Origin of the sequence: Allocatelliglobosispora scoriae (assembly GCF_014204945.1) — a bacterium.
GTDB lineage: Bacteria > Actinomycetota > Actinomycetes > Mycobacteriales > Micromonosporaceae > Allocatelliglobosispora > Allocatelliglobosispora scoriae.
On the sequence record NZ_JACHMN010000002.1, the window covers coordinates 454,628 to 569,970 of the forward strand.

The window sequence follows — 115,343 nt, forward strand, 5'->3', positions numbered from 1 at the left end:
GAATTTCCCGGCCGGGTCGAGATCGCGGACGAGCGCATCGAAGTCTGTGATCCGACGGTACCGCTCCCGCACCACCTCGGGCGCCATCGTGAAGACCTTCCCCCAGTGCGGCCGGGCCGCCAGCGGCGCGAGCACCTCCTCCAGCACCGGCAGGACCGCCTCGACGGCGGCGGCGTCGCGTACCCAGGTGAAGTGGATCGCGACGCTGTCACGCCCCTCGCACGGGCTGAGCCACAGGTCGTCGGCGGCGATGGTGCGGATCTCCGAGACCTGCAGGATCGGTGCGATCAGCTCGCGGCACCCGTCCAGTGCCCGCAGCGCCGTGGCGGCGTCGGCCCGGTCCACGAAATACTCCGTCTGCAGCTCGTCGCCCGCGCTCGGGGTGAATTCCAGCCGGAAGTGCGGCAACCGCTCGTGCCACGGGCCGGGCACCCCGAACTGCTCGGTGCAGGCGTCGGCCGCCACCGTCGCGATCGGATGCCGGGCCTCGGCCGCCGGATGCCCGCCCCACCAGGACTCCTCGATCTCCGGCACGTCGACGTGCTTACGCCAGACCTGGTCGATCACCGGTCCCGACCAGCTCGTGAAGGCGCTCACGCTGTATGCAGCCGACATCACCTCGTCGAAGTTCTCCACGAAGGCCGCCTGCGGCAGGTCCTCGTAGACGAGCTGCCGGACCTGATAGGTCGGCACGATCTCCAGCGTCAGCGCGGTCACCACGCCCAGCGCACCGAGCGACACCACCGCACCGGCGAACCCGTCGTCGCCCCGCCGCAGCGTCGCGAGCTCCCCGTCGGCCCGGACCAGCTCGATGCCGGTGACGGCGGTGGCGAGGTTGCCGTTGCCGACCCCGGACCCGTGCGTGCCGGTCGCGACCGCTCCGGCGACGGAGATGTGCGGCAGCGACGCCAGGTTGCGCAGGGCGAATCCGGCCGCGTCCAGCCAGGTCGCGAGCTCCCCATACCGAACCCCGGCCGGTACGCGGACCGCACCGCCCGCAGTGTCGAGCTCGATCCCGCCCGGCAACCCGGCGACGCTCACCATCTCTGCGTCGGAGTCGGCGAGCCGGTTGAACGAGTGCCCGGTGCCGAAGGCCCGGAGCCGCTCGGCGCCCGCCACGACGCGTCGCAGCTCGTCGAGGCTCGTCGGGCGGTGCACCCGCGCCGCCCGGTAGGTGACGTTGCCGGCCCAGTTGATCAGCGGTTCCCTCATCACCACCGCGATGATACGGACGCTCCTACCTGATCGGACGCTACGCTCGGGGCGTGAACGCGACCTGGGATCCCGCGGCGCCGGGCGTGCTGCGCCTGCCGTCGGGCCGGCTCGTCCGGGGCCGAGGGCTGAGCAAGCCGCTGCCGTCCGGCCCCGTGCCCGAGTTCGCGCTCTACCTGCTTGGTTACGAACCGCCCGCCGTCGCCTGGGAGTCCCGCTGGCTGCGCTGGCCGGACTTCCGGCTGCCGTCGGACCGGGAGGCGACCGCCGAGGCGCTGCGCGAGGCGCTGGCCAGATCCGCGTCCGAGCGTGTGGAGGTCGCCTGTGCCGGCGGGCGCGGGCGGACCGGCACGGCGCTCGCCTGCCTCGCCGTGCTCGACGGGGTGCCCGGGCCGGAGGCGGTCGCCTACGTGCGGGCGGGCTACGCCTCCAGCGCGGTCGAGACACCCTGGCAGCGCCGGTTCGTCCAGCGGTTCCAGTAGTCAGGCCTCGTCGCTGCCGCCCGCGAGGTCGCGCGCCGCCGCCTCCTGCTCGGCGTCGAAGCCTTCCAGGCCGGTACGCCGGTGCTGCTCCGCCTGCTCGGAGATCCACCTGGCGTGCGACTCCCACGCCGACTGCTTGCTCATCCCCAGCGCGGCACCGATCTGCGCCCACGAGGCACCGGCGGCCCGGGCACTGCGGACCGAGAGCTGGCGGCCGTATCCCGCCTTGCGCGCGATCACCTCGCCGAGCGCGAGCATCTGAAGCGCGTCGTCGGCCGAGAGCGGCTGCAGCGCCAGGGCGTCGCGCATCCGCAGCTCGTCATAGCGGGTGACCGCCGTCTGCAGGGTGAATTCCTTCTCAACGCTGTCCACGAGGCTCATGCCGTCAAGCCTGCCTGACGGACCGTCTCGGCGCCCACCCATTCCGCTACCGGCGAAGCGTTGACTTTGTCGCAATGTTTGACTCACTATATTGAGACAAACATTGCGACATTGGGGAGGGCATCATGTCGACCGGCATATCGCCATCAGAGCTTCAGCAGGCGGGCGCCTGGCTGACCGAGCGAGGCCTCACCGACGCCCAGCCCACACCGATGCTGGCGATGCGCCTGGCGGTCCGCAGACGCGCCCGCATCGCCGACAGCCTCATCCTCGCCGCGCTGATCATCGTCGCCGCACTCGCGCTGACCTACGAAAGGCTCCCCACCTCGGCGTTGGGTGGTTTCCAGCCGCACCGGGCTGCGCCGCTGCTGTTCCTGGCGGCGGGCATGGTGATCCTGCTGCTCGGCCGGTCGATGGTGGACCGGTGGGTGCGCCGCGTCGACCGGCGGGCCGCGGCGACGCTGTCCCGCCGAGCGGCCCACCCGCTCAAACCGGGCTGGCGCGCGCTGCTCGGCCTCCCCTACGCCGTATTCGCCGCCGCCACCTTCGCCGCTGCCGCGTTGCTGGCCGTGGGTGCCCTGATCGTCGGTGATTCCACCGTGCGTTACGCCGCCCTCATCCTGCTGGTCGGCCTCATCAGCGTGACCGTCGGCAACGTGGTGCAGCTTCGCGCCCTGCTCGCACGCCCCGTCGTGGCCGAGGACGAGCTGTCGCTGACGGCCGACGTGGTGATGCGGGTCGAGGACGCGCGGGAGCTCACCGCACCGCACCTGGCGTGGACGCTGCCGATGGTGCTGATCTTCGGTACCGCCCCCGGCTGGTGGAACGTCGCCGCGATCGCCTCGATCGCGCTGGGCCTGATCGGCCTCATCCTGCTCCAGAAGAGGAGTCCGACCAGCGTCGCCATGGCTCGGCAGGCGATGATCTCGCAATGATCGTCATCGACACGGCCTCGCCCGTGCCGCCGTTCGAGCAGCTCCGTGCCCAGCTCGCCCAGCAGATCCAGAGCCGCGCGCTCGCCGTGGGCGCGCGGCTGCCGACGATCCGCAGCCTCGCCGCCGACCTCGGCCTCGCCGTCAACACGGTCGGCCGGGCCTACCGGGAGCTGGAGGAGGCCGGGCTGATCGAGACCCGCGGCCGGTCCGGATCGTTCGTCTCGGCCTCCGGCGAGGCAGGTCGGGAACGGGCACGCCAGGCCGCCGCCGACTACGCGGCGGTCATCGCCAGCGTCGGCATCGACGTGGAGGAGGCGATCCGCATCGTCCAGGCGGCGCTGGCGCTCGGCCGGGCCGACGCCTAGGCCTGGCCCCAGATGAGGCAGAAGGGATGGCCCGCCGGGTCGGCGTAGACCCGGAAGCCGGTCTTGCCACCGCCACCGCCGCGCAGCAGCGTCGCCCCGAGCGCCAGCACCCGCGGCTCCGCGACGCCGATGTCGTCCACATCGATGTCGAGGTGGGACTGCTGCGGATGCGCCGGGTCCGGCCACCGCGGCGGGCGGAAGTCGTCGATCGTCTGGAAGCACAGGCGCGGTAACCCGCCCGCGTCCTCCAATGTGGCCCAGGCGGCGCCGGAATCGCGGACCGTGAACCCGGTCAGCTCGGCGTAGAACGAGGCCAGGGCGGGTGCGTCCGGGCAGTCGACGATGATGGAGTGCAGTCGGCCGATCATCACCGAACACTATCGGTCGAGTGTGACAACCATCCCGCGCAACTCGTAACCGGAGATCTCCTCGTTGATGGAGACCCGGGGCGGGGTCTGCATCCGCAGGTTGCCGATGGAGAAGAGGCGGTGCAGGAAGATGTCCGACTCCTGGATCGCGACGTGGGCGCCGGGGCACTTGTGCGGGCCGTCGCCGAAGGAGAGGCCGGCTGTGCTCGTACCCTCCGCGAGAGGACGAGCCGGGCAGACCGCGAGGGGCGCGTCCCCGACCGCGTGGGGATCGACATTGGCCGCCGTGACCGCGACGTCGATCAGCGCGCCGGCCGGGATGACGACGGGACCGTCGGCACCGGGCAGCTCGACCGGCGCGGTGGTCCGCCGCTTGAGGTTGCCGATGACCGGTTCGAGCCGGAGCAGCTCGTGGAGGATCGCGAAGCGGGCCGGCTCCTCGGCGGCGAGATAGCGCTCCCGCAGCCCCTCGTCGCTGAAGAGGTGCCAGGCGGCGACGTTGATGAACTCCCTGGTGGTGACCATGCCCGCTGCGGCGAAGGTGAGGCACTCGCCGAGGATCTCGCTGTTGGAGCAGCCTTCCTCGATCAGGTGGGAGATGAGGTCGTCACGGCTCTCACGGCGGCGGACCCGCACGGCTGGGCGCACGTCGCCGAAGTAGACGGCGAGCCAGGAGAAGTTCTGCCGGAAGAACCAGTAGACGCCGCTGAAGCTGGTGAAGCCGGGCTTGCCGAACTTCTCCGGGAAGAAGCGCTCCAGCCGCCGGGCGGTGCCGGGCCTGCTGTCGGTGAGCCCGATGACCGCCTTGGTGACGTCGATCGCCAGGGCGAAGCTGAGCTCGGAGAGGTGCGCGGTGCCGTCCCGGCGGAGCCGGTCGAGCTGCTCCTCGGCGATGCGCACCATCAGGTCGCGGTAGTGCTCGTCGACCCGGCGCGCGGTGAAGTAGCGGGCGGTCCGCCGCCGGTGCCCGCGGTGCTCGGGCCCGTCACGGTAGAGCACGGGGCGGCGGATCTTCGCCGGGAGCTTCTCGATCGTCTCGATCCCGAGCCCTGCCTGCCGGGTATCGGTGCTGCGCAACGCCGCCCGACCCGCCTCGTAGCCGCGGACCCGCCAGACGCCGTCCGGACCCTGCTCGACCGGGCAGGCCGTCTCGGGGTCGCCCCGATCGACTTTGCGCGCGCTCACTGTCTGCTGCACAGCAATTCCCTCCGGCCGCCCGTGTGTTGATCACGTTCCGGGCCAGCATACGGACCCTCGAAGGACCGCACATCCTCCGATTTCGAATCCACAGTGGAGCAATATGTCCTCCGCGAGTGTCCCGAAAGTTTCGGTCCGGTAATCGTTCCGACACAGGCGCTTAACGGACATCGAAAGTGCTATTCTTCGGCACCACGTGCTGGAAAACTTCCACCCGACTTCCGGAACTTGTTCCCTACAGGACGGATGCGCCGATGCTGACCGATGACACCGGGCTTGACGCCGCCGTCTGGCGCGACCCGTCCCGCGACCCCGTGGACCGGGTCGAGGACCTGCTCGCCCGGATGACCCTGGCGGAGAAGGTCGCGCAGCTCTACGGTGTCTGGATCGGCGCGGACCCGACCGACTCGGGCGAGGTCGCGCCCTTCCAGCACGAGCTGATCGACCCGCTCGACTGGGACCGGCTGCTCCCCCTCGGCCTGGGCCAGATCACCAGGCCCTTCGGCACCGCCCCCATCGACGCGGCGGTCGGTGCTCGGCAGCTCGCCGTCATCCAGGCCGAGGTCGTCGCGGCAGGCCGCTTCGGCATCCCGGCCGTCGCCCATGAGGAGTGCCTCAACGGCTTCACCTCGCTCGGGGCCACCATCTTCCCGTCGCCGCTCGCCTGGGGCGCCGCCTTCGACCCCGCCCTCGTCGAGCGGATGGCGACGATGATCGGCGAGACAATGCGCGGGCTCGGCATCCACCAGGGCCTGGCGCCGGTGCTCGACGTGACCCGGGATCCGCGCTGGGGCCGCACGGAGGAGACGATCGGCGAGGACCCGTACCTGGTCGCGACCGTCGGCACCGCCTATGTCCGGGGCCTGGAGACGGCCGGGATCATCGCCACCCTCAAGCACTTCGCCGGCTACTCCGGCTCCCGGGCGGGGCGCAACTTCGGCCCCGTCGGCGTGGGGCCGCGCGAGTTCGCCGACGTGTTCCTGCCCCCGTTCGAGCTCGCGGTCCGTGACGGCGGCGCCCGCAGCGTGATGCACTCCTACGCCGAGCTCGACGGCGTCCCCGCCGCCGCGCACGAGGGCCTGCTGACCGGCATTCTGCGCGACACCTGGGGCTTCACCGGCACGGTCGTCGCCGACTACTTCGGCGTCACCTTCCTGCACAACTCGCACCACGTCGCCGCCGATCGCGGTGACGCCGCCCGCCTCGCCCTGCGCGCCGGAGTCGACGTGGAGCTGCCGACCGTCCAGTGCTTCGGCGCTCCCCTGCTCGCGGCGCTCGACGCAGGCGCCGTCGACGAGGCGCTGATCGACCGGGCCGCCCGCCGTGTCCTGCGGCAGAAGTGCGAGCTGGGCCTGCTCGATCCGCAGTGGACACCGACGGCGACGACCGCGGAGCGGATCGATCTCGACCCGCCCGCCGGCCGGGCGCTGGCCCGTCAGCTCGCCGAGGCGTCGGTCGTGCTGCTCGCCAACGACGGCACCCTGCCGCTGCGTCCCGATGCCACGGTCGCGGTGACCGGCCCCTTCGCCGACGACCCGCACGCCATGCTCGGCTGCTACACCTTCCCCCGGCACGTCGGCATCCACCACGAGGGCACCCCGATCGGCGTCGAGATCCCCACGCTGCTCGACGCGCTGCGGGCCGAGCTGCCCCAGGTCACCACGACGGCCTGGAGCGCCGACGTACGCGTGGTCGTGCTCGGCGACCACTCCGGACTCTTCGGCGCGGGCACCTCCGGCGAGGGCTCCGACGCCGCCGACCTGCGCCTGCCGGGCGACCAGGAGCGGGTACTTCTCGACGCGCTCGCCGACGGCACCCCCACCGTGCTGGTGCTGCTCTCCGGCCGCCCCTACGCGCTGGGTGCCTACGCCGACCGGCTCGCCGCGATCGTCCAGGCCTATTTCCCCGGCGAGGAGGGCGGTCCGGCCGTGGCCGGTGTCCTCAGCGGCCGGGTCAACCCGTCGGGCCGCAGCCCGGTCAGCGTCCCGCGCACCCCCGGCGGCCAGCCCTACACCTACCTCGCACCGGCTCTCGCCCACGCGAGCCCGGTGAGCACAGTGGACCCGACGCCGCTGTTCCCCTTCGGCCACGGCCTGTCCTACACGAGCTTCGCCTGGGACGACGTCGAGCTGAGCAGCCCGACCTGCCCCACCGACGGCGAGGTGACGCTCTCGGTGCGGGTGCGCAACACCGGCGCGCGGGCTGGAAGCGAGGTGGTCCAGCTCTATCTCCACGACCCGGTGGCCCAGGTCACCCGCCCCGTCACCCGCCTCATCGGGTACGCCAAGGTGGCGCTCGCCCCGCAGGAGGCGGTGACCGTGGCCTTCACGGTGCACGCCGACCTCTCGTCGTTCACCGGTCTGGCGGGGCACCGCGTCGTCGAGCCCGGCGAGCTGGAGCTGCGCCTGTGCGCGTCGAGCTCCGAGGTGCGCCACACGGTCCGCCTGGACCTGACCGGCGAGGAGCGGACGGTGGACCATACCCGCCGCATGACGACGCCGGTCGCGTACTCCGCCGCGGCATGACCGCGCCATTTCCCGGAAGCAAAGCGATCATGCCGACGTTCGATGCGCCGGGGGTGGGATCATGGGCGAGTGGGTATCAGCACTCGACTCGTCGCGCTCGGTGACATCCCGGCCCTGACCGCGCTCCGGCTCGCGAACCGGGACTTCCTCGCGCCGTGGGAACCGGCCAGGACCGACGACTACTTCACCGTCGAGGCGCAGCACGCGGAGATCGCGACCGCGCTCGACCGGCATGAGCAGGGCATGACCGTGCCGCATGTCATCGTCGACGGCGAGCGCGTCGTCGGGCGGATCACGCTCAACGACATCGTGCGGGGGCCGTTCCAGTCGTGCCACCTCGGCTATTGGGTCGGCCACGCCGACAACGGGCGCGGGGTGGCCTCGGCCGCGGTGCGGGAGATCGTCCGGGTCGCGTTCGGCGAGCTGGGGCTGCACCGCATTCAGGCGGGCACGCTGCTGCACAACACGGGCTCGCAGCGAGTGCTGGAGCGCAACGGTTTCGTGCGCTTCGGCATGGCGCCGAAGTACCTCAGCATCGCCGGCGCCTGGCAGGACCACTTCCTCTACCAGCTCATCGCCGACACCTCGGAGTGAGGATCGGCTACAGCCTGGTACGCGATGAGTAGCCTGGCGGCATGCCGAACGCCGTGCCCGGACCCGTCCCGGCAGATCTGGTCGGGGAGCTCTTCGACGCATCGCCGGCCGACGTCCTCTTCTGGTCCGGTGCCGGGATCTCGATGGTGGGGCCCAGCAGCCTGCCGACCGGGTGGGAGCTGACCAACCGCGCCTTCGAGTCCTTCTTCGACCCCGGCGCGCTAGATGTCGTCCTCGGCCATCATCGCCGGGCCGGCTGGCTCTCCCCGGAGATCTGCGATCGGGCGGGACCGGACGGAGTCCGGCCGCCGCGGCTGGAGACGGTGCTCGGGGTCGCGCTGCGGCGGTTGGGCACGCGGGCGCACGACGTGCTCGCCGATGTGCGCGAGGCGGTCCCCAACTGGAACCACGCTTTCTTCGCGGAGCACATCGCCGCAGGCGGGAAGCACGTCACCGCCAACTTCGACTCCTGTGTGGAGGATGCGTTCCAGGCCAGGTACGCGACCGAGCCGCCGGCTTCGGTCGAGCACTTCCACGGCCGGCTGACCGCCGGGACGAGCGTGGCGGAGCTCGGCGCGACACTCGACCGCATCCAGGCAGGCTTCGGCCCCGCCTACGCCGATGAACTGGTCGGCCTCGTCGCCGCCCGACCGCTCACGGTCATGGTCGGTTACAGCGGCGGCGACTTCTTCGACGTCGATGTCGCCTTCGACGGGCTCGCCGGTGATCGGCTGGCCGGGCGGGAGGTGGTGTGGCTCGCCCACCACCACGAGCACGCCTGGCACCTGGCACAGCCCGGGCCTGCGGCCGAGCCGCGGCTCGGCCGCAGGCTGGCCGCCGCCGGGGCCCGGGTGCGCTACCTCTGCGGACCGACACAGGTCCTGCTCTCGCACCTCGCCACGGCCTGGGGACTGCCGGTCGAGGCACCCGAGGCCACCGTGCGCAGCCCTCGGCGGATCGTGTCCGACACCACCTCGGCGCAACGCCGCACGGCCACCTTCGCGCTCTTCCGGGAGCTGGGAATTCCGGTCGAGGTGGACCGGATGCTGCACGAGGGCGACCTCGACGGGATCGGCGACGCCGACAGGTGGCTGTCCACCTCCGAGGTCCTGTGGGAGCAGGGCCGCTGGAGCACGCTGCGGCGGATGTGGCAACGCGCCGATCTGCCGGTCGGCATCAGCCCCGCACTCCGAGCGGAACGGATCGGCGCCTGCCTGTGGGCGCAGGGCCGCCTCCTCCCGGCCTACCTGTGGTTGGAGCGGCACCGGGCCGTGGCGGCCCGGCGGGGACGCCCCGACGACGCATGGCTGCTCGCCGAGACGCAGGCCCGGGTCGTGGAGCATATGGCCCGCACCCCGGATCTGCGATGGCTCGGCGGGCGGCTGGCGGCGCGGGCGGCGGCGCGGCTGGGCCGCCCTGAGCAGGCGGCCGGTGTGCACCTGTTCCGACGTCACACCGACCTCACGACGAGCCTCGCCGCCGTGGCGAGCGGCACGGCCAGATCCGGTGGGGTGGCACAGGAATCGCAGCGCTGGTTCACCGAGGCGGGCAGCCTGACGGCGGCGATCGCCTATGCCCACCGGGCGCTGCGCGACGGATACGACTCCGAGGCCGACATCGACGAGACGTCCGCGAGGTACCGCGATCACCAGCGATGGGCGCTGTCCGTGGGCTCGCCGGCCGCCGCCTGGCGGATGATCCTGTTACCCGGCGCGGACAGGGTGTTCACCTTCCGCGAGACGGTCGCGGCGACGCTCGAGCTCGAGTACGGGCACTGGCACCGCGTCCGCATCCTGGGCAGATACGCCGTACTACGGCTGCGCCGACGACGCAGCAGCCGACCGGTCCTGACGGCGGGCCGTCCGCGCAGATGATGGCCTGTCGCCTGATTGCCGGGCTCGACGGTGACCGAATAGGGTCCCCAACACCTGTCACACTCGACGAACGGGGATTTCGTTGCGCATCCTTCGTGGCCTGGTGGTGGGAGCCCTCGTGCTCGCGGCCACCCCACTCGCATCAGTGTCGGCGGCGTACGCCGCCGCACCCGGCTCCTCGCCGCTCCAGACGGCCGACATGCTCGACGCCAAAGGCACCTACTACTCGCTCTTCCCCCGCCGTGTGCTCGACACGCGGACCGGCACAGGCGCGCCGAAGGCGGTGGTGAAGCCCGGCGCCACGGTCCGCCTGCAGGTGGGAGGAGCCGGCGGTGTCCCCACGACCGGCGTCGCGGCGGTGGCGGTCAACCTGACGGTGGTCGGGCCGACCAGCGCCGGTTACCTGACCGTCTTCCCCACCGGCGCGGCCAGGCCCAACGCCTCCTCGATCAATTTCGCCAAGGGCGAGACGCGCGCCAACTCCGTCATCGTCGCACTCGGCACCGACGGCAAGATCGACATCTTCAACGCGGTCGGGTCGACCCACATCCTGATCGATGTCGCTGGCTATTACGCCGACGCCACCCCGCTGCCGGACGGCGCGGCCGTCGGCGGCCAGCTCCACCCCGTCACACCGCAGCGCCTGATCGACACGCGCACGTCGTGGCACTCGATGCTGCCCGCCGGAGCGGCGGCGCGGGTGCTGATCGACTACGGTCCGGAGATCACTCCGCACATCCGCGGGGTCGTCGTCAACGTCACCGCCGTCACGCCGACGGCCGACGGATACCTGCAGGCGTGGAGCGGCGACTGGGGCGAGCAACCCACCCACTCGACCCTCAACTTCCGCAAGGGCTCCGTCGTGCCCAACCAGGCCATCGTGGGCACGGTCCCCTGCCTCGTCCTGATCTGCGGTGAGCCCGTCCGCCAGCAAATCATGGTCTGGACCAGCGCCGACACCCACGTGCTGGTCGACATCGTCGCGATCATCGACGATGGCACCCTCCCGGACGGGCTGCGTTTCGAGCCGCGTACGCCGACGAGGATCGTCGACACCCGTACCGGGACCGGGCTGACCAAGGCACTCGGGCCGAACACCGCCGCGACGGTCAGCGTCCCGAACGCGTCGATCCCGGCGCAGACCAGGGCCATCGCGGTCAACGCGGCAGCCGTCGCACCCACCGCCGACACCTTCGTCACGCTCTGGCCGTGGTCGCCGGACGAAACCGGACGACCCGACGTCAGCAGCCTCAACGCAGCCCGCGGGACGACGGTCGCCAACGCGGCGATCACGCCGATCGGGCCGGGCACCGGCTCCCCGAGCAACGCGTTCAACGTCTACAACGCCACGGGGAACACCCACGTCCTGGTCGACCTCGTCGGCACGTTCTACCCCGGCACCGCGGCACCGGCCGCAACGGGTGCGGCGTACACCCTGATTCCGCATCCAGCGGTGCTGCAGCAGCGCTGAGATCGGGTGGTCGCGCCGGCAGGCGGCACCTGCCGGCACGACCGCCCGCGCTGGGGATGCGGCGTAGCCCGCCGCCCGCTACGCCTTCTGCCACACGATGACGTCGGCCATGAATCCGTCGTCGGTCAGCTTCACTATTTTGAGGAAGGAAGACCTGTTTCCTCTCGTGAAGAAGCAGAATGTCATTCCGGCCCTGGGCTCCTCGGCGACCGTAGAACCGCCCAATGCCTGAGTCGACGTCAGCAGAGCGCATTGGTCACGAGTGGGAACGGCATCGGATTCCCACAGTGCCGCCTCTGTCCCGGGGTTCGTGATCAGGGCTGTGCCGTAGAAGGACTGCCGAATGTCTCCGCCAGAGCTCCCGCTGCGGGGAGGCACCGAGTCCAGATCCATACCCGAACCGGTGATCCTCAGCGTTCCCTGCCACCGGACCGATGCGGCGGACCTGATCGGGGAAGGGCTGGCCGAGGCTGCCGGAGAATCCGGTGCGGAGCTTGTCGGAGAGTCCGGTGCCGGAACCGTGAGGCGCTCGTTCTCCCGACGCAGAGCGGCGTTGTCCTCCTCCAATCGGCTGACCCGTTCATTCAGGGCGTCCGCAGCCTCACCCTGTTTCGCGCTCTCGTCGGATCCGAAGAGGCCGAGTGCGGCTGACAGCAGGATGAAGACCGCGGCGATCACCGCGAGGACCGCCACGAACTTGCCGGCATGCCGCTCAAGCAGTGGTCTCGGGACCGGCACAGGCTGCCTCAACCCATGGAACGGCTCAGCCGGAACCGGCTGCCTCGACTCCTGGAATGACTCCGACATGGGGGTGACCTTTCCCGAGAAACGACGGAAACGGCGAGCCGCGCTCATCCCCAATAGGCGATGCGGATGCGCGCGACCCGCCAATCACGCTATTGCGCCCGCCATTCATCGCCGTCGCCCGCGCGGCCACTTCGTCGCCCTCAAGCGGTATGGCCGCCCAACAAAGGTGCACAAACGCCCGACGATCAATGGGGTTTTGCGATGACGCCCGGCCGGTACCCGGGTTCGGGAACGGAATTCGTCCGTCAGAGTATCGTTCCGCTGATGTAGAGGGCCGTCAGAGCGCCGAACGCCAGCGGGACGCTAAACCGCAGAAGTGTCGGCGCGACCGCGGGCAGCTGTCCCGCTCGCCGCCTCGGCCACTGGTCCGGCAGCCAGGCGGCGAGCCGCGGCGCGCTCCCGATGCCGTAGACGAACACCCCGGCGGCGAGCAGGCTCTCGAAGAGCAGCAGCCCCGATCCGGGCTCCTCGCTGCGCCACCCCAGCAACAGCCACGTTCCGGTGACGATCGCGCTGAAGAGGACGAGGGTACTCAGTCCGGTCAGGGTGATCCGCCGCGCACCGAGCCGCCGGGCACCCCACAGGAGCAGCGGGCAGAGGACGGCGGCGAGCCCGGCCCGGATCCGCAGCAGCTGGTCGGCGTCCGCGGCGGTCTCGTGGACGTAGTTGGGGTTGGCCACGTTGTAGCGGCGATCGGCCGGGTTGGGGACGGTCGGCATCACGCCGTGCTGGATGTTGCGCCACATCGACTCCGGCGCGACGACGCTGACCGAGAGGATCGCCGAGCTGCCCAGTACGGCGCCCATCGCGATCATGAAGGCGACGAGGAAGCGCACCGGGGTCGGCGCGGCGAACCGGTCGATCGCCCGGGGCGGCGACGACTGGACGGGCGCCGCCGAGCTCCGGAGCACGGCGGCCCGGCTGCGCAGCCGCTCGGTGTCGCCGTCGCGGAAGTCCAGCCACTGCACGAGCTGGAGCTCGTCGGCGTCGGCCGGTGGGCGTACGCTGCCGACGAGCACGGCCACCGACGGCCCGGACCGCAGCAGGCCGCGCGCCCACTCCCAGGAGGTCGCGCCGCTGATGACGACGACTCGCAGGTCAGGCTCGCCCTTGGCGTGGACCGACCAGACGGGGGCGAAGGCCTTCGTCACCTCTTCCGCGACGGGAGTGTCGCCGATGGCGTGGTAGACCGCGATCCGCTGGGACCGCCGGACCCGGGTGGTGGGCGGACGGGGGTTCCCGGCCGGTCGCAGGGCGCGGCGGCGCAGCCAGCCGGGAGCCTCGCCCGCGGGTATCCACCGGAAGACGGAGCGGGAGAAGCAGAGGCAGCCGACGGCGGCGAGGTTCATCAGGATGAGCAGCAGCGAGGCGAGGGCGAAGTAGACGTCGCCGCGCGAGGTCGCGTCGGTGAGCCGCAGGTTGCGGTCGAGGCTGCCGTGGTCGGCGGCCTCGACGACGGCGTTGATCAGGCCGCCCGCGAGCTGGTAGACGCTCAGCCCGGTGAGCAGCGCCGCGAGCAGCAGTCCGAACCGCACCCGCCGTCGCCGGAAGCGGTGCCGGATGACCCCGGCATAGGCGGCCAGTGCGATCGCGACGGCCGGTGCGGCGACCCCTCGCGCGGCCTCCCACCACTGCATGTGGTCCCAGCTCACCTCCTCGATGGCGAGGTCGATCGGGTAGAGCACGAGGTTGCCGACGATCGCGAGCAGGTTGACGGTGAGCGCGGCGAGGATGACCAGGATGGGTACGGGGTAGCGGATCCCCCGGCTGGAGGCGCGCGGGATCGGCTTCCCCCCGAGGAGGTTTCGACCGAAGGTCGCGGCGCGCTTCTCGAAGCGGCGGCGCAGGTCGACGACGCCGGCGAGACCACCGGGGAGATCGCACGCCTCGACCACCGCCGCGTGGACCGGCACCTGCGCCTCGATCGCACCGAGGAGCTCCTGGTGGACGTGGGGCGAGTTCAGCGAGTCGGACGAGGCGAGCAGGACCATGGCGTCGGCGGAGGTGATCGCCTCCTCGATGAGGTGCGCCCAGTCCATTCCGGGGACGAGCCGTTCGGCATCGAACCACACATCGATGCCCTGCGCTGTCAGGATCGCCGCGAGCTGCTCGGCTGCGGAGAACTGCTGGCGGGAGTAGGCCAGGAATACGCGCATCGTGCCATCGTAGTATCGATGGACAAGAGATCATGTAACACGCTCTTTACGAACGTGAAGCATGGCTTCTATGGTATGGGAGCGCTCCCGCGCTTCGCCGAGGCGCGGTGACGGACGCTCCCACCGTCACGCACCCCCGCCGCCCACTGAGGAATCCGATGTCACACCGTCCCCGACGGCTGATCACAGCCGTCTGCGCCGCCACGCTCGCGGCTGCCGGCCTGTTCGCCGGCCCACCCGCGCTCGCCGCCCCCGATCCCGGTTCCCCCGTCAAGGTCAATCAGGTCGCCTACGTGCCGGGGCTGGCGAAGGTCGCCACGCTCGTCAGCTCGTCGGGCAGCCCGGTCGCCTGGACCCTGAAGAACAGCTCCGGCACGACCGTCGCTTCCGGACAGACGACGGTGAGGGGCGCCGACACCCTCTCCGGCGACAACGTCCACCTCATCGACTTCACGTCCTACGACACCGCCGGGACCGGATACGTCCTCTCGGCCGGTGGCAGCAACTCCTACCCGTTCGACATCTCCGCCGACCCGGTCAAGCGCCTGCGCTACGACGCACTCGCGTTCTTCTACCACCAGCGCAGCGGCATCGCGATCGACGCGCAGTACGTCACCTCGACCTACGCACGGCCCGCCGGGCACCTCAACGTCTCCCCCAACCAGGGCGACAACAACGTGCCGTGCCGCACCTCCTGCGGTTACACCCTCGACGTGCGGGGCGGCTGGTACGACGCCGGCGACCAGGGCAAGTACGTCGTCAACGGCGGCATCGCCGCCTGGCAGCTGCTCAACATCTACGAGCGGGCGATCTCCGTCGCCGGTGCCGACGCGAGCGCGCTCGGCGACGGCAAGATGGCGATCCCGGAGCGCGCCAACGGCATCCCGGACGTGCTCGACGAGGCCCGCTGGGAGGTGGAGTTCCTGCTGAAGATGCAGGTCCCGGACGGCCGCACCAACGCCGGCCTCGTCCACCACAAGATCCACGACCAGAACTGGACCGGCCTGCCGACCCGGCCCAACCAGGACTCGCAGCCCCGCCTGCTCTCCCCCGTCAGCACCGCGGCGACCCTCAACCTCGCCGCCGTCGCAGCCCAGGCCGCACGCATCTTCCGCACGATCGACCCGACCTTCTCCGCCCGCGCGCTCGCCGCGGCCGAGAAGGCCTACGCCGCGGCCAAGGCCAACCCCAACCGGATCGCCGACCCCAACGACGGCACCGGCGGCGGCTCCTACAGCGACAGCACCCTCACCGACGAGTTCTACTGGGCGGCGGCGGAGCTCTACGTCACGACGGGCTCCGCGACCTACCGCACCGACGTCACCGGATCGTCCCTCTACAAGGGAGCCGGGTTCACCAAGGGCTACGACTGGGGCTGGACCGCCGGCCTCGGTGACACCACGATCGCGCTGGTCAGCAACGGGCTGCCCGCCGCCGACATCGCCGCGACCCGCACCGCGATGACCGGCTTCGCCGACCGGCTGCTCACCCAGGTCGCCACCCAGGGCTACCCGGCGCCGTTCGCGACGACCAACGCCGCCTACTACTGGGGCTCCAACGGGCAGGTCGCCAACAACGCCGACGTGCTGGCGCTCGCCTACGACTTCACCGGCCAGGAGAAGTACCGCACCGGGGTCTTCCAGACGCTGGACTACCTGCTCGGCCGCAACCCGCTCAACCAGTCCTACATCGCGGGCTACGGCGAGAAGGCCGTCCGCAACGTGCACCACCGCTTCTGGGCCAACCAGAACGACGGCTCGCTGCCGATCGCTCCGCCGGGCTCCTTCTCCGGCGGCCCCAACGCCGGACTCGACGACCCGATCGCCCAGGCCCAGCTCGCCGGCTGCAAGTCGCAGAAGTGCTTCATCGACGACATCGGCGCCTACTCGGTCAACGAGGTGGCGATCAACTGGAACTCCGGGCTCGCCTGGCTCGCGAGCTGGGCGGCGGAGAAGTCCGGCACGACCACTCCGCCCGACACGACCGCTCCCACCACGCCCGGCACGCCGACCGCGTCCGGCATCACCGCCACGTCGGCCACGCTGACCTGGGCGGCGTCGACCGACAACGTCGGCGTCGCCGGCTACGAGGTCGTCAACGCGAGCAACATCGTGGTCGGGACGAGCGCCACGACCTCGATCACGCTGACCGGCCTCAGCCCGTCGACGGCGTACGCGCTGCGCGTCCGCGCCAAGGACGCCGCCAGCAACACCTCCAGCGCGTCGGCTGCCGTCACCTTCACCACGGCAGCGAGCAGCGACACGTCACCGCCGACGACGCCCGGCACGCCGACGGCGTCCGGCATCACCGCCACCTCCGCGACACTGGCGTGGGCGGCGTCGACCGACAACGTCGCCGTGACCGGCTACGAGGTCATCAACGCGAGCAACGCCGTGGTCGCGACGAGCACCGCGACCTCGGTCGCACTCACCGGCCTCACCCCTTCGACGGGGTACGCGCTGCGCGTCCGCGCCAAGGACGCCGCCGGCAACACCTCCACCGCGTCGGCAGCCGTCACCTTCACCACGCCCGCCAACGGCGACACGTCGCCGCCGACCGCGCCCGGCACCCCGACCGCTTCGGGTGTCACGTCGACCGGGGTGACCCTGAGCTGGTCGGCGTCGACCGACAACGTCGGAGTCACCGGCTATGACGTGGTCCGGGTCAACGGTTCCACGGAGACGGTTCTCGCCGGCCCGACCGGCACGTCGACCGCTCTCACCGGGCTGACCGCGGCGACCGCCTATGTCTTCGCGGTCTACGCCAAGGACGCGGCGGGCAACCGGTCGACGCGGTCCGGGACGGTCAGCGTGACCACGTCGGGTACGAGCACCGGCACCTGCAAGGTGGTGAACACGGGCAACGACTGGGGCTCGGGGTTCACGGCCAACCTCACCATCACCAACACCGGCACCACGACGATCAACGGCTGGACGCTGAAGATCACCTACTCGGGCAACCAGACGCTGAGCAGCGGGTGGAGTGCCACGTGGAGCCAGTCCGGCCAGGTGGTCACCGGGACGAACCTGTCCTACAACGGAACGCTCGCACCTGGTGGCAGCACCAACGTCGGGTTCAACGCCAACTACTCGGGGACGAACGCGGCCCCCGCGTACACCCTGAACGGCGCGGCCTGCACGACGAGCTAGAGCCACACCCCTGACGGTCGCGCTGCTTCCCGGAAACCGGTCCTCCCCCGCACGCTGAAGGGGGCGTTTCCGGGAAGCAGCGCGATCATGGCATGCGGTGAGCACTCCGCACCCTCGTAGGATGGCTGCGATGGACCACGATGAACTCGTCGGATGCTGGTCGAGCGATCATGGGTACCACTCGGCCATGGAGGACGAGTGGCTGGTGTTCCGCGCCGACGGCACCGGCTGGTCGGCCTACCTGCGACCGTGGTTCACCCACGCGGTCCGGTTCCGCTGGTCACGCACCGGCCCGGCGGCGATCCGGGTCGAAGCCTTCCGGGAGACCGAGCTCGACGAGTCCGACGGCGACGTGGTCGAGCACACCGAACTGGACCTGACGGTCGCCATGCACTACGTCCTGGCACTCGGGTCCCGACCGCTGCTGGCGGAGCCGATCCCGCTGCTCGCCATCGCACTGCCTTTCCTGCAGCTCCGTGGCGAGCGCGCGCTGGAGAGCCGAGACGAGCCCGAGCGGGACTTCCTCCGGAGGGTCGGCCTGCAGCAGTAACCGACCCCTACAGCTGGTGGACCGCGAACAGCTGCTCGTCCTGGTGGCCGAACCCGGTCACCGCCTCGATGACCGACCACACGAAATCCTCGTCCGGCCCCCACGACGGCAGCGTGATCGTCGACTCGACAGGCAGCGGCTCGCCTGACTCGACCACCGGCTCACCGTCCGCGTAGACGACGGCCCGCGTCAGCGCTCCATCGTCGAAGACCTCGAATCCGTAGGTGGAGGAGACGCTGGCGAAGATCACGGTGAGTATCCGCGTACCGGCCGCGATACCGATGCGATCACCGGCTGCGGCTTGACCGATGCCCATCGCGTACCGCATCGACGGGTCCCAGACCTGGCTCCAGCCGCCGGTCTGGGCGGCGTAGAGCACATCGCCGCGCAGGCCCGAGGTGGCGGCGTCGGCAGTGACCAGTTCGCCGACCTGATCGGCGTGCTCATCGCCGACCAGCAGTGTCAGCGCCTGCTGCGGTGTGCGGTCGGCGACGAAGACGGCCGAGGTGTTCCAACCCATGGGGGCACTCCCTGTGTCTCAAGAATCTGCACGGCCGGACGTGGATCCGCTCGCAGCCCACCATGCCAGGAGGCGGTCGGCGAGCGCGTTCAGGTCGTGGAATGACGGATGATGAAGGCTGTCGCGCACTGGGGCTTCGACCACGAGCGCAGCGTGCCAGATCGCGGCGCCACTCGCGATTCGTTTCGCTCAGCCCCGCTCCCAGACGCGGTGCCCGCCGCGCATCCCGTCCAGGTTCGTCACCACGGTGACGTCCGAACCGAACCGGCTGACGTCGTCGGCCCCGAACAGGCGGGCGTTTCCGCCGCCCAGGAAGAGCCGGTCCCAGACGACCACCGGGCGCAACGCGTCGAGGACCCGTCCTACCCGCCGCACCCACCGCCTCGGGCCGATGCGGGACAGCGCACGGTCGCTGATGTAGTAGTCGTAGGTGGTGAAGCGGAACGGGGCTTGCGACATCTCCAGGTGGGGCATCAGCTCCCCGTTGTGGTAGATGGCGAATCCCAGACCGGTGCCGAGCGTGATCGTCAGTTCGAGGCCGTCGCCACGGGCGAACGCGGCGCCGTGCATGTCCGCGTCGTTCAGGGCCATCGTGGGCAGCTCCACGGCACGGCCGACCGCGGCCGCGACGTCGAACCGTCGCCAGGCCTGGACGAGCTGCGGGTCGGCGGCGGTCCCCGGCCCCTTGGGGTTGATGTAGTGCGGGGTGTTCAGCACGATCCCGTCCCGGACCATGCCGGGAAAGCCCACCGTGACCCGGTCCGCCGAGGGCAGCGTCCGCGCCACCTCCAGCAGCGTGCCGACCAGGCGTTCGGGCGGCAGCGGGTACGGCGTCGGGATCCGAACGGTCTGGAGGCTCGGCTCTGCGCGATCGCCGATGACTGCTGCCTTCAGGGCGGTCCCTCCACAGTCGAAGACCATGGTGCGCATGCCCCGATTCTCGGTGCGTGCCAACGGCGGGTCAAGGCGACACTCACGCTGCGCGGCAGCTCATCGACGGTGCGCGGCGTATTCGGTGAAGATCTCGTCGAGGGCGTGCCGTGCGGCGACGTCTTCCGCGTCGAATTCTCCCAGCGAGTAGGAGCAGGTCACGAGGGTCTTCCACAGTGACCAGCCGCGCCCGCGCCGCCAGGTGACCGGTCCACCCGGAAGCCTCCCGCCCGTCGGGGGTGAGCAGGGTCGATGCGATCGCGACATCTCATGTACGAGATGGCTCCTGACGGTGGTCGCGACTCACCTGAACCTTTCGGGACAGTCAGAGCGGGGCTGCGATTGCTACCGTATGCGCGGCCGACGCCACAGTGGGGGATCAATGGACTCGGACGTGTTCTTCGGTGTGTTAGGGCCGGTCGAGGTGACCATCGGCGGGCATGACGTCGCCATCGGCGGGCCCCGGGCCCGGGCCGTTCTGGCAGCGCTGCTCCTGGAGGCCAACCGGGTGGTCCCCGTGGACGCGGTGGTGACCGCGGCGTGGGGCAACGACCCGCCGGATGGAGCCCGCTTCCAGTCCCAGAACCGGGTATCCGCGCTACGCCGAGCCTTGCGCGACGCCGGTGGCGGCGATGTGATCGCCACCGCCGGTACGGGCTACATCCTGCGTATCGCGCCCGGTCAGCTCGACGCGGAGAGTTTCGCCGACGACATACGCCAGGCGCAACGCCTGATAGACACCGCTGATCCGGACGGTGCGGCGCACGCGTTGACCGGTGCCCTGCGCCGCTGGCGGGGGCCGGCCCTGCACGGCTTGACGACACCACGGCTGCTCGCCGCCGCGCAGCGGCTGGACGAGGCCCGGCTTACCGCACGGGAGCTGCTGATCGATGTCGAGCTTCAGCGCAGCCGCCATCATGAGATCGTCGGAGAGCTGCTCGACCTCGCCAACGCCCATCCGTGGCGGGAGAAGCTGATCGCCCGGCTTGTCCTCGCCCTCTACCGCTCCGGACGTCGGCGGGAGGCCTTGGAGGCGTACGAGCGGACCCAGCGGCTGCTCGTCGAGGAGCTCGGCGTCGACCCGGGCCAGGAGCTGGTGCGGCTGCGCGACCAGGTGCTTCGCGATGATCCCTCGCTCCTCGTCGTACGGCCCGCCGCGCCGAGCGGCGCCGGCCCGGTGGCCGGGGGCGCCGCCGTCACCGGTGGCGGTGACCCTGCCCCAGCACCCGGCGGCGTGCACCTCATCCCCCGCTCGGTGCCGCACTTCATCGGCCGCGGGTACGCGCTGAACACACTCGACGCCCTCACGAGCAGTCCCGACACCGTCGCGGTGTGCACAATCATCGGACCGCCGGGGGTCGGCAAGACGGCGCTGGCCGTGCACTGGGCGCATCAGTCGGCTGCGTTCCCCGACGGGCGCCTGTTCGTCAACCTGCGCGGCTACGGCCCGACGGCGCCGCTGCGCCCGGCTGAAGGGCTGGCGGTCCTTCTCGCCGGGCTCGGCACGCCGCCCGACCGCATTCCGCGCGACGAGGCGGCGGCCGTCGCCCGGTACCGTTCGCTGCTGGCCGACCGCCGCGTCCTCGTGGTGCTCGACGACGCGTCCGACGCCGACCAGGTACGGCCGCTGCTGCCGCCAAGCCCGGGGTCAGCCGTAATCGTGACCAGCCGCGGCCGCTTGACGGGGCTGACCGCGATGGAGGGTGCACGGCCGATGACGCTGCCGGTCCTGGCCGAGGACGACGCCGTCGAGCTGCTGGTCAGGCTCATCGGCGTCGACCGGGCCGGAGCCGAGCGGTCCGCTGTGGTCGAGCTGGCCCGCGTCTGCGGCCGACTGCCGATCGCGCTGCGCATCGCCGCGGCCCAGATCGGCGAGCAGCCCGATACGGAGATCGCCGTGTTCGTCGCCGACCTCCGCGCGGCCGGACCGCTGCAGAGCCTGACCATCGTCGGCGACCAGTCCGCAGCACTGCGGCCCGCCCTCGCCCGCTCCTACGCCCGCCTCGATCCACCGTCCGCCCGGCTGTTCCAACTGCTCGCCACTGTGCCGATCGCAGACTTCGCCACCGCGTCGGCGGCGGCCCTGCTCGGCGAGACACCTGGGCGGACCGCTCAGCTGCTGGAACGGCTCGCCGCCGCGTGCCTCGTCGAGCGGCGCGAGCCCGACCGGTTCGGGCTGCACGACCTGGTGCGGCACTACGCCATCGAGGTCGCCGACGGTGCCGCGCCCGGAGCTGAGCCGGCCGAGGACACCGAGCGGGCGGACGCCGTCCGCCGTCTATTCGAGTATCTGGTCGACCGGGCCGAATCGGCGATTCACGCCGCGTTCCCCAACACGACCCGGCTGGTGGCGCGCAACGGTTCCGGTGGCTTCCACGACGGCGCCGCCGCGTTGGCATGGCTCGACGTCGAGCTGCCCGGCCTGCTCGCCGTCGCGGCCGAGGCCGAGTCGGTGGAGGCGCCGGAGCTGGTGTGGCGGCTCGCCGACGCGGTGCGGTTCTACCTGTGGGCTCGTCATGACTACGAGCACTGGCGCGAGATCGCCGCCACCGCGCTGCGGGTCGCCACGGACGCCGGAGACCCGCGAGGTGAGGGCGCGTCGGCGATGTCGCTGGGGATGGCCGAGCTGAACGCCAGCCACTATCAGCAGGCCGTGGATTACCTGCGCCAGGCCCACCAGGTGGGCCAGTCGATCGGCTGGCGGGAGGTGCAGGCGGCGGCGCTGGGCAACCTCGGTGTGGCATACAGCGAGTTGGGCCGGATGGCTCTCGCGGTCGAGTCCTACCGGCGGGCGCTGGTGGTCAACGACGAGCTCGGCCGGACCACGGGCCGGGTCAACAACCTCGGCAACCTGGGCCTGCTGCAGCTGCGGACGGGCCAGTTCCGGTCGGCCGCCGAACACCTCGCCGAGGCGGTGGCGATCCTGCGCGGCCTCGGTCCCACCCCGGCATACGCGGTGTTCAAGCACGGGCTCGGCCAGGCCGCCCGGTTCCTGGGCGAGTGGGACGAGGCCGGCACGCACCTCGGCGAGGCGCTCGATGACGCGCGGGCGGTCGACGACATCGAGACCGAGACCCTCATTCTCGGCGAGGTCGCCCTGCTCCACCGGGACCTGGGCCGCTTGGAGCTCGCACACGAGGCCGCCCAGGCCGCGCAGCGTTTGTCGGCGAATGTGGATGATCCTGACTTCCGGGCCATGGCGTTGCTGGCCTCCGCCGCCGTCGCCGCCGCCGCGAGCGACTACGAACGAGCCGAACCGCAGGTAGCCGAGGCACAGCGGATCGCGGTCGCCTCCGACAACACCTATGTGTGGACGATCGCCGGAGTGCTGGGGGCCGATATCAGCCTCCATCGCGGTGCGGCCGCAGCGGCCCGGCGGCAGGCGCAGGCCGCTCGTGAGCGAGCCGGCCAGGTCGGGCTGCGGGACTTGGAAGGACTCGCGTTGGCTGTGCTCGCCGCCGCGGCGCTGGCCGCCGAGGACCACGACGCGGCGCGGACACTGGCCGAGCAGGCAGTCGACATCCACCGGGAGACCGGTCATGTGCTGGCGGAACAACGGGCCACCGCGGTCGCCGAACGCGCGGTGACGGCCCGCTAGCCGCGAAGTTCCCGGCGACGCCGGGCTACGCCGTTCCAACCTATGATCAACAGATGGGCCGCTGGTAACAGCGTTCCCCACCATGTGCACATGTTGACGGGGTCCTCTCTGCTTCGCTCTGTGCTGCCGCTTGCCCTTGTGCTGGCGGCCGGACCGCTCCAGGTCCTTCCCTCCCCCATCGCGCCGGCTGCGCCGCAGGTCCGCGCCGTAAGCCAGTCCGGGACGAACTGCTCGACCACGGCCGAGACGGAGCTGGTCGCCAAGCGAGTCGCGGCGGCTTGCGACCATCGGGTGGAGGTGACTGCCCAGCGGACCGAGACGACCCTCGTCTACGCCAACCCCAACGGCACCATGACCGCCGAGGCAGCGCTCAAACCGCAGCGGGTACGCCGACCAGACGGATCGTGGGTGCCGACCGATGCCACGCTGACGCGGGCGTCCGACGGCGCGGTCATACCCGTCGCTTCCTTCCTGCCGATCAGGTTCTCCGGCGGCGGGACCGGCCCGCTGGCCCGGATCAGCAAGGGCGACAAGGAACTCAGCATCACGTGGTCGGGTGGACCGCTGCCCGCGCCCCGGTTGGACGGCGCCAGCGCGATCTACCCGAACGTGTTCCCCGATGTGGACCTGCGGGTGACCGCCGACGTGGACGCCTTCTCCGAGATCCTGGTGGTGAAGACCCGCAAGGCTGCGGCGAATCCGGCCGTCCGCCGGGTACGGTTTGCCACCGCCACGAAGGGGATCACCCTGGCGACCGACCCGCGTACCGGTGCCCTGGTCGCCAAGGCCGGATCGAACGTCGTGTTCAGCGGCGCGACCCCGATGATGTGGGACTCCACCGCCGCCGTCGCCACCGTGGCGGAATCGCGGACCGCGAATCGGCCGCCGGAACAGGTCACCTCGTCCGCCGAGGGCGGTGCCGCAGCGGATCGGCACGGGCTGCCCGACCGGCGCAGCGCGATGCGTACCGAGCTGGCCGCGGGCCGCCTCACCGTGCTCGCGGACACGGCTCTGCTGGACGACCCGGCGACCGTGTACCCGGTCATGATCGACCCTTCCGTCGCCGGTGGAGCGTTCCACTGGGCCATGCTGTGGAAGGAGTACGGCAACACCAGCTACTACGACGTCGGCTGCGTCAACTGCAACAGCCAGGAGGAGCAGTCCGGGCTGATCCGCGTCGGCTACCAGAACTTCTCCGGAGTGTCGACGATCCGGTCGTTCTTCGAAATGGACACCCGCTCGATCGTCGGCAAGCAGGTGCTGGCCGCACGGTTCTCGATGACCCAGTCCTGGTCGGGCAGCTACTGCGGCGGCCCCAGCTACCCGACGCTGCTCTACGCGACCGACCCCCTCTATTCGGGCATCACCTGGAACAGCGCCTGGAACATGAACTACTACGGCGCGATGGGTGCCAACTCCGAGACGCGCTTCTACAACAGCGGAAGCTGCCCGCAGGGCCGCGTCGAGTGGAACGCCTGGGACTCCGCCGCCTATGCCGCCTCGACCGGACTGGGCTCGATGACCATGGCACTCGTCGCCGAGCAGGAGTGGGACCGCAACTCGTGGCGCCGCTACCAGCTCGACCCCTTCCTGTCGGTCGACTACAACAGCTACCCCGGTACCCCCGACGACCTGCGCACCGCATCGACCGCACAGGAGACCGGCGCGGCGTGCGTGACCGGCTCCGGCCGGCCCTACGTGCGCAGCCTGACGCCCGTGCTGAAGGCCCACGTCACCGACCCCGACAGCGACGTGCTGCGGGCGACCGCGACCCTGCGGGTGTGGAATCCCGCGACCGGTGCCTTCGTCGCCGACAGCACCATCGAGGCGAGCAACGCCCCCGCCAACAGCGTCGCGCAGTTCACCACGCGGACGCTGACCAACGGCAGCACCTACTCCTGGCACGTGCAGACCAACGACACCCACGCTGACAGCCCCGCCACGGCGGAGTGCGAGTTCACCGTCGACACCACCCGGCCGGCCGCACCGCAGACGATCAGCTCCACCGCCTACCCGGCGGACGGCTCGTTCCACGGCGGTGTCGGGCGGACCGGCTCGTTCACGATCACCCCCGGAACCGGGGACTCGGCGGACCTGGCGGCCTACGTATGGGCGCTGACCCCGCTGACGACTCCGCCCACCGACGGCACCCGCACGATCTCGCCGCTGGCCGCCGACCATTCGGCGACGCTGCTGCTCACCCCGACAATCGGCGGCCTCAACACGCTGCGCGTGTGGTCGGTGGACAAGGCCGGCAACATCACCACCACCGCCGCCCCGAAGGAATACCAGTTCCTCGTCGGCGACCCGACCGAACCCGACGGCTCCTGGACCGGCGGTGACGCGGCCGGTGCCGCCCAGCTCGCCGACGATGCCGGGTCGCATCCGGCCGCCGCGACCGGGGTCGTCTTCGGCGTACCCGGACGGTTGTTGGAAGGGCCGACCGCGGCCCGCTTCAACGGGACGAGCAGCCAGGCCGTCACGACGGGACCGGTGATCGACACCAGCGGCAGCTTCAGCATCGCGGCCTGGGTACGCCCGACCGCAGCCGGCGGAAACAGGGGCGTGGTGAGCATCGACGGGCTGCACACCTCCGTGATCAGGCTCGGCAGCACAGGCACCACGTGGTGGGTCAAGGGCGCCAACGCCGACGTCGCCTCGCCACTGCTGTCCGGCCCCACGAACGGCACGGTCCGGCTCAACACCTGGACCCACCTGGCCGCGACCTACGACGCCTCGACGGCCATGCTCACCCTCTACGTCAATGGCGAAGCAGGCGGGTCGACCAGCTGGTACCCGCCCGCGGCCGCCACCGGATCGCTCGCCGTCGGGCGGGCCAAGACCGCCGACGCAGCCGCCGAATACTTCGCCGGTGACCTCGCCGAGGTACGCGTCTGGGACCGGAAGCTGCAGGCGGCCGAGGTCGGCGCCTCCGTGGCCACGCTGGTGGGCTCGTGGAGCCTCGACGGCAACGGATCCGACGACCTCGGCCTGCACGACACGAGCGCGGGACCCGGCGTCACGTGGGGACCGGACCGGTTCGGCACGCCCGGCTCGGCGGTGGTCCTCTCCAACGCCGCCGGGTCCTATCTCACCGCCTCGGGTCCGGTGATCCGCACCGATCAGTCGTTCACCGTGTCCTTCTGGGCCTACCTGCCATCGCCGCAGAACGCCCCGGCGGCGTTCTCCGTCGCCGGCAACCGCTTCTCGGCGTTCGAGCTCTTCACCACCAGCAGCGGCCGCTGGTACTTCACGAGGTACGCCGCCGACCAGGACAATCCGACGAGCTCGTCGATGTGGGCGACCGGGCCGATCGGGCAGTGGACCCATGTCGTGGCCGTCTACAACGCCACAGCCGCCAAATCCTCCCTGTACATCAACGGCGTCCGCACCTCCGCGACATCCACGCTCGCCGGCTGGGCCTCGTCGCTGCCACTCATGATCGGCACCTCCACCGTCAACGGATCGCGGCTCGGCAACTTCCCCGGATCGATCGACGACGTCCAGGTCTACCAGGGCGCCATGCCCCCCAGCCAGGCCGCCGCTCTCTGAGCCGAGCCTCCTTCCCGCTTCCATCGATCCACCGGAGGTCTGTCATGTCCGAGAACGCTGGCCGCAGGTCGCTGTGGCGACCGGCCGTCATGGTGAGGCTCAGCCGATTCCGTTCCGTGGCCGCCGTGACGGCGGTGACGGTCCTGGCGTCGGTCCTCGTCGCCCCGCCGTTCGCCAAGGCGACGGCCGCATTCGACCCCAAGCCGCTGCAGAAGGTCCCGTCCGTACCCGTCACGAAGGTCCTGGCCCGCGCCAGGACCGCCGACCCCGCCACGGCCGCCGCGGCGGTTCCCCGCGTCGCGCCCCGCTGGCCGGCGCCCGGCACCGCGACCGTGGACCTGGTCCCCCCGACCGGTGTCACGACGACCGGCCGGTCCACCGCCGGTCCGGCCGTGCGGGCCGGTGCCCTGCCGGTCACCGTCCGCGCGCTCGACGACGGCACCACCGAGACCCGCACCGCGGCCGGTGCCGCACCGACGACCCGGGTCCGGGTCGAACTGCTCGACCGTGCCCGCACCGCCCGCACCTGGAAAGACAGCCTGCTGATACGCGTCAGCGCCGCCGCGGCCGGAACGAAGGCACTGGTACGCCTGAGCGTCCGCTACACCGACTTCCGCACGGCCTACGGGGCCGACTGGGCATCTCGGCTGCGCCTTCACACCCTGCCCGAATGCGCGCTGACCAGGCCCGGCGACGCCGACTGCCAACCGGTGCCGCTGGCGTCCACCAACAACGTCGGCACCGGCGAGGTGACCGCCGACGTCCTGGTCCCCGGCGCCACCGCGGCCACCCTGGCCGCCGACACCGGTGCCCTGCTCGGCCTCACCGCCGGGCCGAGCGGACCTTCAGGCGACTACGCCGCCACCTCCCTGCAGGCGTCGGCGACCTGGCAGGCGGGCGGTTCCTCGGGCGATTTCAACTGGTCCTACCCGCTGCGAGTCCCCCCGTCGGCCGGTGGACCAGCGCCCAGCCTGGGCCTGGCCTACTCCTCGCAGAGCGTCGACGGACGCACCGACGCCAGCAACAACCAGCCGTCGGTGGTGGGAGAGGGATTCGACCTGTCCGTCGGCGGCTTCATCGAGCGCCGCTACAAGACCTGCGCCGACGACATGGGCGGCACCGCCAACAACACCGTCAAGACCGGCGACCGATGCTGGGGCACCGACAACGCCTCCCTCTCCATGGCCGGCCACGCCGGTGAGCTGATCTACAACGCGAGCGAAGGGGTGTGGCACCTGCGCCGTGACGACGGGACTCGGGTGGAGCACCTGCTCGGCGCTGCGAACTGGGCCGACCGGGGCGAGTACTGGAAGGTCACCACGGTCGACGGCACGCAGTACTTCTTCGGCCGCAACCAGCTGCCGGGATGGACCCAGGGCCGGCCCGATCAGGAGTCCACGCAGTACACGCCGGTGTTCGGCAACAACACCGGCGAGCCGTGCCACCTCGCCACCTTCAACACCTCCTGGTGCCGCCAGGTGTACCGGTGGAACCTCGACTACGTCGTCGACGTGCACGGCAACAGCATGTCGCTGTGGTACACGAAGGAGTTCAACAGCTACGCCCGCAACGCCAACCAGCACGACCCGCAGCCCTACGTACGTGCGGCGACGCTGTCCCGCATCGACTACGGCACCCGGGCCGACGCCGAATTCGGGGTCGCGCCGATGCGGGTGGAGTTCGGCTACGCCGACCGGTGCGACGCCGACTGCGCGACGCATGACGGAACACATTGGACAGATACTCCGTGGGACAGCGAGTGCGCCGGCGACCCGTGCACCAACGGCTCGCCGACGTTCTGGACCACCCGGCGGCTCGCCACGATCACCACCCGGGTCTGGGGCGGCAGCGCCTACCGCGACGTCGACCGCTGGTCGCTGCGGCACACGTACCCTGATCCCGGCGACGCCACCCGAGCCGGGCTGTGGCTCGCCGGGCTGACCCGCACGGGCCTGGTCGGCGGGTCGGCGTCGCTGCCGGAGATCACCTTCGGCGGCGTGCAGCTGCGCAACCGGGTCGACACCGAGGACGACCAGCTGCCGCAGATGAACTGGTGGCGCGTCCGATCGATCATGAACGAGACCGGCGGTGAGGTCACCGTCGACTACTCCGCCCCCGAATGCGTCGCCGGATCGCACATGCCGGTGTCGCCGGAGTCGAACACCATGCGCTGCGGCCCGGTCCTGGGCATGTTCCCCGGCGACCCGAACAAGATCGACTGGTTCCACAAGTACCTCGTCACCGCGGTGATGCAGACCGACCACACCGGCGGCGGCGTACGCACCGTCGCGGCCTACGAATACGTCGGCACACCCGCCTGGCACCACGACGACATCGACGGTCTGACACCGCCCGACCGGGTGTCGTGGGGGCAGTGGCGCGGCTACGACCGCGTCCGGGTCCGTCAAGGCGACCCGGGTGAGCAGACGCTCGCCGAAACACTGTTCTACCGGGGCATGGACGGCGACGCCCTGCCCGGCGGCGGCGTCCGGAACGCCCAGGTCTCCGCCTCCGAAGGGGCACCGGTGGCCGACTCGGACGCGTTCGCGGGGATGCCCCGCGAGACCATCGCCTACGAACTGCCGTCGATGACGGTCGTCGGTGCCTCGATCAGCGACGCCTGGCAGTCCGCGCCGACCGCGAGCCGCACCGTCGGCGACGAGACAGTCCACTCCCGCCTCGTCCGCGTCTCCGGCACCCGCAAGCGCCTGCTCCTCGACGGCGGGCGCGGTTTCCAACGGAGCTCGACCAGCACCACCTTCGGTGCCCTCGGCCTGCCGACGGCCCTGGAGGACCGCGGCGACGACGCGGTCGCCGGCGATGAGCGGTGCACCCGCTACACCTACCTCACCAACCCCGACGCATGGCTCATGGTCGGCGTATCCCGGATCCAGACGCTCGCCCTGCGCTGCGACCAGTCGCCGACCTCGGCCGCCGACGTGATCAGCGATGTCCGGTCCTCCTTCGACGGCCGACCATGGGGCATCGCACCGACCCTGGGCGACATCACCACCAGCGAGTCCATCTCCGCCTGGTCCACCGGCACCGCGACCTACCTCACCACCCGCCGCTGGGCCTACGACGCCTACGGCCGGGTCACCGACACCTGGGACGCGCTGGGCAATCGGTCCACGACCGCCTACACCCCCGCCTCCGGAGCCCCGATCACCGCCATCACCACGACGAACGCGCTGATGCACCGCGAAACAGCCACCAACGAACCCGCCTGGGGCCAGCCGCTGTCGACCACGGACGCCAACGGCAAACGCACCGACCTCGTCTACGATCCGCTCGGCCACCTCACCAAGGTGTGGCAGCCCGGGCGGACCAAGGACGTCGACCAGCCCAACTACCAGTTCGGCTACACCATCCGCAATGACGGCGCGACGGTCGTGACGACGAAGACCCTCAACCCCGCCGGGGCCTACGTGACCTCGTACAAGCTCTACGACGCACTGATGCGCGAACGGCAGACCCAGTCCCCCTCGCCGGTGGCGGGCGGCCGGATCGTGGCCGACCGGTTCTACGACTCGCAGGGCCGGGTGTCGCTCACCTACAACCCCTACTACAACTCCTCGCCCCCCGGCCCCGACCTGGTCCGGCCGATCAATGCCGGCCTCGTCCCGAGCCAGACGCGCACCGTCTTCGACGGCGTGGGCCGGGAGACTGCGACGATCTTCCAACCCGGCGGCACTGAAAAGTGGCGGGTCAGCACGACCTACGGCGGCGACCACATCGACCAGGTGCCGCCACTGGGCTCGTCGGCTACCTCGGTGCGCAAGGACATCCGGGGCAACGCGATCTCGCTGCGCCAGTACCACGGCAACACCGTCAGCGGCACCCCCGACGTGACCACCTACACCTACGGCCGTCAGGGGCTCCTGGAGAAGGTCGTCGACCCCGCCGGCAACACCTGGCGATCCACCTACGACCTGCGCGGCCGCGTGATCAGCACGAGCGATCCCGACACCGGCGTCAGCCAGCTGGCATACAACAACGCCGACCAGGTGACGCTGAGCACCGACGCCCGCCAAGTCAAGATCGCCTACAAGTACGACGCCCTCGGGCGGATCACCGCCACCCACGACAACTCCCTCACCGGCACCCAGCGCACCGGCTGGACCTACGACACCCTCGCCAAGGGCTACCCGACCGCCTCCACGCGGTACGACAGCGCCGGCAACGCCTACACCATCACCGCCACCGGGTACACCGACCGCTACCAGCCCACCGGGCAGACGGTCAGCATCCCCGCCGTCGAGGGCACGGCCCTCGCCCGCGACTACACCTTCGGACTCACCTACAACACCAACGGCAGCCTCAAGGAGACGTCGCTGCCCGCCGTCGGTGGCCTCGCCGCCGAGAAGCTGAAATACGGCTACGACGCGCTCGGGCTGCCCAGCACCCTGACCGCCACCTACGCGGGCGCCACCACCAGTTACGTCGCCTCCACCTCCTTCTCCGAGCTCGGCGACCTGCTGCAGATCAAGCGCAGCACGGGCACGGGCGGCTCGGTCTACCAGGACTTCACCTACGAGACCGACACCCGGCGACTGCACCAGAACACCGTGTCGCGGACCGCGGTCGCCCCGAACGTGGTCCGGGACGTCACCTACACCTACGACAACAGCGGCAACCTCATCAAGGCCGTCGACGCACCACCGTCGACCGCCCCCGACACCCAGTGCTACAAGCAGGATTACCTGAGTCGGCTTGTCGAGGCGTGGACACCGGCGTCCGGCACCTGCGGCACACCGACCGCGGCGGGCCTCGGCGGCCCCGCACCCTACTGGCACAGCTTCACCTATGACGTCACCGGCAACCGACGGACCCAGGTGGAGCACGCAATCACCGGCGACACCACCACCAGCTACACCCAACCCGCGGCCGGCGCCGGCCAACCGCACACGCTGACGTCGAGCACCACGGTCGGCCCCGGCGGCACCAGCAACCGGAACTACAGCTACGACCCCACCGGCAACACCCTCACCCGGCCCGGCACCACCACCGGAACCCAGCAGAACCTGACCTGGGACGCCGAGGGCAAGCTCTCCTCCCTCACCGAAAGCGGCGCCAGCACCACCTACCTCTACGCCGCCAACGGCGACCGACTCCTACGCCGCGACCCCACCACCGTGACCCTCTACCTGGGCTCGACGGAGCTGCGGCTCACCCGGACCACCGGCGCGCTCAGTGCTACCCGGTACTACCAGCACGCCGGCCAGCCCACCGCCGTGCGTACCCCGGGGGCCGGCGTCTGCTGGCTGCTCGCCGACCCGCAGGGCACGGCGTCCATCGCGATCACCGCCTCGAACCAGCAGGCGCAGATCCGCCGCCAGGCACCCTTCGGCACGCCACGGGGCAGCCAGCCGCCCAGCTGGCCGGGCGAACGCGGGTTCGTCGGCGGCGACCAGGACCCCACGGGCCTGACCCACCTCGGCGCCCGCGAATACGACCCGGCGACCGGACGATTCATCAGCGCCGACCCGCTGCTGAACATCGGCGACCCCCAGCAGATGCACGGCTACGCCTACGCCAACAACGATCCCGTCAACCGCAGCGACCCGTCCGGGCTGATGCTCAGCGGCGTCGACTGGGGCGACCTGTGGAACTCCACCAGCGACACCATCGTCGAATACGGCACGCTCGCGATCTGCGCAGGCGTGATCACCGGGACCCCGATCCTCGCGGTCTTCGTGGCCTCCATTCCCATGATCTGTGGCGGCCTCGCGGGGGCCGCGGTCTACATGAACGAGGTCCTCCGCGGCGACCACGACTTCGACCTTCTGGAGCTGCTGCATGCCGTACTCGTCGGCGCCGCGCTCGAGATGGGCGGCGAGCTGCTGGCCGACGCCCTGCATCTGCTCGCGAGTGCGATCAAGGCCATCGGTGGCGAGACCTTCGGCCGGGCTCTCGACAAAATCGTCAGTTTGCTCGAAGGCAAAGCCAGCGCGGCCGACCCGCCGAAGACACCGTCCGACCCTGCTCTCACCACCCCGGACCGGCCGACCGCACGCGGTCGCGGCGAGAACCCGATGCCCAAGGACCCGCCGAACACGGCGCCGGATAACGCCACGTCAACGGCGGGCGACAAGCCGTCGACGAACGACACCCCCAGCACGGAGACCGATGCCGGCGGCTCTTCCAATCCGAGCTGCCTCAACAGTTTCGATCCGGCCACCCCGGTGCTGCTCGCCGACGGCAGCGTCAAGCCGATCGACGACATCGCGGTCGGCGACCAGGTGCTCGCCACCAACCCCGAGACCGGCGAGTCCCGGCCCCAGCCGGTGAGGCTGCTGCACGACAACCTCGACACCGACCTGTCCGACGTCACGGTGGTCACTGCAACCGGGGTCGTCACGCTCCACACCACTCAGGCTCACCCGTTCTGGGACGACACCGACAGATCCTGGGTGTACGCGGGCAGCCTGCGGCCGGGCCACCGGCTACGCACCCCGGACGGCGTCGTGACGGTGCACGAGGTGCTCAACCGTGCGGGTGCGGCACGCATGCTCAACCTCACCGTCGCGAACCTGCACACATACTATGTGCTCGCGGGCAACACGCCGGTGCTGGTTCACAACTCTAACTGTTGGTCGACAACCACGGAGAATGCTGGTGACCTCGCTGGCAAGTACACGCCGGGGCAGTCGACTCGGGATCCTGCTTCGCAGTGGTACCACGAGGAACTGAGCAACGAAGATCTCCTGAACTCGATTAACAATGCCGCGGAGGGAGACGGGATTGTTGTTTCGCGTAACGGGACAATTCTCGGCGGCCATCATCGCTGGGACGAGCTTATGGCAAGAATTGCGGACGGGCGCATTGACCCGAATGCACCAATTAACATCCAGATCTATGGCTGAGAGTTAGGTCCAATGCCTACAATTCACTCGGATGATCCGGACTACCGTGTCAGTCAGATCAGTTTCGACACACTGCTTGAGATTCAGTCGGAGGCTGAGGAGCGAGGTCTGGCGACCCGGTGGACTTCGGTCGATGCACTCCGCAGCCAGGTCAAGGATGAAGTCGCCTTCATCCAGTCGCTGATGCGCGAAGAACGGGCAGGGTCCGTGCGGGCCTATCGATGCCTTCTGTTGTTCTCGACCATCAACGACACTGGCGCTGGCGGAATCACTACAATCGATCTTGATACGGCGAGATTCGAATCGCTCGAACGGCTCGATAGAGATCCGGATGTCCGGAACGCGCTTACTCGGATGTTCTCCCTAGCACTTGGTGGAGTCTCCCCTATCTCGAAGAGTTAAGGAAACCGAGTGAAGATCCCGCGCGATCCCGGCATTGGCCCGGATGGATCTTGCTCAAGAGCTATATCAAGGGAACTGTCGCAGAAGAGTGTTGACGTCATTCCTGGATAGTGCAGCGCCACCACGCCGAGCCCCAGCACGAGCAGGACGACATAAGCCGCCGATCCGGCCACGACCGCGGTACGGCTGCGCCGCTGCGAGGTGATGATCACCTCGCAGCGGCGCGCTCGGCGGCAGTGCGCCGACCAGCGCGGGGAGAACTTCGCGGCCCATGCCGAGCAGCTCGGCCGCCTCCTCGATGGATATGTCCAGGTAGAAGCGCAGCACCAGCACTGCGTGTAGTCGCTCAATGCACTCCCGTGAGTGAAGGATTTCTTCCTTGACCCGACTAGCGTTCGGTTGATATTTTCATACGCGCATTGATCGATGCTTGTTAATAGCGGGTTACATCCGAGGCTGCCACCGCAGCTCCCCGAGGAGAACCATGCGACGACTCCTGCCATCCCTCTGCGCTGCCACGCTGCTCGCCACCTGCGTGATCGCCCTCACCGCCGCCCCCGCGAGCGCCGCCTGCACCAGCATCCCGTCCACTCACGACCCCGCCGTCATCGTCATGGTCCAGCGGGTCGCCCGCAATCTCAATGCCAACGACAAGGTGCTGCTCGCCGGGTTCGAGGCCGGGTGGGTCGAGTCCCACATGAACAACCTGCCCTGCGGCGACAAGTCGTCCCTCGGCGTCTTCCAGCAGCGCTGGGACTACGGCTGGGGCACCCCCGAGCAGATCATGGACCCCGTCTACGCCTCGACGCAGTTCTACTCCCGCGCGATCGTCTGCGACCGCAACAATCCCGGCTACTCCGCCGGCCAGGTCGCGCAGTGCGTGCAGCGCTCCGGCTTCCCCGACCGCTACGACCAGGTCGCCGCGAAGGCGCGCAGCCTGATGGCGGAGGCGAAGCGGGTCACCGAGATCACCGCAGGCACCCCCACCGATGTCAACGGCGACCACCGCGACGACGCGATCACCTTCACCCAGGGGACGCTCGCCGACGTCTACGTCGCGCCCTCCACTGGCAGCGGATTCGCCGGGACCTCGGTGAAGTGGCAGGAGTTCTTCTCCATCGGCGGCGAGACGGCCCTCACCGGCGATGTCAACGGCGACGGCCGCGACGACGCGATCACCTTCACCCACGGCTCGGCCAACAGCCCCGGCAGCGCCGATGTCTACGTCGCCCTCTCCACCGGTACCGGCTTCACCGGCAGCGCCAAGTGGCACGACTGGTTCGCCCCCGGCGCGGAGATCGCCGCGGTCGGCGACGTCAACGGCGATGGCCGCGACGACATCATCACCTTCACCCATGACGGCCGCGGTGATGTCTACGTGGCGCTCTCCACCGGCTCCTCCTTCGGCGCGGGCGTGAAGTGGCACGAGTATTTCGCCATCGCGGGCGAGTACCCGGCCGTGGTCGATGTCAACGGCGACGGCAGGGCCGACCTGGTCACCTTCACCCAGGGACCGGCGAGCGCGGCGGACGTGATCGTCGCCCTCTCGACCGGGTCGTCGTTCGGCGCGAGCCAGAAATGGCACGACCTCTTCGCGGTCGGCGCCGAACTGCCCCGGGTCGGCGACGTCAACGGCGACGGCAGGGCCGACATCGTGACCTTCACCTGCAACGCCGACGCCGATGTCTACGTCGCGCTTTCCACCGGTTCCGGGTTCGCGGGCACCACCGTGAAGTGGAACGACTTCTTCTGCCTCGCCGGGGAGTTCCCCTACCTCGGCGACGCCGACGGCGACGGCAAGGACGACCTCCTCGTCTTCACCAAGGGCGCCACGAACGACGTCTTCGTGGGCCTCTCCACCGGCACCGGGTTCCTCGGCGGCGCCAAGTGGCACGACTTCTTCGGCCTGACCGGCGAGACCACGCTGTGACCCCCAGCCCGCGACCCCGCAGGAGCACCCCCATGAGATCCCGCGCCCCGATCGCCGCCGCGCTGCTCACCGCAGCGCTCACGCTCGCGTCCGCGCCCGCCGCCGCGCACGCTCCGACGAACACCCTCGGCCGCGCCTTCGCCGAAGCATCAGCCGGGTACGCCGTCCCGCAGCCCCTGCTGATCGCCCTCGCCTACGCCGAGACGCACCTCGACCAGCACCCCGGACAGCCGAGCCAGGACAACGGCTTCGGTGTGATGCACCTGGTCAGCAACCCGACGAGCCACACGCTCGAGCAGGCGGCGAAGCTGACCGGCCAATCCCCTGCCGCGCTGAAGGCCAGCGCAGCGGAGAACGTGCGCGGCGGGGCGGCGGTGCTCTCGGCGTACGCGGACGAGGTGTTGACACGCGCGGACCGCACGCGCCTCTCGGCCTGGTATCCGGTGGTGGCGCGCTACAGCGGCGCGAGCGACGACGCGACCGCGCGCCTCTACGCCGACCACGTCTACGAGCTGCTCGGGCAGGGTGTCCGGGCGACCGCGAGCACCGGCGACCTGATCACCGTGGCGCCGCAGCGGGTCCGCCCGGAGCTGGGCCGCTACGCGACGGTCGCCCCGGCCGGCGCGCCCTCCACCGGCATCGCGCCCGCCCCCGGGGCGGCGCTGGCGGCGGTCCCCGAGTACGGCCCGACCCGATGGGTCGCGGCGAGCACCGCCAACTACGGCGCGGGCCGCTCGTCGGGGATCACCACCGTCGTCATCCACGTGACCCAGGGGTCCTACGCGGGCACGGTGAGCTGGTTCCAGAACCCGTCGGCGGGCGTGAGCGCGCACTATGTGGTGAAGTCGAGCAACGGTGAGATCACGCAGATGGTGCGGGAGGGTGACACCGCCTACCACGCTCGGTCGGCGAACGCCTACGGCGTCGGGATCGAGCACGAGGGCTTCGTCGCCGACCCGTCCTGGTTCACCGACGCGATGTACCGCTCCTCGGCGGCACTGACCCGCTACCTGTGCGACAAGTACGGCATCCCGAAGAGCCGCACCGGCATCAAGGGGCACAACGAGATTCCCGGCAACGACCACACCGACCCGGGCCCCAACTGGAACTGGAACTACTACATCTCGCTGGTCAACGCCGGTGGCGGCGGCGGTACGAAGTACTACGGCGGGTCGCCGACCGACTTCACCGGTGACGGCAGGGACGACATCGTGTCGTTCACCCACGGCACCCTCGCCGACGTGTACGTCGCAGCCTCGACCGGCGCCGGGTTCGCGGGCACCTCGGTGAAGTGGAACGACTTCTTCGCCCTCACCGGCGAGACGCCGCTCACCGGCGACTTCAACGGCGACGGCAAGGACGACATCGTCGCCTTCACCCACGGCACCACCGGCACCGCCGCCGGTGACGTCTACGTCGGGTTGTCGACGGGCACCGGATTCCTCGGCGGTGCGAAGTGGCACGACTGGTTCGCGCCCGGCAACGAGATCCCGGTCGTCGGCGACTTCAACGGCGACGGCAAGGACGACATCGCCACCTTCACCCACGACACCGCCGGAGATGTCTACGTCGCGCTCTCCACCGGGTCGTCGTTCGGTGCCGGGATCAAGTGGCACGAGTTCTTCGCCCCGGCCGGAGAGTTCCCGGCCGCCGGGGATGTCAACGGCGACGGCAAGGACGACATCATCACCTTCACCCAGGGCCCGGCGACGGCGTCCGACGTGATCGTGGGCCTGTCCAACGGGTCGTCGTTCGGGCCCGGCCTCAAGTGGCACGACCTCTTCGCCGTCGGCGCCGAGCAGCCCCGCGTCGGCGATGTCAACGGCGACGGCAAGGACGACATCGTCACCTTCACCTGCAACGCCGACGCCGACGTCTACGCCGCGGTCTCCAACGGCAACGGCTTCGTCGGGACGACGGTGAAGTGGAACGACTTCTTCTGCACCGCGGGCGAGTTCCCCTACCTCGCCGATGTCAACGGCGATGGCAAGGACGACATCGTCGTCTTCACCAAGGCCGCCACGAACGACGTCTACGTCGGTCTCTCCACCGGCACCGGGTTCCTCGGCGGCGCCAAGTGGCACGACTTCTTCGGCCTCAACGGCGAGACGACTCTGTAAGGCGCCAGCGCCGAAGCCCCGGGCCGCGAGGTTGCCCCTGCCTCGCGGCCCGGCTCCCATTCCTCCCCGCAAAGGACTCCTCAGTGCATAGACGACTTCTGCGACACCTGGCGGGCCTCGCGCTCGCCGGGCTCGTCGCCGCCGCGACGGTCGTCGTGGCGCCCGCGGCGGCCTGGGCCGCACCCAATTTCAAGGCGCCCTTCCCGTGCGGGCAGCGGTGGACCTTCAGCCATCACAGCGCCGAGGTCCGCCAGGCCCTCGACTTCGTCCGCGCCGACGGCGGCGTCACCGCGGGCACGCCCGTGGTGGCGTCGGCGGCCGGGACGGCGTACCGGTTCTCGCAGCCCAGCGGTGCCGGGAACTACATCGCCATCGAGCACGGCGGCGGGTGGAAGACCTACTACTTCCACCTGTCCGCCTACTCCGTCGCCGACGGGGCCTACGTCTCGCAGGGGCAGCAGATCGGCGTCACCGGCAGCACCGGCAACTCGTCCGGGGCGCACATCCACTACGAGCAGCTGCTCAACGGCGTCGGCCAGGTGATCGCGATCAACGGTGTGTCGCTCGCGCCATACCCCGGCTCCTACAACCAGCGCTACCTGACCAGCGACAACTGCGGCACCACCCCGCCGGGACCGAAGCTGCTCGGCGGGTCGCCGACCGACTTCACGGGGGACGGCAAGGACGACATCGTGGCGTTCACCCATGGGGCGCTCGCCGATGTCTACGTCTCCGCCTCCACCGGCAGCGGTTTCGCCGGCACCTCGGTGAAGTGGAACGACTTCTTCGGCCTGTCTGGCGAGTCGGTCCTGTCCGGCGACTTCAACGGCGACGGTAGGGACGACGTGGTCGCCTTCACCCACGGCACGCTGGGCGATGTCTATGTGGGCCTCTCCACGGGCTCGGGTTTCCTGGGCGGGGCGAAGTGGCACGACTGGTTCGCGCCGGGCGGCGAGATCCCGGTCGTCGGCGACTTCAACGGCGACGGCAAGGACGACATCGCCACCTTCACCCACGACACCGCCGGGGATGTCTATGTCGCGCTCTCCAACGGGTCGTCGTTCGGTGCCGGGATCAAGTGGCACGAGTTCTTCGCCCCGGCCGGAGAGTTCCCGGCGGTCGGCGATGTCAACGGCGACGGGCTCGACGACATCATCACCTTCACGCAGGGGCCGGTCGCGGCGTCCGACGTGATCGTGGGCCTGTCCAACGGGTCGTCGTTCGGGCCCGGCCTCAAGTGGCACGACCTCTTCGCCGTCGGCGCCGAGCAGCCCCGCGTCGGCGACATCAACGGCGACGGCAAGGACGACATCGTCACCTTCACCTGCAACGCCGACGGCGACGTCTTCGCGGCCCTCTCCACCGGGACGGGCTTCGCCGGAACGACGGTGAAGTGGAACGACTTCTTCTGCCTCACCGGCGAGTTCCCCTACCTCGGCGATTACAACGGCGACGGCAAGGACGACATCATCGCCTTCACCAAGGGCACCACCAACGACGTCTACGTCGGGCTGTCGACGGGGACCGGGTTCCTCGGCGGCGCCAAGTGGCACGACTTCTTCGGCCTGACCGGGGAGACGACGCTGTAGGCCCCACAGCAAGATCGTGCTTTTTCCCGGAAGTATTCCCCTCGGAGCATGTCGGTAGGGCTTACTTCCGGGAAGAAGCACGATCTTGCGCCCGGGTAGGGGCGGTTTCTCGGAAGTGCGCGATCACCACCGAGCCGCGGCGCGGGCTATCCGACGGGGGGCGGGGAGGCACCCGACCCGGGCAGCCGCTCCCGGCCGAGCGCGTCCTCCCGGATCCGCTCGGTGTACTGGCCCCGGTGCCGGATCGGCCGCCCGACATCGGCGTACTTCTGCTTCGCCCGCTCCAGATAGGTCCGCACCGTCCCGGCGGCGATGCCCAGCTGCCGGCCCACCGCGTCCACGGTCATGCCGCGCCCGTAGGCGACCAGCACCTCGTGCTCGCGCGGGGTGAGCTCCGGCCGGTCCGGCCGGTCATCGCGGCCCAGCCAGAACGCGTGCTCCGTGGTGAGCGGCGAGTCGCCGCGCGCCACGGCGCGGATGGCGTCGGACAGCACGGTGAGATTGGCGGTCTTCGCCACGTACGCCGCAGCACCGGCCTCAGTCGTCGCCAGGATGTAGGACAGGTCCGGCACCACGGTGATGACGATGACGGTGAACCCGGCGGCGACGAGGCTCGCGACGTTGTCCACCGGATCGGAGAAGTCCTCCAGGTTGAGGTCGAGCAGGACGATCCGGGCCGAGACGGCCTGGCTGAGGAAGTCGGCCACCGACGAAGCGGTCGCCGTCAGCCGGATGTCGGGCACTTTCGCGATCCACGCCGCCATGCCCTCCAGCAGCATCCGGTCGTTGTCGATCGCGGCAATCTCGATCACGGCTTCCACAGCACCTCCACCACCGTGCCGTGCCCCGGACCCGACGTGACGTCCACGGTCCCGCCCGTCTCGATCACGCTGTGCCGCAGCTCGCGGATCAGCCCGCGCCCGCCCGGTTTCGCCGCCGGGTCGAAGCCGACACCGCGATCGACGACGGCCAGCCGCACACCGCCCTGCTCGCCGACGGCGGTCAGCCACGCCTCGCCGACACCGGCATGCTTGGCGACGTTGGTCAGCGCCTCGCGGGCCGCCCCGAGCAGCATCGACGCAGCCGGCGGTGGCAGCGTCGACGGCAGGGCGTGGAACTGCGAGTGCACCCGCAGCCCGAGCGCCTGCTTGTCGCGGACCACCCCGGCCAGCGCGCCGACGAAGTCACCCGGCCCGATGTCGTCGGCACCGGTCATCAGACCGCGCAGGAAGTCCGAGTCCCGTGCGCACAGCGCGCGGACCTCATCGGCACGGTGGTCCAGCCCGCCTCGGGCGATCTTGTTCAGGGTGGTGAGCACCGTCTGATGCAGCACGTCGTACTGCCGGGTCCGCTCGTCGTAGCGGGCGCGCGCGGTCGCTTCCCGGGCTCGTGCCTCGATCGCGTCCGCGGTGGCGAGATCGACCTTCCACGCCGAGGCCCGCTGCAGCCGGGCCAGAACCCAGCCCAGCACCCCGAACCCCAGCATGAAGAACACGTTCACCGCCATCATGCCGACCGTGTCGGCGGACATGCCGACGGTCCGGGCCGCGTTGGCCCAGATCCCCGCGGTGTACGCCACGGCGACGGTCACGGTGCCGACCGCCGCGATACCGACCTGGATGAAGATCGCCGCCAGGGTGACCGATCCGACCGCCGGCGGAACCACCCACAGCTGCCAGCCGCTCGCGCACGAAGCCACACACATCTGCGGCACGGTGAACAGCCAGATCGCGGCGAGCGCCAGGTCGGCCAGGACCCACGACAGCGCGACCCGGCGGCGGCGCAGCGCCATCGTGAACATCACCGCCGACCAGGCCACCCCCGACAGGTAGCTGCCGACGATCACCGTCGTCGACCGGAAGTCGTCGAATCCGCCGAACAGCAGCACCGGCAGGCCGACCGAGAGCTGGATCGCCCGCAGGGTGGCAGACCCCTTGATGAGCACCAGCTCCGCATGCGTCCGCGCACCGTTGACAGTCGCCGCCGCTGGATGCATCAGGTCAACCTCGCACGTGGATATGGACTGCGGTAGTAGGCAGAAACGCCGACTGGACAGATCATGACGCACGCCTCGAAGATCGGCTTCCGCCACCTCGGCGATCTTCAATCTACGGAAGGTGCACCCTCCTATGCGTACACAGCGCTGGCTGGCTGCCATCGCCCTCGGGTTTGCCGCCACCGTCGCGCCGCTCGCGGTGTCGAGCCCCGCACAGGCCGCGCCGACGGTCTGCGACCCGAACTACATGTGGAACACCTGGTCAGGTGCCACCCAGCCGTGGGCCGTCACCCACGCCTCGCGGTACGAGAACTACTCCGGCGCCACGGTCACCTGGACCAGGGCGGCATCGTTCCGCGCGAAACTGACGGCGGGCTCGACCATCACCACCGGGGTCTCCGCCGGCGCATCCGTGGAGATCCTCCAGTTGGGAGCCACCCTCGGCTCCTCGCTGGCGGTGAACGGGTCGGCCACGAGCACGGTGAGCCAGAGCGTCACCGGCACCCTCGCCAACAACCACATCGCCATCTTCTTCCAGGGCAACCGCTCCGCCAGGGGCTCGTGGAAGCGCTACAAGTGCAACGCCGCCGGCACGGCGTCCAGCCAGGTCGGCAGCGGCACCACCCGGAGCTTCGGCGTGAACACGCAGGGCGTCGTGGACTGCGCGTCGAGCCCGTCCCCGTCGTCGCTCGCCTACGTCGTCAGGGCCCAGTACTGCTAGCTCCAGTCTGAGGAGCGATGGTCGTGGGGGGAACTGCTCGCTGGCTCCCCCCACGAACCGTCATTTGCTGGCGGTGCGGCCGCTCACCGTGCCGTAACCCGGCCGGGAGCAGTAACCCCAGGCGTACGAGGTGACACCGGCGTCGTAGAGGATGTTGGTGTACTGGTACTCGTCGGAGTCGCCGGGGTAGCGCTCCGATGTGTACAGCGTCTTGTTGTCGGAGTCCCGCGCGATCTTGACATAGCAGTTCGATCCGGGCGGAACCGGCCCGTAGATCGTCATGCGCGCCCGCGCCGACCGGCAGCCGCCGTTGCCCCAGACGTAGTCCAGGTAGACGATGACGTTCAGGCCGATGTTGACCGACAGTCCCCAGTCCTTGGGGCCCTCGAGCTCACAGGCACTGGCGTAGAAGAAGTTCTGGTTGTCGCAGTTCGAGTTCCTGCCCCACTGACCGCTGTACCAGTAGCAGTTGGCTTCGACGGCGGCGTGGGCGGACGCCGGGCTGACCGCGAGGCCGGCAAAGACGATGACGACCGCAGCGAGCATTGCCTTGATGCGTAGCAAGATTTGCCTCCCCGATGGACGGATAGTCGATGCGATGAGTGTCGATGCGCACCCTCGCTGCGGCCAGGTGTTTCGGCTGGAGCCGAAACACCTGGGACCAACGCAAGGCATCGACGACCCTTAGTTCAATGCCGCGGCATCCCGCCGCGGAACGGAGGGGAGACTGATGATGCTTCGCAGAGTGCTCGGGGTCGCGATGGCTGTGGCGCTGGCAGGCTCGATCGCAGTCGGCACGGGCACGCCCGCCGCCGCCGGTGTGACGCCGCAGTGCACGATTCGGTGGAATGTCCTGCCTGCCGGCGCGAGCGGCGGCATCTGGATGCCGTACGCGGAAGCAGCGGAGACGACCGTCTGCTTCATGCACCGCGGCAGCTACAGCTGGGGTGTCTGGGCGCTCCAGAAGGCCCTACGCGTGTGCTACAACAAGTCCATCGGCACCGACCTGAGCTTCGGGCCGCAGACCGAGCAGGCGCTGCGCGAGGTGCAGTCGCTCATCCACGCGAATCCGGACGGCGGCTACGGTCCGGAGACCCGCGGCAAGCTGAAGTTCGTCAGCGTTGCGTATCCGGACGATCCAGGAGCGTGCTCGACCGTGAATTGAGCGCCGACCGGGCGACTCTGCGTATGCGCCCGGCCTTTCCACCGGTCGTCGCCGAGAGCACGGCCACGTCGAATTCGCTCGTCGAGAAATGATGCGGTTCGACATCCGGTCTGCTCGGCGGATAAAGCTGGGCAGACCGGATGTCGCTGTCAACTGGGCAGGTAACCGGCCAGCACCGGAACATCGCCGGCCAGGCCGTAGGTGGATACGGTCACCGCACCGCCCGTGTCACGGATGTACCAGTCGGCCGCTCCACCGTTCGCGCGGTTGACCGCCGGGCCCGTGCTGCCCGCGGCGAAGTAGGCACCCGGCACCACCCGGTCGCCCGCCTGCCCGAACCGGATGCCGTAGAAGCTGCCGCCCGTGCTGGGCTTGATGTACCAGGTCCCGTCCGAGGGGCGCCACACGGCCAGGTCGGCTTTGCGGTCTCCGTTGTAGTCGGCGGGGACCAGGCGGTCACCTGCGCTGCCGAAGACCTGGCGGACCGTGGCGCTGTCCGTCGAGCGCAAAACGTACCAGGCGTTCTCCGTCGGCCGGTAGACCGCAGGATCGGCCCGGCCGTCACCGTCGTAGTCGGCGGCGACCGGCACGTCACCGCTGCGCCCGAACACCACCGCCGTCACCGCGCCGTCGAAGCTGCGCCTGATCCACCACGTACCGTCCGAGGGCCGCCAGATCGCGATGTCCGTCCGCCGGTCGCCGTCGAAGTCCTCGGCGACGGTGACGTCGGAGGCCTGGCCGAAGGTGACGACATCGGCCGAGCCACTGGTGCTGCGCCGGATCCACCATGTGCCGGTCGACGGGCGGAAGACGGCCGCGTCGGTCTTGGCGTCGCCGTCGTAGTCACCGGGCACGATCCGGTCTCCCGTGGCGCCCCAGGCGATGCTGTAGGGGGAGCCGTCGCTCACGCTCGGTGCGACGTACCACGTGCTGTTGCCCGGTCGCCAGACGGCGCGATCGGTACGACCGTCGCCGTCGAAGTCGCCGCGCACGATCGCCCGGGGCAGCGGGAACAGCGTGTGCAGCAGGATGACGGGTGAGTCGATCACCGTGCCTTGGCCGACGATGGCGTCGCGCACCTGCTGCGGTGTCGCGTAAGGATGGTACTGGAGGTAGAGCGCGGCCGCCCCCGCCACGTGCGGCGCCGCCACCGACGTGCCGTGGTCGATCTCGCTGGCGGTGTCACCGGCGATGGACGCGGAGGTGATGTCCTCGCCGGGCGCGTAGATGTCCAGGCACGGTCCCCAGTTGCTGAAGGAGGACTGCCGGTCCAGGCGGTCGGTGGCGCCCACGGTGATCGCCTCGGTCACCGACGCGGGGGTGAAGTCACATGCGTTGACGCTGTTGTTGCCCGCCGCGAGGGCGTAGGTGAGCCCGCTGGCGATCGAGGCCCGCACCGCGGTCTCGAGTGGCGGGAAGCTGCATTTGCAGCCGAGGCTCATGTTCACCACGGCGGGGCGGACGGCGTTGGCGGTGATCCAGTCGATCCCGGCGAGCACGATGGAGATCGCCCCCGCGCCCTCGCAGTTGAGCACCCGCACCGCGTGCAGGGTCACGTGCTTGGCCACGCCGAAGTCGGTGCCGCCGACGGTGCCGGCCACGTGGGTGCCGTGGCCGTTGCAGTCCTGCGGGTCGGAGTCCTTCTCCAGGAAGTCCCAGCCGTCGCCGACCCGCCCGGCGAACTGCTGGTGCGTCTTGCGGATCCCGCTGTCGAGGATGTAGGCGTGCACCCCGGACCCGGTGGCGGTGTAGGTGTACTGCCCGTTGAGCGGCAACTGGCGCTGGTCGACGCGGTCGAGACCCCAGCTGGCCGCGGTGTCGGCCGTCAGCGCGAGCTTGTCCTGCTGGACGTAGGCGACGGCGGGTTGCGCGCGCACCGCGGCGAGCGCGGTGGCGTCCAGGGTCGCGGCGAAGCCCCGCAGGGCGACCGAGTAGCGGAAGTGGATCTGGCCGCCGTTGCTCAGCGCGGCCTGCTCCGCGGCCTGGCCGTTGGCGCCGTCGCGGAGGACGACGACATACCTGTCGTCGAACCCCGGACCCGGGTCTCTCATGACGGCCGCCACGGGCATCGCCGACGCCTGCGTTGCCTGTGCCGGTGCCACTGAACCAACTGCGGTGAGCAGCGCCAGAACGGCGACTGCGATTCTGCTGACCATCGTGTTCCCTTCGGTACCGCCTGCCCCGCCCAGGCTGTCCGAGTGAACGTACTGGATGTCTTCGATCGCCGCACGGTTCACGGAAGGCCGGGGCGGGGCAGGTCGGTGCCGGAGGCGAACTGGTCGTGCCACTTCCAGCCGTTCTGCACGAAGCGGCCGCCATCCGACAGGGAGACGTAGACATCGGCTGGGGTGCCGCCGGTATAGGTCACCGCATCGGCCCGGCCGTCGCCGTCGAAGTCGCCGACACCCGGCGTCTCCGCCCCGATCGCGAAGTTGTCGTGCCACTTCCAGGTGTCCTGGACGAACCGGCCGCCGTCGGAGAGCGAGACGAAGACGTCTGCGGTGCTGCCCCGGCTGAAGCTGATCACATCGTCCCGGCCGTCCCCGTCGGCATCGGCCAGCGTCGGCAGGTCGGTGCCGGGTGCGATGTGGTCGTGCCACTTCCAGGCGTTCTGCACGAATCGGGTGCCGTCGGAGAGGGCCACGAACGCGTCGGCCGCGCTGCCGCCGGTGAAGGTGACGATGTCGTCGCGCCCGTCACCGTCCACATCGCCCAGTGCGGGCGTCTCGGTGCCGAAGGCGAAGTTGTCGTGCCACTTCACGCCCGGGCCGAAGGACGAGCCGTTCGACAGCGCCACGTAGACATCGCCGGTGCTGCCCCGGGTGAAGGTGACGATGTCGGTGAGTCCGTCGCCGTTGACGTCGCCGACCTGCGGGATCTCGGTGCCGACGGCGAAGAAGTCGTGCCACTTCACCCCCGGGCCGAAGGACGAGCCGTTCGACAGCGCCACGTACACGTCGGCGCCGCCGCCCCGGGTGAAGGTGATCGCGTCGGCCCGGCCGTCGCCGTTGACATCGCCGGTGAAGGGGACCTCGGCGTCGATCGCGAAGAAGTCGTGCCACTGTGGCGCCGCCGGACCGAACCGGCCGCCGTCGGAGAGGGCCGCGAAGACATCCCCGGCCGCCGCGCGGGTGAAGCGCAGCGCGTCGTCCCGGCCGTCGGCGTTGAGGTCACTGCTGTTGCGGGTACGCGTCCCCGCCCCCACGGCACCCGACGCGGGTCCGGCGTTCCCGGCGGCGTCCACGGCCACGACCCGGTAGTACCAGGTCTGTTTGGCGGGCAGCGGACCGTGCCGGAACCCGGTCGACGCGACGGTGCCGACCAGGTTGCCCGCGACGACGGGCACATCGGAGCTGCGCGAGGCGTAGACGCGGTAGCTCGCCACGCCCACGTCGTCGGCCGGCTCCGCCCAGGTGAGGCTCAGCGCGTGCACCCGCCCGGCACCGATCGCGAGCCCGGTGACGATGCCGGGAGCGGTGGTGTCGGCGTAGGGGGTGACGATCGGGAGGGCGTCATAGCGGGCAGCCGTCCACGCCGGTGCGCCCGCGACCGGAGTCAGGGTGATGGTGATCGCCGACTTGCCGCTGGTCAGGGTGGCGGGAATGGTGAATTCGTCGGTCAGCCATCGCTGGACGCCGTTGCCGAGCGGCTGCAGCCAGGTGCCCGCCGGGATGCCGTCGACCGTCACCGCCACCCGCTGGCCGGGTGCCTGCTGATCGGCGGTACGACGTAGGCGTACCCCGGAGTTGGTGGGGTTGATCGTGAGCCGGAAGCCGATCGGCGAGCCGGTGGCGCGCACCTGCCCGGTCACGACGGCCGTGTCGTCGTCGCCCTCGAAGACCGAGGTGAGCGCGGATTGCGTGCCGCCGTCGCTGTAGGAGTGCGCGGAGCGGCTGGCGGCGTCGCCGACGACGACCGTGTCGGTGCGGGCCGAACCGGCGGTGGTCTGCGTGTAGAGGTAGGCGGTGGAGCCGTAGTCGGCGGGCATGTCGTCGGCGGGTCCGTGCTCGATGCCGAACCGCAGCCCCGTCGAGTAACCGACGGCGTCGCCGATCAGCAGCCGGTAGGCGGCGTCGCACTCGTCGGCGCAGCCGCCGGAGCGGAACTGGTGCGCGGTGTTGCCGGTGAAGACGCCGGAGTATTCGCCCCGGTTGAAGTACCACCCGGACTCGTAGAAGTCCTCGGTGCCGGTGCCGTGCCACACCGGTGAGGCCGAGCCGTCGACGTGGATGCGCTCGTCGCCCTCGAGGTAGTTGCGGGTGTTGCCGCCGGTGATGTGGCCGCGCATCGTCTGCGTGACCCCGACGAGCCGGCCGCGCCCGGCCTGCTGGGCGACGGTCCAGTCCCGGCCGAGGACGGTCTCGGCGCGTGCGGACTGGGTGGTGAAGTAGCCCGCGTCGCCGGTCGCGGCGAGCCGGTCCGTCCACTCCGGAGCCGGTGCGGAGGTCACCTCGACGACGACCCCGCTGACCCCGAGTCCGGTGGTGTTGGCGAGCATGACCGCTGCCGAGTTGCGCAGCGGCATCGGCCACCAGGCCGTATACCACCCGCCGGGGGCGGCATCCATCGCGAACATCAGCGATCGGACGGTGCGCTCGCCGAGTCCGGCGCCGAAGAACTCGCCGACCGGGGAGTCGACGGTGCGCCGCCCGTCGAAGGTGAGCCGCAGCCGGAGCCCGGCGAGCAGCGCCGGGGTCGCCGCGGCGTCGGGGATGCGGATCCGCAGCGCGCTGATGGCGCGGGGGCCGGTGAGGTTCGCCGCGGTGGCCTGCCCGCCCGCGGGTACGGTGACCGTGGCGCTGCTCGTCGTCGCCCCGGGCTGGGCCGGTTTGGGGTCCCTCGTTCCGGCGGCCCGCAGCGTGGCGAGCACGTCGGCGGCCTGGTCCGCGCGGCTGAAGGTCGTCACCCCGTCCGCGTCGGCGAAGCGGCGGAAGCCGACGTGGTAGAAGAGCGGGTTGTGCTGCGTCGTGATCCGCATCGACTGCCGGTAGGGCATCGGCACCTTGACCGTGACGCCGCCGGAGGTCTGGTCGGCGTTGGTGACGAGCGGGAAGCTGAAGGGCGCGCCGAGGCCGCCGTTGACGAGGTTCTGCAAGCCGGTGTCGACGACGGTGACGCCGTCGAGCTCGATGCGGATCCAGCCGGTCGCGGTGACGTCGCCGTTGTCGCGGGTGAACCAGATCGACTCGACCTCGCCGGGTCCGGCGTCCTCGGCGAGGACGCATCCGCCGGAGGTCCGCAGGCAGGAGTAGGCGCCGCTGAAACCGTCGTCGTTGGAGCCGTCGCGCCCGAAGCCGGAGAACTGCGCGGTCCGCGCCCCGGCGGCGAGCGACGGCAGCCGGTCGAGCCGCCGGTAGACGTCCCACCCGACGGGCCCCTTGTCGGGGGCTGCGGCGAGGGCAGCGACGGCCGGGACCTGCGGTGACAGGCCGATCAGCAGGAGCGCGGTGACCGCGGTGGCGGCGGCACGCAGCAGGCGTGGGGGCATGCGGGGAACGTATATTCGACACCCATGAATGTCAATAAGTGCCAATGAATCGATAAGTGCCGGAGAATTCCTTCAGGAGCGGGTGAGGGGTGCCGTGCTGTCGCGGACGACGAGCTGCGTGGCGAGCTCCAGCCTCGGCGTCTCGACCGGCTCACCCTGGGCGAGCTTGAGCACCGTGCGGGCCGCGAGCATCCCCATCTCGGCGAGCGGCTGCCGCACGGTGGTGAGCGGCGGTGAGGACCACTTCGCCTCGGGCAGGTCGTCGAAGCCGACCACGCTGATGTCGTCGGGCACCCGCAGACCGCGCTGTCGAACCGCTTCGAAGACGCCGAAGGCCATCTGATCGCTCGAGGCGAAGATCGCGGTCGGCCGCTCCGGCAGGTCGAGCAGCGCCAGCCCGCCGGAGTAGCCGGTCTCGGGGTAGAAGTCGCCCTGCGCGACGAGCGCCTCGTCGAAGGCGATGCCCTCGGCGTCCAGCGCGGCGCGGTAGCCGTCGAGCCGGGCGCGGCTGCAGAGCAGCCGCTTGGGCCCGGCGATGATGCCGATCCGCCGGTGGCCGAGCGAGATCAGGTGCTGGGTCGCGCTCATCCCGCCCGCCCAGTTGGTCGCACCCACCGTGGGTACGGCGAGCGACGGCACCCCTGCCGGATCGATGACGACCGTGGCGACACTGTTGCGCTGCAGCTCGGCGTAGATCGGCGGGGCGAGGTCGGTCATGACGAGGATGACGCCGTCCGAGGCGCGGGCCTTGAGGTTCTGCAGCCACTGCCGGGTGGCGGCGGTCTTGCGGTGGATCGCCGAGACGACGGTGCCGATCCCCTCGGCGTGCGCGACCTCCTCGACACCCCGGATGATCTCCACCGCCCAAGGGCTGTCGAGGTCGTTGAAGACGAGGTCGATGAGGTTGGAGCTGGGTCGGGACCGGTTGTTCCGCCGCTGGTAGCCGTGGTCGAGGAGCAGCCGCTCGACCCGCTCACGCGTACCGGGCGCGACGTCGGCCTGCCCGTTGAGGACCCGCGAGACCGTGGGCACGGACACCCCGGCCTCCTCGGCGATCGCAGCGATGGTGACCCTGCGCCCTTCCATGATCGTCATCTCCCTCGCTGGTGTCGTCGTCAACATCAGAAGCATGCCATGTCACCGCCAAGCCGCCGCCGCCAGAGCGTCAGGCAGACTGGCTGCATGCTGCCCGAGGTCGACCTGCCCGTCCGAGCCGCGCTGCCCGAACTCCTCGCCGCGCTGCGCGACACCGGCACGGCAGTGCTCGTCGCTCCGCCGGGCTCCGGCAAGACCACCCTCGTCCCGCTCGCCCTCGCCGACCAGGTCGAAGGCCGCGTGATCGTCGCGGAACCCCGGCGCATCGCCGCCCGCGCGGCCGCCTCGCGCATGGCCTCCCTGACGGGTACGCGTACCGGCGGCCTCGTCGGCTACACGGTCCGCGGCGACAGCAGGACCAGCGCGGAGACCCGGGTGGAGGTCGTCACCACCGGCGTCCTCGTCCAGCGGCTGCACCGGGATCCGGAACTGCCCGGTGTCGCGGCGATCGTGCTCGACGAATGCCACGAACGCCACCTCGACACCGATCTCGCCCTCGCCTTCGCCCTCGACACCCGCACCCACCTGCGCCCCGACCTGATGCTGCTCGCCACCTCGGCGACGGCGGAGGCCGAGCGCCTCGCCTCGGTGATGGGCAACGGCACCTCGATCGTCAGCGCCGCCGGGATCGCCCACCCCGTCGAGGTGGTCTGGGCACCGCCGACCGGCCCGGTCGACGCGCCCTACGGGCTGCGGGTCGACCCCCGGCTGCTCGACCACGTCGCCGCCGTCATCCGGCGTGCCCTGACCGAGGGCACCGGCGACATCCTCGTCTTCCTGCCCGGGGCCGGGGAGATCGGCGGGGTCGCCGGTCGCCTCGGCGGGTTGCGGGACGTCGACGTGCTCAGCCTGCACGGGCGGCAAGGCTCCTCGGTGCAGGACGACGCCCTGCGTCCGGGTCCCCGGCGGCGGATCGTGCTCGCCACGGCCGTCGCGGAGAGCAGCCTGACGGTGCCGGGGGTGCGGATCGTCGTCGACGCCGGACTGGCGCGGGTGCCGCGTACCGATCATGGTCGTGGTCTTGACGCCCTGGTGACCGTGCGGGCCTCGCGGGCAGCGGCCACCCAGCGGGCCGGGCGGGCCGGGCGGGAGGCGCCGGGGCGGGTCTATCGGTGCTGGTCCGAACGCGATCACGACCGGCTGCCCGCCTTCGCCGACCCGGAGATCGCCGGCGCCGACCTGACCGCCTTCGTGCTGCACCTGGCGTGCTGGGGGCAGACCGACGGGACCGGGCTCGCCCTGCTCGACCCGCTGCCCGCCGCCGCCGCGCAGGTCGCCCGGACCACCCTGACCGCGCTCGGGGCGCTCGACGAAGCGGGCCGGGTCACCGCACGCGGCCGGGCGATCGCGGGTGTCGGTGCGCACCCGCGGCTCGCCCGCGCGCTGCTCGACGGGGCGGCGATCGTCGGCGACCGGGTCGCGGCAGAGGTCGTCGCGCTGCTCTCCGCCGACGTGCGGACCAGCACCGACGACCTCCCGGCGGCGCTGCGGCGCCTGCGTGACAACGCCGACCCGGCCGCCACCGCAGCGTGGCGCACCGAATCCCGCAGGCTGAGCGGCGGCATGGCGTCGCACCCGTCGACCGGCGGCTGGTCCGGGGACCTCGCCGCCGCGCTGATCGTCGGCCTCGCCTTCCCCGAACGCATCGGCCGGGTCCGCACGGCCGGCGGACGCGTCTACCTGATGACCGGCGGGACCGCGGCTGAGCTGGCGCAGGGCACCTCGCTCAACGGGGTGGAGTGGATCGCCATCGCCGACGCGGACCGGCAGCCGGGCAACGCCGCCGCGCGGATCCGGCTCGCCGCGCCCATCGACGCCGAGACGGCGAAGCTCGCCGCCGAGGCCCTCTACGCCGACGGCGGCGAGGTGACCTGGACCGACGGTGACGTGCTCGCGCGGCACCGCACCCGGCTCGGCGCGATCGTCCTGTCCGACCGCCCGCTGGCCAAGCCCGACCCGCAGCTCGTCGCGGCGGCGCTCGGCGAGGGACTGCGCCGCCAGGGACTCAAACTGCTGCGCTGGACCCCCGACGCGACCGGCGTCCGCGAACGCCTCGCCTTCCTGCACCACGCCCTGGGCGACCCGTGGCCCGCCGTCGACGACGCGTCGCTCCTCGCGGACCTGGGGTGGCTCGGACCCGCGCTCGCCACGGCCCGCAACCGCAAGGACCTGTCCCGCATCGACGTGGCGGCCGCGCTGCGCAGGCTCCTGCCGTGGGCGCAGCTCGCCCAGCTCGACGAGTACGCCCCCGACCGCATCGAGGTGCCGAGCGGATCGCGGATCCGGGTCGACTACACCGATCCGGCGGCGCCGTTCCTCGCGGTGAAGGTGCAGGAGATGTTCGGCTCGACGCAGGCGCCGATGCTGGCGGGCGGGCGCTTCCCGCTGGCGCTGCACCTGCTCTCCCCAGCGGGCCGCCCGGCGGCGGTCACCGCGGACCTGGAGTCGTTCTGGCGCAACGGATACCTGTCGGTCCGCTCCGAGCTGCGCGGGCGTTACCCCAACCACCCGTGGCCCGACAACCCGATGAAGGCGAAGCCGTCCGGCCGAACCAAGCCCCGCCCCTGAATTTAATGCTGGACACGCCGCGAAAACCGCAACCAAAGTCAGGATCAACTTTGCGGAACCCGGACGGCCGCAGCGGTGTCTTGATGGTGATGGACGAGCTGTGCGGGAGGCGCGCGATGGGTTCTTGGGGCAGGTTGGTGCTGGGTTCGGTGCTGCTGGTGGCGGGGTGCACGGCTGCGGGTTCGCCCGCGCCGACGCCTGGGGCTGCGACCACTCCGGCCGGGAGTCCGGTCGCCACCGGGTGCGGGTCGAAGGTCGAGACCGGTTCGCTGCCGGACTGGGCCGACGCCGGATTCAGCGGGGACGCCAAGGTTCCGCACGTGTTCGGCGCGAAGGGCTCGATCGTCGGGGTGCTCTTCGGCTATCCGCTGCAGGCGGGGCGGACCGACGGCACCGCCAACAAGATCCTCTGGGTGGGCGGCCCGGCTCCGACGTCCGACACCTCCGCGCCCGACACGCTGGTCATCACCGCCACGCTGGACGGGACCGCCACCACGGTCGTCCGCGAGGTGGCGGGCGGTCCCGGGCCCTCGATCACCGACATGCCGCAGGCCGGGTGCTGGCACCTGGAGCTGCGCTGGTCCGGCCGCACCGACACGATGGACCTGACCTACGGCGCACCGGCGTCCACCGGTAGTTGATCCTGACTTCTGTTGCTGATCCGACGGCGTGTCCAGCATGAAAGTTCAGGGGGGATCGGCCGTTCCGGTCGAGGTGGGGTGCCGGGACGCCTCGATGGGTGGACCTTGGTGGATGTCTGTCGAGGCGCCCGGGTAGCGTGCAGTGATGACGTCGTGGGAAGTGTGGCGGCAGGACGACAACGGCGTTCGCTACAGGATGAGCACGCACAGCGACCGGATCGACGCGATCACCCGGGTGATCGTGATGGAGTCCGGCCCGGTCCACAAGCAGATGTACTGGGTGGACGGGCCCAACCGCCCGGCCTGCAAGACGCTGCGCGACGCCTACAAGCGGGTCGCCCTCGCCGGGCAGGCCGCAAGCGCCGCAGGCAGGACGCTGACGGAGTTCCTCGGGAGCTGGTGGCTGGTGAGCCGGCCGCTCGCCGACCTGCCCGAGCTGGACCTCGACACGATGACGGCGATGCTGACGGCGGCGATGACGGCGACACCGCGCCAGATCCCCGAGGTGCGGACGGCGTCGCCGGGCGCGGCGGCGAGCCATGCGGAGTGGACGCAGCTCATCCTCGCCCAGATCGCCGACCTGCGCGAGCTCTCGATGACCGGAGACCTCGGCCGGTACGGGCACTTCGGCGTCGACGCACCGTCGGGCCTGCGCCGGGGCACCGGAGTGCGCTGGTTCAACCTCGACGTCGAGTCCTATGTGGAGTGCGGGCTGGCGGGATTCCTCGACTACCACCCCGACAAGGCCTTCAGCACCGTCGACTGGGGGCACCTGACCCATATCGCCCGCTGCGGCCAGTCCTACGAATGACCTCCTCTCCGCCCTGAGGAGCGGGACATCCGGTCCGCGTGTGCCCGAGTCGTTCAGGGACCGCTGTTGCCTCGCAGCCTCCGCGACGGGTGACCAACAGCGGCATATCCCATGACCGCGCCGGAGCAGGCCGGGATTCCCTCGACGAACGCCACGATCAGGTCACCGGCGACACTGTGAAACGGCGATGCCAGCCAGGAGGCGAACCAGGAGGACCCGAGAATCAGCGGAAGGACGACCAACAACCCGACCTTGTCGTTGACGAGGCCGAGGAGCACACCGGCGCACAATCCGGCTGCGGCCATCCCCACGGCCGATACGAGGAGAGCGGCGGGGGCGTCCGACATCGAGCCGCCGATGCGAGCGGACAACCAGCCGGAGCCGAACCCGATACGACCCCCGCAACAGCCGCCGAGACACGGAGAACCTTGATCATCGCGGCAGCGTACTGCACCGACGCGCAGCAGAGGTTCCGGTCAGCGGAAAGGTCCACCGCACACTCCGTAGCGCAATCACCCGCGAATCACCCCGATGCCGACAGACGGGTGATTTTGCCGATGCGGGCAGGTCCACCCCGCACAGACGATGGCATGTATCGATATGACGATGCCGTCACCTCCGCCCGAGGCCGACGGTGTCGCCCCAGAGGAAGGGATCGACATGCAACCATCGCACTCCCCCACCCGGCGCCCGCTCCGCGCCCGGGTGCTCGGCGGCCTCGCACTTGCCCTGGTCGGCACCACCCTGCTCGCCTCCCCCGCGCAGGCTGCCGACAATCCCTACGAGCGCGGCCCCGCTCCCACCAACGCCAGCATCGAGGCGAGCCAGGGACCGTTCGCCACCTCCTCGGTGAACGTCTCGTCGACCGTCCCCGGCTTCGGCGGCGGTGTCATCTACTACCCGACCACCACCACGGCGGGCACCTTCGGCGCCGTCGCGATCTCCCCCGGGTACACGGCCCGCTGGTCGAGCCTGTCGTGGCTCGGTCCGCGCCTCGCCTCGCAGGGATTCGTCGTGATCGGCATCGAGACCAACTCGATCTACGACCAGCCGGCCAGCCGGGGAGACCAGCTCCTCGCCGCGCTGGACTACCTGGTCAACAGCTCGTCCGTGCGGACCCGGGTGGACGGCACCCGGCTCGCGGTCGCCGGCCACTCGATGGGCGGCGGCGGCACCCTGGAAGCGGCGAAGGACCGCCCGTCACTGCAGGCGGCGGTTCCGCTCGCGCCGTGGAACCTGACCAAGTCGTGGACCAGCCTCCAGGTGCCCACGCTGATCTTCGGTGGCGAGTCCGACACGGTCGCACCCGTGAGCTCGCACTCGGAGCCCTTCTACAACAGCATCCCGTCCGCGTCGGAGAAGGCGTACATCGAGCTCAACAACGCCTCGCACTTCTTCCCGCAGACGCCGAACACGACGGTCGCGAAGTACGCGATCTCGTGGCTGAAGCGCTTCGTGGACAACGACACCCGCTACGAGCAGTTCATCTGCCCGCTGCCGTCGAGCTCCGCGATCGAGGAGTCCCGGGGCACCTGCCCCTACATCAGCTGACCTGAGCCGTCGGTGCCCGGCCGCCCGGCCGGGCACCGCCATGTCGCCCACATCGGCAGGAACAAAGTCTTTCTTCGCTGTTACGTCTGAGTAACACTGAAGCCATGGTTAATGCATTGGCAGTGCAAATTCTTCCGCTGCGCGGCCGCGACCGCGAGCTCGCCGCCATCTCCGCGCTGGTCGAACGCGCCCGGCACGGCCGTGGCGGCGCGCTGCTGCTCACCGGCGAGGCAGGCCTCGGCAAGACCACCCTCCTCGCCGTGGCCGAGCAGGCGACGGCGCACGCGATGCAACGGCAGGGCGGCACCGGCACGCTGCTCGCCACCGCCGGGCTCGGCGACGAGGCGGGGCTGCCCTACGCGGCGCTGCAGCGGCTGGTCGAGCCGCTACTCGACCGGGTCGACGGTCTCGTACCGCACCAGGCCCGGGTGCTGCGCCGGGCGCTCACCGGCGGCGGCTGCCCCGACAGCGACCGGCTCGCCCTCTGCATGGCCGTCCTCGACCTGCTCGGCGGCGCGGGCCCGCTGCTCTGCCTCGCCGACGACCTGCACGACATGGATCCGCCGTCGGTGGAGGCGATCGTCTTCAGCGCCCGCCGCCTCGGGCACCTTCCGGTGGCGATGCTGCTCGCCAGCCGCGACGACGCCCCGGCCGCCGGGCTCACCACGATCGGTCTCGCCCCGCTGACGAGCTGCGATGTCGCACTGCTGCTCAACGACGTGCTCGACGGGCCGGTCGACGGCACGGTTCCGGCGGCGCTCACCCGCGTCGCGCAGGGCAATCCGCAGGCGGTGATCGAGCTCGCCGGGCTGCTGACTCCGCAGCAGCGGACCGGGCAGGCGCCGCTGCCCGAGGAGCTGCCGGTGGACGGGGAGCTCGGCCGGGCGTACCGGCTGGAGGTTTCCCGCCTGCCCGCGGAGACGCGCTGGCTGCTGCTGCTCGCGGCCGCGGAGCCGGGCCTCGACGCAGGGACGCTGACGCGCGCGGCGGAGGCCTGCGGCATCGACGTCGCCGCGCTCGCACCGGCCGAGCGGCGCGGCCTCGTCGAGGTCGGCGCGACCGTGGCGTTCGGCCACCCGCTCGTACGCACCCTCTCCTACCTGGACGCGCCGCTCGCCCAGCGCCGCGCCGCGCACCGGGTGCTCGCCCGCGTGCTGCACGGCCACGACCAGCGGCTACGTCGGGCAGTGCACAGCGCGGCTGCCGTCAGCGGACCCGACCCGGTCCTCGCCACCGAGCTGGAGCAAGCAGCGCGCGGCGGCGACTACACCCAGGCATCGGCGGCGCTGGAGCGGGCCGCGGAGCTCTCGGCGACCCCCGACGACGCGGCCGCCCGGCTCGTCACCGCCGCCCGCTACGCCTGGCTCGGCGGCCACCCCCACCGGGCCCGGCAGCTGCTCACCAGCGCCCGGCCGGTCGCCGACGGCCCGGCCGAGCTGCTCGCCGGTGAGATCGAGCTGCGGGCCGGAGCCACCGCCACCGCGATCGACGCCCTGATCCGAGCGGCCGACCTGCTCGCCGGGAGCCGCCGCGACCTTGCCGCCGCCGCACTGCTGCGCGCGGGCGAGGCTGCCTGCTTCGCGGGTGACCACGCCCGTTACGTCGAGCTCGCCGACCGGGTGGCGGGCTGGCGCCGCCCCGGCGACGACCCCCGTCTCCAGGTCGTCTACGAGCACATCGCCGGGTTCGCCGCGACCTTCACCGGGGAGCACGTCGCCGCCTCGCACCACCTGCAGCGGGTCGCCGAGCTCGCCGACGAGATAGGCGACTCCGGGCCGCTCGCCTCGGCCGCCGCATCGGCGCTGTTCACCGGCGACACCGCCGCCGCGCACCGGCACGCCGCGAAGGCCGTGCGGATCGCCCGGGACCGGGGCGACCTCGCCGCACTCCCGCTCGCGCTGAGCATGCTCGCCTACGCCGAGTTCTGGTTCGGCCGGTACGCCGTGGCCGAGGCCGTCTGTCTCGACGGCGTCGCGGCGGCGAGGGCCGGTGGCCAGGAGAACTACGCCGGTGACCATCTCGGCATGCTCGCCGTCCTCGCGGCGCTGCGCGGCGAGCGTGCCCTCGTGGCGCAGCGGCTCGCCGAGATCACCGTCCCGCCGGGCGCGCTGAGCCGGCCCCGGGCACTGGGCCGCTGGGCGCTCGCGGTGCTCGACATCCTCGACGGGCGCCCGCAGGAAGCCGTCGAACGGCTGCTCTCCATCGCCGACCCCGCCACCGGGGCCGGGCATGTGATCGTGCAGATCATGGCGACGCCGTGGCTGGTCGAGGCGGCGTGCCGGGCCGAGGAGCCGGAACGGGCGGCACCGGCACTCGCCGCGTTCGACCAGTGGGCGCTGACGATCGGCGAGCCCGGCCGCCGCGCCCTCTCGGCCCGCTGCCATGCCCTGATGGCCCCTCGCGGCAGCGAGGAAGCCTGGCGCGGGTTCGCCGAGGCCGTGGCCCTGCACCTCGCCGGGGAGGGCGAGTTCGAGCGGGCGCGGACGGAGCTGCACTACGGCCAGGAGCTGCGCCGCAGCCGGCGCCCCCGGGACGCCCGGGAGCACCTGCGCCGCGCGCTGGAGGCGTTCGACCAGCTCAGCCTGCCCGCGTGGACCGAGCAGGCGCGCAGCGAGCTGCGCGCGGCCGGCGAAGCGATCGCCACGGCGCCCACGATCACCACCCCGCCGGCGACGGCGCAGGCACTCACCGCGCAGCAGCTCACGATCGCCCGGCTCGTCGCGTCGGGGGCGACGAACCGCGAGGTCGCCGACCGGCTCTTCCTGAGCCCGCGCACGGTCGACCACCACCTGCGCAACATCTTCAGCCGACTCGGTGTCCGCTCGCGGACCGAACTCGCCCGAACCCTGTCCTGACCTGGGGTCCGTTTGATCGGGAGGGGGTTGCGGGAACATGACGGTGTGTCTGTCACCACCTGGTTCCTCACGAAGTCCGAACGCGGCAACGCCGCTACCACGATCGACAGCCGCAACCCCGACGGCCTCGCCTGGACGGAGGGCAACCGGGTCCGCGCGCTGGTGCACGGCTCCGCCTACTTCCGCGAGCTGCTCACGGCCATCGAGGGCACCGACGCGGGCGACGTCGTCATGTTCACCGATTGGCGCGGCGACCCCGACGAGCAGCTCGACGGGCCGGGTACCGAGATCGCGACCGTGCTCGCCGCCGCGGCGAAGCGCGGCGTCGTCATCAAAGGCCTGATCTGGCGGTCCCACCACGACAGCCTGCAGTTCAGCGCCGGACCCAACCGCGAGCTCGTCGACGCGATCCAGGCCGCGGGCGGGGACTGCCTGCTCGACATGCGCGTCAAGGTCGGCGGTTCCCACCACCAAAAGCTCTTCCTGGTACGCCACCAGGGCCGCCCCGAGGCCGACGTGGCCTTCGTCGGCGGGATCGACGTCTGCCACAGCCGCAACGACGGACCCGAGCACCTCGGCGACCCGCAGTCGGTCCCGATGGCGCAGTCCTACGGCGAGCGTCCGCCCTGGCACGACGTGCAGCTGGAGATCCGGGGACCCGCGGTCGGCGACGTCGAGACGGTGTTCCGCGAGCGCTGGAACGACCCGGCGGAGCTCTCCAGCAGCCTGGTCCACCGGCTGCGGGACAAGCTGGAGCGGCGCAAGGCCGACCCGGACGAACTGCCCCGGCGGCTTCCCGACCCACCGGCCCGGACGGCGCTGCCGGGCGGCACGGCGGGGGTGCCGCAGCACGTCCAGGTGCTGCGTACCTATCCGCGACTGCGGACCTCGCCCTACCCGTTCGCGCCGAGGGGCGAGCGCAGCATCGCCCGGGGCTATCTCAAGGCGATCTCCCAGGCCCGGAAGCTGATCTACGTGGAGGATCAGTACCTGTGGTCGGAGGAGGTGATCCGGCCCTTCGCGGCCGCGTTGGAGGCCAATCCCGAGCTGCACGTGATCGCCGTGCTGCCGATGTTCCCCGACTCGGCGAACCGGGCGGTCGCCGACGCGCAGGCGTACGGGCGGCACAAGGCCCTGTCGATGCTGCGCAAGGCGGGCGGCGACCGGGTCGCGTCCTATGGCATCGAGAACGAGGACTGCACGCCGATCTACGTCCACGCGAAGGTCTGCATCATCGACGACACCTGGGCGACGGTCGGCTCCGACAACTTCAACCTCCGGTCGTGGACCTATGACAGCGAGCTGACCTGCGCCGTCTTCGACCCGACCGGCGGCGACGGCCTGCCGCGGGACCTGCGGCTGACGCTCAACCGCGAGCATCTCGGCCGCTCCGACGACGATGAGGAGTTGCTGGACCCGGCGGCGGTGTTCGCGGCGTTCGCCGCCTGCGCGCGGGACCTCGACGCCTGGCACGACGGCGGCCGCTCGGGTCCCCGGCCGGTCGGCAGACTGCGTGCCTACCAGCCGCCAGAGGTGGCGCATTGGCGGCGGCCGCTGGCCCGGATGGTCTACCAGGCGGTCTGCGATCCGGACGGCAGGCCCACCAAGCTGCGGCTCCGCAACAGGTTCTGAGGCGGCACTTGACGCTATAACCCTAGTGGGGTTACACATATATGACCCCACTAGGAGGAGCCGTGGTGCCGAAGATCAACGTCTACCTGTCCGATGAGCTCGCCGACGCCGTCAAGGCCGCGGGCGTGCCCGTCTCCGCCGTCTGCCAGCGCGCTCTGGAGCAGGCCGTCCGCCGGATCACCGCGATCCGGGAGACCGCCCTCGCCGGCCTCTCCGCCGAAGAACTCGCCGCGGCGCTGCCCAACTTCACCGCCCGCACCCGCATCGTCATCCAGCTCGCCGGCGATCAGGCCCGCGCCGACGGCGCACCCGCGGTCGGCACCGCCCACCTGCTCTCGGCGCTGATCGCCGAGGGCACCAGCCTCGGCCTGCGGGTGCTGGAGGCGATGGAGATCGACCCCGAGCAGCTCGACGGCGCCCTCGCCCAGCGGCAGTTCGCGGAGGCACCGGCCGGTGCGGGCACGGCGCAGCGGTTCAGCGCACCCGCCGCGGCCGCGATGGAGTTCGCCGCCGGCGAGGCGATCGGGTTCGGCCACAACTACGTCGGCTGCGAGCACCTGGTGCTCGGGCTCATCGCCGAACCAGACGGCACCGGCGGGCAGGTGCTGCGCTCGCTCGGCGCCGACCTGCGGTCCACCCGCCGGGCCGTCGCCGCGGCGCTGGCCGGTGCCGTCCACCTCCAGCCGAAGCACACCGCGACGCACGCCACGCCTGCCGCACCCGACGCCGGCGTGCTGATGGCGGCCCTGCACCAGGAGTTGCGGCCGCTGGTCGAGCGGATCGAGCGGCTGGAGGAACGCCTCGGATGAGCCGGATCCTGCTGCTCGCCACCGGCGACACGATCGCCCAGTCCCGAGACACCGTGCCGCCCTTCGTCGCGACCGCCGAGCAGCTCCTCGCGGCGATCTCCGCGCCGACGCCGGGAAGCGCCGGTGCCTTGCCACCGGGCATCCAGGTGATTCCCGTGGACGTCATGGCGGAGCCGAGCTGGGACACCTCGCCGACGACGATGCTGGCTCTGGCCCGCCGGGCCCGGGGCGCGATCCTCGACGACGGCTTCGACGGCGTCGTCATCACCCATGGCGTCGACACGATCGAGGAGACCGCCTGGCTGGTGGACCTGCTCGCCGGACCGGCGGCGCGGCGGGGCGCGATCGTCCTCACCGGTGCCGTGCACTGCCTCGACGGCCCTGCGAGCGACGGCCCCGCCAACCTCGCCGCCGCGATCACCGCAGCCGCCGATCCGGCGATGCGCGGCGCCGGTGCGGTGGTCTGCACCGACGGCGAGCTGCATGCCGCCCGCTGGGCAACGCTGCGCGACGCCACCGCCGCAGCGGGCTTCAGCTCCGCGCCGCATCCCGTGCTGGGACGCGTCACCGCCGCCGGGGTCGAGCTACTCACCACGCCACCGCCCCGGCCGCCCGATCCCCCCGGCGAGCCGGAGGCCGATGTCGCGCTGATCAAGACCTACCCGGGGATGGAGGCGGTCCTGCTCACGGCCGCCCTGGACGCGGGTGCCCGGGGCGTGGTGCTGGAGGGCACCGGGCTCGGCAACATCCCGGTCGGGCTCTTCGCGGCGATCAGCGACCTCATCGAGTGGGACTTCCCTGTGGTCATCGCGTCGCGGAGCCGCACCGGCGGGGGCTCGCTCGACGACCTGCCGTTGGGGACGGGTCTCGCGGGCAAGCTCGGTGCGATCGGGGCACGGGGACTCTCCGGCCCGAAAGCACGGTGTGCCCTGATGGTGGCGCTCGGCGCGGGCGGTGTCGTCGGAGCTCGCGCCTGGTTCGACCAACTGTGATCCGCCCGGATCCGGAAGCACGAGTGGTCGAGGTGATCCCTTGGCCGCCGCATCCGGGCGGGGTCGGTGGACGGGCTGAATGAAGCCGGAATCGAGACCGATACGTCGAGGTCCGACCGATTACCGGCAGACCGGGGCAGTCGTCCGGGTGGACGCGGAGGGCTGGGTAGGGGATGACTGACGATCGATGAGTTTCGGTAGCGTTCCGAGGCGTGACCGGGTATGTGTTCATCAGCTATGGCCATGCCGACGATGCCGGTTACGTGGCTCGGCTGGCGACGCACCTTCGCTCGGCGGGTGTGCCCGCCTGGTTTGACGCGGAGATCCGGTCCGGAAACGTGTGGGAGTCGGTGATTCGGGAGCGCTTGGATTCCTGCGCGGCGTTCGTGGTCGTCATGACGCCCGCCGCCGAGTCGTCCCCGTGGGTGAGTCGTGAGATCAACCGGGCGGAGAAGCTCCGCAAGCCGATCTTCCCGCTGTTGCTGGCCGGTGAGGAGTTCTTCCGGCTCAGCAACATCCAGTACGAGGACGTCTCCGGAGGGCGGCTGCCGTCGGCCGGATACGTTCGGCTCCTCACCGGGGCGATCCAGCCGAGCGCGGCCGAAAGGCCCTCCACCCCGATTGCTGAAGGTGATCGGGCGCAGCCCGCCCGCCAGGCGGCTGCGGGTGACGAGACGCTGTTGATGACGCTGGTCCTCCGCCTGGAACAAGCGGGTAAGGACGACGAGGCCATCGCCCTCCTCAAGCGCAACGTCGAGGCCGGCGGTACGGACATGCTGATGACGCTGGTCCTCCGCCTGGAGAAAGCGGGCAGGAAGAGCGAGGCCATCGCCTACCTCCAACGCCACGTTGACGCCGGCGGCACGGACATGCTGATGACACTGGTGCAGCGCCTGGAACAAGCGGGCAAGAAGAGCGAGGCCATCGCCTACCTCCAACGCCACGTCGAGGCCGGCAGCACGGACATGCTGATGACACTGGTGCAGCGCCTGGAACAAGCGGGCAAGAAGGGCGAAGCCATCGCCTACCTCCAACGCAATGTCGAGGCCGGCGGCACGGACATGCTGATGACACTGGTCCTCCGCCTGGAAAGCGCGGGTAGGGACGAGGAGGCCCTTGCCTACCTCCGCCGCCACGTCGAGGCAGGCGGGACCGACATGCTGATGACGCTGATCCTGCGCCTGGAGAAAGCAGGCAAGCAGGACGAGGCCATCGCCCTCCTGCAACGCCACGCCGCTGGCTGACGCGGAGCTCTTGTGACGGTAAGGAACTTCAGCGATGGCGAGGCGTTGAGCGCGAGGTCCCGCAGCGCCGTGAATTCGCACTCGACCCAGCGCGTCCAGCGGCCCTAACCCTCCTCGGCGAGCACCGACATCGACTCCAGGAACGGCGCCCCGAACGTGGTCACCATCGCGACATCGGACGCGTCCCGCCCCTGTCCGATCAGGATCCGCCCCTTGCGCGCCATGTTGTTGCGCGGATCGAAGGTCCACCACCGATCGCCGAGGTAGACCTCCATCCAGGCGGCGAAGTCCATCGGCGCGGGGTCCGGCTCGACGTCAAGGTCGGGCAGGTAGCCGAAGACGTAGCGGGCCGGCACGTTGAGCGCCCGGCAGAACGAGATCGCCAGGTGGGTGAAGTCGCGGCACACCCCGAAGCCGGACCGATTCACGTCGACGGCGGTGGTGAGCGCGTCGCTGCTCCCATAACTGAAGGTCAGGTGGTCGTTGACGTAGTCGCAGATCGCCTGCACCCGGGCATATCCGGGTTCGATGCCGCCGAACCGGGACCACGCCTCGTCACCGAGCATGTCGGGCAGGCAGAAGCGGCTGGGCAGGGTGTAGACGAGCACGTCGTCGGGGAGGTCGTCGGGCGGGAGCTGCGGCGCCGAGAAGTCGACCTCCTCGGTGGCGTCCGGCACAAGCACCGTGGCGTCGTAGCGCAGCACCGAGCGTCCGGCCGGCAGCACCAGGCGTACGCAGGGATTGTTGTAGAGGTCCGTGTAGCGGCGCACCCGGATGTCGGGCAGCGCGGACCACTCCTGATGGACGAGGCTGATCGGGGCCGCGTTGCGCGGCTCGACCTGGAAGACGGTCGGGGTGTCGATCTCCGCAACGTAGGCGAACTCGCAGCCGACCCGTACCTGGCGCAGGTTCATGCCTCATCGTGTCGGAAAAGTGTGTCGTCCGCATTACAACTATTTCCTAGTTTGCCTATAGGAATTATGGATATACACTCTGCCCACCACCCCTGGTCGCTATCGAAACGGAGTTCAGGATGTCGGTCACCGACGAATTACTGACCAACGCGGAGCGCTACCAGCGTGACTTCACGAAGGGCGAGCTCCCGTTGCCGCCCGCCCGTGGCGTCGCGGTCCTCGCCTGCATGGACGCCCGCCTCAACCCCTACGGCCTGCTCGGCCTGCAGGAGGGCGACGCCCATGTCATCCGCAACGCCGGCGGCGTGGTCACCGCCGACGAGCTGCGCAGCCTGGCGATCAGCCAGCGCCTGCTCGGCACACGGGAGATCGTGCTGATCCACCACACCGATTGCGGAATGCTCACCTTCACCGACGACGAGTTCAAGGACGGGATCGCCAAGGAGACCGGGATCCGTCCGCCGTGGTCGTCGGAGGCCTTCACCGACCTCGACACCGACGTGCGCCAGTCGGTCAGGCGGATCCTCGCCGACCCCTTCATCCCGGTGAAGGACTCGGTGCGCGGCTTCGTCTACGACGTGCGCACCGGCGCACTGCGCGAGGTCGTCTGACACCCGGCGTGCCCGGTGCCCTCACACCGGGCACGCCGCAGCTCAGTCCAGCAGCGCGGCGAGCCAGCGTTGCGGCCGCGCCGCGATGTATTCGGCGTCGGCGAGCCAGACCGCACCGTGGCCCTCCCGCCACAGCCGCGCCCACGGCTCCACATCGGATGCCGCTCCGGCGGCGAGGAAGTCGTGCATGGAGCGCGTACGCCTGGCCAGCATCGGCACCAGCAGCCGCCGCTGCGCCTCGTCGAGCCCGTAGGCGTCGACGAAGATCCGCAGCCGGGCGTCGTCGTCGCCGCGCTGCCAGGCCGGATCGGCCGAGAGCGGCAGGAAGCCGTGGAGCGCGTAGGTCCACGGGCCGGCCGGGCGGCGGACGGTATCGCCGACCCGCACGACCCCCGCGCTCGCGTTGCCGCCGGTGAGCGGCTCCTCCACGGTCATCGCGACGGCCCGCCCGTGCTCGCGCGGGCGTCGTGGACCCGGGTGGCGACGGCGAGCACGGCGAGCCACGTGAGCCCGAGCATCCAGCCGCCGAGCACGTCGCTGGGGTAATGCACGCCGAGGTAGACCCGCGACAGCCCGACCGCGGTCGTGCCGACAGTGGCGGAGAGCCAGGCGGTCGCCCAGACGGTGCGGTTGCGGGTGACCATGCAGGTCAGCCAGGCGAGCAGCGCGAAACCGACGAGCGAGCTCGCCGCGTGCCCCGACGGGAACGAGTAGCCGCTCACCGTGACGAGCCGCCCGGGCAGCTCGGGCCGGTCCCGGCCGATCACCAGCTTGATCACGTTGACCAGGATCTGGATGCCGACCAGTCCGACCAGCGCCAGCAGCACCGGCCGCCGCGAGCGCAGGCGCCGCGCGACGACGAACGCGAGCACGGCCACGGCCGCCACCAGCATCAACGCGCCGCCGAGGTCGGTCACGGCCGCGAAAACCACATTCAACCTGGGGGTACGCCGAGCGGCGAGCCACGCCACCGCCGGCCGGTCGATCGCGGTCAGGTCGTCGTCGTCGACCACCTCGTCGAGGATCTCCCCGAAGATCGACGCCAGCGTCACCACCACGATCGATCCGGCGATGAGGATGAGGATCTCGGCGGCGATGCGCACCGTCAGCCAGTTGAGTCCCGCCCGGCCCCGCTCCCCCGCCGAGGAGAGCCAGGGCGACCCGCCGGCTCTCGCCACGAGCGGCCGGATCGCGAGGACCGTGGCGTAGACGGCCGCGATGGTGAGTGCCGCGACGAGAAGCCCGATAAGCACGGTCTCAGGTTACCGGAGGACTCTGCGACTTAACTAACACTTGTAAGCTTACTAGTGTTCGGCTACTGTCACCTTACAGGCGTTAGGTTAGGTTCGCGTGAGGAGAGAGTCATGGAAGCGGAGCTCATGGAGCATCCCCGGAGGTGGCCGGCGCTGGGCGTGCTCAGCCTGACCCTGGTCGCGGTCACGCTGGACAACTCGGTGCTCAACACGGCGCTGCCGTCGCTGGCGCGGGGGCTGTCGGCGACCACCGCCGACCTGCAGTGGATCACGGATGCATACACGCTGGTCTTCGCGGCGGCGCTGATCCTCGCCGGTTCGCTCGGAGCGCGGCTCGGCGCCCGGCGCGCCCTCATCGGCGGCCTCGTCGTCTTCGCGGGCGGATCGGCCGCCGCCGCGCTCTCGACCAGCCCCGCCCAGCTCATCGGCTGGCGGGCGTTGATGGGGCTCGGTGCCGCCTTCGTCATGCCGGCCACGCTGGCGATCATCACCAGGATGTTCTCGGCGGCCGAACGGCCCAAGGCCTTCGCGATCTGGTCCGCCGCCGCCGGGGTCGGCATCCTCATCGGACCGGCCACGGGTGGCCTGCTGCTGGAGCACTTCTCCTGGAGCAGCACGTTCTGGATCAACATCCCGCTCGTCGTGGCCGCCGTCATCGCGACAGCTCTCGCCGTACCCGCCATCGCGCCGCAGCGGACCGGGAAGCTGGACCTGCTGGGTGCCCTGCTCTCCACCGCCGCGGTGGCGGCGCTCGTGGACGCGATCATCGAGGCGCCCGAGCGCGGCTGGACCGCCACGACGACCGTCGCCGAGTTCGCCCTGGCCGGGCTGCTCACCGCGGCCTTCGTCGGCTGGGAGCTGCGCGTCGCGGAGCCGCTCGTGCAGCTGCGCCTGTTCGCCAACCGGCGCTTCGGGCTCGCCGCACTCGCGCTCGCCGTCACCTTCTTCGCCCTCTTCGGCACCCTCTTCGAGCTCTCGCAGTTCCTCCAGCTCGTGCACGGCTACAGCCCGCTCGTCGCGGGGCTCGGCGCGATGCCCTTCGCCGTGGCGATGGCGACGACGTCGGCTACCTCGGCGATCACGTCGCGGTGGCTCGGCATCACCGGCGCTCTCGTCGTCGGCCTGCTCTGCGTCGCGGCCGGGCTCGGCGCCCTCGCCACCATCGAGCCGGACACCGCGTTCGCGATCATCGCCGCCGAGACGGCGCTGGTGGGGGCGGGGATGGGCCTGCTGATGGCACCGGCGAGCCTGGAGATCACCGCAGCCGTCCCGGTCCGCTACGCCGCGATGGCGAGCTCGCTCAACAGCGTCATCCGGGAGCTCGGCGGTGTCCTCGGCATCGCGGTCGTCGGCACGGTCGTCTCGGCCTTCTACCGCAGCACCATGAGCGCGACGCCCGGTGTCGCCGGGCACGACCTGCCGTCGGCGCACGCCGTCGCCGCGCAGCTGCCGCCCGAGGTCGCCGGGCCGATGCTCGACGCGGCGGACCGGGCATTCACCGACGCGATGAACCGGGGCGCGCTCGTCGCGTCGACGACCGCGCTGGTCGCGGCGCTGCTGGTGCTGACAGCGATGCCGCGGCGCGGAGCGCAACCGGCGAGCGAGGTGCCGCAGCCCCGTCGCGACCTGCAACCGGCATGATGGGCCGATGAGCACGTCGCCGAAGCGCAAGGGCCGCACTCGCAACCGTCGGGGCGAGGGCGGCCTGCTTCGCGACGAGATCGTCAGCGCCGCCGAGCGGCTGCTGGAGAGCGAGGGCTCCGAGGAGGCGATCACGCTGCGCTCGGTCGCCCGCGAGGCGGGCATCGCCGCGCCCTCGATCTACACGCACTTCGCCGACCGGGAAGCCATCATCGACGCGGTGCTCGACATCGGCTTCGAGCGGCTGCGCCTGCTGATCGTGGAGAACTCGGCGGCGGAGGGCGACCCGGTCAAGAAGCTGATCGCTGGCTGCCGGGCGTACGTCGACTTCGCCATGACCGACCCCGCCCGCTACCGCGTGCTCTTCGGCCGGTCCCGTGCCGGTGGCGGGCCGCCGGAAGGTGAGCAGCATGTGGAGCTGGAGTCGCTGCCGCCGGTGTGGCAGCGACGGTTGGAGGCCTTCCACACCCTGGTCCACGCGTTGGAGGCCTGTGTCGCGGCGGAGCGGTCGACGAGCACCGACCCGTTCAGCGACGCCACGGCGCTGTGGACCTCGATGCACGGAGCGGTCCTGATGCGGCAGTTCGTGCCGAGGTTCCCGTGGCCGCCGCTGGCCGAGGCCGTCGAGGAGCTGGCCCGCCGGATCGGCCGCATCCGCGACTGACCAGCGGCCTCAACGGTCGGCCCGGACCGCCTCGACCACCTGGCGGACGGCGTCGATGACGGCGGCGGGCTTGTCGTGGTGGATGTAGTGCCCGGCATCCGCGACCACCACCTGCTCACCGCGGGCGGTGCGCGCCGTGACGTCGCCGACCAGCCGGATCGACCGCTCCCGCAGCTCGGGGGGCTTCCCCTTACCACCGGCGCTCAGCGCGACCACGGGTATGTCGGGCAGCTTCCGCTCCCGGCGCAGCCGCCGGACGAACTCGCTGCTCCCGTCGACGACCCGGTTCTCGTCGCCGATCATCGCCACCTGGTGGCGCTCCCGATAGGACCCGACGTAAGCGTCGGTGATCAGTGCCCTGACCTCGGCATCCTCGGTGCACCGTGCTGCCAGCCCGCGCCCGATCGCGGTGGCTACCCGCCCGAAGAGCCCGACCCGGCGCAGCAGTTTCACGCCCCCGCCCATCGCCCTCGCCGCGACCCGCCCGAGGGGTGGCAGGGCTGCGAGCACCTCCTCGTGCGACGGGTCGACCAGCACCAGGCCGAGAACGCGGTCCGGGTGCTCGAAGGCGACGAGCTGCACCAGCAGGCCGCCCCAGCTGTGCCCGACCAGGACCGCCGGGCCGATCTCGGTGAGCAGCGCGACCAGGTCGGCGATCTCGGCCTCGACCGTGAGCGTCGCCATCGGGTCACTGGCGCCGAGGCCCGCCCGGTCATAGGCGACCACCCGGGTGTCGGCCGCGATCGCGGGCAGCACCGGCGCCCAGTCCAGCGACGTCTCCCCTGCTCCGGCGACGAGCACCACGATCGGGCTCTGCTCGCCGCTCTCCACCCACCGCAGCACGCGCCCGTCCGGCAGGTCGAGCTCGCCTCGGCGGAACTCGCCGCGGACGAGTCGGGACAGTGCCGTGCGCACCAGGTCTGGCTGATCCCTCCACATAGTCCAAAGAATAGCCTTTGATCAATACGACAGGGGGCCGGCACCCTGCCGGCGTTTCGTGCGACCCGCCGTCACGGCAGCGGCGACGACAAACCGGAGGTGTGGTGTCGGGGCGGCGCGGTAGTGTCCCAGCAATCAGTCTCACCGCTAGGAGCTGCCCGATGGCGTCGGCCGACAATCCGTTCTTCACCCCGAGTGACCTGCCCTACCAGGTGCCGCCGTTCGACCGGATCACCGAGGACCACTACCTGCCGGCCTTCGCCGCGGGCATGGCCGAGCAGCGGGCGGAGATCGAGGCGATCGCCACCAGCGCCGACGAGCCGACCTTCACCAACACGCTCGTCGCCTTCGAGCAGTCCGGGCAGCTCCTCAACCGGGTCTCGCTCGCCTTCTTCAACGTGGCGAGCGCCGACACCAACCCGCGCCTGCAGGAGATCCACGCCGAGGTCGCGCCGCAGCTCGCCGCGCACACCGACGCGATCTACCTCGACAAGCGGCTCTTCGGCCGGGTCAAGGCGCTGCACGACGCCCGCGACTCACTCGGCCTCGACCCGGAGTCGGACTGGCTGCTCCAGCGCTACCACGTGCAGTTCGTCCGCGCCGGTGCCCAGCTCGCCGAGGACGACGCCCAGCAGCTGCGGGAATACAACTCCGAGCTGGCGACGCTCTACTCCAGCTTCAATACCAGGCTGCTCGCCGACACCAACGACCTCGCCGTCGTCGTGACCGACCCCGCCGAGCTCGCCGGGCTCTCCGACGACGCCGTCGCCGCGGCGGCCGAGGGCGGTCGCGCCCGGGGCGAGGACGGTGCCTACGCGCTGAGCCTCATCCTCCCCACCGCCCAGCCGCCGCTCGCCTCCCTGCACAGCCGGGAGCTGCGCGAGCGCGTCTACCGGGCGTCGAGTGCCCGGGGCAGCCGCGGCAACGACAACGACACCGGCGACCTGATCCGGCGCATCGTCACCCTCCGCGCCCAGCGCGCCCGTCTCCTGGGCTACGAGCACCACGCCGCCTATCAGATCGAGGACAACACGGCCCGGACGGCGGAGGCGGCCGCGACGATGCTCGCCAAGCTGGCCCCGGCCGCCGTCGCCAACGCCGCCGCCGAGCTCGCCGACCTGCAGGAGCTCGCCGACCACCCGATCGAGCCCTGGGACTGGGCCTACTACGCCGAGCGCGTCCGCAAGCAGCGCTACGACCTCGACGAGTCGGAACTGCGGCCCTACTTCGAGCTGGACCGGGTCCTGTTCGACGGGGTCTTCTTCGCCGCGACCAAGCTCTTCGGCCTCACCTTCACCGAGCGCCACGACCTGCCGGTCTACCACCCGGAGGTGCGCGCCTTCGAGGTGACCAACGCCGACGGGTCACCGCTGGGCCTGTTCTTCGGCGACTTCTACACCCGGCCCGCCAAGCGCGGCGGTGCCTGGATGAACAGCCTGGTCAACCAGTCGCGTCTGCTCGGCACGCTGCCGGTCGTCGTCAACAACCTCAACATCAACCGCCCGCCGGCCGGTGAGCCGACGCTGCTGACGCTCGACGAGGTCAAGACGCTGTTCCACGAGTTCGGGCACGCGCTGCACGGGCTCCTCTCCGACGTGCACTTCCCCGGCTTCGCCGGGACCGAGGTGCCGTCGGATTTCGTGGAGTACCCGTCCCAGGTCAACGAGATGTGGCTGCTCTGGCCGGAGGTGCTCGCGAGCTACGCCGTGCACCACCAGACCGGTGAGCCGCTGCCGCAGCAGGTGGCCGACCGGCTGCTCGCCTCGGCCCAGTTCGACCAGGGCTACGCCACCACGGAATATCTCGCCTCGGCGCTGCTCGACCTCGCCTGGCACACGCTCACCGTGGAGGACCTCGCGACGCCGGGCCTGATCGACGACATCCCGGCCTTCGAGGCGGCGGCCCTGGAGCGCGACGGTGTCGCGGTCGCCGCGGTCCCGCCGCGCTACCGGACCAGCTACTTCGCGCACATCTGGAGCGGGGCGTCCTACAGTGCGGGCTACTACTCCTACATCTGGAGCGAGGTGCTCGACGCCGACACCGTCGAGTGGTTCAAGGAGAACGGCGGCCTGCGCCGGGAGAACGGCGACCGGTTCCGGCAGACGCTGCTGTCGCGGGGCGGCACCGCCGACGCGATGACCTTCTTCCACGACCTGCGCGGGCGCGAGCCGCAGATCGAGCCGCTGCTCACCAGGCGTGGCCTCGACCGGTCCTGACCTGGCTGCTGCCGGGTGGCCTCGCGCGAGGTCGCCCGGCAGGTCAGGCGGGCGCCTCGACCAGAGTCGGGGTCGGGGTCGCCGCCTCGGCGACGGCCGGGCTGCGGCGCAGCATCGTCCAGGCGAACATGCCGAAGGGGATGATCAGCCAACACGACAGCACCCGGTAACCGAGCACCGCCGCCGTGGCCGGGGCATCCGAGGCTCCGGCGCTGACGAGACCCGCCACGAGCCCGGTCTCGATGAGTCCGATGCCGCCCGGGGTCAGCGGGATCTGCCGGACGACCTGCACGGCCAGATAGGTTCCCGCGATCGCCGTGAGCGGCAGCGGCAGGTTGAAGGCCCGCACGACGGCGAGCAGGCAGATGAGGTCGGCGAGCCAGTTGACGACCGCGAAGCTCAGCGCGAGCGCCCAGTGCTTCGGCGCGACACCACGGGCCGCCTCGACCATCCGTCCGAGCCGGCCGTCCGGCTTCGGCCGCCACGATCCCCGCCAGATCACCGCGACGAGGCCGATGGTGACGGCCGCCACGAGCAGCAGTGCACACCCGCTGACGAGTCCGGAGACCGTGCCGCCGACGAGGTAGAGCAGGCCGAGGCCGAGGAACGAGACCACACCCGAAAGGATCATGACCGCGGTCGCGACGCCACGGCTCGCACCCCGTGCCCGGAACTGCTGGAACGCGAAGGCCGCCGAGATCGCCGTGCCGGCCGGCATGCTGATCGCGATCGCCGATCGGCTCAGCGAGATCGCCATCGCCCGGGGCAGCGAGATCTGGACGCCGAAGGCCCGCAGGAGGCGCCGCTGCTGGCGGGCGAACATGCTGAGCGAACCGATCTCCGCCACCGCCGCCAGCACCAGCCACCAGGGCTTGGCCTCCCGGGCCGCGACGATCACGTCCGACCAGTGCGGCAGCCGGTCGCGCAGCAGCACGATGGCGACGATGCCTATGACGACGGGCGCCGCCCACCGCAGCCACCGGCGCGGGGAGCGGACCGACACGGCCGCCTGACTCACGGGGCCAAGCGTCCTCCTCCGAGGGCCACCTGGGCAAGATCGAATGATGCGAGACACACCCGCAGGTCCCGGGCTCGAGCGGATCACGAGATCCCCGCTCGGCGAGCCGAATCGACTGCGGCCGAAATGCCGCCGGTCGCCGGGTCGCCATGGCCGAGCAGGACCGTTCCGGCACCGGTCGCGGCGAGGGTCCGCAGGGAGTCCAGCGCGGCGGCGGAGTCCTCCGTGAAGGCCCGGCAGACGATACGGGGACCGACCTCGCCGGTGAAGGCGTCCTGCGTCACCAGGGCATCGCCGGTGAAGAGGGCGTCGAGCTCGGGGAAGTGATAAGCGGCGCTGCCACCGGTGTGGCCGGGAGTCGGGATCGCCTGCGGGCCGCCGGGCACGTCGAGGCGCTGGGCGAGATCGAAGGTCCTGGCCGAGGCGATCGGACCGGTGCCGAAAGCGCCGAGGCGGGCCATGTGCAACGGCGCCCCAGGGCGGCGGGGCGGCGCAGCGCGTACCCCAAAAGGGATTTTTCGGCTCTTGGGGGCCTGCGCGGGTGCTCGAGGGCGGGCGCGTCGGCACGACCCAGCGCCGCGCCTATGACACCAGCGGTCGCCGTGCCGCCGCCGAGCGCAACCGGCTCGCCGTCATCGATGCGAGCCGTGAGCTGCTGCTGCGCGACGGCTATCAGGCGACGACGATCGGCGCGATCGCCGAACGGGCCGGGGTCTCCACCGAGCTGATCTACAAGACCTTCGGCAGCAAGCAGCGGCTGATGAAGGCGGTCTACGACGTCGCGCTCGCCGGGGACGCGGAGCCGGTGCCGATCGGGCAGCGCCCGGCGATCGCCCGGATCATGGCCGAACCGGACGCGCGCGCGAAGATCGAGCTCTACGCCGCGTTCGTCGAGGACCTGATGGCCCGCCTGGGCGGCCTGCTCGCGGTGCTCGCCGAGGCCGATCCGGAGCTCGCCGAGCTGCGCGTGACGACCGAGGGGGAGCGGCTCATCGGCGCGAGCGCCTTCGTCGGCCACCTGCACGAGCAGGGACACCTCGCGCCAGGAACCGACCTCGCCCGCGCCGCCGACGCCTGCTGGGTCCAGACGTCGCCGCAGCTCTTCGCGCAGCTCGCGATCACCCGCGGGTGGTCACCCGGGGACTACCGCTCATGGCTCGCGACCGTGCTCACGGCGAGCCTGCTGCCGCCCGCTTAGCAGACGGGTACGCCGGGAAGCTGCGCCGCCGGATGGTCGATGTAGATGTTGGTGATGAACCCGGCCGGCGAGGCGAGCTTGGACCACCAGTTGTTGCTGTAGCCCTCGGCGCTGACCCAGTCCCCCTGCTTCTGGCAGAGCACGGTGACCCGGGTGGGCCCGGCCAGCGTCGCCACGGTGGCTGCGGCGAGCCGCGCGTCGGACCGCACCCGCACCCCGCTCCCCCAGGTCATGAACGACGACCCGCCGCACCCGTTGTCGCTCGTCAGCGACTTGGAGCCGTAGGACCCCGGATAGGGCGCGAGCGAACCGCCGTTGATCACGATGGTCTGCCCCACGCCGTTGAGCAGCTGCTCGTAGTGGATGTGCGCGCCGCTGGTGTTGCCGGTGGCCCCGGTGATCCCGATCTGCTGCCCCTGTGCGACGGACGCCCCGTTCGCGACGGAGTAGGACGCGAGGTGGAAGTAGTAGGTCTTCCAGCCACCGCCGTGCTCCACGGCGATGTAGTTGCCCGCCCCGCTGGGCTGCGAGAACCGGTACGCCGTCCCGCCCGCGGAGGCGAGTACCGGCGTTCCGGCGGTGGCACCGCCGTCGTTGCGGACGAAGTCGAGGGCGAGCCGCACCTCGGCGCTGTGGTGGCTGTAGGTCCAGCGCTGGCCGCAGGGGAAGGGCGCCTTGAAGAGTGGCGCGGCCAGCGCTGGCTGTTCCGTGGCGGTGACGACCACACCCGTCGCCGCGATCATCGTGAGGAGGGCGAGCATCGAGCGAAGTGGACGCACACCAGTCTCCGTCACCGGTAGGCGCCTGGCAACGGGGGGAACCAGGCTCCCATCAGGATAAGCACTACAGTGATGCCTGTAAATACTGTTGCTTGTCGATCGCCTGGCGACCTGCCACCCTTCCGCACATACCTCCGGAGCGATACATTAGGTTAGCCTTGCCTTTGTTGAAACTATGGGAGGACACCGCCATGCGGGTCGTGATGTTCGGCTACCAGACCTGGGGGCACCGCACCCTGCAGGCCCTCCTCGGCTCCGAGCACGAGGTCGTCCTCGTCGTCACGCACCCCCAGGGCGAGGGAGCCTACGAGAAGATGTGGAGCGACTCCGTCGCGGACCTCGCCTCCGCGCATGGCGTACCAGTGGTGCTGCGCAACCGGCCGGACGACGAGGAGCTCCTCGGGCTGCTCAAGGACGCCGACCCGGATGTGATCGTCGCGACCAACTGGCGTACGTGGATCCCGCCGCAGATCTTCAACCTGCCCCGGCTCGGCACGCTCAACGTGCACGACTCGCTGCTACCGAAGTACGCCGGCTTCTCCCCCCTGATCTGGGCGCTCATCAACGGCGAATCCGAGGTCGGCGTCACCGCGCACATGATGAGCGACGTGCTCGACGCGGGCGACGTCGTGCTCCAGCGCTCCGTGCCCGTCGGCGACCGGGACACCACGGCCGATCTGTTCCACAAGACGCTGGAGCTCTTCGGGCCGATCACCGTGGACGGGCTCGCCGAGATCGCCTCCGGGCGGACCGACTGGACGGCACAGGACCGGTCGCAGGCGAGCTTCTTCCACAAGCGCGCCGACGAGGACAGCCGCATCGACTGGACCTGGACCGCTCAGGAGCTCGACCGGCTGGTCCGCGCCCAGTTCGACCCCTACCCCAACGCGTTCACCTTCTACCGGGGACAGCGGGTGCGGGTGCTGAGGGCATCGGTGTCGCAGGGGATCTACGGCGGCACGCCCGGTCGGATCTTCATCCGCGAGGGCGACGGCGTGGTGATCGTCGCGGGTGCCGAGGCCCGCCGGGGCCGCAGCCACGGTCTCGTGATCGAGCGCGTCCGCCTCGACGACGACACCGAGCTGGACGCCACCGACCTCTTCCAGACGATGGGCGGGTACCTGGGCTGAGGCCGCGGGACGGGTTCCGCCGCGCCGACGGCGGGACCCCCGGGGGCGTACCCGGCGACGCTTTTCTAGGCTTTTGACCGTTTTGGCCTATGATGGGGTAGTGACCCTGTCGAGCGGCTACGCGGCGGTCTCCCAGCGCATGGTCGTGCGCGAACCGGTGGGGTACCTGATCGTCCGGCTGCTGATGCCGCGGATGCTGCAGCGGCACGCGCTCGCGGTCGCCTGGTTCGTCTGCGCCACCGACGACATCGTCGACAACGGTCCCAGAGAACGGCGACCGGCCCGCTTCACCGCCTGGGACCGGCAGGTCCGCGCGGGCCTGGCGCTCGACGGCCCGGTCGCCGGGGCGAAGCCCGAGCTCGCCGCCTTCCTCCACACGGTGCGCGAGTGCCGGCTGACCGACACCCTCGTCCACGAGTGCCTCGACGGCCTGCGCGATGATCTCCACTTCACCGGAGTGCGGTCCGAACAGGATTTCCAGGCCTATGTGGACCGGGTGACGATGCCACTGCTGCAGCTCATCATGGCGGTGCACCCGCAGGCCCGGGGCCCGGAGTTCACGACCGCGCTGCGGCACCTCGGCGAGGCGTGCCAGCGCATCGACATCCTCGACGACCTCGCCTCGGACCTGCGCGCCGGGCGCCTGTTCCTGCCCGCCGACGAGCTCGCCGGCATCGGCGTCACGCCCGAGGACCTGTTCGCCGGCCGCGTCCCCGCGCAGCTGCACCCCGTCCTGGCGGAGTGGGCTAGGCGTGCCCGCGAGGGCCTGGTCACGGCGCGCTGCCTGCTCACGGTCGCACCGCGCGAGCTGCGCCCGCTGATCGACGTCATCGTCCGCGGGCACGAGGCCAGGCTCGCGGGACTCGAGAGAGCAGGACTGCGACTGGTACGCCGACGGGTGCTGCCGCCGATCCTGCCCGCCCTCCGGATCGTCACCCAGGGGATGATGCGAAGGGTGGCGGGCCGGGTGGATGATCGAAGCATGACCGATGAGGAGCAGTCCGCGGAGAAGTTCCGGCACCTTCCCGAGCGCATCCAGATCAGCGACATGGTGGAGACCGTCGCCGTGCCCCCGGTGTCGGTGCACGGTCCCGATGTCGAGACCGTCGACAACGTCGGGCCGCTGCGGGTCAGCCACACCTGACCACCGCGTGCCGGAGAAATAGGTTGCCGGAGCATCCGCCGGTTGCCACGGTGTAGCCATGAGCAGAGATCCGGTCGTCGACGCGCGCGACCTCGTCGCCGAGGTGTTTCCGCAGGCCCGGTGGGCGCTGCTGACCGGCAGCGTGATCACGGCTGCGCGTACCGCCGGATCTGACCTTGATGTGGTGGTGGTCCTGCCCGACGGCGACGGGGACGCGCCGCATCGCGAGTCGCGGCGCTTCCGGGGGTGGCCGGTGGAGCTCTTCGTCCACGACGAGCTGACCCTCGGCCACTATCTCGGCAGGGAGCTCGTCGGCCGCAAACCGAGCCTGCACCGCATGGTCGGCACGGGGATCACGCTCGTCGGCGACCCGGCCGACTGGCGGGAGCGCTGCGCCAAGGTCCTGCTCGACGGTCCGCCGGCCCGGAGCGAAGCCGAGCGGGACTGGGCGCGCTACGGTCTCACCGACCTGCTCGACGACCTCGTTCACGCCACCGACGAGGCCGAGCGCACGGTGATCGCCGCCTTCGCCTGGCGCGCCGCCGGGGACCTCACGCTGGGGTTCGCCGACCGGTGGACCGGCACCGGGAAGTGGCTGCTGCGCGAGCTGCGCGACCTCGACCCGGCGGTGGCCGACCGGTGGCTGGCCGCGCACGGCGACCCGGAGGCGATCGCCGCATACATCCGCGAGCTGCTCGACCGCAACGGCGGGCCGCTGTTCGAGGGCTACCGCGCCGACGGCGAACGCCCCTGACCGCCTGTCCTGATCGCGCCCCCACGCGGCTTGATCGCGTTGAACCCCGGACGCGCCCTACATGTCCGGCCCGAGGGCATATTTCCGGGTTTCAACGCGATCAAGCGCGCAGCGCGGCGCTACGCGAGGTGGTCGGCGGCGACCGGGGCGGGGTCCGACGGGACCGGGCGGCGGCGGGCCGACGGGATGATCAGCGGCGTGCCGGACTCCGGGTCGGTGATGACGCGGCAGTCGAGGCCGAAGACGTCGCGGACCAGCTCGGCGGTGACGATCCGGGACGGTTCGCCGGTCGCCACGATCCGGCCGCCGGACATCGCGATCATGTGGGTGGCGTAGCGGCAGGCCTGGTTGAGGTCGTGCAGCACCGCGACGAGGGTGTGTCCGCGATCCGCGTGCAGGTCGGCGCAGAGGTCGAGCAGCTCGACCTGGTGCGCGATGTCGAGAAAGGTCGTCGGCTCGTCGAGCAGCAGGATGCCGGTCTGCTGGGCGAGCACCATCGCCACCCAGACCCGCTGGCGCTGCCCGCCGGAGAGCTCGTCGACGAACCGGTCCGCCAGCTCCAGTACGCCGGTGAGCCGCATCGCCTCGGCGACCGCCGTCTCGTCGTCGCTGGACCACTGCCGCAGCAGCTTCTGGTGCGGGTAGCGGCCCCGCGCCACCAGGTCCCCGACGGTGATCCCGGCCGGAGCGAGCGAGGTCTGCGGCAGCAGGCCGAGCCGCCGGGCGACCTCCTTGGCCGGGTAGGAGGCGATCGCCGCACCGTCGAGGTAGACCGAGCCGGCTCGCGGCTTGAGGATCCGGGCGAGTGCCTTGAGCAGCGTCGATTTGCCGCAGGCGTTGGGGCCGACGATGACGGTGAAGGAGCCGTCGGGGATCTGGACCGAGAGCTGCGCGGCGACGGTCCGCTGGTCGTAGCCGAGGGTCAGGTCGACGGCATGCAGCCGCTGGTCGCTCACGCCGCCTCCAGGTGGATTCATGATCGCTTCCGCCACTCGGCGGCGAGCAGCCAGATCAGGTAGAGCCCGCCGATCGCGCCGGTGGCGATGCCGACGGGGAACGGGGTCGGTGCGAAGGCCCGCTGGGCGGCGAAATCGCTCGCGACGAGTAGCAGCCCGCCCAGCACGGCGGCCGGGAGCAGGCCGGGCCCGGACGACCGGGTCAGCCGGGTCGCGATCTGCGGCGCGGCGAGCGCGACGAAGCCGATCGGCCCGGCCGCGGCGGTCGCGACGGCGGTGAGCGCGAGGCTGACCGCGATGACACCCACCCGGGTACGCTCCACGTCCACTCCCAGCCCGCGGGCGGTGTCGTCGCCCATCTCCAGCATCGCCAGGCGCCGGCCCAGCAGCAGCGCGCAGGGCAGCAGGACCGCCACCGCGATGCCGACCGCGCGGACGTGGTCCCAGTCCCGGCCGTTGAGGCTGCCGATGAGCCAGCGCTGGGCGTTCTCGGCCTCGCGGAAGGTGGTCCTGGTGAGCAGGTAGGAGTTGACGGCCTGCAGGGCGGCGCTGATGCCGACGCCGACGAGGACGAAGCGGTAGCCCTGTACGCCGCGGCGGTAGGCCAGGGCGTAGAGCAGTGCGGCGGTGGCGGCGGCGCCGATGAGGGAGCCGATCGACGTCTGGGTCGCCGAGCCGCCGACGACGAGGATGACGACCATCGCACCGGTGGCGGAGCCGCTGGTCAGGCCGATCAGGTCGGGGCTGGCGAGCGGGTTGCCGGCGAGCCGCTGGAACATCGCCCCGCTGGTCCCGAGCGCGGCGCCGATGAGCAGGCCGGTCAGGAGGCGGGGCAGGCGCAGTTCGAGGACGATGAAGTCGGTCCCGGGGCGGCCCCGGCCGAGCAGGCTGTCGACCACGTCTGCGAGCGGGACGGGGAAGTCGCCGGTGGTGAGCGTCGCCGCGGCGAGGGTGATCGTCGCTGCGATGAGGACGATCAGCACGGCGAGGGAGCGCGGGTCGACGCGCATCGAGACGCGCTCGTGCGGGGAGCGCAGCACCCGGCCGCGCAGGACCGTCGTCATAGCTGGGCCAGCCGACGGCGGCGGGCGAGCAGGATGAAGATCGGGGCCCCGATCGCGACCACGACGATGCCGACCTCCAGCTCGGCGGGGCGGGCGACGACCCGGCCGGCGATGTCGGCGCCGAGCAGCAGGATCGGGGCGAGCACCATCGAGTAGGGCAGCACCCAGCGCTGGTCGGGGCCGACGAGCATGCGTACGCCGTGCGGCACGATCAGGCCGATGAAGGTGATCGGTCCGGCTCCCGCCGTGGCGGCACCGCAGAGCAGCGTCACGGCGAGCGCCCCGAGCGCCCGGGTCCGGCCGATGTGGACACCGAGCGCCCGGCCCGCCTCGTCGCCGAGGGCCATCGCGTTGAGCGGTTGGGCCAGCGACAGCGCTACGAGGACGCCGACGACGACGAAGGGCGCGAGCTGGACCACGACCTCCATCGGCCGCCCGTTGAGCGAGCCGACCACCCAGAACCGGTAGGCGTTGAAGGCCGCCGGATGCAGCAGCGTGATCGCGTAGACGAGCGATCCGAGCGCCGCCCCGATCGCCGTCCCGGCCAGCACCAGCCGTTCCGGACTCGCCCGGCCCCGCCCCGCCGTACCGAGGAGGTAGACGAGCACCGACACCGCGGCGGCACCGGCGAGGGCGAACCACACGTATCCGGCGGCCGTGACGACGCCGAGGTAGGCGATGGCGACGACGATCGCCGCCGAGGCGCCGAGCTCGACGCCGAGGAGCCCCGGATCGGCGAGCGGGTTGCGGGTGAGCCCCTGCATCAGCGCCCCGGCGAGCCCCAGCGCGACGCCGGCTTCGAGGCCGAGCAGCGTACGCGGGACCCGCAGCTCGCGGATGATCGTCGAGTCGATCGACGAGTCGGGGTGCCACAGGACCCGCCAGACCGAGGTGAAGCCGAGCTCGCGGGCGCCGACCCAGATGCTGAGCAGCGCGATCAGGACCAGCAGGCCGAGCCCGACGAGCAGCCCCAGCGCACGCAGCGTCCGGCCGCGGCCGAGCCGGAGCGGCGCGGACAGGCCGACGCTTGAGCCCACCACGCCTCCCCTACGTCGATTCGACTAGGTAAGGCTAACCTAATGTAGGCTCGGCGCAACCATGGACCGACCCCCCGATCCGGAGGTGCACGACGTGCGCACCGTGCTGCGTGACGCGATCACCGGCCAGCGCCGCCACGTGGCGCTCTCCACCCTCTTCGTCACCGGCCACCAGGCCGGCGAGGCGATGGTGCCGTTCATCATCGGCGTCGTCATCGACCGGGCGGTCGCGGGCAGCGCCGCCGACCTCGTCACCTGGCTCGCCGTGCTGGCCGTCGTCTACATCGGACTGAGCTTCAGCTACCGCTTCGGCGAGCGCAGCAGCGAGCGGGCCGCCACCCAGGCCGCGCACGGCGTGCGGATCCGAATCACCGAGCGGGTCCTCGACCATCGGGGCGGTGCCGAGGCCGGACGGCTGCCGGGTGCCCTGGTCAGCATCGCGACCTCCGACGCCTCCCGGGTCGGGGTGGTCAACATCGCGCTGCCCTACTCGATCGCCGCCGTCGCCGCCGTGCTCATCGCGGGCGGGCTGCTGCTGTCGATCTCGCTGCCGCTGGGGCTGCTCGTGCTGCTGGGGACGCCGCCGATGCTGGTACTGGCCCATCTGCTGTCCAAACCACTGGAGCGGCGCAGCGAGACCGAGCAGGATCGGGCGGCACACGCCTCCGGGATCGCGGCGGACCTGCTCACCGGCGTACGGGTGCTCAAGGGGCTGGGCGCCGCGGGGGCTGCGGTGGGGCGCTATCGGCGTACCAGTCGGGAGGCCCTGGGTGCGACGGTGCGCGCGGCGCGGGCGGAGGCCGCCTACGACGGCATGGCGCTGGCCTTGAACGGGATCTTCCTCGCCGTGATCGTGCTGGTCGGCGGGCGGCTCGCGGCCGACGGGCAGATCACCGTCGGGCAGCTCATCTCGGCGGCGGGGCTGGCGCAGTTCCTGATCGGGCCGCTGAGCACCTTCGGCTGGGTCTTCGCCGACATGGCCCAGGCCCGCGCCTCGGCCGCCCGGATCACCGAGGTCCTCACCGCCGCACCGGCCGTGACCGGCGGCGAGACCACGCTGCCCGACCCTGTGCGCGGGCAGGTCACGCTGCACGGGCGCACCGTCGCGCCGGGCGAGCTGATCGGGATCGTCGCCGACCCGGCCGAGGCGTCGGCACTCGTCGCGCGGCTCGGCCGCGAGGCCGAACCGGACGGGCTGCTCGCGCTCGACGGCGTCTCGCTCGCCGACGTCGCGCCAGGCGATCTGCGGGGCGCGCTCCTGGTCGCGACCCACGACGCCGACCTGTTCGAGGAGTCGGTCCGAGCCAACATCTCCGCCGACGCCGACCTCGGTGTGGTGCTCGGCGCGACGACCGCCGACGAGGTGGTGCGGAGCCTGCCGGACGGGCTCGACACCGTGCTCGACGAGCGTGGCAGATCCCTCTCCGGCGGCCAGCGGCAGCGCGTCGCGCTCGCCCGCGCGCTCGCCGCCGACCCGCCCGTGCTCGTGCTGCACGACCCGACCACCGCCGTCGACGCGGTCACCGAGGCACGCATCGCCGACGGCATCCGTCGGCTGCGGCAGGGCCGCACCACGATCCTGATCACGACGAGCCCCGCGCTGCTCGCGGTCACCGACCGGGTGATCGTCCTCCGCGACGGCGCGGTCGCCGCCGACCGGCGGCACGCCGACCTCATCGGCGACGACGAGCTCTACCGATCGGCGGTCCTCGCATGAGGCAGACCCTCCCCGTCGCGAGCGGGCGGCGCACCGCCGCCGTGCTGCGCGAGCTGCTGCGGCCCCGGCGAGGCCTCGCGGTCGGCGCGTTCGCGCTGCTCATCGCCGGGACGACCGCCGGGCTGCTCGCTCCCCCGCTGATCGGCCACATCGTGGACGTGGTCGTCGACCGGCGCGGCGCCGACGCGATCACGGTGCCGTTCCTACTGCTCATCGCGGTGGCCCTCGCCGAGGCGGCGCTCGCCGCCGGTGGCGTGGCGCAGCTCGCGAAGCTCGGCGAAAGCACCCTGGCGGACCTGCGCGAACGCTTCGTCTCCCGAGCGCTGCGGCTGCCGCTGGAGCAGCTCGAACGGGCCGGCACCGGCGACGTCACCTCGCGGGTCACCAACGACGTCACCGTCATCGCCGAGGCCGCCCGCAGCGCCGTGCCCAATCTGGCCCGCGCGCTGCTCACGATCGGCCTCACCATGCTCGGCATGGCCGCGCTGGACTGGCGGTTCCTCCTCGCGGCGCTCGTCGCCGTCCCGGTGCAGCTGCACACCGTGCGGTGGTATTCACGCCGGGCCGTGCCGCTCTACGCCGCGCAGCGGATCGCCGTCGCCGAGCAGCAGCACGACATGCTCGGCACCGTCGGCGGCGCCGCCACCGTGCGGGCCTTCCGGCTCACCGGCGACCACCTGCACCGGGTCGAGCGGCGCTCGCTGCGCGCGGTCGACCTGCTCATGCAGGGCATCCGGCTGCAGACCCGGTTCTACAGCCGTCTGCACGTGGGCGAATACCTCGGGCTCGCGGCGGTCCTGGTCACCGGTTTCCTGCTGGTCCGCGCGGATCAGATCAGCGTGGGTACGGCCACCGCCGCCGCCCTGTTCTTCCTGAGCCTGTTCGGCCCGATCAACACCGCACTGGCCCTCATCGACGACGCCCAGGCCGCCGGTGCGGGCCTCACCCGCCTCGTCGGCGTCGCCGACCTGCCCGAGATCCCGGCCCCCCGGACCGCATCCGCCCCTGCCGACGCGTCGATCACCGCCACGGACCTCTGGTACGAATACGTCCCCGGCCGCACCGTCCTGCGCGGGGTCGGCGTCGAGGTCCGGCCCGGCGAGCGGGTGGCTCTCGTCGGCGCCAGCGGTGCCGGGAAGACGACGCTGGCGAAGCTGATCGCCGGGGTGCACCGGCCGACCAGCGGCACGGTCACCCTCGGCGGCGGATCGGCCGTGCTCATCACCCAGGAGGTGCACGTGTTCGCCGGGACGCTCGGCGACGACCTGCGGCTGGCCCGGCCGGACGCGACCGACGCCGAGCTGCTCGCGGCACTGGAGACGGTGTCATGGGAGGAGCTGCCCGACGGGCTCGACACCGAGGTCGGCGAGGGCGGCCACAGTCTCACGGTCGCGCAGGCGCAGCAGCTGGCGTTCGCCCGGCTGGTGCTCGCCGATCCGCGGATCGTGGTGCTCGACGAGGCGACGGCGGAGGCCGGGAGCGCCGGGGCGCGGGTGCTGGAGCGGGTCGCCGAGGCGGCGCTGGCGGGGCGGACGGCACTGATCGTCGCGCACCGGCTCACCCAGGCCGCGGCGGCCGACCGGATCGTGGTTCTGGAGGACGGGCAGGTCGTCGAGGTCGGCACCCACGCCGAGCTGATCCGCGGCGAGGGCCGCTACGCCGCCCTCTGGTCGGCCTGGTCCACCCAGCGCACCCCGTAACTGCGCACGGCAACACGCCGTCGCAGATTTGCATTGCGCCGTTCAGTTCTGATGGGCTTCGGACGTGGACATCAGCGACGTCATGGCGGTCATCGCAGCCCTCGACGCCGAGGGCGTGCGGCACTGGGTCGCCGGCGGCTGGGGCGTGGACGCCCTGGTGGGACGGCAGACCAGGCCGCATCGCGACCTCGACCTCGCCGTCGACGCCGCCGATGAGGCCACGGCGCTGCGAGCGCTGGCCCGGCTGGGGTATTCGATCGAGACCGACCAGCGCCCCGCGCGGGTCGAGGTGGCCGCCGCGGGTGCCCGGTGGGTCGATCTCCACCCGGTGCGTTTCAACGCCATAGGCTGGGGCCGACAGGCCGATCTATCAGGCGGAAGCTTCACCTATCCACCGGCCGCCTTCGATGCCGGAGTCCTCGCCGACCGCGCCGTCGGCTGCCTCTCGGCGAGCCAGCAGCTCTGCTTCCGGACCGGGTACGAATTGCGCGACGTCGATCGTCACGATATCACGCTGCTCACAGCCTTGCTCTGATCGAGCGACAGACTGCATATAGCCGTCCGGTTATTGCAGCCTTCTCCTTAAATATTGCGTGATTCGATCAACCCTGCAAAAGTGTTACCGGTTACGGCCGAGAGAGGCGCATGTGAACGTTTAACGCGTTCAATGCGTCGACTTTGCCCTGCTCGGCGCCGCCCGTGCGCCTGCTGGGCGATTCGAAGAGACCTGGGGGAGGTCCGATGGTGTTCCTGGATTCCGCATCGAGCAGCGATTGCGCTCGATGGGTCGGCACCGGTATCGCACGCGGTGTGACCACCAACGCCACCATTCTTCGCCGAGCGGGAGAGCTCGCGGTCGGCGTCGCCGTCAAGAACATCCTGGCCCACGAGCCGGATGAGCTCCACGTCCAAGTCATCTCCGAGGATGACGGCCAAGCCTTCGACCAGGCGGTCCAGCTCGCCGAGCTGGACTCGCGGATCCGCGTGAAGATCCCGTTCGTCACGTCGCAGGGGCGCTACCGGGCCGCCCTGATCCGGCGGGCGATCGCCGTCGGCATCCCCGTCAACGTCACCGCCTGCACCTCGCTGCCGCAGGCGTTCACCGCGCTGTCGCTGGGGCCGGCCTTCGTCAGCATCCTGTGGTGCCGGACCCGCGATGCCGGCGAGGACCCGGCACAGGCGGTGGCGGACATCGCCCGGCGGCGGGACCGCTTCAGCGGCGACACGCGCCTGGTCATCGGCAGCATCCGCGAGTGCGACGACGTCACGCTGGCGCTGCGGTCCCCCGCGGACATCGTCACCGTGCCGCCGCAGATCCTGGAGACCTGGATGCAGGCCCCCGGCAGCGTGGCGATGGCGAGCCAGTTCGCGCTCGACGCCGCGGAGCTGACGCTGTGAGCCGGCAGGTGCCGTTCGCCGCCCCGCTGATCGGCGCGGCGGAGATCGAGGCGGTCACGGCCGTGCTGCGCAGCGGCTGGATCGGCACCGGAGCGGTCACCGCGGACACCGAGCAGCGGTTCGCCGACTACCTCGGCGCACCGCACGTGCTGCTGCTCAACTCCGGCACGGCCGCGCTGCACCTGGCGCTGCTCGCGCTGGGAATCGGCCCCGGCGACGAGGTCATCGTGCCGACGGTCACCTTCACCGCCACGGCGGCGACCGTGCTGCACGCCGGAGCCGTACCGGTCCTGGTCGACGTGGAGCCGGACACCCTCCGCATCGATGTCGAGGCCGTCCGCCGCGCGCTCACCCCGCGGACCCGCGCGGTCGTCGCCGTCCACTTCGCCGGGCGGATGGCCGACGTGCGGGCGCTGCGGAGCCTCTGCGACGCGCACGGCCTGCGCCTGATCGAGGACTCGGCACACGCGCTGCCGGCGGAGCGGGACGGCACCGTGCCCGGCGGCATCGCCGACGCCGCCGCCTTCTCGTTCTTCGTCACCAAGCCGCTCACCAGCGCCGAGGGCGGCCTGCTGACGATGGCGGACGGGGACGCCGCCGCCCGCGCCCGCGTCCTGAGCGCCCACGGCATCGACCGCGACGCCTTCGCCCGGCACTCCTTCGGCCGGTCGCCGCATTACGACGTGGTCGCGCCCGGACTGAAGTACAACATGCCCGACACCGCCTCCGCGCTGCTGCGCTGCCAGCTCGACCAGGCCGACGCGATGCGGGCCCGCCGCCGCGACATCGCCACGGCGTACCTCGCCGCGCTGGCGGACCTGCCGGGACTGCGGCTCCCGCCGGTCGACACGCCGACCGACACGTCGTCCTGGTACCTGTTCGTGGTGCAGCTCGGCGACGGCCTGGACCGCGACGCCGTCGCCGCCGAGCTGCACCGGCACGGGGTGGGGACGAGCGTGCACTTCCGCCCGCTGCACCAGTTCAGCTACTACCGCACCGAGGTCGCGTCGGCCGCCGGGGAGTTCCCCGTCGCCGACGACGCCTTCACCCGGGTGCTCTCGCTGCCCATCTTCCCCGGAATGTCCGATGAGGACATCGAGCACGTCGCGACCGCCGTCCGGGCGGTCCTCGAGCAGGCGGTCGGTCGATGACCCAGCTCGTGATCCCGTGCGGGGGCTACGGGACACGGATGTCCTCGGTCACCTCCACCCGGCAGAAGTGCCTGGTGGAGGTCGCGGGGCGGCCCTTTCTCGCGCACGTGCTCGACGTGGCCGTGCAGCCGCCCGTCGACCGGGTGCTGCTGCTGGCGGCGTACCGGGCCGACGAGGTCGACGACTTCGCCACGGCGTGGGCGGCGGCGCATCCGGGCATCCGCGTCGACGTGCTCGCCGAGGAGGTCGCCGCCGGGCCGGTGGCGGCGCTGCGGTCGGCCGCCGAGCAGCTCGACGAGGAGTTCCTGCTCGTCCTCGGGGACGTGCGTCCGCCCATCGGGCAGGACCTGTGGGCGGATCTCGCCGGTGTCGCCGACACCACGGGCGCCGCCGCGGTGATGATGACCGCGCCGGTCTCGGCCGGGCGCGACCCGGGCAACGTGATCCCGGACGGCCCCTGGGTCACCCGATACGACAAGGCGTCGGGCGGCCCGCTCGTGGACCGGGGCGTGCGGTTCCTGCGCCGGCGGGCCCTCGACGAGCAGGCGGGCGACGGCGACCAGCAGTTCTTCGGCGGCCTCTCCGCGCGGCGCATGCTCGCCCACCACCGAGTGGACCAGCAGATCATCGAGGTGGGTACGCCGGACCGCTGGCAACACGCCGTGCTGAACCTGGACGGTGGCGAGTGAACGCGCTGATGTCCACCGCACCGATGCGCATCAGCATCGCGGGCGGCGGCACCGACCTGCCGGAGTACTACCGGCACGGCCCCACCTCCGTGCTCGCCCTCACCGTCGACCGCTTCGTCCACGTCGCGCTCGCCGACGAACCCGACGCCGCGCTGGGCGCCCTGCCCGATCCACCCGGCGGTCTCGCCCACGTCGTGGCGCCCGCGGCGGCCGGGGAGCACGCCTATGTGACCGCGGCGGGCGAACTCCTCGGCGTCGGCGGCGGATGGCACCTCGCCATCGGCTCCCAGGTGCGGCCCGGTTCGGGCCTCGGCGGCTCCGGCGCGTTCAGCGTGGCACTGCTCGACATCCTGGCCCGTGCCGACGGCCGGGAGCTGTCCCCAGCCGACCTCGCGGTCCTCGCGTTCCGGCTGGAGCGGGAGGTCCTCGGCCGCCCGGTCGGCCAGCAGGACGGTTGGGCGGCCGCGATCGGCGGCGCCGTGCGGATCGACCTGGCACCGGACGGCAGTGCCACGGCCTGTGCCAACCCGGCGCTCTACGAGGTGATGGCGCAGCTGCTCGGTCGCGGCCTGCTGCTGTTCCGGACCGCCGACCAGCGCGACGCGGGCCGGGTCCTCGCACACGCCCCGGCGGTGGACCCACAGCGGTACGCACAGGCCCTCGCCGCGGCGGCCGAGACCGAGGCCGCCTTCCTCTCCGGGGACGTCGCCGTCATCGGCGCAGCGCTGCGGGCCCACTGGGCGGCGAAGATCGCCGCGAACCCGCACACCGACCACCCGGTCTGCCGGGCCATCACGCAGCGGTCGGCGGAGGTCGGCATCCACGGCTTCAAACTCGTCGGCGCCGGCGGTGCCGGGCATCTGCTCATCGCGGCCGACCCGGACCGGCGGGACGAGTCGGTCCGCTTCCTGACCGGGCTCGGCCTGGTCCACGTACCCGTGCGGTCCTGGCCGCACGGCCTGCTGCGCCACGACGGCACGGCACCCGAACTGGAGGAGGCGGTATGCGCATCGGCATAGTCGGCGCGGGGCTGCAGGCACGTCGCCGCCTGTCGGCGTTCGGCCCGGCGGACACCCTGGTCGCCGTCGCGGCGCCGAATCCGGCGGTGGTCGAGGCGCTCGCCGCACCGCACGGCGCTCGGCCGCTGGAGGACTGGCGGGACCTCGTCGCCCGGCCCGACCTCGACGCGGTGCTGGTCACGACACCGCCGGACCTCCACGAGGAGATCGCCGTCGCCGCGCTGACCGCCGGAAAGCACGTCCTGTGCGAGAAGCCGCTCGCCTCGTCGGCCGCCTCGGCCGCCCGGATGGAGGCCGCCGCCGCCGCGCACGGCCGGGTCCTGCACTGCGGCTTCAACCACCGCTTCCACCCGGCGATCCGGGAGCTGGGCTCCATCGTCCACGAGGGACGGTACGGCCGCCCGCTGTCGGCCGTCGGGGTCTACGGCTACGGCTACCGCGCCGGGTACGCCGACGAGTGGCGCGCCGATCCCGCGGTCGTCTCCGGCGGGCAGCTCATGGAGCAGGGCATCCACCTCGTCGACCTGATCGACTCGCTGCTCTTCCCGATCGCCGACGTCGTCGCGCACACCCAGGAGACGTTCGGCATGGCGGCCGGGCTGGAGGACGACGCGCACGTCATGCTCCGCTCGGCGACCGGGCAGCTCGCCTTCGTCCGCAGCAGCCTCAGCCTGTGGCGCAACCGGTTCACGTTCGACGTGACCCTGGAGCGCGCCACCGTCCGCGTGGACGGTCTCGGCGCCTCCTACGGCGAGCAGACGCTCATCGTCGACGAGCGGGGCACCGGACCGTTCACCTCCTCCGTCATCTCGTTCCGGGGCGGCGACCAGTCGTGGGGTGCCGAGTGGCGCTACTTCCACGACCTGGTCGCCGCGAACCCGGCCGGTCCACCCGACCCGGCCGGACGGCAGGCCCTCGCCGTCGTGGAGGCCGCCTACGAGTCGACCCGCACCGGGCGCTGGACCCCGGTCCCACCCCCGTCCCCCCTCCAGGAGAACCGATGAACACCACCGGGATCACCGCCCTGCGCGACAGCGCGGCGGCCGTCGTCCGAGACCTCGACATGGACGCCATCAGCGCCGCCGCCGAGGTACTGGCCGAGGTCCGGCTCTCGCAGGGCATCGTCCTCACGGCCGGCAACGGCGGATCCAGCTCGACCGCCTCGCACTTCGCCGCCGACCTCGTGAAATACACGCGATCGCCGCAGCAGCCGCACTTTCGTGCCCTGTCGCTGACCGACAACATCGCCTGCCACACCGCGTGGACCAACGACGCCGACCCGGCGCTCGCCATGGCCTACCTCGCCGAGCCCTGGCTGCCCACGGGCGCCAAGGACGCGGCGGTGCTCTTCTCCGTGCACGGCGGTGCCCGCGACGGCTCGGTCTCGACGAACCTCGTGGAGCTCGCCCGCTTCGTCCACAAGACGGGCGGCAAGGTCATCGCCGTCACCGGCTTCGACGGCGGGGCGATCGGGGACATCAGCGACGTCCACATCAACGTCCCGCTGGACCGTGAACCGGTCGCCACCCCCGGGGTCGAGTCGGTCCACCTGCTCGTCGCCCACGCCCTCTGCCTGCTCCTGTCCGGAAAGGAACCCTCATGAGCACCACAGCCACCCTCGTCACCGGCGGGGCCGGGTTCATCGGCAGCCACGTCGTGGACCACCTGGTTCGCGACGGCGTACCCGTCGTCGTGATCGACAACCTCTCCAACACCACCCGCCGGCTGATCCAGCCCCACCTGGACAGCGGTGCGGCGGTCCTGCACGAGCTCGACGTGCTCGACACCGACGCCGTCGCCGAGATCATGGCGGGCGGCGTCGGGCGGGTCATCCACCTCGCCGCCAGCGTGGACATGCGGGTCGCCCTGGAGAACAACTGGATCGACATCGAACAGTCGATCCTGGCGACGCGCTCGGTCCTGGAGGCGATGCGGCACAGCGGCGTCGGCCACATCACCTTCTCGTCCTCGTCGACCGTCTACGGCGAGCCGAGCATCCGGCCCACCGCCGAGCACCACGGCCCGATGCTGCCCATCTCCGTCTACGGCGCCGCCAAGCTCGGTGCCGAAGGTCTGATCTCGGCCTACAACCACCTCTACGGCATCGAGGGCGCCATCTTCCGCTTCGGCAACGTCGTCGGCGGCCGGATGAACCACGGCGTGATCTTCGACTTCCTGCGCAAGCTGGAGCGCGACCCGAAGCGGCTCGAGGTCCTCGGCGACGGGCTGCAGCGCAAGAACTACTTCCTCGCCGAGGACTGCGCGCGCGGCATCATCGAGCTCGCCCACCACGCGAACGGCGGAGTGCTCGTCGCCAACCTCGGCACGACCGACACGGTCACCGTGACCCGGATCGCCGAGATCGTGCTGGCCGAGCTCGGCCTGGACGCCGAGATCGCCTTCGGCACGGGGGTACGCGGCTGGCCCGGCGACGTGCCGGTGGTCGAGTTCGACCTCAGCCGTGCCCACGAGCTCGGCTGGACCGCGTCCAAGCAGTCCGAGGAGGCCATCCGGGAGGCCGTGCGCCGCCTGATCCAGGAGGAGTCCCATGGCTGAGGTCCTCGTCGTGGGAGACTGGCACCTCGCCTCGGTGACCGCCGCCGGGCTGCTGCGCCTCGGCTACACCGTGAGCAGTCGGCCCGACGACCCCGACGTTGCGGACGAGGTCGCCGCTGCCGAGCTCGCCGGCGGCTCCCGGGCGGCCGGGGAACCGGAGATCACCGAGCTGCTCACGGCCGCCCGGGACCGGGGCGACCTGCGCCTGCTCTCCGGTGCCGAGGAGGCAGACCTGGCGGCGGGCCGGGCGGAGCTGACGGTGATCGCCTACGACTCGCGTACCGCCGCCGACGGCACGGCGATCGACGAGCGGCCCGTCCGCAGTGCCACCGCGGCGCTGCGGGCCGCCGGGCGTACCGGGCCGGTGATCGTGATGAGCCAGATCCGCGCCGGGACCGGTGACGCGGTGCTCCGCGCCGCCGGGCTGCCGCCGGACAGTCCGGACCTGGTGCACATCCCGGAGAACCTGCGACTGGGCCGGTCCCTGCAGGACTTCCTCCAGCCGCACCGGCTCGTCGTGGGCTGCAACGCCGAACCGCCGGAAGCGGTCCGGCGGCTGGTGGACCGACTCGACTCGCCGAACCCGCTGCGGATGAGCCTGGTCGAGGCCGAGCTGGTCAAGCACGGCACCAACGCCTACCTCGCCGCCTGCATCACCCTCGCCAACGATCTCGGCACCATCGCCGGGCACCTGGGCGCGGATCCCGCGACGGTGCTGAACGGGGTCCGGGCCGACGCACGGGTCGCGCCGAGCGCCCCGATGCGGCCGGGCGAGCCCTATTCCGGAGCCACGCTGCAGCGCGATGTCCGGGCGCTGTGGGAGCACGGCGAGCCGATCGGCCGCGACGGGCTCTTCCGCGCGATCTCACAGTCCAACGCGGTGCACTCGCTGGGGCCGCTCGCGGTCCTGGACCGGCGGCTCGACGGGCTCGCCGGGCGCCGGGTGTGCCTGCTGGGGCTGACCTACAAGCCCGGCGTCTCGACCCTGCGCGACTCGCCGGGGCTGCGGCTGGCCAGGGAGCTGACGGCGCACGGCGTCGAGGTCGACGCGTTCGACCCCGTCGCCGACACGACCGACCTGCCGGGCATCCGCCGTCACGCCAGCCTCGCGGCGGCGGCCGACGACACCGACTGCGTCGTGCTCATCGTCGAGCACGAGGCGTTCACCACGCCGTCGGTCTTCGCCGACCTGCGGCCGCGCAACCGGATGCTGCTGCGGTTGACGGGCGGTGAGCCGCACAGCCGCGTACCCACTCCGGCGGGGTGGCTCTCGATCGACCCATGGCGGGGCTGAAGCGGCATGGCCGAGCCGGGTGGTGCGTGTTCTTCGACCGCGACGGGACCCTCAACGCGCACGTCCCGCGCGACGGCCGGCGCAGCTCGCCGCGCGGCACCGGCGAGTGGCGGCCGCTGCCCGGCGGCGCGGAGGCGATCGCGTCGCTGCGCGAGGCGGGTGCCCACATCGCCGTGGTCACCAACCAGCCGGACCTCGCGCGCGGGCTGCTCAGCTGGGACGTCCTCGACGACCTGCACGGGCAGCTGGCCGGGGTCGACGCCGCATACACCTGTCCGCACACCGCTGCGCAGCGCTGCCGCTGCCGCAAGCCCTCCAGCTACTGGCTGCGGCGAGCCGCCCGGGAGCTCTCCGTCTCGCTGGCTGACAGCTACCTGGTCGGGGACCGCCCGACCGACGCCCAAGCCGGACTCAACGCCGGCCTGACCGCCGTGCTGCTCGTCCACAGTGCCCGGACGAGCGGGATACCCGGCCTGCTCTACGCACCTGACCTCACCTCCGCGGCCGCCGCCATCCTGCGGCACCGCTCACACCCTCAGCACCACTGACGAAAGGCAGAACCATCATGAAGCTCGGCACCATCCTCGCGACCTCCGGCGAGATCGGCGACATGTTCGGCGGCGACATCCGGGCCGAGGCCCTCGACCGCGGCTGGATCTCGGACTTCGCCGAGGGGCAGTACGTCTACCGCGCGCCCTGGGTCCGCCTGCTGCGCCGCCTCCAGGGCTCCATCCTGGACCAGGCCTACCGCAACGGCTTCCAGGAGTGGCTGTTCCCCCGGCTCATCCCGCAGAAGGCGCTGGAGGACTTCCGCCTCACCCAGTACGCTCCCGAGCTGCTCATGCCCGCGGGCGTCAACGGCAACCAGGTGCTGGACCCCGTCCAGTGCATCAGCCTCTACCAGCTGCTGCGCGGCACGAAGCTGCCCCTCGACGAGCTGCCGCTGCGGATCGTCGAGACCCTCGGCGGCTGGACCTGGCGCAACGAGCACGCCGAAGAGCTCGACGGACCGGTCAAGGCCCGGGAGTTCCTGCGGGTCGAGCACGTCTTCCTCGGCACCCGGGAGCAGGTGCGGGCCTCCCGCGCACTGGTCCGGGAGGGCCTCACCGGCCTGCTGACGAGCTGGGACCTCAGCTGGCAGGTCGTGGCGGCCGAGGGCTGCATGGAGATCCCGTCCCTGGTCGAGGCGCAGGACGCGGCGCTGTCGCCGGACGAGGTGCCGGTCCAGGACATCGAGGTGCCGCTGAGCAGCACCCGTTACGACCGCAACCGGCCCGGCTGGGCGGACTCCTTCGACGAGCGGTTCGACCTGCGGGAGATCTCCGGCTGCTCGGCCGAGGGCACCCACCTGACCGAGCGTTTCGAGATCACCACCGAGGACGGCATCGACCTGTGGAGCGGCTGCTGCGGCATCGGCCTCAACCGGCTGGTCGTGGCGTACCTCTACCGGCACGGCTTCGAAGCTGCGGAGAAGATGCTCGATGCCTGACCACCGTCTCGCCGTCCTGCTGCTGACCAATGAGGGTTTCCGGCAGGTCGACGGCGGCGTGGCCCGGTACGTGCACAACATCCTCGACGCCCGCGACCAGGCGCAGTCATCGGCCCGGGAGCGGGGCGTCGAGGTGCAGTGGCACGTCGCCGAGCGCGCCCAGTGCACCGGGCTGCTGGACGAGGAGCTCTTCGCCCAGGCCCTGGACCGGTACGTCCACGGCGGCGGCGTGCGCTACCACCCGATGGCCGACCCCCGGGCGCACAACTGGGAGGTCGACCACTTCGAGCACTGCATCGCGCTCAGCGCCGCCGCCGGTCAGGTCATGCTCTCCGTCTCCGGCACGGCCGACTCGGTCCTGGTCGTGTCGGGGATGAGCATGTTCGCCATGGCGGCCCGGTTCGTGGTGCGCGCCGCCGACCAGTTCGGCATCGCGGCCAGCTACGTCCACATGACGCACAACCCGGTGCTGCGCCCCGACGGGGACGCGGAACTGCCCGAGACCTACGCCGACTCGGTGATGGGGCACCTCGCCCGCCACGATCGGCGGGTCAGCGTGGGCTGGGAGTCGCACTGGATGCGCCGGCAGTACCAGCTCGTCTACGGCATCGCCGACGACAAGATGCTCTACGCCCGCGCCGGGGTGCCCACGGACGCCGCGAAGTTCGACCGGATCCCGCCGGATCCGGAGCTGCTGCGGTCCCTGGGCGTCCCGACCGACCGCGACCTCGTGATCAGCTGGGGTCGCGGCGTACCGGAGAAGGGGTTTGATCTGCTCATCGATGCGAGCCGGGCCGCGGAGGACCGGTTGGTGCCGGTGATCCTCAACCCCCGCCCCTACCCCGCTCTCGCCGAGCACGTGCGGCGGACCGGGTCGCCGGCCGTGCTCCTGGACGGGCAGGACGACCGGGTGCTCTCGGCGCTGTGCCAGTGGCCGCGCACGCTCGCCGCGGCGTTCCTCTCCGACCGGGAGGCGGCCTCGGTCACCCCGGTCGAGGCCGCCCTGATGAGCGGCGGTCAGGGGCTGGTCGTGGCCGCGGTCCCGACCGGGGTCTATCCGGAACTGATCGAGGACGGACGGACCGGCCTCATCGCCGCAGACCGGAGCACCGCCGCGGTCGCGGCGGTGCTCCGCTCGATCGCCGGACTCAGTCCGGCCGAGCGGGAGTCCATGAGCACCGCGGCCCACGAGCGGGCCCGGCGCGAGCACGATTTCCGGACCAACTGGCTGCGCTCCTTCGACGAGATGCTCGACCGGCACCTCGCCGTCATCGGCGGCGTGCCCCAGCAGAAAGAGGAATGACGACATGACCCATCGCAAGCGTTGCGTTCTCGTCGGCGCCGGGCCCCGCGGCGCGATGCTCGCGCGGGCCCTCACCGACCATCCCGACCTGGTGCTGGCCGGCGTGTGCGATCCATCGCCGGCCAGCGTCGCGGCCTTCACGGCCGAGTTCCCCGGCGTCCCGGTCTTCGCCGACATCGCCGGGCTGCTCAGCGGCACGGCCGCCGACCTGGCGATCGTCGCCACGCCGCCCCGGCGGCACGCCGAGGACTCCATCGCCCTGATCGAGCGCGGCGTCCCCACCATCGTCGAGTGCCCGATGGTCGAGACGTTCGACGAGGCCGAGGCGGTGCACGCGGCGGCGGTCCGCAGCGGGGTGCCCGTCGCCATGGCGGAGTCGTTCTGCTTCCTGCCCGCCGTCCAGAGCATCCGGAAGGTCGTGCAAGAGCGGCGGGCCGAGGGCACCGCGGGGCTGGTGCTCGGCGGCGAGGGCCACTACCTGGAGATGGACAGCGGGATGATCCCCGGCGGGTGGCGCGACGACTACCGCATGGCCCGCTACATCACGCACGGCCTGGGTCCGCTGCTCTACGCCACCGGCCAGCGCGCGCACCGCGTGATCGGCCTGGACCCGCTGGGCCGGCGCTCCCGGGCACAGGGCTCGCTGCTGCCGATCGCGCTGGTGGAGACCGACGGCGGCGCGGTCTTCTACGTCGCCAACAGCGGCCTGGCACCGCGACCGCTGACCCGCTGGACCGTCACCGCCGAGAACTGGTGCGCCGAGAGCGACCCGGCCGGCGCCTTCGACGGTCCACTGCGGATATTCCACGGTGGACCCGGCCCCGCCGGGGGCGACTGGGAGCAGCGCGAGGTCTCCCTCAAGGCCGTCTATGACGACCTGTGGGGCCTCGGCTTCGAACCGGAGCGGCTGATGCTGCGCCGGTTCGCCGCCGAGCTCGACGGCGCCGAGCCCGCCCTCGGCCTGGGCCTGTCGCTCAACATCTCCCTCGCCGGGGTGGCCGCGGCCGCCTCCGGCGAGCGCGACGGCGCCGCCGTGGTGCTGCCCTCCTTCGAGCCGACGGGAGCAGCGGCATGACCGCCGAGCCGTTCCCCGAGCTGGGGCCGCTGGGGTTGGGCACGTGGCTGTTCGGCTGGGAGACCCCGGTCGAGGAGGCCCACCGGCTGATGCGGCGCGCCCTCGACGAGGGAATCACCTACTTCGACACCGCCAACAACTACGGCTCCGGCGCGTCGGAGGAGATCGTCGGCGCCTACCTGCGGCCGATGCGGGACCGGATCCTGATCGGCACCAAGGTCTACGCGCCGTTCGGACCCGATCCCGCCGACCGGGGGCTGTCCGCCCAGGCCGTACGCCGGGCCGTGGCGGGCTGCCTGGAGCGGCTCGGCACCGATTACCTGGACGTGCTGCACCTGCACCGTCCCGACCCGACCGTGCCGGCCGAGGAGACGGCCGGGGCGCTCGCCGACCTCGTCCGAGCGGGCACCGTCCGCCACATCGCCACCAGCACCTTCCACGGCCACCAGATCGACGCGCTGCAGCAGGCGCTGCGGGCCGAGGGCATCGCGCCCGCCGGAGTCGACCAGGCGCCCTACTCGCTGCTGGAACGGCAGGTGGAGTCGGCCGCCGGTGACGCGCTGCGCGAGTGGCGGATGGGCATCACCGCCTGGAGCCCGCTCGGGGAGGGGCTGCTCACCGGCAAATACGCCGACGCCGCCGCCGAAGGCCGGATCCGCCGGTGGAACGCCGCCGGGGAGGAGCGCTACCAGCGGGGATTCGAGGCGGCCGAGCGGTTCGGCAAGCTCGCCTCGGCCAACGGGTGGACGCTGCCGCAGCTCGCCCTGGGCTGGCTGGCCCGCCGGCCGCTGGTCGGCTCCATCCTGATCGGCGCCCGCACGCTCGAACAGTTCGACACCTACCTCGACGGCGTCGCCACCCCTGTGGACGGTGTCGACGAGGCGGTCGACGAGATCGTCGGGCCGGGGCAGAGCCTGCTCCACCACTACCGAACCTGATCCGACTGTCTGTCACGCACCGCACCGCAACACACCGGAAGGAACCATCCCATGTCACAGGAACGGCCGTTGGTCAGCGCCAGTGGTCTGGTCAAACGCTACGGTGACTTCACCGCCGTGGACGGCATCGACTTCGAGGTCCACCCTGGCGAGGTCTTCGGACTGCTCGGCCCCAACGGGGCGGGCAAGTCGTCCACCATGCGCATGATCAGCTGCGTCTCCAAGCCCAGCGCGGGCGAGCTGCGGATGTTCGGCATGGACGCCGCCACCGACGGCCCGCGGATCCGCTCGCGGATCGGCGTCTGCCCGCAGCAGGACACATTGGACCCGGAGCTGAGCCTGGAGCAGAACCTGACGGTCTTCGCGCGGTATTTCGGCATCCCCAAGGCCGTGGCCCGCACCCGCGCGGCCGAGCTCCTCGGCTTCGTCCAGCTGCAGGACCGCGCGGCCGCCAAGGTCGACTCGCTCTCGGGCGGGATGAAGCGGCGGCTCAGCATCGCCCGCGCGATGATCAACGATCCCGGGCTGCTGCTGCTCGACGAGCCGACCACAGGACTGGACCCCCAGGCCCGCCACCTCCTCTGGGAACGCCTCGACCAGCTGCGGCGCAGGGGCGTGACACTGGTCCTGACCACGCACTACATGGACGAGGCCGAGCAGCTCTGCGACCGGCTGGTCATCGTGGACCACGGCCGGATCGTCGCGGCCGGGACACCGGGCGCGCTCATCGCCGGGCACTGCACCAAGGAGGTCCTCGAACTGCGGTTCGCAGGCGACACCAGCGGCGTCGCGGCATCGCTCACCGGCATCGGGGTACGCACCGAGACGCTGCCCGACCGGGTGCTCGTCTACGCCGACGACGGCGACGCGGCGGCGACAGCCGTGCACACGCGGGGCATCGGTGCCCGCAGCGCCCTGGTCCGCCGGGCCGGGCTCGAGGACGTCTTCCTGCACCTGACCGGACGATCGCTGGGGGACGAATGAGCATGACTCCGATGACGGCGGTCACCGCGCACCTGCTGACCTATTACCGCCAGACGTGGCGCGACTCCGCCTTCAATTCGTTCATCCTGCCGCTGTGCCTGCTCATCGGCATCGGCTGGTCCGTGGGCCGCCACGTCGACCAGAGCCTCGGCGTCCCCTACCTGAGCTACGTCGCCCCCGGCCTGCTCGCCGCCGCCGTGACCCAGGTCGCCGCCGCCGAATCGGCGTGGTCGGTCTACGGCGGCTTCGAGTGGAGCAGGATCTACCACGCGATGCGGGTCACCCCGGCCCGGATCAGCGACATCCTGATGGGCCACCTCGGGTACGTGGTACTGCGCTCGGTGATCGCCGGTGCCGGGTTCCTCGCCGTGGTGGCGGCTTTCGGCGTACCGCGCTCGTGGTGGGCGCTGGCGGTGCTGCCGCTCGCCGTCCTGATCGCCCTGGCGGTGGCGGCCCCGGTCTTCGCCGTCAGCGCCTCGATCCGGCACCCGGGGATGTTCGACGTGCTCTTCCGGCTCGGGATCATCCCGATGTCGCTGCTCAGCGGCGTCTACTTCCCGCTCGCCACGCTGCCCGTCCCGGTCCGGGCGGCGGTGCTGCTGCTGCCGCTGAGCCACGCCACGGAGCTCGTCCGGATGTGCGTCCTGGGCGACGTGCGCGCAGGCGCAGCGGCCGTCCACATCCTCTGCCTGCTCGCCTGGGCCGGTTTCGGATTCCTCCTCGCCCGCGCCGCCTTCACCCGGCGCCTCTCAGATTAGGACACGGCATGACCCAACCCATCGCGTACGCCGCCGGCCCCTGGGCCAGCGTGCGACGGGCGCTCGCCGTCTCCGCCCGCAACGTCGCAGCGGCGAGCCACCCCTCCTACCTCTGGGTCCTCCTGTCGGGGCTCTTCGAACCGGCCTTCTACCTCTTCTCCATCGGCCTCGGCGTCGGGTCGCTGGTCGGGTCGATCACCGTGGACGGCGAAGCGGTCTCCTACGTCAGGTTCGTGGCGCCGGCGATGCTCGCCGCCTCGGTCATGAACGGGGCGATGTCGGAGGCGACCTTCAACTTCTTCACCAAGCTGCGGATGATGCGGCTGCACGACGCGACCGCGTGCACCCCGGTCAGCTCCACCGAGATGGTACTGGGCGAGGTGCTGTGGTCCGTGGCGCGAGGCGCGGTCCACTCGATCCCGTTCCTCGTCCTCATGCAGCTGATGGGCCTGATCGACGCGGCGCAGATCCCCGGGCTCTTCGTGGTGACCCTGCTGACCGGGTTCGCCTTCGGCGCGCTCGGCGCGGCGATCTCCACCTTCCTGCGCGGCACCCACGACTTCGACCGGGTCAACCTCTTCACCTTCGTGATGTTCGTCTTCTCCGGCACGTTCGCCCCGGTCTCGGAGTACCCGCTCTTCCTCGGCCCGCTCGCGCAGGCGACACCGCTGTGGCAGGCGGTCGCCCTAACCCGGGACCTGTCCACCGGGACGTTCGGGTGGGATTCGGCGCTGCACTGCGGCTATCTGGTGGTGCTGGCCGTGCTGGCGATGGCGGTGGCGAGCCGTCGGATGGAGCGGACGCTGCGCGGCTGACGACCGGGACGCACGGCGGGACGAGATCGGGTCAGCCGTGGCGGCCGTGATACGGATGGAGCGAGGTACGCCGCACCTACGGCGATCCGCCTGCATAGTGCGAACAGGCCCGAACGGGTGGTGTTGCGTGGCGTGCGGCAATGCGGTCGATCGCCGACAGCCTACATGGCGCTATTTTTGATGATCTACAAATTTAAACGTATCCGCGACCCGAAAACTGACCAACCAGCCCCGGTGCTCGACAAGACGCTTCGGACATGATCCACATCGGCGGCATCCTTCACGAGGACTGAAACTTGAGAATGGGGGCTCCGACTCGGATTCAGATAAGGCTGTCCGACTATCGCCGATCGCGAACCCAACCACCATTCGTTCAAGTCATCCGACGCATCAGCATCGAATATGACATCGGCGAATTTGCTGAGGATATCGCCCGGCCGCCCCTCAAGGACGGCCGCATACTGCCAATTCTGAACAGCTCCCCAGGCGGCCGCGTTCTCCAAGAGTGAAGTCACGTTCCCCCGACCACGAGCAACCCACCTGGCCGTCGATCGACGACACAATGGCACATTGAGCAGTGGTGTGCGCCCCACATCGAAATATCCACGCGCCGTCTCTCGTTCGCCAGATCGGATCCGACCCGGCAACACCCAACCTCAGCTTGCCGACAAGGGGTCCGCCTAGAAAATCTACGCTCAGTCCAGAATATACGCTTTCGAATTCTTGCAGCGCCGACACCACGTTCGGCTCCTTATACGATCCGGACGATCTATCCGTGGCCGCAGCACCAATACTTTCATATCGAATACCGACGTATTTACTGGCTCGGGCGGACAAGCCAAGAGCGGAAATTGTTTGATTGGTCGTCACGCGAGCCCACGCGATAAAATCGAATAGCCTTCACGTATTTCACGGGGTGCCAGGATTTGCGACTGCATACCAAGCCTGGCCCGCTATCCCTCGTTCGACAACCAGAACTCCTTTACCAACCAAATCATGAAGCGCTGACTCCACCGTCACCAGCGTATTCCCCCGAGCACGTATCGACTCCGCGAACCAAAGAATTCTATGAGCGTCGAAACCAGCGTTTGGCCATCAGCTGCAATATCTATATCAATTACAGCACCGTCTTTGCCTTTGATGTAGCAGCCCGAGTCATGAACGGAATAGTGTACACCGCTTGGCAACTGCCACTTGCGGCCAGCTCTTCGCTGAATTACAGCTCGATGCAATGAAGCGAGATCTGCACCCCCGTCAGATCGGCCATACTGGCGCCAACCTCTGAAGCGAGCTGCTGCATGCGCGAAATGAATTGAAGCAAAAGCTCTCGCGGGTCCAACTCTAACTCACCATAATTCCCGTTCACGATCTTGGTGTGAACGCATTAGAATTGGCGACCTAAGATATCGATATGGCGAAAGATCAAGAAATTCCACATTCGTCTCCCGGCCCAATTCCCTGGGCTTCGACCGCAGGGCCGCTACCGAAGGATCGAGATTCGATCCCGATTGGAGGATCACCTGCGCAACTTTGTCATCAATCACTATATTGACATATTAGTCAAGCCCGTGCCGACAGATATGATGCAATCCAATGAATAACACCACTATCCAGAGTCGCCGACACATCGCAAGAGCTGCGGCGTAACGGACATGGAGCCATTACAACATGTCAGCAAGCGTCGAACGATGCCTGTTCAGCGCTTAAGCTAGTCTCCCACGAACCAAAGATAAAGATGCGATCCATTCTCCACCTCCAAACACAGCCTTTCGATCTCTGCTACTGCGTCATTTCCGAGGACTTCACCGATCGAGCGACTAGCAATCTCCCTTCGAAGTCTTACAGTCTGGCGCGAGTTGAACATCGTGTCCGCATACGGCAACATACTACCCAGAAATGGAAACTCCCCATCGTCTATATACTGGAGGGAGGTCATCCAGTCCAGTCCACGTCGTCCGCGCGACACGACTTCACCAGCCTCGTTACGCACTTGAATATTAATCACCAAGCCAACTCTCAGTTCGGATGAACACTCTCAACCTCACCATTTCGCACCCACACTTCAATGGAGAAGAGGTCATTCCCATCCTTATCGTATCCGATAGGATGGCGGCTTTTGATCTGCAACACATGCTGATGGGCATTACCGGTGCCAATGTTCATTCTTTCCATGGGCTTACTCATTGCCAACCTGGCCCAGTTGCGAATGTGGCTTGGCTTAACCCAGTCCTCGAATTTCGACTTTTCTGTCCATTTCCCGGCGTCTGGATGACCCGCGTCGTGGCGGGGAAGGATGTGGTCATTCATTACTTCATCGGAAACGTTCCCCTCCCCGCAGTTGTGTACGAGGACCTGCGCGTCGCCTGCGACCACGTAGTACGTGTGGAAGTTGTCCACGGTGAGGTCGCGCATCTCGCGGTTCCCCGTGAAGTTGCGGACGGCGACCACCTGCCGGGTCTTCCCGTCCGGCGCCACCAGCTTGTGCCCCGGCTTCAGGTCGGCGGCGTTGACCCATGCCTGATCCGTCGCATCCCAGAACGGGTGGTGTTGCGTGGTGTGCAGCAATGCGGTCGAGGCGCCGACATGGTTCTCATCGCCAGCCTGCTGTGCATCAGCAACGGAGACGGAGACGTCGGTGAGGTCCGTGTCCTGGTTGTTGTGCACCGCAGTGACCGCTTGCCCGGTGGTCAAGCCGGACTCGGGATCAGTCGCGCTGACCTCGTCGCCGATCTCGACCTCGCTGATGGGCTTACTGGACCCGTCGGCCATGAGTACTTCGGTGTCCGGCGCAAAACTGTGCTTGCTGCACGCCGCCTTGGCCCGTCCACCGGTAAACGCACCGCCCAAGGCACCGAAGGCGACACTGAGCGGATCGATATGACCGGTGGCGAGGTAATCCCCGATGGCGCTCGACAATCCGCCCACCAGCGCGCCGCCCAGGGCGCGAGTGATCAGGTTGGTGGTGAGCCGGGCGAGGACCGGACGAGCGATGAGACCGGCGACCGCTCCGCCGACCCCTCCCGTGACTGCGCTGAGGAGTCCGGATGCACCGCCCAGCGCAGCCGCGTTGAGGACGTCGCTCCAGGAGTCGAGCCGGTGGTTCATCCACTCCGAGGCCACGCTGGTGGCTGCACCTGCTGCCACGGCGCAAGCGACCGCGCCGAGGCCTGCCGTGGCGACACCCAGCGCGACGCAGCCGATCGCGGTGGCGACGGTGGCGAGCGTGGTCAGCGTGCCTGAGTTCCGGCACTTCCAGTCTTTCTCACACGCCAGCGCCTCACCCTTTTCGGCAAGCGCGGTCTTGGTGTTCTGGGCTCCGTTGATGGCTGCGTCGATGACCAGCGCCGTGATGACCGCTCGGGCGAGCGGGTCGTTGCTCTGGCCGTACCCGCCGAAGGCCTCGGCCAGTTGGTCGATTTGCTGGGCGATCTCGCTGGCGTCATTGGGGTCCACCTTGATGGCGGGTCCCCCGTTGAACGACGTGTTGCCGTCGGCATAGGTGCGGTAGTAGGTACAGTTCTTGAGGTAGTTCTCCTTGCTGTCGGCCTGGCGCGGGCAGGGTTCCTGGTATTTGGTGCAGCCGACCATCTTGGTCATGCCGGGTCGTTGGCACGCGGGCAGCAGGTTGTTGAGACGGATCTCGTCTTCTCGGTCCTTCTTGTCCTTATTATCCTGGATGCGCTGCTGCATCTGGAAATAGCAGACGCCTATTTCTTTGCAACCACCGGCACCATCATCGTGCGCGTCGCGCTGGTGTCCGCTGGGGTCCGTGCCGGTCAGCGGGTTGTCGTTGGCGTAGGCGTACCGGTTGGCGTTGGCGCTGTTGGGGACTGGGCTGTTCGCGACGGTGTCGCGGGAGTCGAACTGCCCGGTTTTCGGGTCGTACCAGCGGGCGTGCATGTTGACGCGCTTGGTGCTCGGATCCGTCCACTCCGACTGGTAGCCGAGGTTGCCGATGACAGAACCGACGATCGGGTCGGGTATGCCATAGGGGTCGTAGGAACGCGATCCGGCTACGGCGGTGCCGGTGGCCTCGTACTGGGCGACGACATCGGTGTGCAGGTCCGTCCAGGTGTACTGGGCGGTCGCGCCGGAACGAGCGCCGACGAGAGCCCCGGCCGGGTCGCGGATGTACTGGGCGGTGGTGTCGGCGGCGAGGTCGTTGCCGAGACCGGAGTAGCGGTGACCGGTGATGACGGCACGGCCCAGGGCGTCATAGGAGTAGGTCTGGGTGCCGCCGTTGTACTCCTGCGTGATGGCCTGGCCGTATGCGTCGGACTGGGTGTCCAGGATCTGAGCACCGTCATCACGGGTGGCCAGTGTCCCGCGAGGCGTGTAGCCGTAGTCGGCGAACAGATCATGGTCGAGGCGGTTGCGCTGGTCGTACCAGAACTCGTTGCCGCCGGCCTTGGTCCTGTTGCCTGCCTTGTCATACTCGTACGCGGTCGGCGTACCGCTGTTGCGCTGCCAGGTCTTGAGGCGATTCGCAGCGTCGTAGGTGTAGGTGTTGTCGACCGTGCCGGCCTGGCCGAGGTTGACCGCCTGCTTCGAGGTCAGGTTGCCGTTGTTGTCGAACCCATAGTCGATCTTCGCGAGCGACGTTCCGTTGGCGGCCTTGAGCTCATCGGTGTCGATACGGTGGAAAACCGATCCTCCGGCCACAGTGGAGCAGCCTGTGCCACCGCGAGCAGCGGGATCCGACCCACCGCCAGGATGAGTTGGCATCGACGCTGAACCATGCCGTTGACCGATGCCACCGCCCGCTCCACCGTCTGCGGCCCCACCAGCGGCATGACCTGGAGCTTCGTGTTGCTCGCAGCTGCCGCCTCCTCCAGCGTCCGCACCACCTGAAGCGTCTCCGGCGACGACTTGCCTTTCTCGTCGGAGAGCAGGCAGGCAGTGAACTCACGATGGACCCGCTCGACCGGTCGACGCTCGTCAGCGGGCCACGCCAGCCACACAGCTGCGGCGAGAATCAGCAGAGTCGCCGCTCCGGCGACCCATCGAAGCGGTCCCATCGACCGCCAACGCCCGCCCAGGTTCATGGACACCCCCTCAGAGCGGCACAGCCTAGCGAAGATCCCGCTGGCGAGGCCACCGAGCCCGACATGCGCTATGCATACACATTAGTAATTTTTGGTCGATTTTGGCGTTCTATCCATATTGGTGACGGTCGTGACATCGGTGTTGCGAGGCATTAGGCTCTGCCAGTCACTTCCATTGGTTGATCCTGTTAAGGAGTGCCATGGACCTGGAGATACGGCATCTGAGAGTGCTGCGGGCGATCGCGGACACCGGCAGTGTGACAAAAGCAGCGTCGCTTCTCGGGCTGGCCCAGCCTGCTGTCACCGCGCAGCTCCAACGGATCGAGCGAGCGCTGGGCGGCCCTCTCTTCGACCGCGACCGACGCGGGGCCACACCGACGGCGCTCGGGGAGCTCGTGCTCGCCCGCGCCCGGGTGGTGCTGCCCGCGATGAAGGGCCTCCAGGAGGACGCGGCGCAGCTCGCCGGTCACCGGTCCCGGCCGACCCAGTGGCGCATCGGCGCGGTCAACGGACCGATCCTCGGCGGCCTCATCTCCCGGCTCGCCTCGCTGGAGGACAGCTTGGAGGTGCTGACCCATCCGTCGCACTGGGCCGACAAGCTCGCCGAGATGGCCGCCGAGCGCAAGCTCGACTTCTGCATCGTCGGCGTCTGCGGCGACACCATCCCCGGCCCGGCCGAGAGCGGCCTGGTGTGGCGCGAGATCGCGACCGACGCCATTTTCGTGATGCTGCCGGAAACGCATCCATTGGCCCGGCGCTGGGAGATCGACCTGGCGGAGCTGTCGGATGCGCAGTGGGCGAGCATGCCCGGCGACGGCTGCTTCGGCGACTGCTTCGCCGCCGCCTGCGCGCGATCGGGCTTCTCCCCCCGCACCATGTACGAGATGGACTTCGGCAACGCCATCGACGTGGTGCTGGCGGGGCATGCCGTGGGGCTGTGCAAGGCGACCTTCCGCCGGGTGGATGGCGTCGCGACGGTGCCGATCGCCGGTGGGCCACTGCGCTGGCGACACCTGCTCGGCTGGCACCCGCGCAGCGAGGCGGCCCGGTTCGCTGAGACGATGCACACCCACGCCGCTGCGGCCTACGAGGAGTCCGCCGACCGCAACCCGCACTACATCGAGTGGCGCAAGGCCTACCCGCAGTTCGGACCCGGCGTTCCATCGCATGACGATATGACGAAAATAATATCTATCTAGTTCAATACATTGCCCGATAGCTTTCCCGGCATGAATCGTAGAATTTTCTACATCTCCGCAGTAGCCACCCTCACCATGGGTATCACTGCCGCGCTGACCTACCCGGCCGTGGCCGGTCAGCGTGCCGAATCCGTCAACGATGCCGCTACCGCGGCGGGCGTCTCGCCCCAGGTCTTCGAGGCCCTGGCACGGGACCTCAAGCTCGACACCGCAGGCGTTTCGGTCCGGCTCGCCAACGAGGCGAAGGCCAACAAGTCCGACCTGAAGCTGCGCAAGTCGCTCGGCAAGTCCTACGCCGGCGCCTGGCTCTCAGCTGACGCGAAGACCTTCACGATCGCGGTGACCGGCGAGGCGCAGGCCGAGCAGGTGCGTGCCGCCGGGGCGACCCCCCGTCTCGTCAAGCACAGCCTGCAGCAGCTCGACGCGGTCAAGGCGAAGCTCGACGCCAACTCCGCCAAGGCGCCCAAGGCCGTACCCGGCTGGTATGTGGACGTCACCACCAACACCGTCGTCGTGCTCGCCCGCGCCGGCGCCGACACCGCCGGATTCCTCAAGCAGATCGGCGCCGACATCAGTGCCATCCGCATCGAGGTGTCCACCGAGAACCCGGTGCCGCTGATCGACGTCATCGGCGGCAACGCGTACTACATCGGCGGCAGCCGCTGCTCGGTCGGCTTCCCCGTCACGATCGGCTTCGTCAGCGCCGGCCACTGCGGCACCACCGGCTCGACGACCACCCAGCCGAGCGGCACGTTCGGCGGCTCCAGCTTCCCCGGCAACGACTACTCGTATGTCCGGACCGCCTCGGGCAACACGCCCCGCCCGCTCGTCAACCGCTACTCGGGCAGCACCACCGTCTCCGTCGCCGGCTCGACCGACGCGGCGATCGGCGCCTCGGTGTGCCGGTCCGGCTCGACCACGGGCTGGCACTGCGGCACCATCGGTGCCCGCAACGCGTCGGTGACCTACTCGCAGGGCACCGTCAGCGGCCTCATCCGCACCAACGTCTGCGCTGAGCCCGGTGACTCCGGCGGCTCGCTCATCGCGGGCAACCAGGCCCAGGGCGTCACCTCCGGCGGTTCGGGCAACTGCACCTCCGGCGGCACCACGTACTTCCAGCCGGTCAACGAGATCCTCCAGGCCTACGGCCTGACCCTGATGACCAGCGGCACCACGCCGCCCTCGTCGCCGCCGCCGACCAGCGGCTGCACCGGCTACGAGTTCACCCGCTCCGGCACGCTCTCCAGCGGCGGCGTCGCCTACCAGCCGGACAACAGCTACTACACCTCCACCGTCTCGGGCACCCACCGCGGCTGCCTGCGCGGACCGTCGGGCACCGACTACGACCTCTACCTGCAGAAGTGGAGCGGGTCGGCGTGGGTCGACGTCGCAGAGGGCGCGACGTCGTCGAACGCGGAGACGCTCACCTACTCGGGCACCGCCGGCAACTACCGTTTCCAGGTGCACGCGTACAGCGGTTCCGGCGCCTACACGATGGGCTTCAGCAACCCGTAACCAGCACCATCAGACGTGCCCGGCAGGCTCACCCGGCCCGCCGGGCACATCTGTGTCGATCAGAGGTAGGACAGCGTCGCCGATCCCGTCGCCGCGCTGTTGGGATTGACGAGCACGGTCCAGGTGCCTGTCGCGTTCAGCGTGAAGTCGCCGTAGGTCGCCGAGCCGCTGATCGTGAAGTAGCCGAGGTAACCGCCGGTCGGGTTGTAGAGCTCGACGTACGCCTGACCGCCGCCCCAGTATGTCGACGACGCGGAGATGCGGATGTGCTGGCCGCTCGTACCGGAGAGGGTGTAGCGGGCGTTCTGGCCCCGCAGCCCGATGGTCGTGGTGACGGGGACAGCCGGGGTGAGGGAGCCGCCGAGGATGTCCCGGCCCAGGGTAAGGGTGACCGACCCCGTCGCGGCGCTATTGGGGTTGATCACGGCGGTCCAGGTGCCCGTGGCGTTCAACGTGAAGTCGCCGTAGGTCGCCGAGCCGCTGATCGTGAAGTAGCCGAGGTAACCGCCGGTCGGGTTGTAGAGCTCCACGTAGGCGATGCCACCGCCCCACGAAGTCGACGACGCGTCGAAGGTCACGTGCTCACCAGATGTCCCGGAGAAGGTGTAGCGGGCGTTCTGACCCCGGAACCCGATCGCCGTCGTCACCGCGGTGCCGGATGTCAGAGAACCGCCGAGGATGTCCCGGGCGAACGTCAGCGTCACCGACCCCATCGCAGCGCTGCTGGGATTGATCACCACGGTCCAGGTCCCCGTGGCGTTGAGGGTGAAGTCGCCGAAGGTCGCCGAGCCGCTGATCGTGAAGTAGCCGAGGTAGCCGCCGGTCGGGTTGTAGAGCTCCACATACGCCACACCACCACCCCACGAAGTCGACGACGCGTCGAAGGTCACGTGCTCCCCGGCCGTCCCGGAGAAGGTGTAGCGGGCGTTCTGACCACGGAACCCGATCGCCGTCGTCACCGCCGTGTCGGGGGTGAGGGAGCCGCCGAGGATGTCGCGGGCGAAGGCGATCGTCGCCGCACCCGTCGCCGCGCTGCTGGGATTGACCACCGCAGTCCAGGTCCCGGTCGCGTTCAGCGTGAAGTCGCCGAACGTCGCCGAACTGCTCATCGAGAAGTAGCCGAGGTAACCGCCGGTCGGGTTGTAGAGCTCCACATACGCCACACCACCACCCCACGAAGTCGACGACGCGTCGAAGGTCACGTGCTCCCCGGCCGTCCCGGAGAAGGTGTAGCGGGCGTTCTGACCCCGGAACCCGATCGCCGTCGTCACCGCGACACCGGAGGTGAGGGCGCCGCCGGCGAGGTCGACGGCGTAGGTGAAGGTGGCGGCCCCGACCGCGCTGCCGCTGGGGTCGATGACGATCGTCCAGGTGCCGGTGGCGTTCAGCGTGAAGTCGCCGAACGTCGCCGAACTGCTCATCGAGAAGTAGCCGACGTAGCCGCCGGAGGGGTTGTAGAGGTTGCCGTAGGCCACGCCACCGCCCCAGGACGAGGAGGAGACGTCGAAGGTGATGTGCTCGCCGCTGACCCCCGCGAAGGTGTAGCTCGCGGTCCCTCCCGGTACGGCGACGGTGGCGGTGACCGGATCGCCGGAGGTGAGCACTGCGGCGGATGCGGGGGCCGCGGGGGCGACGATGACGAGAGCGGCCAGGACGGACGAGGCTGCGAGTGTGGCGAGACGACGGAACATGGCTCCTTCTTCCCTGCGACGAAGACGCACGGGTAGGGGGAGCTGGCCAGCTCAGATCGGCAGTTGCTGATGTAACTGTAGGCGCTCCGGCGGCTCGGAGCTGGACAGAGACTGACCAGCTTCGGCAAACCCGCCACTGCCAGGTACTTGTCGGATCAACGACATTTATATTATGCAGAAACTTGAATGTGTCGATTCTCACAGATGACGTGCGTCTAGCGATGCATGTCTATGAAGGGAGGCACATGGAACCCACCACACCGGCTGTGTCCCGCCGCGGAATCCTCACCGCTGCAGCCGCCGCTGGTTCCGCGCTCGCATTGGCGGTGCCGACAGCGGCATCGGCGAGCACCACCGCAGCTCCAGCGGTCCCGCTTGTGGAGCACAGCCGCATCGGTGCCGTGCTCACCCGATCGCCCTCGGGCGCCGAGGTGACTCTGCGCTACGCGCCGGACTTCCACGACCGGCTCGGCGACTGGATGCGTCTCTGGTGGGCCAACGCCCCCGGGGACTGGATCGCCCCGTTCGAGCTCACCACCGCAGGCACGTCCAACGGCGGACATGCCCTGCTGCTCGTCGGGATCAGCTACACGCGTACCGACCGCCTGCGCGCGGGCTTCGACGCGTCCGTGCGTGACAGCCGCTACTGGGCCACGCTCGCCAGCCTCTACCACCACTTTCCCAGGGTGACGGCCGGCGCTGGACACCTGGAGATCTCCGACGGCCACCCCGGCTTCACCGGCGGCTCCGACCAGGTCTCGTTCGTCCGGGCCGCCATCGCGGGCGTCTGGGCGGGCTCGGCTTCGGCCACCGGCGGCTGGGCAGCCGACGCCAACCGGATCCTGCGCGCCGCGGGCGGATCCGGCGACATCACCAGCCGCCAGGGCTGGTCCGCTTTCACCGAGGCCACGCTGCGGCGGGGCCTGTCCGTCCACCACAACCGCTAGGGGTATCCGATGGCAACATCACGTCATGATTTCCGCTTCGTCGTCGACGGCGTCGACCTCACCGAGGCACAGCGCGTCCGCATCGCCAACGAGATCCAGAAGGCCGGGCTCGCCGCGCTGCAGAACGCCAGCGTCAACCTGCTGCGGCCGATCACCGTCGGCCACGCCAACTGGCCGGTCCTGCGGCCCGAGTGGTACGGCCTCTGGGTGATCGACGGACCCCGGGCCGACCAGGTCGGGCAGCAGATCAACGCCATCGGGTTCTACCAGTAATGATCGACGACCAGCGGCGTGTGGAACCTGTCGACCGGATGTGCCCCAGCACACCGGCGGGCAACGCCACCGTCTTCCTGGGGATGATCACACCGATGGGCAAGGTCGCCTACATCACCCCGGAGGTTCCCGCCGAGACGGTGCTCTCCGGCATGGACGACTCTGCCGGGCCGCTGGAGGCGAGCTACCGGTTCGCCGGGCCATGCGTCACGAGCAGGTGCGGATTCTGGACCGGTGAGCACTGCGGCCTCGGCGCCACACTGGTCGAGTCCTATCAGGCCAGCGGTGGCGAGGAGGTCGACCTGCCCAAGTGCGCCATCCGGCGGAACTGCCGGTGGTTCGCCGAGCAGGGCCCGGCGGCCTGTTCGCCCTGCTCCTACGTGGTCACCGACGCGCGTTGACGGGTAATCCGGGAACCCGCCCCCGGACTACTCCGCTGCCGCCACCGGGCGACCGACCGTGAGCGCCTGACGCAGGTCGGGCTCGACGGAGGCGACGTAGTGCGCGTCCGGCTCGGCACCGACGGCATCCAGCGTCTTGCTGAAGAAGCACCGCGCTGTCGCGGCGAGCACCACCTGGAGGATGTCCTCCTCCCCCAGCCCGTGCCCGCGCAGCTCCTCGACGTCGGCCTCGGTGATCGCGGTGGCGTCGGCGACGACCTTCTCGGCGAAGGTCATGACAGCCACGTCGCTCGCGTCGAGCCCCGCGCTGCCGTGGTGCGTGGCGATGGCCCGCACGGTCTCCGCGTCGTAGAACCGATCCCGCAGCACCTTGCCATGGGCGAGGGCGCAGTAGCTCGACTTCAGCGCCCGAGCGGCGGCGAGCGTTACCAGCTCGTAGCGGCGCAGGTCCATGCCGCCCTTGATGGTGACGTTGAGCTGCTGCCACGCGGCGAGGACCGCGGGCCGCAGTGAGAAGACCTCGGTGTAGTTGGCGACGAACCCGTTGGCGGCCCGGTCGGCGGCGAGGAGGCTCGCGGCCTCGGGCGTGGCATCGGCCTCGTCAGGCACCCGCAGGAAGCTCATGCCACCGAGCCTACGCGTCCCGATGATCGCGCCGTTTCTCGGATTCCGGCACATCGCATGATCGCGTTGTTTCCGGGAAACAGTCCCTCGCCCACCTGTTGAGAGGTCGGCTTCCCGGAAACAACGCGATCAACGCGTGAGCAACGACGCCGCGTCAGGACGCGGACGCGTCGATCAGGCTCTGCGGGCGCATGTCCGTCCAGTTGGCGTTGACGTAGTCGAGGCAGTCCTGCCGCCCGGCCGGCCCGAACGCCGTGCGCCACCCACCGGGGACCTCGGCGAACTCGGGCCACAGGCTGTGCTGGTTCTCCTCGTTGACCAGCACCAGGTAGGTGCCGTCGGTGTTCTCGAAAGGGTTCGTCATGACATCTCCGGTTCGGTGTAGGTGATCAGTGCGTGCAGCGCCCGGAACCAGGTCCGGGCCAGGTCGTCGACGGATTCGGCGGCGAGCACCGCACCGGGCCAGGCCCAGGTGACGCTGAGCTCGGGCCCGCCGGGACGGTCCTCGGTCTGTGCGTTGACGACGAGGCAGTAGGTCTCGGCCATCTCCTCGTCGGCTCCGTTGTCGGCGGCCTCCGCCTCGGGAGCGAACTCCCAGTCGGCGGCCTCGGGGAAGTCGAACCGCCCCATGTAGTTGAACTCGATCTGCGGCGACGGCAACTCCGCCAGCACCGCCGAGGTCCGGGGGTTCAGATAGCGGAGCAACCCGAACCCCATTCCGTTGTCGGGCAGTCCGGCGAGGTGCGCTCGCACGGCCGCGACCGCCCGGCCCGCCGCCGGTCCCCCGGCGAACGCCTCGTCGAGGTCGATGGAGCTGACGTCGAGGCAGATCGGGAAGACGTTGGTGAACCACCCGACCGTGGCCGACAGGTCGGCGTCGCCGGCGAGCTGCTCCTCCCGCCCATGGCCCTCCAGCGAGACGAGCACCGAGTCGCCCTCGCCACCCTGCCGGCGCCGCCAGTCCGCGACGGCGAGCCCGAGCGCGGTGAGCAGCACGTCGTTGATGCTCGCCCCGAGTGCCGTCGGCACCCTGGTCAGCAGCGGTTCGGTCGCCGCCGTCGGCAGGGACAGGGTGATCTCCTGGATCGTGGCGGCGATGTCCCGCTTCTGGTCCAGCTCGCTGCGCAGCGGCAGCGGGGTACCTCGGCCGAGCAGCTCCGTCCACATCGGCAGCTCAACCTCGCGCGCGGCGGCCTGGCGGGTGAGCGCGGTCGACCAGCGGCGGAACGGCGTACCCACCTGGGGTAGCTCGGGGCGGCGGCCCGCTGCCGCTTCGCGCCACGCGGCCGCGAGGTCGGGCAGCAGGATGCGCCAGGACACTCCGTCGACGACGAGGTGGTGCACGATGAGCAGCAGGCGGCCGGGCTGGTCGGGGCCCGCGTCGAACCAGGTCGCGCGGATCATCACCCCGGCGTCGGGGTCGAGCGCGGCCTGCGCGGCGGTCGCGCCCCGCGCCACCGCGGCCCACATGCCCTCGGCGTCCAGGCCGCGCGCATCGACCCGGTCCGTCCAGCTCGCGGCCGTCGACGATCCCCTGGGGGGTACGCCCAAAGCCCACTGCCCCACCCGCTCCAACCGTGCCCGCAGCATGTCGTGCCGATCCACGACCGCCTGCAGCGCGGCGAGCAGGTTCTCCCAGCCGAGCCGGGCCGGTACCTGCACGACAGCAGACTGGTTGAACCCGTCGATCGGCCCGCCCAGCTCCCGCAGCCAGTGCATGACCGGTGTCAGCGGCAGCGTGCCGACGGCGTCGGCGGTCTCGTCCGCCCCGGTCAGCTCGGTCGCTGCCACGGCGAGTGCGGCGACGGTCCGTGCGGCGAAGATCTGCCGTGGCGTGATCCGCAGCCCGGCCGCCCGGGCCCGGCTGACGAGCTGCATCGCGACGATGCTGTCCCCGCCGAGGGCGAAGAAGTCGTCGTCGATGCTCACCTCTGGCGCCCCGAGTACGGTCGCGACTACGCCGCAGAGCACCCGTTCGCGCTCGTCGCGCGGCGCCCGGCCGGCGGGTAGCGCGGCGAGGTCCGGCCCGGGCAGCGCGCTGCGGTCGATCTTGCCGTTGGCGAGCACCGGCAGCCGCTCCAACAGCACGAACGCGGTCGGAACCATGTGCTCCGGCAGTCTCGCCGCAACGAACGCCCGCAGCTCCTCCACGCTCGCGCCGCCCCCCAAAGCACCACCTCTTGAAGAGTTGCTGCTATCCGTGCCGCCACCCTCCGCACCAACTCTTGAAGAGTTGGTCCCATCCGCGCCGTCCCCGTTAGCAGCAACTCTTGAAGAGTTGCTGCTAACGGCGGCGGCTGTGACCACATAGGCGACGAGCTGCTTCACGCCGGGCCGGTGCTCGCGAATGACGACCACCGCCTCCGCGACCGACGGATGCCCGGCGAGGGCGGTCTCGATCTCCCCGAGCTCGACCCGGTAGCCCCGGATCTTGACCTGCTCGTCGGCGCGGCCCAGGTACTCCAGCGTTCCGTCGGCGGTCCACCTGGCCAGGTCACCCGTGCGGTACATCCGGGCACCGGGCGGGCCGTAGGGGTCGGCGGTGAAGCGCTCGGCGGTGAGGTCCGGCCGCCCCAGGTACCCTCGGGCGAGCCCGGCCCCCGCGAGGTGCAGCTCCCCGGCGACCCCGACCGGCACGTGCCGCAGCGCGGTGTCGAGGACATAGGCCCGTCCGCCCCGGACAGGCCGTCCGACCAGCGGCGACGAGGTGTCGCCGATCCGGGCGACGAGAGCGTCCACGGTCGCCTCGGTCGGGCCGTAGAGGTTGAACGCCTCCGTCCGCGGCAGCGACCCGAGCTGGGCCCAGAGCGCCGGTGACACCGCCTCACCGCCGACGCCGATCACCGCGAGCGGGCAGTCGCCGCCGTCGAGGAGCCCGGCTCCGGCGAGCTGCGTCACGTGCGACGGGGTCAGCTCGATGAAGTCGATCCCCTCGCGCCGGATCAGTGCCGTGAGCTGCTCGGGGTCGCGCTGGACCTCCTCGGTGACGATGTGCAGTTCATGCCCGTCGAGCAGCCAGAGCTGCGGCTGCCAGGACGCGTCGAAGGAGAACGACCAGGCGTGCCCGACCCGCAGGTGCTCCCGTCCGGTCCGCTCCCGCGCGGGCTGGAAGAGCTGTGCCCGGTGGCTGCGGAAGAGGTTGACGAGGTTGCGCTGGCTGACGACGACGCCCTTCGGCTTGCCGGTGGAGCCCGACGTGTAGATCACGTACGCCGGGTGGTCCGGTGAGACCGGGGCGGTGCGCCCGGTGTCGGTGAGGTTGTGCCCGTCCTGGACCGCGAGCAGCTCGGCGACGCGCGGGGTGTCGAGGACGAGCGCGGGTCGGGCGGCGGCGGGCAGGTTCGGAGCCACCTCCTCGACGGTGACGACGAGGGCGGGTGAGGCGTCGTCGAGCATCGCCGCGATCCGCGCCGCCGGGTAGGCCGGGTCGATCGGCAGGTACGCCGCGCCCGCCTTCTGCACCGCGAGGATCGCCGCGATCATGTCGGCGGTCCGGGGCAGCGCGAGTGCGACGATCTGCTCCGGTCCGATGTGGAGCTGGGCGAGGAGCCGGGCGAGCCGGTTGGCGCGCAGGTTGAGCTCGGCGAAGCTCCACCGGGTGCCCTGGCAGGCCACGGCGGGCGCGTCGGGCGAGAACGCCGCCTGCGCCTCGAAGATCGACGGCACGGTCGCGTCCGGCCCGTCGGCCTGGTCGCCCGCCGCTCCGTCACGCTGTGCAGCAAAGCGTGGCTTCCCGTCGCCGGATGGCGACGTTGTGCTGCACAGCCTGACGGAGTTCCACGACGTGAGGATCCGTTCCCGCTCCGCCGGGGCGGTGAGGTCCAGGCGCCCGACTGGCAGGTCCGGCCCGGCCGCGATGCCGGTGAGGATCTGCGTCAGCGCCGCGACGAGCCGCTCGGCGGCCGCCCGGTCGAAGAGGTCCGGGCGGAACTCCAGCACCAGGCGCAGCCGCTCGCCCGGGTCGACTACCCAGGTCAGCGGGTAGTGCGTGGCGTCGCGCCCGCCGGCGTCGGCCGGCCGCAGCAGTGCACCGTCGTCGGTGGACTCCTCCTGGTCCGGGTAGTTCTCGAAGATGAACAGGGTGTCGAAGAGCTCCCCCAGCCCGGCGGTGCGCTGCACGTCGGCGAGCCCGAGGTACTGGTGGTCCATCAGCGCCGACTGCTCGTCCTGGACCCGCCGCAGCAGCGCGGTCACCGGCTCGGCCTGATCGACCCGGACCCGGACCGGGACGGTGTTGATGAACAGGCCGATCATCGACTCGACACCGGGCAGCCCGGCGGGCCGGCCGGAGACCGTGGCGCCG

Annotated in this window: 89 protein-coding genes and 1 pseudogene (2 of these 90 running past the window's edge); 59 read left to right on the forward strand and 31 right to left on the reverse strand. The window is 70.7% G+C overall.

The window, feature by feature from the left end:
* A protein-coding gene (locus tag F4553_RS08045) for an FAD-binding protein (RefSeq protein WP_184840520.1) crosses the window boundary here: on the reverse strand, positions 1-1,212 show its 5' portion. 33 nt of this gene lie to the left of the window's left edge; 1,212 of the gene's 1,245 nt are visible here — the first part of the coding sequence; the start codon lies at positions 1,210-1,212; the stop codon falls past the left edge of the window.
* Positions 1,213-1,265: 53 nt separating this feature from the next.
* Between F4553_RS08045 and F4553_RS08050 the strand changes: the two genes are divergently transcribed.
* Positions 1,266-1,694, forward strand: coding sequence for a protein-tyrosine phosphatase family protein (locus F4553_RS08050; protein ID WP_184834059.1), 429 nt, complete (start codon positions 1,266-1,268; stop codon positions 1,692-1,694).
* Here F4553_RS08050 and F4553_RS08055 read toward each other — a convergent pair whose 3' ends face one another.
* Positions 1,695-2,075 carry a hypothetical protein gene (locus F4553_RS08055; RefSeq protein ID WP_184834061.1) on the reverse strand — a complete coding sequence of 127 codons (381 nt, stop codon included), beginning with the start codon at positions 2,073-2,075 and terminating at the stop codon, positions 1,695-1,697.
* Positions 2,076-2,200: 125 nt separating this feature from the next.
* On the opposite strand from F4553_RS08055, the gene F4553_RS08060 reads away from it, so the two are divergent.
* Both F4553_RS08060 and F4553_RS08065 read left to right on the forward strand, forming a co-directional pair.
* Entirely contained in the window at positions 2,201-3,010 is an 810-nt protein-coding gene (locus tag F4553_RS08060) for a hypothetical protein (RefSeq protein ID WP_184834063.1), read from the forward strand.
* Complete coding sequence (locus F4553_RS08065; RefSeq protein ID WP_184834065.1) at positions 3,007-3,375, forward strand: GntR family transcriptional regulator; 369 nt, start codon at positions 3,007-3,009, stop codon at positions 3,373-3,375. Before F4553_RS08060 ends, F4553_RS08065 begins: the two co-directional genes overlap by 4 nt.
* Here F4553_RS08065 and F4553_RS08070 read toward each other — a convergent pair.
* On the reverse strand, positions 3,372-3,743 hold the full coding sequence (locus F4553_RS08070; RefSeq protein WP_184834067.1) for a VOC family protein: 372 nt from the start codon (positions 3,741-3,743) through the stop codon (positions 3,372-3,374). The two genes, F4553_RS08065 and F4553_RS08070, sit on opposite strands and share 4 nt — an antisense overlap.
* A gap of 9 nt (positions 3,744-3,752) precedes the next feature.
* On the reverse strand, positions 3,753-4,928 hold the full coding sequence (locus F4553_RS42295) for a cytochrome P450 (RefSeq protein WP_184834069.1): 1,176 nt from the start codon (positions 4,926-4,928) through the stop codon (positions 3,753-3,755).
* A gap of 266 nt (positions 4,929-5,194) precedes the next feature.
* On the opposite strand from F4553_RS42295, the gene F4553_RS08080 reads away from it, so the two are divergent.
* The 4 genes from F4553_RS08080 to F4553_RS08095 all read left to right on the forward strand — a co-directional run bounded on the left by F4553_RS08080 (position 5,195) and on the right by F4553_RS08095 (position 11,404).
* Positions 5,195-7,465 (forward strand): beta-xylosidase/alpha-l-arabinosidase, encoded by a 2,271-nt coding sequence (locus F4553_RS08080; RefSeq protein WP_184834071.1) that lies wholly within the window; start codon positions 5,195-5,197, stop codon positions 7,463-7,465.
* A 42-nt stretch (positions 7,466-7,507) separates the two neighbouring features.
* Positions 7,508-8,059, forward strand: coding sequence for a GNAT family N-acetyltransferase (locus F4553_RS08085; RefSeq protein ID WP_221469814.1), 552 nt, complete (start codon positions 7,508-7,510; stop codon positions 8,057-8,059).
* Between the two features lie 41 nt (positions 8,060-8,100).
* Positions 8,101-9,933, forward strand: a complete 1,833-nt coding sequence (locus F4553_RS41765) for a hypothetical protein (protein ID WP_184834073.1) — start codon at positions 8,101-8,103, stop codon at positions 9,931-9,933.
* A gap of 82 nt (positions 9,934-10,015) precedes the next feature.
* On the forward strand, positions 10,016-11,404 hold the full coding sequence (locus F4553_RS08095) for a hypothetical protein (RefSeq protein ID WP_184834075.1): 1,389 nt from the start codon (positions 10,016-10,018) through the stop codon (positions 11,402-11,404).
* A gap of 78 nt (positions 11,405-11,482) precedes the next feature.
* On the opposite strand, the gene F4553_RS08100 is transcribed toward F4553_RS08095, so the two are convergent.
* A complete protein-coding gene (locus tag F4553_RS08100) occupies positions 11,483-12,211 on the reverse strand; it encodes a hypothetical protein (protein WP_184834077.1) in 729 nt (242 codons plus the stop codon).
* A gap of 245 nt (positions 12,212-12,456) precedes the next feature.
* Entirely contained in the window at positions 12,457-14,367 is a 1,911-nt protein-coding gene (locus tag F4553_RS08105) for a toll/interleukin-1 receptor domain-containing protein (protein ID WP_184834079.1), read from the reverse strand.
* 158 nt (positions 14,368-14,525) lie between these two features.
* Here F4553_RS08105 and F4553_RS08110 point away from each other — a divergent pair, with 158 nt between their 5' ends.
* A complete protein-coding gene (locus F4553_RS08110; RefSeq protein ID WP_184834081.1) occupies positions 14,526-17,516 on the forward strand; it encodes a glycoside hydrolase family 9 protein in 2,991 nt (996 codons plus the stop codon).
* Positions 17,517-17,646: 130 nt separating this feature from the next.
* The gene (locus F4553_RS08115; protein ID WP_184834083.1) at positions 17,647-18,066 is read left to right on the forward strand and encodes a hypothetical protein; all 420 of its coding nucleotides are present in this window, start codon (positions 17,647-17,649) and stop codon (positions 18,064-18,066) included.
* A 7-nt stretch (positions 18,067-18,073) separates the two neighbouring features.
* Here the strand turns inward: F4553_RS08115 and F4553_RS08120 are convergent, their stop codons facing one another.
* The 3 genes from F4553_RS08120 to F4553_RS08130 all read right to left on the reverse strand — a co-directional run bounded on the left by F4553_RS08120 (position 18,074) and on the right by F4553_RS08130 (position 19,783).
* The gene (locus F4553_RS08120; protein ID WP_184834085.1) at positions 18,074-18,586 is read right to left on the reverse strand and encodes a hypothetical protein; all 513 of its coding nucleotides are present in this window, start codon (positions 18,584-18,586) and stop codon (positions 18,074-18,076) included.
* A gap of 189 nt (positions 18,587-18,775) precedes the next feature.
* Entirely contained in the window at positions 18,776-19,516 is a 741-nt protein-coding gene (locus F4553_RS08125; protein ID WP_184834087.1) for an ROK family protein, read from the reverse strand.
* A gap of 60 nt (positions 19,517-19,576) precedes the next feature.
* Entirely contained in the window at positions 19,577-19,783 is a 207-nt protein-coding gene (locus tag F4553_RS08130; RefSeq protein WP_184834089.1) for a hypothetical protein, read from the reverse strand.
* A 115-nt stretch (positions 19,784-19,898) separates the two neighbouring features.
* Here F4553_RS08130 and F4553_RS08135 point away from each other — a divergent pair, with 115 nt between their 5' ends.
* From F4553_RS08135 to F4553_RS42300, 7 genes are all read left to right on the forward strand, one after another.
* Complete coding sequence (locus tag F4553_RS08135) at positions 19,899-23,114, forward strand: AfsR/SARP family transcriptional regulator (protein WP_184834091.1); 3,216 nt, start codon at positions 19,899-19,901, stop codon at positions 23,112-23,114.
* A 120-nt stretch (positions 23,115-23,234) separates the two neighbouring features.
* Positions 23,235-26,666 (forward strand): LamG domain-containing protein, encoded by a 3,432-nt coding sequence (locus F4553_RS08140; RefSeq protein WP_184834092.1) that lies wholly within the window; start codon positions 23,235-23,237, stop codon positions 26,664-26,666.
* A 44-nt stretch (positions 26,667-26,710) separates the two neighbouring features.
* The gene (locus F4553_RS08145) at positions 26,711-33,532 is read left to right on the forward strand and encodes an RHS repeat-associated core domain-containing protein (RefSeq protein WP_184834094.1); all 6,822 of its coding nucleotides are present in this window, start codon (positions 26,711-26,713) and stop codon (positions 33,530-33,532) included.
* Positions 33,533-34,138: 606 nt separating this feature from the next.
* Positions 34,139-34,276, forward strand: a complete 138-nt coding sequence (locus F4553_RS08150; RefSeq protein WP_184834096.1) for a hypothetical protein — start codon at positions 34,139-34,141, stop codon at positions 34,274-34,276.
* A gap of 142 nt (positions 34,277-34,418) precedes the next feature.
* A complete protein-coding gene (locus tag F4553_RS08155; protein ID WP_184834098.1) occupies positions 34,419-35,864 on the forward strand; it encodes an FG-GAP repeat domain-containing protein in 1,446 nt (481 codons plus the stop codon).
* Positions 35,865-35,896: 32 nt separating this feature from the next.
* Complete coding sequence (locus F4553_RS08160; RefSeq protein WP_184834100.1) at positions 35,897-37,984, forward strand: N-acetylmuramoyl-L-alanine amidase; 2,088 nt, start codon at positions 35,897-35,899, stop codon at positions 37,982-37,984.
* Between the two features lie 155 nt (positions 37,985-38,139).
* On the forward strand, positions 38,140-39,573 hold the full coding sequence (locus F4553_RS42300; RefSeq protein WP_376776256.1) for an FG-GAP-like repeat-containing protein: 1,434 nt from the start codon (positions 38,140-38,142) through the stop codon (positions 39,571-39,573).
* Positions 39,574-39,719: 146 nt separating this feature from the next.
* On the opposite strand, the gene F4553_RS08170 is transcribed toward F4553_RS42300, so the two are convergent.
* Together F4553_RS08170 and F4553_RS08175 are read right to left on the reverse strand one after the other, a co-directional pair.
* On the reverse strand, positions 39,720-40,385 hold the full coding sequence (locus tag F4553_RS08170) for a LuxR C-terminal-related transcriptional regulator (protein ID WP_184834102.1): 666 nt from the start codon (positions 40,383-40,385) through the stop codon (positions 39,720-39,722).
* On the reverse strand, positions 40,382-41,569 hold the full coding sequence (locus F4553_RS08175; protein ID WP_184834104.1) for a sensor histidine kinase: 1,188 nt from the start codon (positions 41,567-41,569) through the stop codon (positions 40,382-40,384). The genes F4553_RS08170 and F4553_RS08175 overlap by 4 nt, the downstream gene beginning before the upstream one ends.
* 133 nt (positions 41,570-41,702) lie before the next feature.
* Between F4553_RS08175 and F4553_RS08180 the strand changes: the two genes are divergently transcribed.
* Positions 41,703-42,290, forward strand: a complete 588-nt coding sequence (locus F4553_RS08180) for a hypothetical protein (protein WP_184834106.1) — start codon at positions 41,703-41,705, stop codon at positions 42,288-42,290.
* 60 nt (positions 42,291-42,350) lie between these two features.
* Here F4553_RS08180 and F4553_RS08185 read toward each other — a convergent pair whose 3' ends face one another.
* A complete protein-coding gene (locus tag F4553_RS08185; protein WP_184834108.1) occupies positions 42,351-42,854 on the reverse strand; it encodes a hypothetical protein in 504 nt (167 codons plus the stop codon).
* A 181-nt stretch (positions 42,855-43,035) separates the two neighbouring features.
* On the opposite strand from F4553_RS08185, the gene F4553_RS42305 reads away from it, so the two are divergent.
* The gene (locus F4553_RS42305; protein ID WP_184834110.1) at positions 43,036-43,455 is read left to right on the forward strand and encodes a peptidoglycan-binding domain-containing protein; all 420 of its coding nucleotides are present in this window, start codon (positions 43,036-43,038) and stop codon (positions 43,453-43,455) included.
* Between the two features lie 149 nt (positions 43,456-43,604).
* On the opposite strand, the gene F4553_RS08195 is transcribed toward F4553_RS42305, so the two are convergent.
* The 3 genes from F4553_RS08195 to F4553_RS08205 all read right to left on the reverse strand — a co-directional run bounded on the left by F4553_RS08195 (position 43,605) and on the right by F4553_RS08205 (position 50,038).
* Positions 43,605-45,611 carry a S8 family serine peptidase gene (locus tag F4553_RS08195; RefSeq protein ID WP_184834112.1) on the reverse strand — a complete coding sequence of 669 codons (2,007 nt, stop codon included), beginning with the start codon at positions 45,609-45,611 and terminating at the stop codon, positions 43,605-43,607.
* A gap of 77 nt (positions 45,612-45,688) precedes the next feature.
* The gene (locus tag F4553_RS08200; protein WP_184834114.1) at positions 45,689-48,943 is read right to left on the reverse strand and encodes a DUF2961 domain-containing protein; all 3,255 of its coding nucleotides are present in this window, start codon (positions 48,941-48,943) and stop codon (positions 45,689-45,691) included.
* 72 nt (positions 48,944-49,015) lie between these two features.
* Entirely contained in the window at positions 49,016-50,038 is a 1,023-nt protein-coding gene (locus F4553_RS08205; protein ID WP_184834116.1) for a LacI family DNA-binding transcriptional regulator, read from the reverse strand.
* 87 nt (positions 50,039-50,125) lie between these two features.
* Here F4553_RS08205 and hrpB point away from each other — a divergent pair, with 87 nt between their 5' ends.
* The 3 genes from hrpB to F4553_RS08220 all read left to right on the forward strand — a co-directional run bounded on the left by hrpB (position 50,126) and on the right by F4553_RS08220 (position 54,058).
* Entirely contained in the window at positions 50,126-52,606 is a 2,481-nt protein-coding gene (gene hrpB / locus F4553_RS08210; RefSeq protein ID WP_184834118.1) for an ATP-dependent helicase HrpB, read from the forward strand.
* 116 nt (positions 52,607-52,722) lie between these two features.
* Positions 52,723-53,247: a hypothetical protein gene (locus tag F4553_RS08215; protein ID WP_184834120.1), complete on the forward strand. Its 525-nt coding sequence runs from the start codon at positions 52,723-52,725 to the stop codon at positions 53,245-53,247.
* A 145-nt stretch (positions 53,248-53,392) separates the two neighbouring features.
* Complete coding sequence (locus tag F4553_RS08220; protein WP_184834122.1) at positions 53,393-54,058, forward strand: hypothetical protein; 666 nt, start codon at positions 53,393-53,395, stop codon at positions 54,056-54,058.
* Between the two features lie 53 nt (positions 54,059-54,111).
* On the opposite strand, the gene F4553_RS08225 is transcribed toward F4553_RS08220, so the two are convergent.
* Positions 54,112-54,405 (reverse strand): hypothetical protein, encoded by a 294-nt coding sequence (locus F4553_RS08225; RefSeq protein ID WP_184834124.1) that lies wholly within the window; start codon positions 54,403-54,405, stop codon positions 54,112-54,114.
* Between the two features lie 313 nt (positions 54,406-54,718).
* On the opposite strand from F4553_RS08225, the gene F4553_RS08230 reads away from it, so the two are divergent.
* The 6 genes from F4553_RS08230 to F4553_RS08255 all read left to right on the forward strand — a co-directional run bounded on the left by F4553_RS08230 (position 54,719) and on the right by F4553_RS08255 (position 63,141).
* Entirely contained in the window at positions 54,719-55,609 is an 891-nt protein-coding gene (locus F4553_RS08230; RefSeq protein WP_184834126.1) for an alpha/beta hydrolase family protein, read from the forward strand.
* Between the two features lie 122 nt (positions 55,610-55,731).
* Positions 55,732-58,464, forward strand: a complete 2,733-nt coding sequence (locus F4553_RS08235) for a LuxR C-terminal-related transcriptional regulator (RefSeq protein ID WP_312875136.1) — start codon at positions 55,732-55,734, stop codon at positions 58,462-58,464.
* Positions 58,465-58,509: 45 nt separating this feature from the next.
* Positions 58,510-60,096: a phospholipase D family protein gene (locus F4553_RS08240; protein ID WP_184834130.1), complete on the forward strand. Its 1,587-nt coding sequence runs from the start codon at positions 58,510-58,512 to the stop codon at positions 60,094-60,096.
* A 62-nt stretch (positions 60,097-60,158) separates the two neighbouring features.
* Positions 60,159-60,905 (forward strand): type II toxin-antitoxin system CcdA family antitoxin, encoded by a 747-nt coding sequence (locus F4553_RS08245; RefSeq protein WP_312875137.1) that lies wholly within the window; start codon positions 60,159-60,161, stop codon positions 60,903-60,905.
* On the forward strand, positions 60,902-61,897 hold the full coding sequence (locus F4553_RS08250) for an asparaginase domain-containing protein (RefSeq protein WP_184834132.1): 996 nt from the start codon (positions 60,902-60,904) through the stop codon (positions 61,895-61,897). Before F4553_RS08245 ends, F4553_RS08250 begins: the two co-directional genes overlap by 4 nt.
* A gap of 212 nt (positions 61,898-62,109) precedes the next feature.
* The gene (locus tag F4553_RS08255) at positions 62,110-63,141 is read left to right on the forward strand and encodes a toll/interleukin-1 receptor domain-containing protein (RefSeq protein WP_184834134.1); all 1,032 of its coding nucleotides are present in this window, start codon (positions 62,110-62,112) and stop codon (positions 63,139-63,141) included.
* Between the two features lie 104 nt (positions 63,142-63,245).
* On the opposite strand, the gene F4553_RS08260 is transcribed toward F4553_RS08255, so the two are convergent.
* Positions 63,246-64,055, reverse strand: a complete 810-nt coding sequence (locus tag F4553_RS08260) for a transglutaminase-like domain-containing protein (protein ID WP_184834136.1) — start codon at positions 64,053-64,055, stop codon at positions 63,246-63,248.
* 119 nt (positions 64,056-64,174) lie between these two features.
* Between F4553_RS08260 and F4553_RS08265 the strand changes: the two genes are divergently transcribed.
* Positions 64,175-64,666 (forward strand): beta-class carbonic anhydrase, encoded by a 492-nt coding sequence (locus F4553_RS08265; RefSeq protein ID WP_184834138.1) that lies wholly within the window; start codon positions 64,175-64,177, stop codon positions 64,664-64,666.
* A 42-nt stretch (positions 64,667-64,708) separates the two neighbouring features.
* Here F4553_RS08265 and F4553_RS42910 read toward each other — a convergent pair whose 3' ends face one another.
* Positions 64,709-65,101 (reverse strand): hypothetical protein, encoded by a 393-nt coding sequence (locus F4553_RS42910; RefSeq protein WP_184834140.1) that lies wholly within the window; start codon positions 65,099-65,101, stop codon positions 64,709-64,711.
* Positions 65,098-65,919, reverse strand: a complete 822-nt coding sequence (locus tag F4553_RS42310) for a phosphatase PAP2 family protein (protein WP_184834142.1) — start codon at positions 65,917-65,919, stop codon at positions 65,098-65,100. The genes F4553_RS42910 and F4553_RS42310 overlap by 4 nt, the downstream gene beginning before the upstream one ends.
* Before the next feature lie 111 nt (positions 65,920-66,030).
* Between F4553_RS42310 and F4553_RS08280 the strand changes: the two genes are divergently transcribed.
* Both F4553_RS08280 and F4553_RS08285 read left to right on the forward strand, forming a co-directional pair.
* On the forward strand, positions 66,031-67,560 hold the full coding sequence (locus F4553_RS08280; RefSeq protein WP_184834144.1) for an MFS transporter: 1,530 nt from the start codon (positions 66,031-66,033) through the stop codon (positions 67,558-67,560).
* Positions 67,561-67,567: 7 nt separating this feature from the next.
* Entirely contained in the window at positions 67,568-68,224 is a 657-nt protein-coding gene (locus F4553_RS08285) for a TetR/AcrR family transcriptional regulator (RefSeq protein WP_184834146.1), read from the forward strand.
* A gap of 9 nt (positions 68,225-68,233) precedes the next feature.
* Here F4553_RS08285 and F4553_RS08290 read toward each other — a convergent pair whose 3' ends face one another.
* Entirely contained in the window at positions 68,234-69,163 is a 930-nt protein-coding gene (locus F4553_RS08290; protein ID WP_184834148.1) for an alpha/beta fold hydrolase, read from the reverse strand.
* A 161-nt stretch (positions 69,164-69,324) separates the two neighbouring features.
* Here F4553_RS08290 and F4553_RS08295 point away from each other — a divergent pair, with 161 nt between their 5' ends.
* On the forward strand, positions 69,325-71,379 hold the full coding sequence (locus F4553_RS08295; protein ID WP_184834150.1) for a M3 family metallopeptidase: 2,055 nt from the start codon (positions 69,325-69,327) through the stop codon (positions 71,377-71,379).
* Positions 71,380-71,422: 43 nt separating this feature from the next.
* On the opposite strand, the gene F4553_RS08300 is transcribed toward F4553_RS08295, so the two are convergent.
* Together F4553_RS08300 and F4553_RS08305 are read right to left on the reverse strand one after the other, a co-directional pair.
* Positions 71,423-72,397 (reverse strand): lysylphosphatidylglycerol synthase transmembrane domain-containing protein, encoded by a 975-nt coding sequence (locus F4553_RS08300; protein WP_184834152.1) that lies wholly within the window; start codon positions 72,395-72,397, stop codon positions 71,423-71,425.
* An 83-nt stretch (positions 72,398-72,480) separates the two neighbouring features.
* Positions 72,481-72,858, reverse strand: coding sequence for an MBL fold metallo-hydrolase (locus tag F4553_RS08305; protein WP_184834154.1), 378 nt, complete (start codon positions 72,856-72,858; stop codon positions 72,481-72,483).
* Between the two features lie 80 nt (positions 72,859-72,938).
* Here F4553_RS08305 and F4553_RS08310 point away from each other — a divergent pair, with 80 nt between their 5' ends.
* Positions 72,939-73,595: a TetR/AcrR family transcriptional regulator gene (locus tag F4553_RS08310; protein ID WP_184834156.1), complete on the forward strand. Its 657-nt coding sequence runs from the start codon at positions 72,939-72,941 to the stop codon at positions 73,593-73,595.
* Between the two features lie 245 nt (positions 73,596-73,840).
* On the opposite strand, the pseudogene F4553_RS08315 reads toward F4553_RS08310, so the two are convergent.
* Positions 73,841-74,338, reverse strand: a pseudogene (locus F4553_RS08315) (M23 family metallopeptidase); the annotation flags it as partial.
* Between the two features lie 227 nt (positions 74,339-74,565).
* On the opposite strand from F4553_RS08315, the gene F4553_RS08320 reads away from it, so the two are divergent.
* The 3 genes from F4553_RS08320 (at position 74,566) to F4553_RS08330 (ending at position 77,402) form a co-directional block, all read left to right on the forward strand.
* Positions 74,566-75,504: a methionyl-tRNA formyltransferase gene (locus F4553_RS08320; protein ID WP_184840527.1), complete on the forward strand. Its 939-nt coding sequence runs from the start codon at positions 74,566-74,568 to the stop codon at positions 75,502-75,504.
* Between the two features lie 100 nt (positions 75,505-75,604).
* Positions 75,605-76,648, forward strand: coding sequence for a phytoene/squalene synthase family protein (locus F4553_RS08325; protein ID WP_184834159.1), 1,044 nt, complete (start codon positions 75,605-75,607; stop codon positions 76,646-76,648).
* 58 nt (positions 76,649-76,706) lie between these two features.
* The gene (locus F4553_RS08330) at positions 76,707-77,402 is read left to right on the forward strand and encodes a nucleotidyltransferase domain-containing protein (RefSeq protein ID WP_184834161.1); all 696 of its coding nucleotides are present in this window, start codon (positions 76,707-76,709) and stop codon (positions 77,400-77,402) included.
* Positions 77,403-77,521: 119 nt separating this feature from the next.
* On the opposite strand, the gene F4553_RS08335 is transcribed toward F4553_RS08330, so the two are convergent.
* The 3 genes from F4553_RS08335 to F4553_RS08345 are packed head-to-tail and all read right to left on the reverse strand — an operon-like array spanning position 77,522 to position 80,405.
* Entirely contained in the window at positions 77,522-78,328 is an 807-nt protein-coding gene (locus F4553_RS08335) for an ABC transporter ATP-binding protein (RefSeq protein WP_246466671.1), read from the reverse strand.
* Between the two features lie 47 nt (positions 78,329-78,375).
* On the reverse strand, positions 78,376-79,422 hold the full coding sequence (locus F4553_RS08340) for a FecCD family ABC transporter permease (RefSeq protein WP_184834165.1): 1,047 nt from the start codon (positions 79,420-79,422) through the stop codon (positions 78,376-78,378).
* The gene (locus F4553_RS08345) at positions 79,419-80,405 is read right to left on the reverse strand and encodes a FecCD family ABC transporter permease (protein ID WP_221470054.1); all 987 of its coding nucleotides are present in this window, start codon (positions 80,403-80,405) and stop codon (positions 79,419-79,421) included. The genes F4553_RS08340 and F4553_RS08345 overlap by 4 nt, the downstream gene beginning before the upstream one ends.
* Before the next feature lie 115 nt (positions 80,406-80,520).
* Between F4553_RS08345 and F4553_RS08350 the strand changes: the two genes are divergently transcribed.
* The 19 genes from F4553_RS08350 (at position 80,521) to F4553_RS08440 (ending at position 99,345) form a co-directional block, all read left to right on the forward strand.
* Positions 80,521-82,176: an ABC transporter ATP-binding protein gene (locus tag F4553_RS08350; protein WP_184834169.1), complete on the forward strand. Its 1,656-nt coding sequence runs from the start codon at positions 80,521-80,523 to the stop codon at positions 82,174-82,176.
* Positions 82,173-83,876, forward strand: coding sequence for an ABC transporter ATP-binding protein (locus tag F4553_RS08355; RefSeq protein ID WP_184834171.1), 1,704 nt, complete (start codon positions 82,173-82,175; stop codon positions 83,874-83,876). Before F4553_RS08350 ends, F4553_RS08355 begins: the two co-directional genes overlap by 4 nt.
* Before the next feature lie 64 nt (positions 83,877-83,940).
* Entirely contained in the window at positions 83,941-84,411 is a 471-nt protein-coding gene (locus F4553_RS08360; RefSeq protein WP_221469817.1) for a nucleotidyltransferase domain-containing protein, read from the forward strand.
* Positions 84,412-84,617: 206 nt separating this feature from the next.
* Positions 84,618-85,274 carry a transaldolase family protein gene (locus F4553_RS08365; protein ID WP_184834173.1) on the forward strand — a complete coding sequence of 219 codons (657 nt, stop codon included), beginning with the start codon at positions 84,618-84,620 and terminating at the stop codon, positions 85,272-85,274.
* Positions 85,271-86,425 carry a DegT/DnrJ/EryC1/StrS family aminotransferase gene (locus tag F4553_RS08370; protein ID WP_184834175.1) on the forward strand — a complete coding sequence of 385 codons (1,155 nt, stop codon included), beginning with the start codon at positions 85,271-85,273 and terminating at the stop codon, positions 86,423-86,425. The genes F4553_RS08365 and F4553_RS08370 overlap by 4 nt, the downstream gene beginning before the upstream one ends.
* Positions 86,422-87,114, forward strand: a complete 693-nt coding sequence (locus F4553_RS08375; RefSeq protein WP_184834177.1) for an NTP transferase domain-containing protein — start codon at positions 86,422-86,424, stop codon at positions 87,112-87,114. The genes F4553_RS08370 and F4553_RS08375 overlap by 4 nt, the downstream gene beginning before the upstream one ends.
* An 8-nt stretch (positions 87,115-87,122) precedes the next feature.
* Positions 87,123-88,133, forward strand: coding sequence for a GHMP family kinase ATP-binding protein (locus tag F4553_RS08380; RefSeq protein ID WP_221469818.1), 1,011 nt, complete (start codon positions 87,123-87,125; stop codon positions 88,131-88,133).
* Positions 88,118-89,137 carry a Gfo/Idh/MocA family protein gene (locus F4553_RS08385; protein WP_184834181.1) on the forward strand — a complete coding sequence of 340 codons (1,020 nt, stop codon included), beginning with the start codon at positions 88,118-88,120 and terminating at the stop codon, positions 89,135-89,137. Before F4553_RS08380 ends, F4553_RS08385 begins: the two co-directional genes overlap by 16 nt.
* Positions 89,134-89,736 carry a D-sedoheptulose-7-phosphate isomerase gene (locus tag F4553_RS08390; protein WP_184834183.1) on the forward strand — a complete coding sequence of 201 codons (603 nt, stop codon included), beginning with the start codon at positions 89,134-89,136 and terminating at the stop codon, positions 89,734-89,736. Before F4553_RS08385 ends, F4553_RS08390 begins: the two co-directional genes overlap by 4 nt.
* Positions 89,733-90,689 carry an NAD-dependent epimerase/dehydratase family protein gene (locus F4553_RS08395; RefSeq protein ID WP_184834185.1) on the forward strand — a complete coding sequence of 319 codons (957 nt, stop codon included), beginning with the start codon at positions 89,733-89,735 and terminating at the stop codon, positions 90,687-90,689. The genes F4553_RS08390 and F4553_RS08395 overlap by 4 nt, the downstream gene beginning before the upstream one ends.
* Positions 90,682-91,983 carry a UDP binding domain-containing protein gene (locus F4553_RS08400; RefSeq protein ID WP_184834187.1) on the forward strand — a complete coding sequence of 434 codons (1,302 nt, stop codon included), beginning with the start codon at positions 90,682-90,684 and terminating at the stop codon, positions 91,981-91,983. Before F4553_RS08395 ends, F4553_RS08400 begins: the two co-directional genes overlap by 8 nt.
* 26 nt (positions 91,984-92,009) lie before the next feature.
* On the forward strand, positions 92,010-92,531 hold the full coding sequence (locus F4553_RS08405) for a D-glycero-alpha-D-manno-heptose-1,7-bisphosphate 7-phosphatase (protein WP_184834189.1): 522 nt from the start codon (positions 92,010-92,012) through the stop codon (positions 92,529-92,531).
* 17 nt (positions 92,532-92,548) lie between these two features.
* The gene (locus tag F4553_RS41770) at positions 92,549-93,472 is read left to right on the forward strand and encodes a hypothetical protein (RefSeq protein WP_184834191.1); all 924 of its coding nucleotides are present in this window, start codon (positions 92,549-92,551) and stop codon (positions 93,470-93,472) included.
* A complete protein-coding gene (locus tag F4553_RS08415) occupies positions 93,465-94,775 on the forward strand; it encodes a glycosyltransferase family 4 protein (RefSeq protein WP_184834193.1) in 1,311 nt (436 codons plus the stop codon). The genes F4553_RS41770 and F4553_RS08415 overlap by 8 nt, the downstream gene beginning before the upstream one ends.
* A 4-nt stretch (positions 94,776-94,779) precedes the next feature.
* Complete coding sequence (locus F4553_RS08420) at positions 94,780-95,850, forward strand: Gfo/Idh/MocA family protein (protein ID WP_184834195.1); 1,071 nt, start codon at positions 94,780-94,782, stop codon at positions 95,848-95,850.
* On the forward strand, positions 95,847-96,788 hold the full coding sequence (locus F4553_RS08425) for an aldo/keto reductase (protein ID WP_184834197.1): 942 nt from the start codon (positions 95,847-95,849) through the stop codon (positions 96,786-96,788). Before F4553_RS08420 ends, F4553_RS08425 begins: the two co-directional genes overlap by 4 nt.
* A 51-nt stretch (positions 96,789-96,839) precedes the next feature.
* Positions 96,840-97,772, forward strand: a complete 933-nt coding sequence (locus F4553_RS08430; RefSeq protein ID WP_184834199.1) for an ABC transporter ATP-binding protein — start codon at positions 96,840-96,842, stop codon at positions 97,770-97,772.
* An 11-nt stretch (positions 97,773-97,783) separates the two neighbouring features.
* Positions 97,784-98,530 (forward strand): ABC transporter permease, encoded by a 747-nt coding sequence (locus tag F4553_RS08435; RefSeq protein ID WP_184834201.1) that lies wholly within the window; start codon positions 97,784-97,786, stop codon positions 98,528-98,530.
* 8 nt (positions 98,531-98,538) lie between these two features.
* Positions 98,539-99,345: an ABC transporter permease gene (locus tag F4553_RS08440; RefSeq protein ID WP_184834203.1), complete on the forward strand. Its 807-nt coding sequence runs from the start codon at positions 98,539-98,541 to the stop codon at positions 99,343-99,345.
* A gap of 2,016 nt (positions 99,346-101,361) precedes the next feature.
* Here F4553_RS08440 and F4553_RS08445 read toward each other — a convergent pair.
* On the reverse strand, positions 101,362-104,007 hold the full coding sequence (locus tag F4553_RS08445) for a polymorphic toxin-type HINT domain-containing protein (protein ID WP_184834205.1): 2,646 nt from the start codon (positions 104,005-104,007) through the stop codon (positions 101,362-101,364).
* 583 nt (positions 104,008-104,590) lie between these two features.
* On the opposite strand from F4553_RS08445, the gene F4553_RS08450 reads away from it, so the two are divergent.
* Complete coding sequence (locus F4553_RS08450) at positions 104,591-105,589, forward strand: LysR family transcriptional regulator (protein ID WP_184834207.1); 999 nt, start codon at positions 104,591-104,593, stop codon at positions 105,587-105,589.
* Between the two features lie 30 nt (positions 105,590-105,619).
* Positions 105,620-107,104, forward strand: coding sequence for a S1 family peptidase (locus F4553_RS08455; RefSeq protein WP_184834209.1), 1,485 nt, complete (start codon positions 105,620-105,622; stop codon positions 107,102-107,104).
* Between the two features lie 59 nt (positions 107,105-107,163).
* Here F4553_RS08455 and F4553_RS08460 read toward each other — a convergent pair whose 3' ends face one another.
* Positions 107,164-108,795, reverse strand: coding sequence for a hypothetical protein (locus tag F4553_RS08460; protein ID WP_184834211.1), 1,632 nt, complete (start codon positions 108,793-108,795; stop codon positions 107,164-107,166).
* Between the two features lie 245 nt (positions 108,796-109,040).
* Between F4553_RS08460 and F4553_RS08465 the strand changes: the two genes are divergently transcribed.
* Genes F4553_RS08465 through F4553_RS08475 form a run of 3 tightly spaced genes read left to right on the forward strand, consistent with a single transcriptional unit; the run spans position 109,041 to position 110,416 of the window.
* On the forward strand, positions 109,041-109,742 hold the full coding sequence (locus F4553_RS08465; protein WP_184834213.1) for a hypothetical protein: 702 nt from the start codon (positions 109,041-109,043) through the stop codon (positions 109,740-109,742).
* Between the two features lie 9 nt (positions 109,743-109,751).
* Positions 109,752-110,015, forward strand: coding sequence for a hypothetical protein (locus tag F4553_RS08470; protein WP_184834215.1), 264 nt, complete (start codon positions 109,752-109,754; stop codon positions 110,013-110,015).
* A 20-nt stretch (positions 110,016-110,035) separates the two neighbouring features.
* The gene (locus F4553_RS08475) at positions 110,036-110,416 is read left to right on the forward strand and encodes a hypothetical protein (protein WP_312875139.1); all 381 of its coding nucleotides are present in this window, start codon (positions 110,036-110,038) and stop codon (positions 110,414-110,416) included.
* 27 nt (positions 110,417-110,443) lie between these two features.
* Here F4553_RS08475 and F4553_RS08480 read toward each other — a convergent pair whose 3' ends face one another.
* From F4553_RS08480 to F4553_RS08490, 3 genes are all read right to left on the reverse strand, one after another.
* Positions 110,444-111,040, reverse strand: a complete 597-nt coding sequence (locus F4553_RS08480) for a peroxidase-related enzyme (RefSeq protein ID WP_184834219.1) — start codon at positions 111,038-111,040, stop codon at positions 110,444-110,446.
* Positions 111,041-111,194: 154 nt separating this feature from the next.
* A complete protein-coding gene (locus F4553_RS08485; protein WP_184834221.1) occupies positions 111,195-111,404 on the reverse strand; it encodes an MbtH family protein in 210 nt (69 codons plus the stop codon).
* A protein-coding gene (locus F4553_RS08490; protein ID WP_184834223.1) for a non-ribosomal peptide synthetase crosses the window boundary here: on the reverse strand, positions 111,401-115,343 show its end. It continues 7,109 nt past the right edge of the window; the window shows 3,943 of its 11,052 coding nt (coding positions 7,110-11,052); the start codon falls outside the window, past its right edge — the gene reads right to left on this strand; its stop codon occupies positions 111,401-111,403. Before F4553_RS08490 ends, F4553_RS08485 begins: the two co-directional genes overlap by 4 nt.

Bases quoted from the DNA above. Each gene is read 5' to 3' on its own strand.
- F4553_RS08055 (WP_184834061.1), bottom strand. From the start codon at position 2,075: ATGAGCCTCGTGGACAGCGTTGAGAAGGAATTCACCCTGCAGACGGCG.
- F4553_RS08060 (WP_184834063.1), top strand. From the start codon at position 2,201: ATGTCGACCGGCATATCGCCATCAGAGCTTCAGCAGGCGGGCGCCTGG.
- F4553_RS08065 (WP_184834065.1), top strand. From the start codon at position 3,007: ATGATCGTCATCGACACGGCCTCGCCCGTGCCGCCGTTCGAGCAGCTC.
- F4553_RS08070 (WP_184834067.1), bottom strand. From the start codon at position 3,743: ATGATCGGCCGACTGCACTCCATCATCGTCGACTGCCCGGACGCACCC.
- F4553_RS08080 (WP_184834071.1), top strand. From the start codon at position 5,195: ATGCTGACCGATGACACCGGGCTTGACGCCGCCGTCTGGCGCGACCCG.
- F4553_RS08085 (WP_221469814.1), top strand. From the start codon at position 7,508: ATGCGCCGGGGGTGGGATCATGGGCGAGTGGGTATCAGCACTCGACTC.
- F4553_RS41765 (WP_184834073.1), top strand. From the start codon at position 8,101: ATGCCGAACGCCGTGCCCGGACCCGTCCCGGCAGATCTGGTCGGGGAG.
- F4553_RS08100 (WP_184834077.1), bottom strand. From the start codon at position 12,211: ATGTCGGAGTCATTCCAGGAGTCGAGGCAGCCGGTTCCGGCTGAGCCG.
- F4553_RS08105 (WP_184834079.1), bottom strand. From the start codon at position 14,367: ATGCGCGTATTCCTGGCCTACTCCCGCCAGCAGTTCTCCGCAGCCGAG.
- F4553_RS08110 (WP_184834081.1), top strand. From the start codon at position 14,526: ATGTCACACCGTCCCCGACGGCTGATCACAGCCGTCTGCGCCGCCACG.
- F4553_RS08115 (WP_184834083.1), top strand. From the start codon at position 17,647: ATGGACCACGATGAACTCGTCGGATGCTGGTCGAGCGATCATGGGTAC.
- F4553_RS08120 (WP_184834085.1), bottom strand. From the start codon at position 18,586: ATGGGTTGGAACACCTCGGCCGTCTTCGTCGCCGACCGCACACCGCAG.
- F4553_RS08125 (WP_184834087.1), bottom strand. From the start codon at position 19,516: ATGCGCACCATGGTCTTCGACTGTGGAGGGACCGCCCTGAAGGCAGCA.
- F4553_RS08130 (WP_184834089.1), bottom strand. From the start codon at position 19,783: ATGTCGCGATCGCATCGACCCTGCTCACCCCCGACGGGCGGGAGGCTT.
- F4553_RS08135 (WP_184834091.1), top strand. From the start codon at position 19,899: ATGGACTCGGACGTGTTCTTCGGTGTGTTAGGGCCGGTCGAGGTGACC.
- F4553_RS08145 (WP_184834094.1), top strand. From the start codon at position 26,711: ATGTCCGAGAACGCTGGCCGCAGGTCGCTGTGGCGACCGGCCGTCATG.
- F4553_RS08150 (WP_184834096.1), top strand. From the start codon at position 34,139: ATGATCACCTCGCAGCGGCGCGCTCGGCGGCAGTGCGCCGACCAGCGC.
- F4553_RS08155 (WP_184834098.1), top strand. From the start codon at position 34,419: ATGCGACGACTCCTGCCATCCCTCTGCGCTGCCACGCTGCTCGCCACC.
- F4553_RS08160 (WP_184834100.1), top strand. From the start codon at position 35,897: ATGAGATCCCGCGCCCCGATCGCCGCCGCGCTGCTCACCGCAGCGCTC.
- F4553_RS08175 (WP_184834104.1), bottom strand. From the start codon at position 41,569: ATGCATCCAGCGGCGGCGACTGTCAACGGTGCGCGGACGCATGCGGAG.
- F4553_RS08180 (WP_184834106.1), top strand. From the start codon at position 41,703: ATGCGTACACAGCGCTGGCTGGCTGCCATCGCCCTCGGGTTTGCCGCC.
- F4553_RS08195 (WP_184834112.1), bottom strand. From the start codon at position 45,611: ATGGTCAGCAGAATCGCAGTCGCCGTTCTGGCGCTGCTCACCGCAGTT.
- F4553_RS08200 (WP_184834114.1), bottom strand. From the start codon at position 48,943: ATGCCCCCACGCCTGCTGCGTGCCGCCGCCACCGCGGTCACCGCGCTC.
- F4553_RS08205 (WP_184834116.1), bottom strand. From the start codon at position 50,038: ATGACGATCATGGAAGGGCGCAGGGTCACCATCGCTGCGATCGCCGAG.
- hrpB (WP_184834118.1), top strand. From the start codon at position 50,126: ATGCTGCCCGAGGTCGACCTGCCCGTCCGAGCCGCGCTGCCCGAACTC.
- F4553_RS08215 (WP_184834120.1), top strand. From the start codon at position 52,723: ATGGGTTCTTGGGGCAGGTTGGTGCTGGGTTCGGTGCTGCTGGTGGCG.
- F4553_RS08220 (WP_184834122.1), top strand. From the start codon at position 53,393: ATGACGTCGTGGGAAGTGTGGCGGCAGGACGACAACGGCGTTCGCTAC.
- F4553_RS08225 (WP_184834124.1), bottom strand. From the start codon at position 54,405: ATGTCGGACGCCCCCGCCGCTCTCCTCGTATCGGCCGTGGGGATGGCC.
- F4553_RS08230 (WP_184834126.1), top strand. From the start codon at position 54,719: ATGCAACCATCGCACTCCCCCACCCGGCGCCCGCTCCGCGCCCGGGTG.
- F4553_RS08250 (WP_184834132.1), top strand. From the start codon at position 60,902: ATGAGCCGGATCCTGCTGCTCGCCACCGGCGACACGATCGCCCAGTCC.
- F4553_RS08260 (WP_184834136.1), bottom strand. From the start codon at position 64,055: ATGAACCTGCGCCAGGTACGGGTCGGCTGCGAGTTCGCCTACGTTGCG.
- F4553_RS08265 (WP_184834138.1), top strand. From the start codon at position 64,175: ATGTCGGTCACCGACGAATTACTGACCAACGCGGAGCGCTACCAGCGT.
- F4553_RS42910 (WP_184834140.1), bottom strand. From the start codon at position 65,101: ATGACCGTGGAGGAGCCGCTCACCGGCGGCAACGCGAGCGCGGGGGTC.
- F4553_RS08280 (WP_184834144.1), top strand. From the start codon at position 66,031: ATGGAAGCGGAGCTCATGGAGCATCCCCGGAGGTGGCCGGCGCTGGGC.
- F4553_RS08285 (WP_184834146.1), top strand. From the start codon at position 67,568: ATGAGCACGTCGCCGAAGCGCAAGGGCCGCACTCGCAACCGTCGGGGC.
- F4553_RS08290 (WP_184834148.1), bottom strand. From the start codon at position 69,163: ATGTGGAGGGATCAGCCAGACCTGGTGCGCACGGCACTGTCCCGACTC.
- F4553_RS08295 (WP_184834150.1), top strand. From the start codon at position 69,325: ATGGCGTCGGCCGACAATCCGTTCTTCACCCCGAGTGACCTGCCCTAC.
- F4553_RS08305 (WP_184834154.1), bottom strand. From the start codon at position 72,858: ATGGCCCGCCTCGGCGCTTTCGGCACCGGTCCGATCGCCTCGGCCAGG.
- F4553_RS08320 (WP_184840527.1), top strand. From the start codon at position 74,566: ATGCGGGTCGTGATGTTCGGCTACCAGACCTGGGGGCACCGCACCCTG.
- F4553_RS08330 (WP_184834161.1), top strand. From the start codon at position 76,707: ATGAGCAGAGATCCGGTCGTCGACGCGCGCGACCTCGTCGCCGAGGTG.
- F4553_RS08340 (WP_184834165.1), bottom strand. From the start codon at position 79,422: ATGACGACGGTCCTGCGCGGCCGGGTGCTGCGCTCCCCGCACGAGCGC.
- F4553_RS08350 (WP_184834169.1), top strand. From the start codon at position 80,521: ATGGACCGACCCCCCGATCCGGAGGTGCACGACGTGCGCACCGTGCTG.
- F4553_RS08355 (WP_184834171.1), top strand. From the start codon at position 82,173: ATGAGGCAGACCCTCCCCGTCGCGAGCGGGCGGCGCACCGCCGCCGTG.
- F4553_RS08365 (WP_184834173.1), top strand. From the start codon at position 84,618: ATGGTGTTCCTGGATTCCGCATCGAGCAGCGATTGCGCTCGATGGGTC.
- F4553_RS08375 (WP_184834177.1), top strand. From the start codon at position 86,422: ATGACCCAGCTCGTGATCCCGTGCGGGGGCTACGGGACACGGATGTCC.
- F4553_RS08380 (WP_221469818.1), top strand. From the start codon at position 87,123: ATGTCCACCGCACCGATGCGCATCAGCATCGCGGGCGGCGGCACCGAC.
- F4553_RS08385 (WP_184834181.1), top strand. From the start codon at position 88,118: ATGCGCATCGGCATAGTCGGCGCGGGGCTGCAGGCACGTCGCCGCCTG.
- F4553_RS08390 (WP_184834183.1), top strand. From the start codon at position 89,134: ATGAACACCACCGGGATCACCGCCCTGCGCGACAGCGCGGCGGCCGTC.
- F4553_RS08395 (WP_184834185.1), top strand. From the start codon at position 89,733: ATGAGCACCACAGCCACCCTCGTCACCGGCGGGGCCGGGTTCATCGGC.
- F4553_RS08400 (WP_184834187.1), top strand. From the start codon at position 90,682: ATGGCTGAGGTCCTCGTCGTGGGAGACTGGCACCTCGCCTCGGTGACC.
- F4553_RS41770 (WP_184834191.1), top strand. From the start codon at position 92,549: ATGAAGCTCGGCACCATCCTCGCGACCTCCGGCGAGATCGGCGACATG.
- F4553_RS08415 (WP_184834193.1), top strand. From the start codon at position 93,465: ATGCCTGACCACCGTCTCGCCGTCCTGCTGCTGACCAATGAGGGTTTC.
- F4553_RS08420 (WP_184834195.1), top strand. From the start codon at position 94,780: ATGACCCATCGCAAGCGTTGCGTTCTCGTCGGCGCCGGGCCCCGCGGC.
- F4553_RS08425 (WP_184834197.1), top strand. From the start codon at position 95,847: ATGACCGCCGAGCCGTTCCCCGAGCTGGGGCCGCTGGGGTTGGGCACG.
- F4553_RS08430 (WP_184834199.1), top strand. From the start codon at position 96,840: ATGTCACAGGAACGGCCGTTGGTCAGCGCCAGTGGTCTGGTCAAACGC.
- F4553_RS08435 (WP_184834201.1), top strand. From the start codon at position 97,784: ATGACGGCGGTCACCGCGCACCTGCTGACCTATTACCGCCAGACGTGG.
- F4553_RS08440 (WP_184834203.1), top strand. From the start codon at position 98,539: ATGACCCAACCCATCGCGTACGCCGCCGGCCCCTGGGCCAGCGTGCGA.
- F4553_RS08450 (WP_184834207.1), top strand. From the start codon at position 104,591: ATGGACCTGGAGATACGGCATCTGAGAGTGCTGCGGGCGATCGCGGAC.
- F4553_RS08455 (WP_184834209.1), top strand. From the start codon at position 105,620: ATGAATCGTAGAATTTTCTACATCTCCGCAGTAGCCACCCTCACCATG.
- F4553_RS08460 (WP_184834211.1), bottom strand. From the start codon at position 108,795: ATGTTCCGTCGTCTCGCCACACTCGCAGCCTCGTCCGTCCTGGCCGCT.
- F4553_RS08465 (WP_184834213.1), top strand. From the start codon at position 109,041: ATGGAACCCACCACACCGGCTGTGTCCCGCCGCGGAATCCTCACCGCT.
- F4553_RS08470 (WP_184834215.1), top strand. From the start codon at position 109,752: ATGGCAACATCACGTCATGATTTCCGCTTCGTCGTCGACGGCGTCGAC.
- F4553_RS08480 (WP_184834219.1), bottom strand. From the start codon at position 111,040: ATGAGCTTCCTGCGGGTGCCTGACGAGGCCGATGCCACGCCCGAGGCC.
- F4553_RS08485 (WP_184834221.1), bottom strand. From the start codon at position 111,404: ATGACGAACCCTTTCGAGAACACCGACGGCACCTACCTGGTGCTGGTC.